Raw genomic sequence first — 115343 nt, 5'->3', positions numbered from 1 at the left:
GAACATGACCATCAGCCGCGACACCGTGGCGATGATCAACGACCACATCCGCAAGATCGACGAACTGATCAGCGAGCAGCTCAACGAGGTCCTGCACCACCCCGACATGCAGGCGCTGGAGTCGTCGTGGCGCGGCCTGCACTTTCTCGTGAAAGGCTCGGAAACGGGCACGCGCCTGAAGCTGCGCCTCCTGAACGCTTCGAAGAAAGACCTGCAGAACGATCTCGAGAAGGCCATCGACGTCGACACCAGTGCGCTATTCAAGAAGATCTACGAAGAGGAATACGGCACCTTCGGCGGCTTTCCGTTCAGCGTGCTCGTGGGCGACTACTACTTCACGCGCCAGACGCCCGACGTGAGCCTGCTCGAAAAGCTCGCCTCCGTGGCCGCCGCCGCGCATGCGCCGTTCATTTCGGCGGCCCACCCGCAACTCTTCGACATGTCGAGCTTTACGGAGCTGGGCGTGCCGCGCGATCTCTCCAAGGTCTTCGAGACGATCGACATGGCCCGCTGGCGCGAATTCCGCAAGAGCGAAGACTCGCGTTATGTCGCGCTCACGCTCCCGCACATCTTGATGCGGCGTCCTTATCATCCGGACAGCAACCCGGTTGAGGGCATGAACTTCTTCGAGGACGTCGACGGCACGGACCACTCGAAATATCTATGGGGCAACTCCGCGTACGCGCTTGCGCAGCGCATTACCAACGCATTCGCCCAATACAGCTGGTGCGCGGCGATCCGCGGCGTGGAAGGCGGCGGCGCCGTCGAGCGCTTGCCGGACCATATCTTCCAGACGGCCTCGGGCGACAAAGCCATGAAGTGCCCCACGGAAGTGGCGATCACCGACCGCCGCGAAAAGGAGCTCGACTCGCTCGGCTTCATTGCGCTCGTGCACAAGAAGAACGAGGGCATGGCCGTGTTCTTCGGCGGCCAGACCGCCTGCAAGCCGGCGCTCTACAACACGCCCGAGGCCACGGCGAACGCGCGCATTTCGGCCATGCTGCCGTATATCCTCGCGGCTTCGCGCTTTGCGCACTACATCAAGGCGATCATGCGCGACAAGGTCGGCAGCTTCATGACGCGCGATAACGTGCGCAGCTACCTCAACACGTGGATTGCCGACTACGTGCTCGTGAACGACAACGCGCCGCAGGAAATCAAGGCGCAGTATCCGCTACGCGAGGCGCGTGTGGACGTGACCGAGGTGCCCGGCAAGCCTGGCGCTTACCGCGCGACGGTGTTCCTGCGGCCGCATTTCCAGCTCGAGGAACTCACCGCGTCGATCCGGCTCGTGGCGACGTTGCCGCCGCCGGCTGCCGCCTGATCCAGCAGCGACGACAAACGATTCGATGAAGACACGACGGCCAGGCGGCGCATGAGCGCCCCTGGTCCCTGAACGCGCCTGGCGCCGCGCACGCGGCCCGCGTGTTCCTTTACTGCTTCGGGAGCAGCAAACCATGGATTCGATCATTCTCGACCTGGGCGCCGATATCAAAGGCGAGTGCACGCTGGAAGGCTATGCCGACAAGATCGAGCTGATGTCGTACAGCCACAATGTGGCGATGCAGGTGACGAACGACGTCAGCAATTCGGAGCGCACGTCGGGCAAGCCCCATATCGGCGAATTCACCGTGACGAAGTTTGTCGACGTCGCCACGCCCACGCTCAACGAATATTGCTGCTCGGGCAAACCCATTGCCAGCGCGTCCGTCGTAGTGGGCCGCAACGCCGCCGAAAGCGACGGCAAGGTCATGCCGTTCATCACCTATACGCTGAACAATGTCGTGCTGAGCAACGTGAGCGTCTCGGGCGGCGCGGGCGGCAAGCCCGTGGAAACGCTCTCGCTGAACTTCACGAAGATCAAGTGGGAGTTCACCGCGCAGAAAGACGACGCCACCAAGGAAGGCACCGCGGCTTCCACGTGGGACCTGGCCGCGAACAAGGTCGTGAAGGCGGCGGGCTAGCGCGCGCCTGTGGCGAACGTCCGCCCCTTCATCGCCGTCGCGCCCATGCCGCTCTTCGAGCGGCTGGCCGACGATGCGCCTTTCGACGCGCACGAGTCCGTCGACGAACTCGCCGCGCGCACGCTCGATGCGGCGGGTTTGCGTGCGTCGGTCCGCGCGGAGCTGCTGCGCCTGCTCAATACGCGCCGCGGCACGCCACGCGTGCCACGCGCGCCGGACGTGCTGCTGTATGGCCTGCCCGACTGGAGCGGACAAAGCGCGGCGCGCGCGGAAGACCGGGCCGTGATCGAGCGCGAAGTGGCCGAGGCTATCCGCGCGTTCGAGCCGCGCCTTCACGGCCCGCGCGTGACAATCGAAGCGGATGCCGCCGCGCCGTGGCGCCTGTGCCTGCGCATTCGCGGAACGCTGCGCGGCAGCGACGGCGTGGAGCACGTGGTCACCTACGTCGCCGGGCAGCATGGCGACACGCAGTCCATCGGGATCGTCGATGAACGACTCGCTTGATGCGCAACTGCTCGATTACTACCAGCGCGAACTGACCTATCTGCGCCGCGCGAGCGAAGGCTTTGCGCAGCGCTATCCGAAGATCGCCCGGCGGCTCGAACTCGGCCCCGGCGAAAGCGCCGATCCGAACGTCGAACGCCTGATCGAAAGCTTCGCGGTCCTCACCGCGCGCATCCAGCGCACGCTCGACGACGAATACACCACGCTCACGGATGGCCTGCTCGAACAGTTTTATCCGTACGCGTCGCGGCCCGTGCCTTCCATGACGATCGTGCAGTTCGAGCCCGACCCCACGCAAGGCAGCATCGCCGCGGGGTTTCGCGTGCCGCGCGACACGCCCCTCATGCACGTGGACGCGAGCGGCACGTCGATCCACTGGCGCACGAGCAGCGACGTCATGCTCTGGCCGCTTACCCTCGCCGCGGCCCAGTTGCTCGACGCCGAGGAAGCGCAGGCGCTCACGAGCAATGCGTCGCTGCAATCGGCGCTGCGTCTCACGCTGCGCAGCACCGGGCCGCACAAGCTGGGCACGCTGCCGATCGAGCGACTGCGGGTGCGCCTCACGGGCTCGCCCGTTACGTCCGCTGCACTCTACGATCTGCTCGGCGCGCACAGCGCCGCTACCTGGCTGCAAGCACCCGACGCAACGTTGCGCGCGCAACGAGGTCTGCCGAGCCCGGTTGGCTTCGACGAGAACGACGCGCTCCTGCCGCTCGAAGACGGCGCGCATCCAGCCTGCCGTCTGCTGGTCGAGTACTTCGCGTTTCCCGAGAAGTTCGCGTTTTTCGACCTGCCGTTCAAGCCGCCTGCCGATGCCGGTGAAAGCCTCGACCTCGTGATCGGCTTCACGGCGGCCCCGCGCGGACGCTTTACGTTGCACACCGACGATATCCAGCTCGGCTGCGCTCCCGCGCTCAATTTGTTCGCGCGCACCTCCGAACCGTTGCGGCCCGACGGCACCGCGCGCGAAATGCGCGTGAGTCCCGACGCGCACCGTGAATCGAGCACCGAGATCTACGCCATACGCAATGTGCGCGCCGTGGCCGGCCGCACGGTCACCGACGTGCCGCCCTGGTACGGCTCGATGCACGGTGCGGATTCTGCCGTCTACTGGTACGCGCGGCGCGTGAGCGGCCTGCATGCGTCGCGCCCCGGCAGCGATGTCATGCTCACTTTCGTCGACACGCGCTTCAATCCCGCCGCCCCTGCGGCGCGCACGCTCACCGCGGACCTGTTGTGCACCAATCGTCATCTGGCGCATCGGCTCGCGCCGGGCGCCGCGCTGTCGTTCGAAGTGCCCGGCCCCGTGGCGAAGGTGCGCATTGCGCATCGGCCCACGTCGCAAATCGTGGCCGCGCTCGACGGCACGTCGCGCTGGCGTCTCGTGTCGCAACTCGTGCTGAACCATGCGTCGATCGTGGAGGGCCCGCAGGCGCTGCAGTCACTGCGCGAAATGCTCATGCTCCACAATCTCGGTGCACATGCCCCCTCACAGCGCCAGATCGCGGGACTCGTGGCGGTGTCGAGCGAACCCATCGTCGCGCATGTCGGCTCGGACCGCTGGCGCGGCTGGCGCAATGGCCTTGGCGTGCGTATCGAACTCGACGACGCGAGCTTCGTGGGCGCGAGCACCGTGCTCTTTTCTGGCGTGCTCGCGCAATTCTTCTCGCTCTATGCGAGCGTCAACCGTTTCGTACAGACCTCGCTCGTACGCGACGGTCGGGAGATCCGCACATGGCGGCCGACGATGGGCAGCCCGCTCGTTCTCTGACGCAGCGGCTGTTCGACGAGCCGCATGCGTTCGAATTCACGCAGGCCGTGCGCCTGCTCGAATTGCTGCAGCCGCATGCCCAGCCGCTCGGCACCGGCCTCGACCCCGGCCAGGAAGCGCTGGCGCTGAGCGGCAATCTCTCTCCCGCGTTTCCCGCGAGCGCGCTCGGGCCATTGCGGCGCGGCCTGCCGCGTTCGCTCGCTTTTGAGCCGCATGCGGGCGAAGAAGCCGCCGCGCAATCCGAACATGCCGGGCCGCCTCAACTCCAGGTCAATGCGTTCGCGCTGGGCGGCCCGAACGGTCCTCTGCCCGGCGCGTGGCAGGAATGGCTGCAGGACCGGCTGCGCCGCAAAGACCGCTCGGCGGCGGCGTTTCTCGACATCTTCCAGCACCGGCTGCTGGCGCTGCTCTATCGCGCGCAGCGCAAGTACCGCAGCGCCGAACCGCTGCCGGCCACGGCGCAGCGTTCGGCTGACGTCGTGCTGCGCGCGCTCACGGGCAACGCCTCGCTGAGTTTGCTCCCGTACGGCAACCATCCAGTGCAAGAGGCGCAAGCAGCGCCGCCGCCACCCGAGCCGCTCGACATGCGCGCCGTACTGGCGCGCGCGGGCCTCTTTGCGAACCGCCGGCGATCGCTCGCGGGTTTCGATGTGATGGTGCTCCATCACTTCCGCGTGCACGTGCGCTCCACACCGTTCGCAGGCGGCTGGCGCACGCTGCCGAGCGCGAGCCGCACGGCCATCGGCTCCGGCGGCCGCAACCGGCGGCTCGGCCAGGACGCCGTTGCGGGCACGAGGATCTGGGACGAACACCAGGGCATCCGCGTGCGCCTCGGTCCGCTCAGGCGTGAGCAGTACGAAGCATTCCTGCCGGGCGCGCCAGCCCACGAAGCGCTGCACTCGCTGGCCGCCGAGTGGTTCGGCGCCGAACTCAAGGTACATCTCGAACTGCAGCTCGGCGCAGGCGAATTGCCGCGCGCACGCCTCGCACGGCACGCGCCTATGCGGCTAGGCTGGACCGCCTGGGCCGGCGCGGCGGAATCGGCGCCCGCGCGTCTCACGTGCCTTGCGCCCGACGACACTCAGGGGCGTACCGCGCCGTGACGCTCGATCTCAAGACGCTCGTTGCGCGCCTCGAGCGCGAGCCGCGCGAAGCACTCGAACGCGCCGCGCAACAATGCCTGCGCGAGACGCATTTCGTGGTCGAAATCGAGCACTGGCTGCTCGCGCTCGCCGAACCCGAGGGCGGCGACTTCGCGTGCGTGCTGCCGCACTTCGGCGTGGACCGCGCCGCGCTCGCCGCCGAAATCCGCATCGCCATCGCGCGCTTCAAGCGCGGCAACACCGGCATGCCGTCGTTCTCGCCCGACCTGCTCGTGTGGCTCCAGGACGCGCTCGTGCAATCCACCGTCGTGCTCCAGCAGCCACGCGTGCGTGCGGCGACGCTGCTCATCGCGCTGCTCGAAAACGACGCGCTGCGCGCTCGCACCGTGCATGCGGCGCCAACGCTGCTGCGCGTGGCGAGCGCGGCGCTGCGCGCCAACTTCGCTGTGTGGCTTGCGCCGAGCGATGCGGCCGCCCCGCTTGCTCCGCTTGCGCCCCTCGTGCCGGCGCCGCCTGACGCGCCGCTCGAAGCCGCTATGGACGGCAACGCGAACATCCCCGCGCTAACGGGTGCACTGGAGCCTGCCACGCCCGCGCGCCCCCTGCTCGACCAATACACGCTCGACCTGACCGCCGAAGCGCGGGCGGGACGCATCGACCCGATCATCGGGCGCAATGCGGAGATCCGCCAGACGCTCGACATCCTGTTGCGGCGGCGTCAGAACAACCCCTTGCTCGTGGGCGCGCCCGGCGTGGGCAAGACCGCCGTGGTCGAAGGCCTCGCGCTGCGCATTGCGGCGGGCGACGTGCCGCCGCCGCTTGCCGAGGTCTCGCTGCGCATGCTCGACCTCGCGCTCCTGCAGGCGGGCGCGGGCCTGAAAGGCGAATTCGAGCGGCGCCTGCGCGCGGTGATCGACGAGGCGCGGCACTCCCCGCGCCCCGTTGTGCTCTTCATCGACGAGGCCCACACGATGATCGGCGCGGGCGGCGCGGAAGGCGGCAGCGACGCCGCGAACCTGCTCAAGCCCGCCCTTGCGCGCGGCGAGCTGCGCACGATCGCGGCCACGACATGGCTCGAATACAAGAAGTACTTCGAGCGCGACCCGGCGCTCGCGCGGCGTTTCCAGCTCGTGCAGATCGAAGCGCCCGATGAGCCCACCGCCATCGCCATGCTGCGCGCGCTGGCGCAAAAGTTCGAGGCGCATCACAACGTGACGATTCTCGACGCCGCCATCGTCGATGCCGTGAAGCTCTCGCACCGGTACATCTCGGCGCGCCAGCTGCCCGACAAGGCGATCGCCGTGCTCGACACCGCTTGCGCGCGCGTGGCGCTCGCGCAGCACGACACGCCGCCGCAACTCGAAGCGGCCCGGCACCGGCAGCGCGCGCTCGACGACGAACTGCTGCGCCTGCGCACGGAAACGGTGCTGGGCGCGAACCACTCGCAGCGCCTCGCCGTGCTCGAAGCCGAACATGCGCACAACGCCGCGCTCGTCGAAACGCTGGAAGCGCGCTGGCACGATGAGGCGGCGACCGTGCGCGAGATTCTCGCGGTACGCGCGCGCCTTGCCGCTCTCGAAGCCGACCCGCGCGAGACTTCCAGCGCCGGCGCGCAGGAACCGCCAGACAGCGAGGATGCGAACGAAAGCAACGAGGCCGCCGACCCGCGCGAAGACCTCGCCGCCGAACTGGCGCGCCTTGAAAGCGGCCTCGAAGCGATTCGCGACGACGACCCCATGGTCCCGGTGTGCGTGGATTCGAAAACCATCGCTGCCGTGATCGCGAGCTGGACTGGGATTCCGGTGGGCAAGATGCTCGCCGACGAGGCCCACGCCGTGCGCACGCTCAAGGGCCGTCTCGCGCAGCGCATCGTCGGACAAGATGCGGCGCTCGACCGTATCGCAATGCGCATTCAGGCCTGGCGCGCGGGGCTCGCCGACCCGTTGCGCCCCGTCGGCGTGTTCCTGCTGGTGGGGCCAACGGGAGTCGGCAAGACCGAGACGGCCTACGCCCTCGCCGACGCGCTCTATGGCGGCGAGCGCAATCTCATCGTGATCGATCTCGCCGCGTATCAGGAAGCGCATGCCGTCTCGCAGCTGCGCGGCGCGCCGCCGGGCTATGTGGGTTACGCGAGCGGCGGGCAGCTCACCGAGGCCGTGCGTAGGCGTCCTTATAGTGTCGTGCTGCTCGACGAGATCGAGAAAGCGCACGTCGATGTGCTCGAAGCCTTCTACAACGTGTTCGACAAGGGCGTGATGGAAGACGGGACCGGGCTCGTGGTGGATTTTCGCAACACCGTGATTCTCGCGACCAGCAACGTTGGCGCCGAACTGCTGCTCAATACGCCAGCCGCGACGCTCGCCACCGACGCCTTTGCGCGGCGGCTGCACGAAGAATTACTGCACGCGTTTCGCCCCGCGTTCCTCGCGCGCATGACTGCCGTGCCGTATGCCGCGCTCGACGACACCGTGCTGCGCGCCATCATCGAAAAGAAGCTCGAGCAGCTGCGCATGCGCTACCGCGACGCCACGGGCAAGCAGTTCGCCTTCGACAGCCGGATCATCGACGCCGTGCTCGCGCGCTGCCGCGCCGCGGGCGGCGCGCGCGAAATCGACAACGTGCTCATGAACGAGCTGGTTGGCACGCTCGCGCAGTGGGCGCTCGAATGACGATGCATCCAAACCGCCACACCGCATACAGCCAAACCTGATCCACGCGATGAACCGCCCCATCTCCGCCGACACCGACGCGCGCATCAGCCTGAGCGGAAGTGCGTTCAGCACGCTCTTTCCCGCCAGTTTCGAAGCGCGCGAGGCGCTGGACGCCCCCACCGCGCTGACACTGCGCGCCCATGGCGGATTGCCGCCGCCCGCGCCCTCGGGCATGACCGGGAATCATGCCACGCTCTCGCTCGCGTGGGGCGCGTCGCCGCGCCTTATCGACGCCGTTTGCACGCGCGCCGCGCAGTTACCCTCGACAGTGGACGCGAGCCACTTCACGCTGGAGCTGCGTTCGTGGCTCTGGCTCCTCACGCTCTCGCGCAACAACCGCATATTTCAAGGCAAAAACGCACAGGAAATCATCGAGGCCGTTTTGGCGGGGCATGGCTTGACGGACTACTCGTTCTCGGTCACGGGCACGCCCGCCACGCGCGAATGGTGCGTGCAGTACGCGGAGTCGGATTTCGCGTTCGTGAGCCGTCTGTGCGAAGAGGAAGGCTGGTTTTACTTCTTCCGTCACGATACGGGCAGCCATACGCTCGTCATTGCCGACAGCAACGACGCCTTCACGCCGCTGCCCGGTGACGCGACGCTGCACTACACGGGCGGCACGAGCGGCGCACGCGAATCGACGCAGATCGTTCACTGCGAGATCGTTGAAGAGACCGCCTCCGGCCTCTTCTCGCATACCGATTACGCGTGGGAAACGCCGAGCGCTCAGCTCTACTCGCAGGCACAAGCGGCATCGAACGGACACAGCGTGTACGAGTACCCGGGGCGCTACACCACCAGCAGTGACGGCTCCACGCTCTCCAAGCATCGCGTGGATGCACTGCGCGCGCCCACGCGGCTGCTCATCGGCGAAAGCGATTGCCGCGCGCTCGCGCCCGGCTGCCGTTTCACGCTCGCAGACCACGATTCCAGCGACGCCAACATCGAATGGGTCGTGCGCAGCGTGATTCACGAGGCCGATCACAGCCGCTATCGCAACCGCTTCGAAGCGTTTCCCTTCGCGACGACCTGGCGCCCCGCGCGCACGACGCCGCGCCCCTTCATGCCCACGCAGACCGCGACGGTGGTCGGCAAGAGCGGCGAGGAGTTGTGGACCGATCAGTATGGCCGCGTGAAGGTGCAGTTTCACTGGGACCGCGACGGCCAGAACGACGAACAGAGTTCGTGCTGGATTCGCGTGGCGCAGCCCTGGGCGAGCAAGCGCTTTGGCATGCAGTTCATGCCGCGCGTGGGCGACGAGGTCGTGGTGAGCTTTATCGACGGCGATCCCGACCGGCCGCTTATCACGGGCAGCGTGTATAACGGCGCGAACCTCCCGCCCTATACGCTGCCCGACAACCAGACGCAATCCGGCATCAAGACGAACACCTCGAAAGGCGGCAACGGCTTCAACGAACTACGCTTCGAAGACAAGCAGGACAGCGAGGAAGTCTTCCTGCAGGCGCAGAAGGACCTGAACGCCAAGGTGATCAACGACGCCACGTGGACCATCGACCACAACGAAACCAGCACGATCAAGAACGATCGCACGCATACGATCAAGGAAGGCAACGATACCCTCTCGGTCGAACAAGGCAACCGCAGCACGACGGTGAAGACCGGCGACGAAACCGTCGACATCAAAGGCGCGCGCACCGTGAAAGCCGGCGGGAACGAAACGCGCACGGTGGGCGGCAATCTCGATCAGACCGTGACGGGCAACATGACGCTCACCGTGGACGGCAACCTCACCATCAAGGTAAGCGGCACGCTCACGCTGCAAAGCACGGGCAACCTCACGGCGAAGAGCGACGCGTCGCTCACGAATCAGGCTGCCGTGTCGCTCACGAATCAGGCCGGGACGTCGTTGACCAACAAGTCGGACGGCACGCTTTCGAACGAGGCGCAGAGCGTGACGAACAAGGGCGCCGTGCAGCAGACGGTGGACGGCGGCGGCATGCTGGTGGTCAAGGGCGGCATTGTGAAGATCAATTGAGGCGAACATGGAGACGATCCAGCCGGTCACGATAGAGCGCGACGACACGCGCATTGAAGGCGCGACGCTGGGCGGCGCGCTGCACGGCCCGGTGCGCATCGAATCCGAAGGACGTCCGGTGGCAATGATTCGTTATGCCAATGGTGTGCTCAGCGGTCCGGCGACCTACTTCTATCCTGAGGGCAATCCCTCGGCGCAAGTGCAGTACGCAGGCGGCAAGCTCGACGGCAAGGCACTTTTCTATTTCCCCGACGGCAAGATCCAGCGCGAAGCGCACTATGCGCACGGCGTGCTGCACGGCATCTCGCGCACGTGGCTGGCCGACGGCACGCTGCTCGAAGAAGCGCATTACCGCAACGGAAAATTGCACGGTATCCTGCAGCGCTTCCATCCGAATGGTTGCCTTGCGTTGCGCCAGCCGTTCAGCGCGGGCAAGCCGCTCGAAGCTGCGCAGCGCTATACCGACGACCGACGACCGATCGCGGCGGACGGCAAGCCGCTGCCGCGCTGGAAGCAATGGTGGCAATCGCTCGCCAATCCGTCTTCGGTCTGAGTTTGAAAAGGAGCCACACGATGACCAGTCCGCAAGTCTGCGCCGGCGCCACGCTGCAATGTTCCTTTGGCGGTGCGCCGGGCACGCTCAACGTGATGCCCATTAATCGTGTGCTCGTGAGCGGCGTGCCCGCCGCAACGATTGCCGACTCGATTCCCATCGCCAATGTCACGCCGTTCGCCCTGTGCCAAAGCCCGGCGAACCCCACGGTGATCGCTGCGACAGCCGCGGCGCTGGGCGTGTTCACGCCCATGCCCTGTGTTCCGGCCACGCCGTCGCCCTGGATTCCAGGTGGCGCGCCCACCGTCACGCTAGGCGCGATGCCGGCGCTGGATGCTCAGGCTACGCTCGTGTGCATGTGGGGCGGCGTGATCAAAGTGGTTCAGCCTGGGCAGGTCTCTACGCTGATTCCATAGGGCACGGCAGCGAGCGACACGCCCGCGATCGTTTCGATTCGGTCTGAATGTCAGCCCGGCGTTGCGTGCGCCGAGCTAAGGCCGAGCATGTATAGCGCGAAGTCGCGCATGATGTTCTGCACCGCGTTGGTCAGAACGCCCGTGAAACTGGCACTGAAGACTTTCAATTCGCCTCTTTGATTGATGTGCGATAGACGTTTAATGACATGGAATCGCAGCCGGCCATAAAGCGCCATCGACAATTCTTCATAAAGCGCTTCACTGGAAAATTGTTCCCGCAACAAGTAGCAATCCGCGATTCTGTTTACCTATACTCGTTTGACTCTGCAAGGCAGCCCCATTTTCCGAACACCAACAAAAACGGAGCGTGAAATGCGAGGAGCGATGCTAAAGACGGGTTGGGTACTGCTGACTCTCTTTTTGTCGAGTGCCAGCGTTGTCGTGCAGGCCGGTTCGACCTGTAGTGGGTTGAGCTGCTTTTTCCGCGGCCAGTTGGTCGAACAGAGAACGAGCCTGCGCCTGAGCGCGGCTGACTTCACGAAACTGCTGGGAACGAACGCAACGGGTCAGCAATTGCTGCAGGTTGCAGGCACGCCGCGCTGCGACATCGAAATCAAGTACTTCCGCTACCTCACGATAGGCGGCGCGGGCGAACCCACGATGTCGAGCGCTGCGCTGATGATTCCAGGCGGCGGCGCCTCGTGCACCGGTCCGCGCCCACTCATGCTCTATGCGCACGGAACCACGACCTACCGCAACTACAACATCGCCGACATAACGCAAACGGACCCGGCCAACGGCGACGGCGCAGGCGAAGGCATTGCCGTGGCGGCGATCTACGCCGCGCAAGGCTATGTCGTGGTGGCGAGCAACTATGCCGGCTACGCGGGCTCGCCATTGCCGTACCACCCGTATCTGAACGGCGACCAGCAATCGGCCGATGTAATCGATTCGTTGCGCGCGGCCCGCTTTGCAATGGCGCTTCCCGGCCCGGCAAACAAGACGCGTGAGAACGGCAAGCTGTTCGTGACCGGCTATTCGCAGGGCGGCTACGTGGCGCTCGCCACACATCGCGCGCTGCAGGCGGCCGGCATCAACGTGACGGCTTCCGCGCCCGGCTCCGGTCCGTATGCGCTGGGCGCCATGGCAGACGCGCTGGTTCAGGGCGAGGTCGACCTCGGCTCGACGATCTTCACGGTGCTGGTAACCACGAGCTACCAGCATGCCTACGGCAATATCTATCGCAAGCCAGGCGACTTTTTCGAAGCGGCCTACGCCTCCGGTATAGAGAATCTGCTGCCGAGCGTCACCTCATTGGACACGCTGTTCGCCGAAGGCAAATTGCCTGCGACGCAACTCTTCAGCAGCACGCCTCCTGCGGCACAGTTCGCTTCGTTGACGCCGCCGCTTGCACCGCCCCTCGCGCCTGTGCAATTGACGCCGCTATTCGCGTTGGGATTCGGCACCGCGAATCTCGTGCGCAATAGCTATCGTCTGAGCATGCTCGAAGATCAGATCGTCAATCCGGACGGCGCGTACCCCTCGCCGAGCGCTGCGATGGCTCCGGCTGCCAGTCCGGCGCAGCCGCTGCGGCAGGCGTTCAAGCGCAACGATCTGCGTAACTGGGTGCCGCGCTCGCCAGTGCTGCTATGCGGCGGCCACCTCGACCCGACCGTGTTCTTTTTCAACGCGGCAATCGAGCAGGCCTACTGGAAAAACGCCAACGTCGCGCCTGGCCTGACGAGCGTGCTGGATGTCGACTCCGCGCCCGGTGCGAACGACCCGTTTGCCGCAGTGAAGGCCGGCTTTGCGCAGGCCGAAGCGGCAGTCGCCGCACAGGCGGTCCAGGCCGGCGCAAAGGACGGCGGAATGTCCGCCGTCCTCCAGGCCTACCACGCCGACATCGTCGCGCCGTTCTGCATGGTCGCGGCGCGCGGCTTCTTCGGCAACTTCTGATTGGCGGGCCGGTATCGGGGTGCCGCGATAGATCACGAAACATGAACGCGTGCGTAGCGAACCTACGCATTAAGCGGAAAACCGGGAGGATTGCAAATCAGGCTTTTGCATTCCTCTCGGTGTTTCACTGCCCGAAAAAATCCGCTTGACCCGACTACCGTAGTCACCTTCACCATCGGCACTCTGTTCAACGAACATTGTGTCGAAACACATGGAAACGACCCGGCATCTCACCGACGACGCCTTCCTCGAAGCCTTTCTCTCTTGCCAGTTGCCGCCCGCGGCGTTCAATCATCGCAATCATTTGCGCGTAACGTGGATTTACTTGCAGCGTCACCCGCTCGAAGAAGCCATTGAGCGGACCTGCGCCGGCATTGCGCACTACGCCGCCCATCTCGGCGCACCCGATCGATACCACCGTACAATGACCGAAGCGCTGATCCGGCTCATGGCGCATGCGGGCGCTGCGAATCCATCGCGTTCGTTCGAGGCATTTCTCGCCCATGCACCGGTATTTGCCAGCGATTGCCGCGCGCTCGTCGCTGAACATTACTCGCCCGAATTGCTGGCGCGCTCCGAAGCGCGCTGTGGCTTTCTCGAACCCGACAGACTTCCCTTGCCGTCATGACACGCATTACTCTCGGAAGACTGGCGCGCGAGGCAGGACTCTCGCGCTCTTCGCTCCTGCACTACGAAGCGCTCGGCCTGCTGATGCCGAGCGCGCGCAGCACCGCAGGCTACCGGCTCTATGACGAGACGCAATACGAGCGCCTGCGCGCGATTTGCGCCTATCGGGCCGCGGGGCTGCCCTTGGCCGCGATACGCGACCTGCTCGCACGCGAGGGCAACGCCGCCGCACACATCCTCGAAGCGCATTTGATGGCATTGACCGCCGAGATCGCGCGCCTGAAGGAACGCCAGAAAGCCATTGCAACGTTGCTCGCGCAACCATCTTTTAGACGGCGCGGCAAGAAGCGTGGCAAGGACGCATGGGTTTCAATGCTGCGTTGCGCTGGTTTTGACGAGGACGAAATGGACAAATGGCATGCCGGGTTCGAGGCAGAAAACCCCGACTCGCACGCGGCATTTCTAGTTTCGCTCGGACTGACACGCGAAGAGGTGAAGGCAATCCGCCGGCGTGCGAAACTCGCGGGCAACCCAGCCACAGGCCATTCAGGCTCGTGAAAGTCGTTGACCGTCAAAGCCGGGAATGTGCGCCACCGCACGTTCTCGCGCGACTCCATCGTACGCCGTTGCGCGTGCGAGCCTACTCTGCAGCAACCGGCTTCCCCTTCCACTCTCCGCCAGCCAGGAGGCGTTCATTCCATGCACGAGACTAGCGGTTTGGTTCGCGCGTTTATCGAGGAAGTCCTCAATCTTGGGCAACTCGACGCCACGGACCGGTTCTTCTGGGAAGACATGGTCGAGCAGGTGCCGTTTCCCGGCCAGGGTCCCGGTATCGAGGGCCTCAAGGATGTCGTGCGTGGCATGCGAGCCGCGTTCCCGGACATGCATTGGCGCGTCGAGGAACAACTCACAGAAGGGGATCGCGTGCTAACGCGCTTCGAGTGGACGGGCACGCACCAGGGCGCGTTTCTCGGCGTGGACGCTACGGGGCGCGCCGTCAAGGTATGGGGCATGGTCATCGACCGCTTTCAGGACGGCAGGATCAAGGAAACCCGCCTCATCATGGACACGCTCGGGTTGATGATCCAGCTAGGCGCGGTTCGGCCACCGGGCCAATGAAACCGCGCATGCCGGGTTGGCCCCGCGTCCCACCGCAGGTACCAACCGGCAAGCGGCCTCAAGCGGCCTCAAGCGGCCTTTCATCGATCACTACATGGACCGCATGCACGCCTCGTGCAGCACGTTGAGCCTGCGCACCGGGTCCGCCACGTATGGATTGCTCTCGTCCCACGCATAACCGGCAAGCACTGAGCTAATCATCCGACGGATCAAGGGCGTCTGGCGCGGGTAGTAAATGATGTCCTGCAGCTCGCCCGTGTACCAGCGCTCGACGAACGCGCGGAACGTGTCGATACCCTTGCGCAGCGGCACGTCGTATTCGGTCTGCCAGTCCACCGCCGCGCCGCCGAGCGCGCGCTCGACCACCTTCACGGCCAGGTGCGCCGAACGCAACGCAATCGTCACGCCGGAAGAAAACACCGGGTCGAGAAACTCGCCAGCGTTGCCGAGCAGCGCGTAGCCTGGGCCATGCAGCCGTTCGACGTTAGCCGAATAACCGCCGATCTGGTTCACGGGCATGAGAAACGGTGCGTCGCCGATCAGGCGGTTCAGGGTCGGTTCCTCGCGAATGAGCGCGCGCAGCCGCGCCTCGCGTTCCGCCTGGGACACGTCGAGGAAGGCCGCGTGCGCGACACAGCCAACCGACGAGCGGCCGCCCGCGAGCGGGATCATCCAGAACCACACGTCGCGGTGTTCGGGGTGAGTCGCGATGCAGATCTTGTTGCGATCGAACGCGTCGAGCGGCAGGCCGTCGCGCACATGGCTGAAGATCGCGGCACGCGTGGGCAGGCCGGTCGGCGCTTCGAGGTTCAGCAGGCGCGGCAGTACACGGCCAAAGCCGCTCGCGTCGAGCACGAAGCGCGCGTGCACTTCATAGCGCACCTCGTTTTCATCTACGACTTCCAGCATCGGCGCCTCGCCCGTGCGCATCGCAACCACGGTGTGACCGAAACGCACTTCGGCGCCCTGCTGTGCGGCACAGTTGATCAGCAGCTCGTCGAATTTCGCGCGCTCCACCTGGTAGGTCGTGCCCCAGCCCGCCGAATGCTTGTCGCGAAAGTCGTACGCCGTCGCCTGATCGCGCCATACGAAATGGGCGCCGTTCTTGTACTGAAAGCCCGCTTCCACGACCGCCTGCAACATGCCGGCCTCTTCGAGGTACGCCATGCTTTGCGGCAGGAGGCTCTCGCCAATCGAAAAGCGCGGGAAATGCTGGCGCTCGAGCACGAGCACCGAACGCCCGGCCTTGCGCAACAAGGCTGCCGCCACCGCGCCCGAAGGGCCCGCGCCGATGATCGCCACGTCGACGGCTTCGCGTCGCACGGATGGGGTCATAACTGCTTCTCCAGTGCTCTTTTCCATAGTCCTGTCCCTTCACTGCGTCCTGACGCGACCTGTTACGTTCTGTCACGTCCTGTTACGTCTGTATGCCCAATGCAAGCGCACTGCGCTGCGCGAAACCGTGATTTTGACACCCCTCGCGCTGCCCTTGCATTTACAATCCCCATTCTCGTCCACGACCGCATTCGCAACGGATAAAAAAATATGTCGGTTTCCGAAACAAATGACGTGCCGTTCGTGCCGGAAACGGCCTTCGGCATCTGGTTTTTGCGCACGCATACGTGGGAGCACCACGTGCTGCGCGTGGCGATCAACGACCTCAAGCGTCTCGTGGACGTGCCCTTGCCCGCCGCGCCTGAAATCGTCGATGTCGGCTGCGGCCAGGGCAAATCGTTCCGCCTGCTGGCCGAGGCTTTCCGGGCTCGCCGCATCGTCGGGATCGACTATCACGAGGCGTCGCTCGAACTGGCTGCGCGCGCCGCGCGCACGTGCCAGGACGCATTGAAAACGCAAACCGCATTCGAGCTGCTGCACGGCGACTGCGCGAACCTGCCGCTACCCACGGCCAGCGCGGACATCGTCTTCTGCCACCAGACGTTCCATCATCTGGTCGAGCAGGAACGCGCGCTCGCGGAGTTCCACCGCGTGCTCAAGCCGGGCGGCGTGCTGCTGTTCGCCGAATCCACCGAGGCGTATATCCGCTCGTGGGTGATCCGTCTGCTGTTCCGCCACCCCATGCATGTGCAGAAAAGCGCCAACGGCTACCTCGAAATGATCCGCGCGGCGGGCTTCCGCTTTTCGGAGCGCAATGTTTCGCTGCCCTATCTGTGGTGGAGCCGTGCAGCGGATTTCGGTCTCTTCGAGCGTCTCGGCCTGCATCATCCCAAGCCTGGGAAGCGGCGCGAAACGCTCGTCAACGTAGCCGCCGTCAAGGCGGCGTGAGCCGCGTGGCCCGCCGCCGCCTGCCGCGGGTTACTTGCCGCCCTTGAGCGTGACCACGTCGCCAACGAGCGCCACGCCGGCGATCATCGCGCCCGCGCCACACGTAAATTCGGTGGCGCTCTCTCGAAGTTCGTTCTTGTAGTTGCTCTTGATGTTGATCACCGCGTTGCCGCCTTCCTTGCGCGCGCGTTCCTGCAACTCGGCCACGGCCGAAAGGAACACATGCTGGCAGGCCGCTTCGTCGCTCTTGCCGAACGCGTTCGTCTTCTTGTGCGTGGAGTACTGGCCCAGCGTCTTCTTCACCGCCGGATGAGACTGGCCCGCAAAGTACAGCGCGATATCGTCGCTCACCTTGCCGGGCTCGCTCTTGAGCGCTGCATCCACCTGGTAGGTGTCGACCGTATTGCGTGCGTTCGCTTGCGACGTCGCGAAGGCCGCGCACAGCGCGGCGAGCATCCACAGTTTCTTCATCGTTCTTCTCCGTTGGTTCAATTGGCCCGCAACACCACGAGGTCGCCCGTGACGGCGATCGCCGCCGCGCTCGGGCTCACGCCACAGGTGTACTCGGTGGCCGATCCGGTTTCCGTGCCGTGAAAGCGCGTGGTCACGTTGATGACGGCGTTGGCGCCCTTGTTCTGGGCGTCCGCGCGCAGCTTGTCGAGCGCGCTGGCGAGCGCCTTGTTGCAGGTGGCCTCGGCGCCGTCGGTCGCGCGGGCGACCCGCAGCGAATGCGAGGCGTCGCCCACGTGGCGGACCACTTCCGGGTGCGGCTGCGCGCCGAAGTACACGTCGATCTTCGTAGCGGGGTTCGCGCCCGACGCGGCTTTGCCCGTTGAGAGCGCAGCGGCGGGCTGGATCGGCAGCGTGAGGCGTTGCGATCCGCAACCAGCCAGCGTCAGGCTGACGATGGCGGCCGCGCTCAGCGTGAGGTAAGTCTTTTTCATTGGAATCCTCATTATTTTCAGGGTTGCCCGAAACTTCAGACTGCATTCCAGGCGCGAAATACCAGGCTCGCGCAACTGCCGCCGAACCCGAATGAAACCGACATTGCCGTATCGATGCGCGCGTCGCGCGTTTCCCGCACGAGCGGCATGCCGGCGGCGGCCGCATCGAGCGCTTCAATGCCCACGGCGCCCGCAATCCAGCGATCGCGCATCATCAGCAAGGTGTAGATCGCTTCGTGCGCACCGCATGCGCCGAGCGGATGGCCGCTGAGCGCCTTCGTCGAGGAGAACGCGGGCACCTCGCCGCCAAACACGGCGCGCAGCGCGAGCAGCTCCTCAATATCGCCCGTGGGCGTGGAAGGCGCGTGGGTGTTGATGTAGTCCGGGCGCGTGCCGGCTTCGGCCAGCGCCTCGCGCATGGCGCGCGCAATGCCCCCCGCCTGCGGCGCGACCATCTGCGCGCCGTCGGTGCCGTGGCCGTAGCCGGTCAGCTCCGCGTAGATGTGCGCGTTGCGAGCCCGCGCATGCGCGAGCGATTCGAGCACGAGGATGCCGGCACCCGAGCCGATCACGAAGCCGTCGCGCTGCGCGTCATAGGGCCGCGACGCGCGCTCCGGCGTGTCGTTGAAGCCGCGCGAGAGCGCACCCATTGCGTCGAACATCAACGTCATGTTGTCGTGCAAGCCCTCCGCGCCGCCGGCGAGCACGATGTCCTGTCGGCCCGTCTGGATCAGCTGCATGGCCTGGCCGATGGCGAGCGCGGAAGTCGTGCACGCCGATGAAGGCGAGTACGTCACGCCTTCCATGCCGAACACATGCGCCAGATTCGCCGATGTCGTGCTGCTCATCGCCTGCGGCACCGTATACGGTGGCACGCGGTCGACGCCGCGCGCGATTGCGCTCTCCATGGCCGCGTCGTAAGCGGACATCGTGCCGACGCCCGAGCCCACCACCGCGCCGGCCCGAGGCGTGCGCAACGCGTGCGCGTCGAGATGTGCGTCGGCGATGGCGCTGCGCGCGGCGTGGCAGGCAAAGCGCGCCGTGTCGCCCATGAAACGCTCGGCTTTGCGCTCGAACGGCGCTTCGCCTGCCACCGAAGCCACTGCCGCCAGCTGACTCGCGAAACCGCGTTCGCGCCACGCCTGAACGCGCGTGATGCCGCCGCGTCCGTCACGCAACCTCCCGGCGACGCTCTCGAGCGTGTTGCCAAGGCACGAGACGATGCCCATGCCCGTCACGACCACGCGCCGCAAGCCGCTCGCGGAAACTGTCTGCATGCTCAACGCGCGCGCCGGAAGATCAGCGACGTGTTCACGCCGCCAAACGCGAAGTTGTTGCTCATCACGTACTCGGCCTCTATGGTGCGCGGTTCGCCCATGATGTAGTCGAGCGGTGCGCAGGCCGGATCGACCTCGGTCAGGTTGAGCGTGGGCGCATACCAGTTGCGTTTCATCATCTCGATTGTCCACCAGGCCTCGATCGCGCCACACGCGCCGAGCGTATGGCCGATATAGCTCTTGAGCGAACTGATCGGCATGCGCGCGCCGAAGGTTTCCGCCGTGGCCTGGCTCTCGGCCACGTCGCCGCGATCCGTGGAGGTGCCGTGCGCATTCACATAGGCGATCGATTCGGGGGCCAACTGGGCGTCGGCCAGCGCCTGGCGCATGGCGACCGCCATCGTCGCCGCCGTGGGCTGCGTGATATGCGCACCGTCCGAATTGCAGCCGAAGCCCACCACTTCCGCATGAATGCGCGCGCCGCGCGCCACGGCATGCTCGTATTCCTCGAGCACGAGCGTAGCCGCGCCCTCGCCCACCACGAGGCCGTCACGCGCGGCGTCGAACGGACGCGGCGTGAGTTGCGGCTCGTCGTTGCGCGTGCTCGTGGCGTAGAGCATGTCGAACACCGCCACGCCCGGCCCCGAGAGTTCCTCGGCGCCGCCCGCGAGCATCAGCGTCTGCTTGCCGTTCGCGATCATCTCGTACGCGTAGCCAATAGCCTGGCTGCCCGATGCACACGCGCACGACGTCGGCACGATGCGCCCCTTGAGGTCCCAGAAGAGGCTTACGTTCACGGCCGTGGTGTGCGGCATCATCTGAACGTAGCTGTTCGACGTCACGTCGCTCATCGAGCCCGTTTCGAGCATCTTGCCGAACGCGCGCACCGGCTCCACCGAACCGGCCGACGACCCGTACGCCACGCCCATGCGGCCGTCCTTGATCGACGGATCGTCGAGCAGGCCCGCGTCCGCGAGCGCGTGCTCACTCGCGCGCACCGCGTAGAGCGAGACCGGCCCCATCGAACGCGTCTTCTTGCGCGGATAATAGTCAGGTGTATTGAACGCTGGCAGCGGGCACGCAAGGCGCGTATGCAGCGACTCGATATAGTCCCAGTCGTGCACGCGCTTGACAGCGTTGACGCCGCCTTTGAGTGCGGCTTCGATCTGATCCCACTGCTCGCCGAGCGCGGTCACGCCGCCCATGCCGGTAATGACGACACGTTTCATCAGACCATCCCGCCGTTCACGCCAATGACCTGGCGCGTGACATAAGACGCCGCGTCGGACATCAGGAAGCCGACCACGGCCGCGACTTCGGCCGGTTGACCCACGCGGTTCATCGGCACCGCCTTGAGTGCGTGATCGAGCGGTACGTCGTCGAGCATGCCGGTATCGACGAGGCCGGGCGCCACGCTATTGACCGTGATGTTGCGCGTGGCCAGTTCGACCGCGAGCGCCTTCGTCGCGCCGATCAGTCCGGCCTTGGCCGCGCTGTAGTTCACCTGGCCGCGATTGCCCGTTACCCCCGACACCGAGGCCACCGTCACAATGCGGCCGCCCTTGCGCGCCCGCACCATCGGCATGACGAGCGGATGCACGACGTTGTAGAACGCGTCGAGGCCGGTTTCGATCACGATGTCCCAGTCTTCGTCGGTCAACGCGGGGAACGCGGCGTCGCGCGTGACGCCCGCGCAGCAGACGATGCCGTAATACGCGCCGTGCGCCGCGACGTCCTCTTCGAGCGCCGCGCGGCACGCGGCCCGGTCGCGCACGTCGAATTGCAGCACGCTGGCGGTGCCGCCCTGTGCGACGATGCCGGCCGTGACGGCGTCGGCTTCGTTGCGGCCCGTACGGCAATGCACGGTAACGGCAAAGCCGTCCGCGGCGAGATGGTAGGCGATCGCGCGACCAATGCCGCGGCTCGCGCCGGTGACGAGAACACGCCGGCTCATGATCTGGAATTCTCCTCGATGAATGTCTGAAAATCGCGCGGCTGGTACACCTTCACGGTGGCCTCCGCCAATAGTTCGTTATCCTGCTTGATCGTGCAGCCGTACGCGCCGTGGCCTTCTTCGCTGCGCAGCAGTTCGCTGACCGTGACACTGAGCGGCGCATCGCTCGCGAATGCCGCCTGCGCCGCCTCATAGCGCCGCGTACCGAGCAGCACGCCCGGGCGCGCGGGCTTGCCTTCGCGCATCGACAGCAGGCCTACGTGGGCCGCAATGGCCTGCGCCATCAGTTCGATGCCGATCCACGCGGGCATCGCGCCCTGCGCGTCGGCGTACCACGCGTCGGCGCGCACGCTCGCAAGCGCCGTGAGCGACTCGTCGCTGCATGCCGCGACCGAGTCGAGCAGCAGCATCGTGCCGCGGTGCGGGATGATGGTTTCGATCGGCGGGAACACGTCCATCGTTGATGAAAGAGCAGGATTCATGGCCTCGATCACCGTCCAAGTATGAGTGAGGCGTTGCTGCCGCCAAACGCGAATGAATTGCTCATCGCGTATTGGCGTGCGCCGCTGCGTGGCAAATGGCGCACGTCCTGAATGAGGTCGAGCGCGGGCAGCGCCGGGTCGACTGCTCCGTCCCACACGTGGCGCGGCAGCGCAACGTCGTCGCGGGCGAGCGTGAGCCACGCGAGACCCAGTTCGGTTGCACCTGCCGCGCCGAGCGTATGGCCCGTGAGCGGCTTCGTGCCGCTCGCGGCCACGCCGTCGGGAAACACGCGCGACATGAGATGCGCTTCCATCTGATCGTTCTTGATCGTGGCCGTTGCGTGCAGGTTGACGTAGCCGATCTGGGCCGCGCTTATGCCCGCGTCGGCGAGCGCCGCGCGCAATGCGAGTTCGCCGCCCGCGCCTTGCGGATCGGGTGCCGAGATATGGTGGGCGTCGCTCGACTCGCCCGCGCCCGCGAGCACCACCGGCCCTTCCTCGCGGCTCATGAGGAACACCGCTGCGCCCTCGCCGATGTTGATGCCGCGGCGCTGCGCGCTCATCGGATTGGTCCGCACGGGGCTCGTCGATTCGAGCGAGGCGAAACCTTGCAGCGTGAGTTCACAAAGCGAATCGACGCCGCCTACGACGACCGCATCACACAGTTGCGCGCGCAACAGGCGGCGCGCGGCGACGAAGGCCTTGGCGCTCGACGTGCATGCCGTGGAGATCGTGTAGGCCGGACCGCGCAGTTCGAGCGCCGCAGCGGCGAACAGCGCGGCTGTACCGATTTCCATCTGGCGGTAATCGAAGGTCGAAGCCGCGTCTGACTGCGTGAACGTCATTTCCGCCGCGCTGATGCCCGACGTGCTCGTGCCGAGCACGACGCCGATACGCCCCGCGCCAAAACGTTCGCGCGCCGCTTCGATGGCCGGACGGATCTGCGCCAGCGCGGCGAGCAAAAGCCGGTTGTTGCGGCAGTCGTAGTGCGCGAGCGATGCGGGCGGCGCGACGTCGAGCGGCGCCTTCACGCTGCCCGCAAAGGCGGTGCCGGTGCGTGTCGTAATCGGCCCCATGCCGGGCGCCTCGCCGCGCGCGAGTGCGCCGACGATCGACGCCACATCGCCGCCGAGTGCGTTGACCATGCCGAGCGCGTGCAAATAGACTGGGAGCGCCATCAGGCCTTTCTCCGTGGTGTAGTGTGCGTGCCCGAGGGCATACAGATAGGCGCGAGCATGACGGACACCATGATGCCGAGCGACAGCGTGGCGCCAAAGCTCTTGAGCGCGGGCATGGAACTCATGGCGAGCATGCCGAACGAGAGCAACGTGGTCGCGGCCGAAAGCAGCACACCGGTCCACACCGCGCCGCGATCGGTGGAAGCGCGCATCGCGCCTTCGCGCAGAAAGACGGCGTAGTTCGCGCCCACGCCGAGCACGAGCATCAGCGCGAGCATGTTGAAGAGATTGATGCGAATGTGTGCGTAGCCGAACGCCGCGAGCGTCACGCCGATGGCGAGCCACACCGGCAGCGCGACCGCGATGGCGCCACGCCAGCCGTAGCGGAACATCAGCAGCGCGAGCACGAGCGTCAGCGCGCCCGCGAGCCAGATCGCACCGTCTTGCCGGTACACGCCAAAAAGGCGCGACACGCTCGCCGCCTTGTCGACGAAGCTCACGCCGGGCGACGCGTACGCAACGTCGAGAAGCGCGGGCTCGTTCGCAGCCGACACGCCCTGCGGAATCACGATCGCCGCGAATGCGCCGGGCGTGCTCACCGAGCGGCCGAGCCACAGATGGCGGAACGGCTGCGACCATGGTTCGGCGAGCCAGGCGTCCACGTGCAACACGGAAGCGCCCGAGTGCGTCCACGCATCGAGCCACGTTTGCGCCACCTCGTCACGAAAGCCCGCTGCGCTAAGCAGCGCGCGCAAGGCGGCCGGATCGGCGAACACGTGCGCGCCGAGCAGCGCGCGATCGGCCCGCTGCCGCGCTTCGGACGGCACGAACGACGTCACCGATTGCCAGCCGCTCAGCGCCGAAGTTCCGGTGAGCGCGCCGAGCCGCTTGCACAGCGCCTCGGTGCGCTGAAGCACGGCTTCTGGTGACGCGCCGCGCACGACGAAGAACTGAGCGCTGTTGTCGGCGCCTACTGCGCTCGACACCACACGCTCTTGCGCGACAAGCGCCGGGTCCCGCTGGATCAGCAAATGAATGTCGTCGTCGCTGCGCAGTTGCAGCCAGCCCGGCACGGCGGCAATCACGAGCACGAGCGCGACGCCCCACGCACGCCGGCCGCCGATCAGCGCCTGCCATTTCGCAAGCGACGCCGCGGCGACCGCGAAGAGCGTCTGGGGACTGCGGCGCGCGGGCTCGGTCATGAGACTCGGCAGCAGCCAGATGACGGAGGCGAAAGCGGTAAAGATGCCGACGATGGCAAAGCACGCAATCTGCCTGAGCGCAGGAAACGGCGCGAACGTGAGAATGGCGTAGCCAAGCAGGCTCGTGCTGAGCGCCACCGTGAGCGCGGGCAGCACTTCGCGCGCGCCGCGCCGCGAATCCCAGCCGTGCCGCGCGCCCAGGTAGACGACGAAGTACTGAATGGAGTAATCGACCGCTTCGCCGATCAGGCTCGCGCCGAACACGAGCGTGAGCAGATGCAGCTTGCCGAAGACGAGCATCGTGGCGGCCAGCGCGCACACGATGCCGAGCGCGGTGGAAACGAAACCGAGCAGGATGAGCCGCGGCGAGCGGAAGATCCACAGCATGAGCAGCGCGATGCCGACCGCCGAAACGACGCCGATTACGTGTACGTCGCGCTCCGAGGCGCGCCGCGCCGACTCGGCATAGAACACGGCGCCCGTGCGCGCGATAGAGACATCGGGCCACGCAGCCTTGAGCGCCGCTTCGCCGTGAGCGACGGCAAGCAGCACGCCGCGCTGAACCTCGGATTCGTAGGCGGAACCCGGCAGCGTGCCGATCACGAGCACGCTCGTGGTGTTAGCGCGGTGCGCCACGAGAAAGCCGTCCTCGATGGTGAGATTCGATGCCGCCAGCGGCAGCCCCGCGAGCCAATGCTGCAGCCAGCCGAAGGGATCGTCGGCGAGTGGCGTGGCGAGACCCGCGTTCGGCAGGCCATAGAGGCGTTCGGCGAGCGCGCCGCGCAGCGTCTCGGCGCTCCCGCCAGCCGTCGCGCGGTCTTCCGCCGTGAGCAGCCCGAAGCGGTACGGCAGGTAAAAACGCGTAATGCGACCCAGATCGAACGACGGGACTTGCGCCGTCACCGAAGCAAACGCATGACTCGCGCTCAGTACCGCGCCCAGTTGCCCCGCCGCCGCTTTCGCGTGTGCCGCGTCCTGGCTCGACACGAGCAGCACGGCGCGATTGCCGAGCGCGCCCGCAAGCTGGTCCACGGCCTCTTCGGCTACGGGGTCGGCCTCGGTCGCGGGCAAGAGCGCCAGCAGGTTCGTCTGCAAGGGCGTCGGACCCGTAAAGCGCCAGGCGCAATACAACGTCGCCGCGAGCGCGAGCAGCACCCACGCGGCACGCAGCGTCCACTGCCGCCACCAGGGCGTTCCGGTGCGAAGCTCGGAAGCACTCACTGCGGCGTTCCGAAAAGCTTTTCATCGGCGGGCGCGAGCCCGGACACCTGCGCGCTGCCGCTGAATTCGTACTGCGTGACGTCGCCGTTGGCGAAGGTGATGCGCAAGCTGCGCAGAAAGTCGCCACCTTCCATCTCGATGCCGCGCAGCGCCTGCGCGATCTGCGGCTGACGCGGCACGAGGCGAATCTGCCATTGGGCAGGCGTGCCGCGCGCCTCCACGTCGAATTGCGAGTACAGCCCGCTCAGGTCGCCGCCAAGCATGGCCCGCATCATCTTCGCGATCTCTGCCGCGCCGCGCGCGCCTTGCGCGCCGCCGTTCGCGGTGCGCTGACCGGCCGCATCGATCACGGTGACGCCGCCCTCGCGCATGATCCACGTTTTCTTGTATGGCGTTTCGACCTGCCAGATCACGCCGCGCTCACGATAGAACAGGAGCGAGCCCGTGCTCACGAGCGGTGCTTTCATCGCGGCAAGCGTCTGCGTTTGCATGAAGTGCGAACGCACGCCGTTTGCGCGCGCGAGACGGGACGTGATCTGCGAGACGAGTGCCGCGTCGCTCGTGCTCGCGTTCGAGGGGCCTGTGACGGCCTGCGCCGCAATGCTCATCGACTGAAGTGCAATCAGTGCGGCGACTGCCGCGCATCGTTTCAACGCGCCCATGCACGCTCCAGCTTGTCGAGCATGATGGGCGGCGAGACGAACTGCAGCTCCTGGGTGGCGGCATTCACGGCGACCTGGATCGTGTAGCCCTTCGTGAGCCGCGTGCGCGAGTCGCGATCGTAGATTTCGTAGCCGATTTTCAGGCGGTTTTCGTACTCGAGCAGATGCGCGCACACCTCGAGCTGCTGCCCATACACCGCGGGCCGCACATACTTCAAATGCGCCTCGACAACGGGCCACACGTAGCCCGACGCCTGCATCTCGCGATAGTCGTAGTCGAACTTGCGCAAGAGTGCGGCGCGGCCGAATTCGAAATACTTCAGGTAGTGGCCGTGCCAGCAGACGTTCATCGCGTCCACGTCATGGAACGGCACTTCCACGTTTGCGCTCGCGCTCAACGCCGGCGCAGTCTTGCGTGATTCGCTCATGGCCGGCCCTCCGTTGTTTGCGCGAGGAAGCCGCCCGCCGCGATCCGTTCGGTCATGGCGCGCAGTTCGTGTTCGAGCGCGCGGTCTTCATCGACGAACGGCGACGTCGCGGCGACTTCGTCCATGAACGCGGCAAGCGGTTCGGGAATCACCGTCGCGGCATTGGCGCGCAACCGCAGGCGCGCGGCCTGCACGGTGGCGAGCGCATGCGCGGCCGCGACCTGCTCGGTGAGTTGCAGCACACGCAAACAGTCGCGTGCGGCGATCGTGCCCATGCTCACCTTGTCCTGGTTGTGCGCCTCCGTCGAACGCGAGAACACGCTCGCGGGCATCGTGTGCTTGAGCGCCTCCGCCGTCCACGCCGACGACGAAATCTGCACGGCCTTGAAACCGTGATTGATCGGCGCGCGCGCGCTCGTCGCGCCCGTGAGGTTGCGCGGCAGGCCGTTGTTGAACTTGTCGTCGACGAGCAAGGCGAGCTGCCGGTCCATCAGGTCGGCAAGATTCGCCACCGCCGTCTTGAGGCCGTCCATCGCGAACGCGATATGGCCGCCGTAGAAGTTGCCGCCGTGCAGCACGCGCTCGCCGTCGGGGTCGATCAGCGGGTTGTCGTTGGCGCTGTTCAGTTCGTTTTCGATGTCGCGGCGCATCCACGTAAGCGCGTCGTTCGCCACGCCGATCACGTGCGGCGCGCAGCGGATCGAATAGCGGTCCTGCAGACGGTGGCCGGGCGTGTCCGGACGGCCGGCCAGATCAGCGCGGATCCAGGCAGCCGCCTCGCCCTGCCCGGCATGCGGCTTGGCTTCGAAGATGAACGCGTCGAAATGCGCCGCGCGCCCGTCCAGCGCCACCGTCGCGAGCGCGGTGAGGCGCGCGCTCAAGCGCGCGAGCTGCGCCGCGCGCGTGAACGCGAGACAGGCGAGGCCCGTCATGACCGCCGTGCCGTTCATCAGCGCGAGGCCTTCCTTCGGCGCGAGCGTGAGCGGTTCGCGGCCGAGCGCGAGCCACGCGTCGCGCGCCTCGCACGGCGTGCCGCGAAACTGAACGCCGCGCTCGCCGACCAGCGCCGCCGCGACATAAGAGAGCGGCGTGAGGTCGCCGCTTGCGCCCACCGAACCTTCGGCGGGAATGCGCGGCAGCACGCGATGATTGATGAGATCGGCGAGACGTTCGAGCAGCACCGGGCGCACGCCCGAGAGCCCGAAGGCCAGCGAATTCAGGCGCGCGGCGATCACGGCGAGCGCCGAGGCATCGTCCAGATACTCGCCCATGCCGCAGCCGTGATAGCGCGTGAGCTGCAACGGCAGCGCCTCGACGAGCGCCATCGGCACGTCGACCACGCAGGCGTCGCCGTAGCCTGTATTCACGCCGTAGACGGTCGCGCCGGCTTCGAGATGCCGGCGCAGAAACTCCGCCCCGCGCGCGATGCGCTCGCGCCAGGCGGGGTCGTCGTTCAGGCGCACGGCCGCGCCGCCGCGCGCGACCGCCACGACGTCCTCGATCGTCAGATGGCGGCCGCCGAATACCACGGCGTCCGGCTTCACTTCGGCATCCTTCAGGTCAATCTCGGCCATTCGCTCCCCCACTGGGGCGCGCCCAGAAATCGTAGAAGTTGAACCATTGGTAAGGCGCCTTGCGGCAATAGTGTTCGAGGCGCGAGGCAAAGCGCTGCGCCCATGCCGCAATATGCTCGGCGCGGCCACGCCGCGGCAGATCGATACGCTCGGCAAACGGCTCGAAGTAGAGCCGGTAGCCCGCGCGCTCTTTCAGGCAGAACAGCAGATAGACGGGGCACGCGAGCGCATGCGCCAGCACATAGGGCCCCTGGGCAAACGCGGCGGTCTCGCCGAGGAATTGCGCCTCGGTGGTACGGCCGGTTTCGCGCGCGGGCGTGCGGTCGCCGACGATGACGAGCAACTCGCCGCGCTCGATGCGCTCTTGCATCATCAGCGCGGTTTGCGGGCCGAAGTCGCTCACGGGCACGAGATGCTGCGCGAAGTCGTGATGCGCAGAAGCCAGCACGCTGTTGAAGCGTTTCGCGTGCTCCGTGTAGACGATGGCCGTCACCTTCGTTTGCGCGCCTCGCACGGCCAGCGCCCGCGCCATTTCGAGGTTGCCGTGGTGCGAGCCGATCACGAGCGCGCCGCGGCCGCTTGCCAGCAGCGCGTCGAGCGCGCGCGGGTCGTCGATCTCCACATCGGTCTGATCGACGCGGCCCGTCCACGCGGCCAGTTTGTCGAAGCCCGACTGCGCGAACGAGAGCATATGGCGGTAGGCCGTGAGCCAGCCGGGGCGCGGCGTCTCGCGTTCCGGCGAGCACTGCCGCAGCCGGTCGAAATAGCGCCGCGAGGCTTCACGCGCGGGCCGGCCCGTGAGCAGGAAGTAAGCGACGATAGGGTGCAGCCAGAGCGTAGTGAAACGCCGCCCGAACACGCCGCAGCTCCAGGCGAGCAAGGCCATGCCGAGCCGGCTGCCGCGTTCGGCCCTGCGCCACCACGCTTCGTTGCCCTCGCCCGCTTGCGCGCGCTTGGGCAGAACCTTGTGCGCGAGCAGGAGCGGCAGGCGCGCGAGCATGCCCGCGACGAGCCGCGTATGGCTGCGGCTGATGCGCACGTTGTCCCACAGCACGTCGAAGTGCGACACGCCATCGGCCGCGTAGGTGACGGCAGTCGGAATGGAGACGAACGCCACACGCCGCCAGTGCAGACGCACGAGAATCTCGATGTCGAAGTCCATGCGCTCGGGCAGCTTCACGCTGTCGATCAGCGCGCAAGCGAGGTCGAGCGGATAGAGGCGGAAGCCGCACATCGAATCGCGGATCGTGAACGAGAGCGTCTCGATCCAGACCCACACGTGGGTCAGATAGCGCCCGTAGAGGCGCGATTTCGGCACGCTCTCGTCGTACACCGGCTGGCCGATCACGACCGCGCGCGGGTTCGCCTGCGCGGCGGCGAGAAAGCGCGGCACGTCCGCGGCGTCGTGCTGGCCGTCGGCGTCGATCTGCAGCGCGTGCGTGTAACCCGCGTCGCGCGCGGCGCGCAGCCCCGCCATCACCGCCGCGCCCTTGCCGCCGTTCACGGGCAGGCGCCGCAGCGTGAGCTTGCCGGCGTAGCGGCGCGCGAGGTCCGCCAGCACCTGCTGGGTGGCTTCGTCGCTGCCGTCGTCCACGACGATGAGCGGCAGGCCGTGAACGATCAGGTTCGCCACGGTGCCGCCAATCGCGTCCTTGTGGTTGTAGATCGGAATGACGATACAGGCCGCGAGGCTCATGCGGGCTCCCGGTACACGAAGGCGCCGGACGCGCAGTCGCGCTCGCCAACGCGCCACGCGAACGCCACGCGGCGGCGCACCGCATCGTGCCTGAGCACGAGCTTGAGCAGCGCGCCCGGCGGCACCGGCATGGTGAATTTCAGTTGATCGACCGAGGCGAGCGCGCGCACGCCGGGCACCCACTCGCGCGCGAAGCGCATCGCCCAGTCGACCTGCACGACGCCCGGGAGAATCGGCAAGCCTGGAAAGTGGCCCGCGAAATGGACAAGCGTGTGCGGCACGCGCAACTCGAATACGCGCGCTTCTGCGTCGTCCCACTGAGCGAGCAATTCGAATCCTTCAACGCTTGCCGCGAACGCGTGAGCGACCGCTCGCGCCTGAATCTTGCCGCGGGAGTCGACGGGCAGCGCGCGCTGAATGCGCCAGTGGCGCGGCAGCACGACCGTGTCGAACCACGCTGCGAGATGGCGGCGCAACGCTTTGAGCAGCAGCACGCGGCCGTCGCGGCGCAGCGTTTCGCGGCCCTCTGTGGAGAGCACAACGAGCGCGCCGATGCGCTCGCGCGAGCCGCCTTCGAGCAGCACGGTTCTCACTTCGGCAACGCCGGGATGCAGCAGCAGTTTGCTCTCCATCTCGCTGAGCGACACACGCTTGCCGGCGAGCTTGACCACGCGGTCCAGACGCCCTTGCAGCACGAAGCGGCCGTGCTCGTCGAACGCGGCTTTGTCGTCGGTGCGATGCCAGTCGTCGTGACCCAGGTGCGGCGAGCGTACTTCGAGCGCGCCGCCCTCTTCCACAGCACCCGCGCGCACGGCGATGCCCGGCATGGGCGTCCACGCTTGTGCTTCGTTTTGCCTGCGCCAGGCGATGCCGCCCGTTTCCGTGCTGCCGTAGATCTCGAGCGGCGCGTCGCCGAACGTGGCGGCGTATTGCTTCGCGGTGTCGAGCGGCAGCGGGCCGCCCGAGGAAAAGAACGCGCGCGGCTGAGGGCTGAGCGTTTCGAAGCCTTGCAGATCGGGCCAGCGCGAGAGCTGCGCGGGCGTCGAGACGACGACTGCTGCGTCGCGCCGCGCCGAACACTCGGCGATGCGTGCCTGCAGTTGCGCCGGATCGGCGCAGGTCGCGCGGGCGAACGGCCTTCCCGCGGCCAGCGGCCAGAACACGCGGAACAGCAAGCCGTAAATGTGGTGGTGCGGCACGCTCGCGAGCACCGCCGCGTCGCCTAGTAGCCCGCCCCACGCCGCTTCCAGCGTATGCACCTCCGCGTCGAACTGCGCCAGTGTCTTGTGGACTGGCTTCGGCGTGCCGCTGCTGCCCGAGGTGAAAAGCGTAAGCAAGGCGTTCCCGTCGATCGCCACGCCGTGTTCCGCGGGTTGAACCGCAGGGATCTCGGCACACCAAGCGGCAAGCTCGTTTTCGTCGAGCAGCGCGTCGTACGCATCGCTCAGTTCGGCGAGATAGCCCGGCGTTGCGTTCGCCGGAATCACGGGTACCTTGCCAGCCGCAAGCAGTCCGAACAAAGCGCAGGCAAACACATACGGGTCGTCGCTCCACAGCACAACGCGCTGGCCCGGCCGGGCGCGCATGCGCGCGGCAATGCCAAGCGCATGCGCACGAAACGTATCGAAGTCCGTCACGTTCGCGCCATCGACGCAAACCACGGAACGCGGCTCGCGGCAACGCGCCACGAGAAGCTCGTGCAATGCGATCACGCCGCCTCCCGTCGCGCAGCACGCGGCAGCATGATCCACTTGCGCCAGGCGAACTCGCCAGCGAGCAGCGCGCCGATGATCCCGTAGGCAATCGCGCCGTTGTAGAGCGACCAGGCACGGGCTGGCCAGGCAAGCGCCGTCCAGGCGGAAAACACGCTGTTCACTGCGAAGAAACCACACCAGAGCTGCGTGACGCGGCGCGTATAACGCACGATGTGTGCGGGCGGATCGGCATAAGTCAGACGTGCGAATTTCTCGATCATCGACGGACCTTTGACGAGGGTCGCGCCGAATGCGACGAGCAGTCCGAGATTCACGAGCGAGGGATACAGGCGCATGAGCCGTTCGCTATTGGTGATGACGATGGCGACCGAGGCGACATTGAGCGTGACGGCCACGGCCCAGTCCACCGGCGTGAGCTTGCGCAGGGTCGCGGCGAGCGCGCCCGTGCCGGCCACGCGCTGCATCCACAGCAGCACGAGCAGCAACAAGCCCACGAAGCGCGGCGAGTCCCAGCGCCACGCGCAAAGAATCACGACCGGGTAGGCGAGACTGGCAATCAGCCGCCACTTGCTGCGTGCCCGGCCGCGTGCGCCGTCGTCTGCCGTGCCGCTTTCACCTGCATCGGCAGGCTCAGCCGAGCCGTGCCCGCGAAGCGCCGTCACGTATGGCCTCAAGCCTGGGTCACGAGCAGCGACTCGACCGCGGCGATCACGTCGCCCACTGTGCGCACCTGCTTGAACTCTTCCGGCTTGATGCGGCGGCCCGTCATTTCCTGCAGTTTGATCGCCAGATCGACCGCGTCGATGCTGTCCAGATCCAGTTCCTCGAACAGATGCGCCTCCGGCGTGACGCGTGCCGGATCGATATCGAAGTTCTCGTGAAAGATCTCGCGGATACGGTCGAGAATTTCAGCTTCGCTCATGATTCAATCCCCTTTCCCTGCAGTGGCTTCCAGCGCCTCGTTTTCGTTTGCGTGGCCCGCGACGAGCGCCGCGAGCGTGTTGATCGACCGAAAGTAGCCGCGCACGTTTTCGTCGTCGGCGTTGATGGTCAGTTGATAGTGCTGGCGCAGCACGATGCCGATCTCCAGCGCGTCGATCGAGTCGAGCCCCACGCCGTCTGTGTCGAACAGCGGCGCGTCGTCGTCGATATCGGCGGGCGTGAGATGCTCGAGATCGAGCGCTTCGATCAGGAGCCGCTTAATTTCCAGTTTTAAAGTATCCATAGTCAAACAGGTGCTGTGTGATTTGCGCCTCGATAGTGCGCGTGACGTTGCGCGCGGCGAGCGCGGAGGGCATGTCGCGCGGCGCGAGCGGCTGAACGCCGATGGGCGCCAGCACGTTCACGGTCATGCGGAAACGTCGCTGCGGAACGTGGTACCAGCGCATCTGCTTGGTAAAGGCGGGCGGATCGCAGTGCATGAGTACGGGCAGCACCGGCGCGCCGGCCTCCAGCGCCGTATGCGCGAAGCCGCGCGAGAACGCATGCAGCCGATTTGGCGCCGGGCTGCGCGAGCCTTCGGGAAAAATGATCATGCTGTAGCCGTTCGCGAGCTGGCGCGCGCAGTCCTGCACGAAGCCTGCGGGATCGGCGTTGCTCACGTATTCGGCCGCACGCACGATGCCCCAGAAGCACGGGTTGCGCCAGTGCGCGTTCTTCACGACGCAACAGGCGGAAGGCGTGAGCGCGAGCAGCACCACCACGTCGAGATAGGTGGGATGGTTCGCCACGACGATGGCGGGTGCGCCCTTGCGCAGTGCGTTTGCACCGTCCACGTCGAGCGTCATGACGCCCACGCGCTGCAAGGCGGCCACGAGCGCGCGGAAAAACCAGTGGATGAGGGTCGTGACCGCACGTTGCCGCGAAGCGCGATGCGGCCAGACCGATGCGAGCGGAAACACGATCACCGAGAAGAGCAGCCCGCACGCGCCGAACAGGGCGAGGCTGAAACCGGTGGCGAAAAGCCGCCAGCCGTAATCAAGCCGAGCCGACATGCCAGCTCCATTGCCATGTGCCGCCGCTGCCCTGCCACGCGGCGCACTCGCCTTCGCTCAGACAGTGACGCAACGCTTCACTTTGAGTCGCGAATTCGCGTGCGTGTTCGTGCGCCTGAGCGGCCGCGCCCGGCTTGTTTTCTGTGATGGAGCATGCGAGCCGGCCTTGCGGCGCTGCGCTCGCGTCGAGCAGCAATGCGAACGCGCCGCGCTGCACTTCCTGTTCGATTGCGCCGTAGCGCGCGTCGGCGGGTTCGTCGGCGTAGACGACCAGCACCGGGCTGCCGGGGTCTTCCGAATAAAGCGCATGACCTTCGAGCAGCGCGTAGCCCAGCGTTTGCGCGCCTGCGGAGAGCGCCGTAGCCGGCGAGCGGTCGCCCCGCACGATGCCGAACAGCCCCGTCATCGCGTTGAGCACGGAAAGACTGAACGCGTTAGGCGAAACGGGCTTCTTTGCCTCGATGTCGCGCAGAATGTCCGTCGTACGGCGCAACTCGCCGTGCCGCGATGCGAAGACCACGCGTGCCCGGGTTTGCGCATCGACGCAGTCGCCCGCCACCTTCAGCGCCATCCGCGAAAGCGCGCTCAGGCGGCGGCGCATCATCGGATCGACGAACGCAACCTCAGGCAAACTTTCCGCTGCGGAAGACCAGAAGGACCAACGCGCTACGGGCATGGTCCACGATAAATCGGGCATAACGGGTTGACGGTGTCCACGGCCGCGGCGTGCGGGCTCTCAACCCCGAACGGCGTATGTTTATTTTTCCTCGGCCCGCAAATGCTCTGGGCGGAGTTCTCGTGCGTACTTTAACGGCTTGGTTCCCGAATTATTTAGGGTGGTTCGTGAAATATTTTGAAATGACTTGTTGAGCTTCAAGAAATTCCTTGAAATCAAATGCTTAAGCATGGGGCCAATGCGCGCATCTGCCTAAGCAGAACCGATTTCACAGGGAGGAATCCAGGCCGATGGTTTCGCGCCCGCCACTCGGTCGAAATAGGCATCTCCCCTTGCAGGCCGTAGAATGCGGGCACCGAGGGCCAGTTTCGGTCATTGACTGCCATCCCTCAGCTTTCAGTCATCCGAGCGCTTATTCTTCCAGTCGCCCCACCATGCTTTCCCTTTCCACCATCGGACTGATGGTCTCGGGCTGCGCGATCGTGCTGCTCATGCCGGGGCCCACCAACACCCTGCTCGCCGCAGCCGGTTTGAGGCAGGGTCTGCGCCGCTCCGTGCATCTGACCGCCGCCGAACTGGCCGGGTACCTGGTGTCGATTACCCTCTGGGGGCTTTGCTTCACCCATGCTTCGCAGTCGCTGAGCTGGCTGCCCAAAGTGCTGCGCGTGGCCAGCAGCCTTTATCTCGCTTGGCTCGCCCTGCGTCTTTGGCTCACGGCAAGCTCGATCGAAACCTCGGCAAACGGCGTGGTCAGCACGCGCACGCTGTTCAGCGCCACCGTGCTCAATCCCAAGGCCATTTTGTTCGCCGGGTCGATTTTTCCGCCCATGGCATTCGAGAGCGTCTCGATGTGGTTCCAGGCCATGGCGATCTTCGCGGTCTTGCTGGTCCCCATTGGCATGACATGGATCGCCATCGGCGCCGCGCCGCGCAATGGGCGTGCGCCGTTCATTCGTCCGGCGTTCTTCCAGCGTTGCGCGTCCGTCGTGGTGGGCGCCTTCTCCGTGTCGCTCATGTGGGCGCTCGCCCACTAAAGCAATCGCGCCATTTGCAGGCTCAGGCCTGCTGTGGCGGGATGAGTTCGGCGACGCTGAGCCAGCGGCTGCCAGCCGCTCCAGCGAGGCGCTGCAGCGCTTCGGCTCTGTGCACACCGCCCTGCACTGGGAAAGCCTTCGTTGCGTAGGCGGCAAGCGATAGGAGCAAAGCGACAGCCATCAGGGCAAAAGCGATCTGCTTCGGGTCGGCGCGCGTCTGCCGCGTTTGGCGTTTTCATTCTCGCGATACAGCGCGTGGGTTCTATGTGCCACGCCCGGATTGATGGCTTACTTGCGCCATCACGCCAGCGCCCCGGCACGAACCGCAAGACGCAACGGGCGCATCACGACACGAGGAGAACGCGCATGCCCACCGAAGACCCGCAGCACCGCTACGTGCTCACGCTGTCCTGCCCCGCCGCCGCCGGGCAGGTTGCCGCGGTTGCCGGCTTTCTCGACGCGCACCGCGGCTATATCGACGAACTCACGGTGTTCGACGACGACATCAGCACGCGCTTTTTCCTGCGCTGCGTCTTTCACGAGGTCGTGCAGCCCGGCACGGGCGAGCGCTTCGATCTCGCGGGCCTGCGCGACGAATTCGCGAGCGTTGGCCGCAAGCATGAGATGACCTGGGCCATCCACGATCTGCGGGTGCGTCCCAAAGTGCTCATCATGGTCTCCAAGCTTGAACACTGCCTGGCCGACCTGCTGTTTCGCTGGCGCATGGGCGAGCTGCAGATGGACATTGCGGGCATTGCCTCGAATCACCGCGATTTCGAACCGCTCGCGCGGCAGCATGATCTGCCGTTTCACTATCTTCCCGTTACGCCGGAAACGCGCCGCGAACAGGAAGCCGCGATCCTCGACCTGTTCGATTCGACCGGTTCGGAACTGCTGATTCTTGCGCGCTACATGCAGATTCTTTCCGACGAAACGAGCCAGAAACTGGCCGGCCGCGCGATCAACATCCACCATTCGTTCCTGCCTGGCTTCAAGGGCGCGCGGCCCTATCACCAGGCGCATGTGCGCGGGGTCAAGCTGATCGGCGCGACGGCGCACTTCGTCACCGACGATCTCGACGAAGGCCCGATCATCGAGCAGGAAGTGCAGCGGGTCGACCACTCGCTGAACCCCGAGCGCCTGCTGGCCGTCGGGCGCGACGTCGAATGCGTGACGCTCGCGCGCGCCGTGCGGGTATTTCTCGAGCGCCGGGTGTTCATCAACGACGGGCGCACCGTCGTGCTGTAAGCACGAGCGTGGGTGTTCAAGCCGCCGCGTTGCCGTGGCGGCGCTGCGCTTGCGCCACCAGCGCCGCGAACGGGCCTTCGCTCATCTTGCTGGCCACCCGTTGCGCGTAGTCGTGATGCCGCTGCTCGAGCGCCGCGCCCACGCAACGCGCCTGCAAATAGCGCAGCAGCCCGATACGCCCATGCCCGCGCGCCATGCTCTGCTCCAGCAGCGCGAGCGCGGCTTCGGCGTCGCCGTGACGGGCGCGTTTGTTGAGTTCGACGGTTTCGGTGCGCGGCATGAGAGCAGGCCTCGTGGATGGGTTCGGCGTGGGGCGCGTGCCCACTAGCGAGTTGACCAAAGCGGCGGTGCGGCCGCTAGAACGAACGCGCCAGGGCGACAGAACCGCCCCGCCATGCGGCCTGTATTCCTTCGCCATTACGCGGATTTCGCTTTTGCGAAGATCGATGGCGGAAAACGACAAGCGCCAGGGGGCCATATCGGGGATGCTTGGCTGAAACCGTATCGCCGATTTCCAGCGCCCCCATGTCCGACACACTCGCCACCGCCGTTTCCTTCGACGCCGCTCCCAAGGAGCGCATTCGCTTCGGCATCGTGCTGCTGCCGAACTTCACGCTGACCGCGTTCTCCGGATTCGTCGACATGCTGCGTCTGTCCGCCGATGAAGGCGACTACAGCAAGCCGGTGCGCTGCTCGTGGCGCGTGATCGGCGAAACGCTCGCGCCCGTGCGTGCGAGTTGCGGCATTCAGGTCGCGCCGTGGGAAACCTTTGCCGATGCCGAGCCGGTCGACTATCTCGTGGTCGTGGGTGGACTCCTGCACTCCGGCCCGCACGCGAGCGAAGCCACGCTGCAGTACATCCGCCGCGCGGCCAGCGGCGAGACGACAGTGGTCGGGATCTGCACGGGCGTTTTCGCGCTCATGCGCGCCGGCGTGCTGGACGGCCATCGGATTTGCGTGAGCTGGTTCCACTACTGGGACTTCATCGAGCGCTTCCCCAACGTCAATGCCGACGCTATCGTCGCCGACCGCCTGTTCGCGATCGACCGCCGTCGCATTACGTGCTCGGGCGGGCGAGCATCGATCGACGTCGCCGCGGCGATCTTGCTGCGCCACTTCGATCACGCGACCGTGCAGAAGGCGTTGCGCATTTTGCTGGTGGGCGAAATGCAAAAGGGCAATGCGCCCCAGCCTCACCCGCCCGGCCTCGAACCCGCCACGCACCCGAAGGTCAAGCGCGCCGTGCTGCTGATGGAGCAGCAGGTTGGCCGCAACGTGCCGCTGGAAGAGCTGGCCTGCAAACTGAATCTTTCGGCGCGGCAGCTCGAACGGCTTTTCAAGGCAGAAACGGGCAAGAGCCCGCGTGCGTTCGCCAACGTGCTGCGCCTGCGCACTGCGGCCTGGCTGCTCACGAGTTCGGATCGGACTGTTGCCGATATTGCTTCGAGTTGTGGGTTTTCGGATGCTTCGCATCTTGGGCGCGAATTTCGTAAGCAGTTTGGCGTGCCGCCTGTTATGTTTCGCGCGCAACGCAGTGGGCAGGATGCTGCTCAGTTGGCCGAACTTGATGCGCTGTTGCGCAATGAATCGCCGCTTGCGCGGCCGGATGTTGAGGGGGGTGTTGTTCGGGCGTCGCTGCATTGATGTGTTTTTTTTGTGGTCCTTCTGGGGCTTTGGCCTTTCCTTGTTTTCGCGGCGGTATGCAGGCGTTGCCCCTGTGCGGGGCGGCACCTACTTTCTTTGCAGCGGCAAAGAAAGTAGGCAAAGAAAGCCGCTCAAACCGCTAATGCCTGCCACCGTTCACATCGCGCCACCAAGGGTTAATGGCTCCGGAGCGTCTGTCACCTCGCACCATTCTCGTTAGTGACAAGGGGCTCATCCGTTCCCGCTGCTCGCTACGCGCGCAGCGGCCGGGTCTGCAAGGGAAACCAGGGGCATTGTCATGCGGTAACGCAATGCAAGCGCACCACTGGTTTTAGGTTATGCCCTTCGGCGCGCGTAGCGCCGCCGGAAGGATGAGCGCCTTGTCACTCAGTTCGGTGGTGCGAGGTGACAGACGCTCCGGAGCCATTAACCCTTGGTGGCGCGATGTGAACTGTGGCAGGCGCTAGCGGTTTGAGCGGCTTTCTTTTGCCTACTTTTCTTTGCCGCTGCAAAGAAAAGTAGGTGCCGCCCCGCACAGGGGCAACGCTGGCATACCGACGCGAAAACAAGTTCCAACCGTCAGCATCCGCAAGCCCCCTACTCCCCACGCCGCTCATGACTCGGCGCATGCCCAAACTGCACCCGATACGCCTTACTAAAATGGCAAGGCGAATTGAACCCACAAATCGCGGTCACACGCGAGATCGACGTATCGGTGGTACGCAACAACTCACGCGCGCGTTTCAACCGCAACGTCAGGTAGTAATGCGTAGGCGAGACGTTCAGATACGCCTTGAACATCCGCTGCAAATGCCGCTGCGAGAGCCGCACGAGCCGCGCCAGCTCTTCCAGCGAAAGCGGCTCCTTGATATTCGCTTCCATCAGCCGCACGACCTCCACGAGTTCGGCCCGCGAAAAGCCCACGCGCGCGTCCACGGGTATGGGCTGCAGATCAGTGGAGCTGCGAATCCGTTCGAGGATGAACTGTTCGGACACCTTGGCAGCAAGGCTTTGCCCAAGGCGCGCGCCAACGAGTTCAAGCATCAGGTCGAGCGGCGCGGTGCCCCCGGTGCAGGTAAGGCGATCGCGATCGACAACAAACAGCTCGTCGGCAAAGCGTACGCGCGGAAACTCCTGGTGCAGTACCGTGAGATCTTCCCAATGCACGGCACAGCGATAACCGTCCAGCAGCCCGCTTGCCATCAGCGCGTAAGCACCGGTGCAGATGCCGCCAAGCGGCACGCCCTGCTGCGCCACCATGGCGAGCGTGGCACGCACGCTGTCGCTCATGATCTCGCGAATGCGTATGCCGCCGCACACGATCAGCACGTCCGGCAGGCACGCCGGGTCGAGCGCCTGCGCGGGGCGCACCGTGATGCCGTTGCTTGCGCGGGCCGGTGCGCCGTCGAGCGAGTAGATCGACCAGCGGTAATGGTCCGCGCGCCCCACGTAGTTCGCCATGCGCAGAACCTCGACCGCGCTCGAAAACGCGATCATCGAAAAGTTCTGCAACGTCAGGAAACCGAAATGCCTGATGGACGATGCCGTGCGCGTTTCGGGCTCGGGCACGGCGATGTCGGTCGTCACATTGCGCTCCTCGGGAACGGCGGTTGATCGTATTAGTTCAAGCCATTACGCCTCGACGACTGCGGGCCGCACGCGCATCAGATGTTTGAGCCCGGAGAACAGCGGTGCTTTCACGGCGCCCGGTGCGCGGCCAAAGCTTTCGGTAATGCGGTCGAGAATAATCGCGAGCAGCACGACCGAAAGCCCGCTTTCGAAACCGAGGCCAATATCCAGCCGCTGAATACTCGCGAGCACGTCGTTACCAAGACCGCCAGCGCCCACCATCGAAGCGATGATGACCATGGAAAGCGCCATCATGATGGTCTGGTTCACGCCCTGCATGATCGAAGGCAGCGCATTCGGAAACTGCACCTTGTACAGCAACTGCCACGGCGTGCAACCGAACGCCTGCCCGGCTTCCACGATCTCGCGGTTCACGTGCTTGATGCCGAGGCTCGTGAGGCGCACGGCGGGCGGCATGGCGAAGATCACGGTGGAGAGAATGCCGGGCACGCGGCCAAGGCCAAACAGCATCGCGGCAGGAATCAGATAGACGAAGGCCGGCATCGTCTGCATCAGGTCGAGGATGGGCCGCACGATGGTCTGCACGACCTTGCTCTTGGCCGTCCAGATGCCGAGCGGAATGCCGATCACGAGGCTGATCACCGTTGACGAAAGCGTGAGGCCGAGCGTCACGACGGTCTGATCCCAGAAGCCGGTCGCATAGATCAGCAATAGCGAACAGGTCGCGAAGATCGCGAAGCGCCAGCCCACGCGCCACAGGCCGATGGCGATGAAGAACGCCATGAGCGCCCACATGGGGATGGCCTGCAAGCCGTGCTCGACAAGTGCGGCGAAGCCCTCGATGGCCCTGCCGACGGCATCGAAGCTGTTGGCGTCGTGGTCGAGCAGATAGTGAACCGACTGATCGACCCACTGGCCGATGGGAATGATCTCAGACATGAGCACCTCGATTACGCGTAATGACCTTCAGAACGGCAGCCTGATCGATGGAGCCGCAGTAACGGCCCTCGTCGTCGACCACGGGCAGTGCCGTCGTGTTCGCGCACACGCGCGTCACGACCTGCTCCAGCGGCGTGCCCAGCGTGATGCATTCGACTTTCTTGAGCGACGGCTGCGCGGCGCCAATCGCATCGCGCGTGACGAAACCGCTGATGCGCCGCTGCCCGTCCAGCACGAACGCGTATTCGGCGCTGCCGTTGAGCGACGAAGCCACGCTTTTCGCGTCGAGCGAGCGAATGAGCGGCACCGCTTCGCGCTGCATGAGATCGCCTGCCGTGAGATAGCGGCTCGTGTCCACGCCGTCGAAGAACGCGCGCACGTAATCATCAGCAGGATTACTGATGATTTCCTGCGGCGTGCCGATCTGCACGATACGACCGCCTTCCATGATCGCGATGCGGCTGCCAATGCGCAGCGCCTCTTCAAGATCGTGCGAGACGAACATGATCGTGCGGCGCTGCTCCTTTTGCAGTTGCAGCAGCACGTTCTGCATTTCCTTGCGCTTGAGCGGATCGAGCGCTGAAAACGCCTCGTCCATGATCATGAGCGAGGGATTCACCGCGAGCGCGCGAGCGAGACCCACACGCTGCTGCATGCCGCCCGAAAGCTCGGCGGGCAGCTTCTGCGCAAATGCGGCGAGGCCGACCTGCTCCAGCACGCTCAGCGCGCGCCGCTCGCGCTCCTTGCGGCCCACGCCCGCCACTTCGAGGCCGAACGCGGCGTTCGCCAGCACGCTGCGCTGCGGCATGAGCGCGAACGACTGGAACACCATGCTCATGTCGGTGCGCCGCAGCGAGACGAGCTCCGAGCGCCGCACGGCGGCAATATCGCGCCCGTCGATGACGACCTTGCCGGCGGTGGGCTCCACGAGCCGGTTGATGAGCCGGATCAGCGTGGACTTGCCCGAGCCGGAAAGCCCCATCAGCACGAAAATCTCGCCTTCGTGCACCTCGAACGACGCATTGTTCACGCCGAGCACGTAGCCGGTTTTGGCGAACAGTTCGTCTTTCGTTGCGCCCTTGGCGAGCAGCTCACGTGCAAGCTTCGGGTTGGGCCCGAACACCTTGCATAATCCATCGACCACGATCTTGGGGGATTTCATCGACTCCATCTCCTCGAACGGCAGGCGCCGGCCCGCACGGTATGTCTACATGGTTGCCAGAAAAAGCCCGGCCGGGATGGCGAATTGCGACAGACGCTTACGCAAAAGCGACACGGCGCCGGATCAGGAAAATCACGTGCTGCACGTGCGCAATCGCACTGGGACACGGGTCTGGCGGGGCCACAGCGGGCCCCCTGCCGTTTTTCTGCTGATGATTACTGCGTGGCTGCCCAGGCATTCACGCGGTCGCCGTGCGCGGCGATCCACGTGTCGGCGGCGGCGTCGGGCTTCTCGCCGTTCTGGATCGCGAGCATCACGCTGTCGATCTCGCCCGGCTTCCACTGGAAGTTCTTCAGGAACGCCACCACCTGCGGAGCCTTCTTCTCGAGCTCCGGGTTGGCCACGTTGTCCACGTGTTCGGCTGCGCCGTACACGTTCTTCGGATCGTCGAGGAAGCGCAGCTTGTACTTGGCGAACATCCAGTGCGGGGTCCAGCCCGTGACGATCACGGGCTTTTTCGAGCCCACATCGCGCGCCAGCTCGGCCGTCATCGCGCTGCCCGAGCTCGGCATCACGCTGTAGCTGAGGTCGTATTGCTTGACGGCCTCGTCGGTTTTGCGCATGACGCCCGCGCCCGCGTCGATGCCGACGATGCGCCCGCCGAACGCCGACTTGTCCGCGTTCAGGTCGGCGATGCTCTTCGCGCTCACGTAGTCAGGCACCACGAGGCCGATCTTCGCGCCCGGGAAGTTCGTGCCGAGGTCGACCACCTTGTCCTTGAACTGCGCCCAGTACGCGCCCTGAGTAACCGGCAGCCAGGCGGAAAGCGTCGCATCGAGGTCGCCGCGCGCCACGCCCTGCCACATGATGCCGGCTGCCACGGGCACGAGTTGCACCGGGTAGCCATAGCGCTTTTCGATGATGCGCGCGGCCACGTTCGACGTTGCCACGCTGTCGTCCCAGCCTTCGACATAACCGATCTTCAAGGTCGGCTTGCCGTCGGCAAACGCCGGGGCGCTCAAGCTCACCATCGCCGATAACACACCGGTCCAAAAGAGTTTTCCAGCCAGCTTCATGGTCGATCTCCTGTGATATGGGCAAGCGCCCCGTCCTATGCAGATTCGCCCGCCACAATCTGCCGCTAACGTCGATTTACGACGTGTTCTTGTCGTTGCGCGACGCGCGCGCTATTTGTCGACGACGAGATCGGACAGCGGCTTCGAGCAGCACAGCAGTGCCATGCCCTGATCGATTTCGCGCTGGCGTATGCCGCCGCTATGCTTCATTTCCACCTGCCCGGAAACGAGCTTGACCTTGCAGGTTCCGCACATGCCCTGGCTGCACGAAGAGGCCAACCGCACGCCCGCTTGGCGCGCGGCATCGAGCACGGTCTGTTGTGCGCCGCATTCAATCTCGCGGCGGCTCTTCGCGAACGTGATCTTGAAGCTGGCCGTTTCGACGGACGATTCTGATTGCGCCGGAGGCTGCTCCACCGGCGCATCTTCTGGCGCCGTAAGCGTTTCGAATGAAAAACTCTCTTCGTGGTAGCGTTCGCGCGCGAAACCGGCTTCGTCGAGCAGATCGCGCACGGCTTTCATGTATGGTGCAGGCCCGCAGGTAAAGATCTCACGCTCCATGAAGTCCGGCGCGATGAGCTTCAACAGCGGCAGCGAAAGAAAGCCGGTCACGCCCGGCCAATCGGTGCGTGCGCCCACCCTCTCGCAGACGAACGACGTGCGGAAATTGGCGCGGCTCGCAGCGATCAGTTCCAGCTCGCGTGCGAAGATGATGTCGTCGGGCGTGCGGGCGCTGTGCACGAAAACGATGTCGCGGTCCTCGGCGAGATCGTGATGTGCGCGGCTCATCGACATGAGCGGCGTGACGCCCGACCCCGCGGAAAGAAACAGATACTTCGGCGCAGGGTGACGCGCGCACGTGAATTCGCCGGCCGGCCCGAGCACGCGCAGCGAAACGCCGGGGCGCAGATTGTCGTGCAGCCAGTTCGACACCTTGCCGCCGGGCACCCGCTTGACCGTGATGGAAATGGTATGAGGCCGCGCGGGCGACGACGAAATCGTATAGCACCGGTTGATGGCCTCGCCGTCGATCTCGAGTTCGAGTGTGAGGAATTGCCCCGGCTCGAACGAGAACGTGCGGCCCTGCGGCGAGCGCAGGAAAAAGCTCTTCACGTCGTGCGTTTCCTGCCATACGTGGCAGCACTCGAGGGTTTCCTCGACCTCGCTCGTCCACCGTTCGGGCAACGCGCCCCAGAACGCCGGGCGCGTCACCCGGCTGTCGCTGAGATCGAGTGGATTGAATTGGGCCGCGTCTCGCATCATGTCAAACTCCGCTCTCTTTACTTTTACGCGCGTGCGTTATGCGCCGATCTGCCTGGCGAGGCGGCCGATATACCAGGCCGAGAACTTTTCGACGAGCCCTTCCGTGTACGGCGAATACGGCCCCGGCTCATACGCGCTGCTCGCCGCGCCGCGCTGCGAATACTCCACGAGCGTGCGGTCCTGATTGTTGGTCGCGTTCCACACGGCGGTGAGATTGTCCACGTCGTAGTCGATGCCTTCGCGCGCGTCCTTGTGAACGAGCCAGCGCGTGCGCACGAGCGTCTCGCCCGCGGAAAGCGGAATGACCGAGAACGACACGATGTGATCGCTCATGAAGTGATGCCACGAATTCGGCTGCGTCCAGAACGAGAGACCGCCCAGATCCGCTGTGCGGAATTCGCCAAGCAGCTTCTTCGAGGCGACCTTCGCGTCGAGCGTTTGCGACTCGCCGCAGCGGTCGAGCGGCAGACGCTGCGTACGAAAACCGGTGACGTCCAGCAGTTTTTCGATTTCGACCGACGGCAGGTCCATCGCTTCCCACTGCTTCGCGCGCTCGTTGCAAGTGCGCTCGAACGCATCCATGCCTTCCGCGTTGGCCTCTGTGCGCGCGTAGCCAAAGCCGTATTCGTAGAGCGAAATGGTCAGCTCGGGATGGTTCGCCACGCAGTGATAGCACTCGCGGTTGTTTTCCATCACGAGCTTCCAGTTGCCCTTCTCGATGATGTCGACCTGCGCGGCGACCTTGCAGCCGGCCAGATCGTGCGGCAGCAAATACGGCTCCATTTCGGCGCGCATGTCCGCGAAGTCGGTGGGCGGCTCTTCGGCGAGGCACACGAAGATCAGGCCCGCGAGATTTTCCACGTGCACGGTCTTGAGGCTGTGCTTGCAGCGGTCGAACTGCTCGCCCATGTGCTCTGCGAACATCAGCGCGCCGGTGAGGTTGTAGGTCCAGCTGTGGTACGGGCAGACGATATTGCCCACCGAGCCCTTTTCTTCATTGCACAGGCGCGCACCGCGATGGCGGCAGACGTTGTGGAACGCGCGCACCTGCATGTCATCGTCGCGCACGATCAGGATCGAGTCGCCCGCCAGTTCGATGGTCACGTAGTCGCCCGGTTCAGGAATTTCCGCTTCGGTTGCGACCTCGATCCAGTGCTGCCGGAAAATCGTCTCCATATCGAGCGCGAAAATCTCCTCGCTCAGGTAGAAAGGCGCTTCCAGGCTGTAACCCGCCTGACGCCGCTCGATCAGTGCGCGAATCTCTGCCGTTACTTTCATGTGTGCTCCGGATTTTTCATCCCAGTTCGTTGCCGACACGCCAGCAAAATCAGTAGTCGATGAGTTGATGCTCGCGCAAATAAGCGAGGATCACTTGTGCTTTTTCGACCGAACTCCCCTCAATTACGACGTTGCCGCCCCGGCTCTCGGTCGTGGTCGCCGAAAGCATGCGCGCGTGGCCCGAGCGTTTCTCCGCCGCGGCGAGGCGCACCGGCTTGCGCTCGATGGGGCCAACCGTCCATGCGGCGGATTCGGTGGATTCGGCCACGCTCGCGCGCGTGACGGGCTCGGGCCGCACCGCGCCCGCACGCAAGCGCGCGTAGGCATAGCGAGGCTGGGCGTTGGCGAGCGGATGCACGGCGATCACGGCGGGCAGCGCCGTTTGCACGCGCCGGCGCAGCCCTTTGGGCAGGAACTGACGCACGACGGCGGTGCGCGCGGCCACATCGACGTCGATGTTCACGGCGCTCCCCACCATCGGCACGCCTAGCGCGGCCGCCACGCGGTACGGCAGCATGCCGCTGTCGTGCGCCCCTTCGGCACGCGTGCCGGTCAATACGAGGTCGTAACCGCGCACGCGTTCGGCGATAAGGCGTGCCGCGTCGCCGGACGGCGCGCAGGCCAGCACCTCGACTTCGTGCGCGCCGAGTGCGAGGTATTCGACGAGCGCCGGATCGGCGGCGTCGCCTGCATGCAGCACGGACAGCCGCGCGCGATGCCGCTCGGCGAGCGTACGCGCAAGTTCGAGCGCGAGCGCGTCGTTGCGGCTATAGCGCGGTGCACCGCTTACCGGGTGGCGCCCCACCGAAACGAGCACTGCAATGCGCTCAATTGCACGTTGAGGATCATGGCGTGCGTTCATGCGGCGACTCCTGCGCGATGCGTTTCGTCGTGTACGGCGCTCGAGCCGCCCCGCGTGGCGCGTGCGGCCTGCACCTGCTCGATCAGCGCGGCGATGGTGCCTTGCGCGTCGCCGACCACGGTCAGATTGGCGCGCTTCGCGATTGGCGCGCTGCCGTCGAGATTCACGGCGATCACATGGCGGCAGTCCTTGATGCCCTGCAAGTGCTGCACGGCCCCGGAAATGCCGAACGCGATATACACGCTCGCCTCGACCGTCTTGCCCGTTGCGCCCACCTGCTTGTCGCGCGTGAAGTGACCGTTGTCCACGGCCACGCGGCTCGCGCCAATCGCGGCGCCGAATGCGCCCGCGAGCCGGCCGAACGCCGCGATGTCGGTTACGCCGTTGCCCGCCGAGACGATGAAATCGGCTTCTTCGAGCGCGACCTGGGCGGCGTCGATGGATTCGAGGCCGAGATCCTTATACGGCGACGCGATGTCGTTGGCAGGCCGGATGAACTCGCCCGCAAGGCGCTCACCCGCACCGACGAACGGCAGCTTCGAATCGACGGCGTTCGGCGCGAGCAGGATCACATCGGGCAGCGAGCGCGCGGCCCACGCGCGCTTTGCCTGCTCGTACACGCCGACATGCTTCGCGTCGATCTCGACCACATGCGCCGCCACGCTCGCCCCGGCGCTGGCCGCGTAGCGCCGCCCGAGATCGCCGTCGCCATAGGCGTTGTCGGGCACGAACACATGCTTCGGGGCAAGCGCCGCCGCGCAGGCCTGCAGCGCGCGCAACTCGCTTTCCGGCGCGAACGTGCGGCGCTCGAATCCGGGCAGTTCGATCAGCTTGTCCACGCCGAGCGCCCCGGCGTCGTCTTTCAGTTCACCGAACACGAGCAGCGCCACTTCGGTTTGTGCGTCGGCGAGCAGCGCGGCGGCGGCAATGGCCTGGCACGCGTGGTCATCGAGCGCGCCGCGTTCGGCATGCGCGACTACGAGCAGATACTGATTCGGGTTGCTAATCACACGACGAGGCTTCGGCGCACCGGTGTGGCCGTGTTGCGTGAGCCATTGCGTCGCGCTTGCATCCGCGCTGCCGGTCTCGCCCAACGTGATGCGCTTGAGGCCCGCCGCCGTCACGACGAAGGGGCGGCGCGGATCGATTCGTTTGAGGGTATTCATCGATTCACTCCAACGAGGCGGCCACGAGTTCGGCCACGTCGAGCACGTCCGGGCGCGGGCCCACCACACCTTCGAGCATGGCCGTGCATTGCGGGCAGGCCACGGCGACGACGTCGGCGTTCACTGCGCGCGCATCGGCGATGCGGATATCGGGAATGCGCTGCTTGCCGGGGATATCGGTGAGCGGCGCGCCGCCACCGCCGCCGCAGCAACGTGCGCGCATGCCGCTGCGCTCCATCTCCACGACCTTGATGCCGATGGTCTTGAGCAGCTTGCGCGGCGCTTCGGTTTCGCCGTTGTAGCGGCCCAGATAGCAGGGATCGTGATACGTCGTGCGCTTTTCAGCGAGCGCCTGCACGGCCTTGGGCGCGATGCGTCCGGTCGCGGCGAGCTCCGCGAGATAGGTCGTGTGATGCAGCACCTCGTAACGCCCGCCCAGCGCGCGGTACTCGTTGCGCAGGCTGTGCATGACATGCGGATCGGCGGTCACGATGCGCGCGAAGTTCAGCGTGGCGAGCGTCGTCATCATCTGCCTGGCCATGCGCTGGAACGTCGCTTCGTCGCCCAGGCGGCGCGCCACGTCGCCTGTGTCGGTTTCGCACCCGCCGAGCACCGCGTAGTTCACGCCCGCCTTGTTGAGCACCTTCACGAGCGCGCGCAGCGTGCGCTGATAGCGCATGTCGAACGCGCCCTCGCCCGCCACCACGAGCACGTCCACACGCTTGCCCGGTTGCGCCACGGGTGCATTGAGGTCCACCGCCCAGTCGTAGCGCGCCGCCTTGTCGTAGCCGCCGGCCGTGCCCGTTTCGCGCAGATTGGCGAGCACTTCGGGGCCCTTGCCCGGCACTTCGCCATGCACGAGCGTCTGGTTGCGGCGCATGTCGACGATCGCATCGACGTGCTCGATCAGCATGGGGCACTCCTGCACGCAGGCGCGGCAGGTGGTGCACGACCAGAGCGTTTGCGCTTCGATCAGGCCCGAAACGATCGGACCGTTCGGCGCACCGCTATGCTGCCCAACCTGGATGCCGGGCGTGGGGCTGCCCGCGTAGGCCGCGTCGGTGCCGCCCGCCATGCCGACCACGAGGTCCTGAATCAGCTTCTTGGGATTGAGCGGCTGGCCCGAGGCGAATGCGGGGCACGCGGCCTCGCATTTGCCGCACTGCACGCAGGCGTCGAAGCTCAACAGCTGGTTCCAGCGAAACTCAACGGGCTTCGCCACGCCGTATTCCTGCTTCTCTTCGATGTCGGGGAGCTTCAGCGCCGTGGGCGGCGTGGCCGTGCCGTTGCCGGTCCAACCCTCGCGCGTTGCCGAAAAGCGCTCCTGGCGCGGATGGAACGCCAGATGCAACAGGCCGGCAATCGCGTGCTTCATCGGGCCGCCCTTCGCTGCGCCAAACGTCATCGCGAACGCGCCAACGCCGATCAGCACGGCGCAAAGCACCGCGAAGCCGCCCGACATGGCGCCCGCAGGCACCAGCGTGAAGAGCGCCACGCCCAGCGCGAACGAACCGAGCAGCCACGGCAGCGTATTCCACGGCCCACGCGATAGACGCGCTGGGACATCTTTCGCGTGACGGCGACGCCAGACGAACACCGCACCGATCAGCATGGCGAGCGCCGCGAGAAAGATGAGCTTGTCGAGCCACGGCGAATAGATCGCGAACCCGTAGTTGACGAACACGAGCGCAAGCGCCGCGATCGCACCACCGGCCGTCGCGACGTGCGTCTTCGCGATATACGGGTCGCGCGCCACCACGTGGTGCAAATCGACGAAATACCGTTTCGGTATGCTGAACAGCTTGCCGAAGCCCACGGAGCTGGGCGCAGCGGCGCGCCCCACCCGCCAGAAGGCGGCGCGCTTCGCGACCGCGAACGCGAGCCCCGCCATCGACATCCACAACAGCACGGTAATGAGCCAGGTCGGATTCATGGTTCAGAAGTCCTTGGCAAGCCGCAGCGCGTCGTAAATCGCGCCGTGGATGTTGTGCAAGGAAATGCAGTCGCCCACGCGGAAGAGCAGGAAACGGCCACTACCGAGGTCCTCGGAAAGACATGGCTGCGCCTCGGCCGCGAAGAGCTTGTGCACGTCCACCTGACCGCGATTGACCGATTCGGGCTTGAGCTTCCAGTACAACTCGTCGTTCGGCGTGCTGCCGTTTTCGATCACTACCTGATCGACGGCGCGCTCTTCCTGTTCCTCCGTGTACTCGTTGCGCAGCACGGCGATCTTCTTGCCGTCTTCTTCGTACACGCGGTCGAGCCAGTAATTCGGCGTGTGAATGACGCCCTGTGCGTAGAGGCGGCGATAGAAGATCGGGAACGTGGTGCCGCCCACGTCGTCGGCGACCTTGACATCGGGCGTGACGATTTCGACCTTCGAGCCACGGCTCGAAATGAAGTCGGCCACGCCCGCGCCCGCATGCGTGCTCACGCCGTCGTAGACGAGCACGTTCTGCTTCGGCTCGACCTTGCCGCTCAGGATGTCCCACGCGCTCACGGCAAGTCCTTCTTCCACGCCCCACGCGGGTACCTGCTGCGTGAAGCTCGACCCACCGGTTGCGAGCACGATGATGTCGGGCTTTTCCGCGAGAATTGTTTTCTCGTCGGCCGCGACGCCCAGACGGCGGTCCACGCCAATGCGCTTCGTCTCCATGTCGAACCAGCGCACGATGCCCGCCATCTGCTCGCGCTGCGGCGCTTTCGCTGCGAGCAGGATCTGGCCGCCCACGGCGTCGTTCTTTTCGAACAGCACCACGTCATGGCCGCGCAGCCGCGCCACGCGCGCCGCTTCCAGACCCGCCGGGCCCGCGCCGACCACCACGACCTTTCGCTTCGGGCCACGCGACTTTTCGATGACATGCGGCATGGTCGCTTCGCGCGACGTTGCGGCGTTCTGCACGCACAGCACGTCGAGCCCGTTGTACTGGCGGTCGATGCAATAGTTCGCGCCCACGCACTGCTTGATTTCGTCTTCGCGGCCGTCGCGAATCTTGATGACCATATGCGGGTCGGCGATCTGCGCGCGCGTCATGCCCACGAGATCGACCATGCCGCTCGCGAGCAAACGCTCGGCCTGGCCCGCGTCGCGAATGCTCTGCGCGTGCATCACGGGCAGCTTGACCACCGACTTGATGCCAGCCGCGAGATGCACGAACGGCTCGGGCGGCAGCGCCATGGGCGGCATGCAGTTCGCGAGCGTGTTGTGCGTGTCCGCGCCGGAGCCGATGACGCCGAGATAGTCGATGAGGCCCGTTTCCGACATCGCCTGCGCGATGTCCTTCAACTGCTCGTGATCGAGGCCGTCTTCATGGAATTCGTCGCCGCACATACGCAGGCCGACGCAAAAATCCTTGCCCACCGCTTCACGCACAGCCTTGAGCACTTCCACGCCAAAGCGCAGACGGTTTTCGAGCGAGCCGCCCCATTCGTCGGTGCGAAAGTTCGTGCGCGGGCTCCAGAATTGATCGATCAGATGCTGGTGCGCGGCAGAGATTTCGATGCCGTCCATGCCTGCGTCTTTCACGCGCTTCGCCGCCGCCGCGAAGTCGCCGATGATGCGGCGGATTTCCTCCACCTCGATGATCTTCGCGTTGCCGCGGTGCACCGGTTCGCGCACACCCGAAGGCGACATCAGATGCGGCCAGTGTTCGCCGTGAAAGGCGGAACGGCGGCCCATATGCGTGGCCTGGATCATGATCTTCGCGCCGTGGCGGTGCATGGCTTCGGCCAGACGCGCGAGCGGATCGATGATCTTGTCCGTGGCGAGGTTCACCGATTTCCACCAGCCCTGGGGACTGTCGATCGACACCGGGCTCGAGCCGCCGCACACGGCGAGGCCCACGCCACCCTTGGCCTTCTCCTCGTAGTAGCGGATATAGCGGTCGCCCGGCAAGCCGCCCGGCTCCGCGTAGACCTCCGCATGGGCCGTGCTGACGATGCGGTTACGCAGCGTGAGCTGATTGAGCGTCAAGGGTTTGAACAAGTTGGGGTAGCGCATCGCAGACGACCTCTGGTGTTCGTGTCTTTCGGTGAGTCCTGTATTACGGGGCGCCGGCCGTTCAGGCGGCGATCGGCGAGACTTCGAATACGCAGTGCGCGTGGCCTTCGGCGGCGCACTGCACTTCCTTCGACTGCGCGCGCGGCGCGTTCTTGCCGCCTTCCGTGGTGTCGTTCACCCAGTCCATCGCGCCTGCGAACCATCCCGCGAACATGTAGCAGAGCTTGCCTTCTTTGCCCGGCTGCGCGAGCACGAACGACGAATGGCTCAATTCGATCTTCGCGCGCGCCGTGGCCGGGTCGGCTTCACGGATCGTGAAAAGGCCCCAGCCGCGCTGCGAAAGACGCTTCAGGTAATGCTCGAACACGGCCATGCCCGCCATGCCGTGCTTTTCGGCTTCCTTCGCGCACCAGTGGTACGCCGACTTGTAGCCGGCCTTGTAGAGAATCTCGGCGTACGCGTCGCGGCCCAGCGCCTCTTCCACGGCGGTGTGATTGTTGGTGAAGAAGTGGCGCGGCACATACAGCATCGGCAGCGCGTCCGTGGTCCAGACGCCGGTGGCGGGATCGACATCGATCGGCAGTTGCGGTTGCATTTCGTGGGGCTCCAGTGACTTGGTGAGCGAATTTATTTAGGGTTTCTAATTGGTTTCAATTGGCCTTTCCGTAACGACCGGTCAGGCCTGGCGGTCAACCGCCCCAGACTTCGCCGAACACGCGCATCCAGTTCTCGCCCATCACCTTCTTGATGCGCGTTTCGCTCCAGCCTGCTTTTTGCATGGCGGCGGTGAGATTCGGAAATTCACCGATCGTGCGGATGCCTTCCGGATTCACCACCTTGCCGAAATTCGTGAGGCGGCGATAACGGCCCTTGTCGTGCGTGATCCAGTCGAAGAACTCGGTGCTGTAGCCCTGCGTGAAGTCGGTGCCAATGCCTACGCGGTCTTCGCCAATCAGGTCGACCACATATTCGATCGCTTCGATGTAATCCTCGACGGTCGAATCCGGGCCTTTCTTGAGGAACGGCGCGAACATGGTCACGCCGACGAAACCGTTCGCATCGGCGATTTCCTTCAATTGCTCATCGGTCTTGTTGCGCGGATGCTCCTTGAGACCCGACGGACAGCAGTGCGAATACGTGACCGGCTTCTTCGAGCAGGCAATCGCGTCCGACGAAGTCTTTCCGCCCACGTGCGAAAGATCGACCAGGATGCCCACGCGGTTCATTTCCTGGATCACTTCGCGCCCGTAACCGGAGAGGCCGCCGTCCGGCTCATAGCAGCCGGTGCCCACGAGGTTCTGCGTGTTGTAGCAAAGCTGCACGACATTCACGCCGAGTTCCTTGAACACCTCGATATAGCCGAGGTTGTCCTCGAAGGCATACGAGTTCTGGAAACCGAAGATGATGCCGGTCTTGTTCTCTTTCTTCGCACGCACAATGTCGTCGGTCGTGCGCACGAGCGTGAGGATCTCGCTGTACTCGCGAATTTGCTGCTTCATTTGCGCGATGTTGTCGACGGTCTTCTGGAAGTCTTCCCACACAGAAACCGTGCAGTTGACGGCGGTGACGCCGCCCTTGCGCATGTCTTCGAACACCGAGCGCTCGAACTTCGAAATGTTCAGACCGTCGATGATGATGCTGTTGTCGTGCAGAGTGCTCATTAGCCGCTCCGGAACTCGCGAATGAAATTGAAAGGCGGTGGTGTGATGAATCAGGCTTGCGCGTAGATCGGGAAGCGTTCGCACAGCGCGAAGATCTCGCGGCGCACGCGCTGCTCGGTGACCGCGTCGCCTTCGGGATGCGTGCGCAGTGAATCGAACACTTCGAGAATCAGGCGGCCGATCTCGCGGAACTCGTTCACGCCAAAGCCGCGCGTGGTGCCTGCGGGTGTGCCGAGGCGAATGCCCGAGGTGACCGTGGGCTTTTCGGCGTCGAACGGAATGCCGTTCTTGTTGCAGGTGATGCCGGCGCGCTCCAGCGCCTGCTCGACCTGATTGCCCTTGAGGCCCTTGGGCCGCAGATCGACGAGCAGCAGGTGGTTGTCCGTGCCGCCCGTCACGAGGTCCACACCGCCCGCTTTCAGCACCTCGCCCAGCTCCTTCGCATTGGCGAGCACACTGTCGATATAGGTCTTGAAGCTCGCATCGAGCGCTTCGCCGAACGCCACGGCCTTGCCAGCAATCACGTGCATGAGCGGACCGCCTTGCAGGCCGGGGAATACGGCCGAGTTGATCTTCTTCGCGATCTCCTCGTCGTTGGTCAGAACAAAGCCGCCGCGCGGGCCGCGCAGCGTCTTGTGAGTCGTAGACGTGACGACATGCGCGTGCTCAACCGGGTTCTGATGCCGCCCCGCCGCGATGATGCCCGCGATATGGGCCATGTCCACCATGAGCTTCGCTCCGACCGAGTCGGCGATCGCACGAAAACGTGCGAAGTCGAGCGCGCGCGGATAAGCGGAAAAGCCCGCGATGATGAGGTTCGGCTTGTGCTGCTGCGCGAGCGCTTCGACCTGGTCGTAGTCAATCAGCATGGTTTCGCGATTCACGCCGTACTGCACGGCGTTGAACCACTTGCCGGAAAGCGCCGGCTTGGCGCCGTGCGTGAGGTGGCCGCCCGCGTCGAGCGACATGCCGAGCACCGTGTCGCCCGGTTTGGCGAGCGCGAGCATGACCGAACCGTTGGCCTGCGCGCCCGAGTGCGGTTGCACGTTGGCGAAACCGGCATTGAAAAGCTGCTTGATGCGGCTGATGGCAAGCGCTTCCACCTCGTCGGCGAATTCGCAACCGCCGTAGTAACGCTTGCCCGGATAGCCTTCCGCGTACTTGTTGGTCAGCACCGAGCCTTGCGCCTCGAGCACGGCGCGCGACACGATGTTTTCCGACGCGATCATTTCGACCTGCGACTGCTGCCGCTCGAGTTCTTTCAGGATGCTGCCGCGAACCGCCGAATCGCGCTGCGCCAGCGTTTGCGAAAAGAAAGGTTGAGTATTCGACATGGGGCTTCCGTGACAATGAATGAAGGACGTCCTGCAATGCTGGAGGCCCCGTCACGGCTGGCTTTACGGCGGTTTGACCGGTTGGGGACCGACGGTTCTATTCTTGTCGTTCGAAATGTCGCTCAACGTCGAAATTCAGACGCGTTCTTTTCCTTTTCCGCCATCCGCGTCCATTTTTCACAAGTGAACCTGGCTGCGCCCGCCCGCTCAAGGTGCACGGTGCCCCATGTTTCCCAATCCGAATTATTTATCGTGCATCGCAGTGCACCAATCCCGCACTCTCGTTCTTTTCCACGTTTGGCATTTTTGTCCAGATGACTCAGGGTTTTGCCGCATGGCACACTGGACCCGCCAAATTCGAAAATTGCGGTAGCGTAGCCGGCCCCCCGGGCCTGACCGGGCCCCCACTGGGCACAAGGCTACCGATCACAAGGAATCGTCCCCCATGCTGCCGGATCGCACAGCGTCGTTCGCGCACTTCGCGTTCATGCCGCTGCCCGACTTCACGATGATCGCGTTTACGAACGCTATCGAAGTCCTTCGTATGGCTAATTACCTGAGCGGGCAGCCGCTTTACAGGTGGTCGATCATCAGCCCGGAGGGCGGCCCGGTCACGTCGAGCAATGGGCTTTCCATCGACACCGGCCCGGCCGAATGTGTGGGGCAGCCCGATATCGTGTTCGTTTGCGGCGGCATCGACGTGCAGCGCGCCACCACGGCGGCGCATCTCGCTGCGTTGCGCCGCTTTGCGCGCATGGGGGTTGCGCTGGGCAGCCTTTGCACGGGGACCTATGCACTCGCGAAGTCCGGGCTGCTGGCCGGGTATGCGTGTGCAATTCACTGGGAGAACATGTCGGCGCTGAAGGAAGAGTTTCCGTCCACGCGGTTTCTCAAGGAGCTCTTCGTTATTGATCGCGACCGCGTGACCTGCACGGGTGGCGTTGCGCCGCTCGATATGATGCTGCACCTCATCACGGCGCGTGTGGGGACTGCACGCGTGACGCAGATCGCCGAGCAGTTCGTTGTGGAGCATGTGCGCGATACTTCGGCTCAGCAGCGCATGCCGCTAGTTGCCCGGCTCGGTTCGGCGAACAAGTCGCTGTTCGAAGTCATCTCGCTCATGGAGAACAATATCGAGGAGCCGCTCTCGCGGGAGGAGCTTGCTCGTCTTGCGAATATGTCGCAGCGGCAATTGCAGCGGCTCTTTCATGAGCATCTTGGCATGACCCCGACTCATTACTATTTGACGCTGCGCTTGCGCCGTGCACGCGAGCTGCTGCTGCAGACCGATATGTCGATCATGCAGATTACGATGGCCTGCGGGTTTCAGTCGGCCTGTCACTTCAGCAAGAGCTATCGGGATGCGTTTGGGAATGCGCCTACCGGCGAAAGGCGGAAGCGGATCGCGCCGCTTTCTGGGGTGGATACGCCTGCTGCGGCTCTTGTTGCGCCTGCCACTGTGCATGTTTGAAACTTGTGTTCGCGGCGGTATGCCAGCGTTGCCCCTGTGCGGGGCGGCACCTACTTTCTTTGCAGCGGCAAAGAAAGTAGGCAAAGAAAGCCGCTCAAACCGCTAATGCCTGCCACAGTTCACATCGCGCCACAAAAGGTTAATGGCTCCGGAGCGTCTGTCACCTCGCACCATTCCCGTTAGTGACAAAGCGCTCATCCGCTCCCGCTGCTCGCTACGCGCGCAGCGGCCGGGTCTGCAAGGGGAACCAGGGGTACGAGTCAGCTTTGCGAGAACTCCCGCGCCCCAATGGTTTTGAGCTATGCCCTTCGGCGCGCGTAGCGCCGCCGGAAGGATGAGCGCCTTGTCACTGAGTTCGGTGGTGCGAGACGACAGACGCTCCGGAGCCATTAACCTTTCGTGCCGCGATGTGAACTGTGGCTGGCGCTGGCGGTTTGAGCGGCTTTCTTTTGCCTACTTTTCTTTGCCGCTGCAAAGAAAAGTAGGTGCCGCCCCGCACAGGGGCAACGCATGCATACCGCCGCGAAAACAAGGAAAGGCCAAAGCCCCAGGAACCGGCGACAAAAAAACCTACGCCGCCAACAACCCATGCGGATCAATCACAAACTTCCGCGGCGCACCACCATCAAACTTCTTATAGCCGTCAGGCGCCTCATCAAGCGAAATAACCGACACATTAACGATCTTGGCAATCGGCAACCGGTCAAACAAAATCGCCTGCATGAGATTGCGGTTGTATTTGAGCACGGGCGTCTGCCCGGTATGGAACGTATGCGACTTGGCCCAGCCAAGCCCAAAGCGGATGCTCAAACTCCCATGCTGTGCAGCCACGTCGCGCGCACCCGGATCATCGGTCACGTAAAGCCCCGGAATCCCGATCATCCCCGCCGGCCGCGTAATTTCCATCAGCGAATTGAGCACCGTAGCCGGTGCCTCTTCCGCATGACCGGAAGCGCCATGCCCGTGCGCTTCAAAGCCCACACAATCCACCGCGCAATCGATTTCCGGCTTGCCAAGAATCTGTTCGATCTGCTCGCCGAGCGTCGCGTCCTTCGAAAGATCGACCACTTCGAAGCCCATCGCCTTCGCATGGGCAAGACGCTCCGCATTGATGTCACCAACAATCGTGCAAGCCGCACCGAGCAGGCGCGCCGATGCCGCCGCCGCCATCCCCACCGGCCCCGCACCCGCGATATAAACAGTCGAACCCGGTTTCACGCCCGCCGTCACCGCGCCGTGATAGCCCGTGGGCAAAATATCCGAGAGGCACGTGAGATCGCGGATCTTCGACATGGCCTGATCGCGGTCCGGGAACTTCAGCAGGTTGAAATCGGCATACGGCACGAGCACGTATTCGGCCTGGCCGCCGATCCAGCCACCCATGTCGACGTAGCCATATGCACCGCCCGCGCGCGAGGGATTCACGTTCAGGCACACGCCTGTGTGCTGCTCGCGGCACATCGCGCAACGCCCGCAGGCCACATTGAACGGCACAGAAACGAGGTCGCCGATCTTCAGCGTTTCGACGTCGTTGCCCACTTCCACCACTTCGCCCGTGATTTCGTGGCCCAGCACGAGGCCGACGGGCGCCGTCGTACGTCCGCGCACCATATGCTGGTCCGAGCCACAAATGTTCGTGCTGACCACCTTCAGAATGACGCCATGGCCGATCGAGCGTCCGCTCGGATCGACCATCTTCGGATACGCGATGTTCTGCACCTCGACCTTGCCCGGACCTTGATACACGACGCCTCGATTACCGCTCATCTCGCTGTCTCCTGTTTGATGCAGCTCGCAACGCTGCTCACTAGATAGCGCTCCTCGCGCGAGCTTTCGCGTGAGGTAACGATGCTTCGAGGTTAGCCTGCCCGCCGCATACGACGATGTACAAAAAACGACGCGCCTTTGCTTTGCACCGACATCGGGCTACGCGTTTTGGCCGCCACCATCGGCCCGAATCCATAGTCGATAGTCGGTACGTGTCCAGTCGAGCGCCACGCCCACACGCCGCGTGCCCGGCCGGATCTTCGGCTTGTGCACCGCGAGCCTGAGCGTTTCCAGCGCGGGCCATTCGCGAAACGAAAACGCCGCCATGTCCGCCACCAGCGTTTCGAGCAGCCGCGTATGCGGCTTGCGCCCAAGAAAATCCGCAAGACGGGTGCAATAGCCGTCGTAGTCGATCCAGTCGCCCGCTTCACCTGCTGCGCTCTTTTCGCGCGGCATGCAGCGATAGCCGAGCTGCGCGTCGATCACGAGCGGCTGCGGCGCGCCGTGCTCGTGCGGATAAATGCCGATGCGCGCCGGCACGCTCAACGCTTCGACGAACACGCTCCAGCCGCGCCCGCGCGGCTCGTCGTGCGGGCTGAGCGCACCGATCGCACCCAGCGCCGGCTCGAACGCCGCATCGACGATCTTCATGGCGCGACCGACGCCGCGGCGTCGACCATCATGCGGCAGAAGTAATCGGCGAAACTGCGGCGCACGACGATTTCGAAGCGGTCGTCCCCGGTGGGTATCAGCACGATCGACGCCTTGAAATACACGCTCTGCGCGCATTGCCCCGGCTTGAACAGGCGCGGATGCAGATCGAGCGGACAGCCGCGTGAGAGCACGTCGCGCGCCCGCGTGCCTTCGATCTCGACCACGGTGCTGCCGCTGCCGACGTCCACCGCCGCCGCATAAGCTTCGCCAAGCACGGCGACGAGCTTCGCTTCGAGCATGCCTGTTTGCACGGGTGCGAGCGAGCGCACGAGCCATTCATCGGGCCCGAGCCAGAGCACGTCGTATTGGTCGCTACGTGCGACGGTGTTCGGCGCGGCGGGCGGCTCGCAGCCCACTACGCTGGCGAATGCCGCGACGAACGCCGGGTCGCTCAATTCGCCGCGCACGTTCACGAGGTCGCGGAACGGCAGTTCGCGCATGGCGAACGCCTTCGAGGCGCGCCCTTCCTGCGCCTTGATCAGATCCGCTGCGCCGACGAGCGGCGACTCGAGGCGCACGCCAACGATGCGCTCCGCGACCGGCAGGGGGTCCTTCGTTTCATTCAACATGCTGACGCACTCCTTCCGTGTCGTAGAAAATCGGGCTTGCGATCTGCGCGCTTACGCGCCGGCCATCGGCCATGGGAATCACCACGCGCTCGCCCATCTTGTTCAAGCCGCCCTTCACGACCGCGAGCGCAATGGAACGCTGGAGAATCGGGCTGTAATAGCTCGACGTGACGTGGCCGATCATCGGCGTCGTGCCATCGGGCCGCGCCTGCGCGTCGGGCGCGATGATCTGGCCGCCTTCGGGCAACACGTATTGCGCGTCGTCCGTTAGCAGTCCGACGAACTGCTTGCGGTTTTCCTTCGCGGTGTCCGAACGCTTGAGCGAGCGCCGGCCGAGGAAGTCCTTCGTCTGCGAAACCAGGCCGCCCATGCCGAGGTCGAATGGCGTAACCGACCCGTCCGTATCCTGGCCCACGATGATGTAGCCCTTCTCCGCACGCAACACGTGCATCGTTTCCGTGCCGTAAGGCGTGATGTCGAACTCGGCGCCCGCTTCCATCAGCGCCTCCCACACGGCGCGGCCCGCATTGGCCGGCACGTTCACCTCATAGGCCAGCTCGCCCGAGAAGCTGATGCGCATGACGCGCGACTTCACGCCCGCGACCGTGCCGTTGCGATACGACATGAACGGGAATGCGGCGTTGTCGAAGTCGATGTCCTTGCACACCTTCTGCAGCACCTTGCGGCTCTTCGGGCCGACCACGGCGAACGTCGCCCAGTGGTCGGTGACAGAAGCCAGACGCACCTTCATATCGGGCCATTCGGTCTGCAGCCAGCGTTCGAGCCACGTGAGCACGCGCGCGGCGCCGCCCGTCGTGGTGGTCATCATGTAGTGCTGCTCGCCGAGGCGCACCGTCACGCCGTCGTCGAACACCATGCCGTTTTCGTCGAGCATCAGGCCGTAGCGGCACTTGCCCACTTCGAGCTTGAGCCACGGGTTCGTGTACACCCAGTTGAGCAGCTTCGCGGCATCGGGGCCTTGAATGTCGATCTTGCCGAGCGTAGAGGCATCGAGAATGCCCACGCTGTTGCGCACCGCAAGGCACTCGCGCTTCACGGCTGCGTGCAGATTCTCGCCGCTCTTCGGGTAGTACCACGGGCGCTTCCAGTTGCCCACGTCCTCGAATTCCGCGCCATGCTGCACGTGCCATTCGTGAATGCAGGTCTTGCGGATCGGGTCGAGCATGTCGCCGAGTTCGCGCCCCGCAAACGTGCCGAACGTGACGGGCGTGTAATTTGGGCGGAACGTCGTCGTGCCCGTTTCGGGAATCGTCTTGCCGAGCGCACTGGCGAGAATCGCCATGCCGTTGATATTGCCGAGCTTGCCCTGGTCGGTGCCGAAACCCATGGCCGTATAGCGCTTCACGTGTTCGACCGACTCGAAGCCTTCGCGTGCGGCGAGCAGAATGTCCGCGGCCGAAACGTCGTTCTGGAAGTCGACGAACTGCTTCGGCCCGCGCGCCGCGTCCTTGCGGCTGCCGACGAGCCACAGCGCCTCAAGCGGCGTTTCCGCAACCTCGGCGGCCTTCGGCACGGTGGGCCGCTTGACCGGGAAGCCGAGCGACTTGACCGCGTCGATGCCGCCGTCCACACCCTGCGTGAGTGCGCGGGCCAGGCCGAATTCGCCCACCGCCGCGCCAACGCTCACTTCCTCCTGCACGCGCTTGCCCGGCATGAAGCACGCCTTCGCGTCGCTCCAGTGTGCCTTGCCGCCCGACTGCGCGAACAGGTGCAGCACGGGGCTAAAGCCGCCCGACACCGCAACGAGATCGCATGCGAGCGTGCCCTGCTGCGCGCCGGCCTGGCCGTTCGCGTAGCCGACCACATCGACCGAACTCACGCGCTGCTTGCCATGCGCGCAGTTGATGGCCGCGTTGTACATTACCTTTACGCCCTGGCGGCGCGCGGCGGCCTGCAATGCGCCGTTGCCCTGCGAGCGCGAATCGACCACGGTGACGGTCGCACCGCATGCCTTCAGGTCGAGCGCGCAGCGGTAGCCCGCGTCGTTGTTCGTGAACACGACGGCATTGCGGCCCGGCAGCACACCATAGCGATGGATATACGTCGACACCGCCGACGCCATCATGATGCCCGGCAGATCGTTGTTGCCGAACACGATAGGACGCTCATGCGCACCCGTTGCGAGAATCACGCGTTTCGCGCGGATCTTCCACAACAGTTCGCGCGTACCCTGGCGCGTGGAAACCGGCAGATGCTCCGTCAAACGCTGCGTGACGGTCACGAGATTGTGATCCTGGTAGCCGAAAGCCGTGCTGCGCGAAAGGATCTTCACGTCGGGCATTTGCCTGAGTTCGGCTTCGATCTTCTCGACCCAGTGAAATGCGGGACGTCCGTCGATATCGGCCTTGCACGACAGCAGACTGCCGCCCAGTTCGCGCTGGTCGTCCACGAGAATCACGCGTGCGCCGCTCGCGCCCGCCGTATGGGCGGCCGCAAGACCCGCGGGGCCGCCGCCGATCACGAGCACGTCACAATGCGCGAAGCATTTGTCGTAGCGGTCGGCGTCGCGCACTTCGGGCGCTTTGCCGAGACCCGCGGCGTCGCGAATCTTTTCTTCGTATTTCGGCCACCATTTACGCGGCCACATGAAGGTCTTGTAGTAGAAGCCCGCCGGCAAAAAGCGCGAGAACTTCTGGTTGATCGCCATGCGATCGTTTTCGAGGCTGGGCTCGGCGTTCACGCTCGTCGCAATGAGCCCCTGGTAAAGCTCGACTTCGGTCGCGCGAGCATTGGGCACCGTATGCGCGCCGCGCTCGAGTTGCACGATGGCGTTCGGCTCGGCCACGTCCGCCGTCATGATGCCGCGCGGGCGATGGTACTTGAAGCTGCGCGCGACGAAATGCACGTCGTTGGCGAGCAGCGCGGAGGCGAGCGTGTCGCCCTGGAAGCCTTGATACGTGCGGCCGTTGAACGTGAAGTTCAGCGGAATCGCGCGGTTGACGCGCCCACCGGCGCCCAGGCGGTTCTTCTGGCTCATCGCTGCGTGCTCCCTTGCTTGTTGCCTTGCGCTTCATTTGCCGCCGCATTTTTCACACTCGGCGCGCCGAAGGTCTCGTAACTCTGGATCTCGTAGGTGACGGTGTCGCGCGTCGCCTTGAACCAGCGGCGGCAGCCCTGCGCGTGCAACCACTGCTCCTTGTGTACGCCGCGCGGGTTGTGACGCATGAAAAGGTAGTCGCCCCATTCTTCGTCGGTCAGTTTGTCGGTGTCGAGCGGGCGCGCGATGTCGGCCTCGCCGCCGCAGGTGAACTCGACTTCGGCGCGGGGACCGCACCACGGACATTCGATCAGCAACATGGTGTGGTCTCCCTTAGTGCGCGACGGCGGCTGCGCCGTGCTCGTCGATCAGATGGCCGCTATAGAAGCGGTCCAGCGAGAACGGCGCGTTCAACGGATGCGGCTCGTCCTTTGCAATGGTGTGCGCGAACACCCAGCCGGAGCCCGGCGTCGCCTTGAAGCCGCCGGTGCCCCAGCCGCAGTTGAAATAGAGGCCCTTCACGTCGGTCTTGCTGATGATCGGGCAGGCGTCCGGCGAGACATCGACAATGCCGCCCCACTGCCGGTTCATGCGCACGCGCGAGAACACCGGGAACATTTCGACGATGGCCTGCAACGTGCCCTCGATGATGTGGAAGCTGCCGCGCTGGCCAAAACCCGTGTACTGGTCCACGCCCGCGCCGATCACGAGATCGCCCTTATCGGACTGGCTGATATAGGCGTGCACCGCGTTCGACATGATGACGGTGTTGACCACCGGCTTGATCGGCTCGGAAACCAGCGCCTGCAGCGGGTGGCTTTCCAGCGGCAAGCGCACGCCCGCCATGTCCGCAAGCGTCGTGGTATTGCCCGCCGCCACCACGGCAACCTTCTTCGCCTTGATGAAACCCTTCGACGTATCCACGCCCGTCACTCGCGCACCGTCGCGGCGAATGCCCGTCACCTGGCAGTTCTGAATGATGTCCACGCCGTGCTGGTCCGCGCCGCGCGCGAAGCCCCATGCCACGGCGTCGTGGCGCGCCACGCCCGCGCGGCGCTGGATCGAGGCGCCCAGCACGGGGTAGCGACTATTGAGGTTGATGGTCGGCTCGATTTCCTTGATCTGCTCGGGCGTAAGGAATTCGGCGTCCACGCCGTTCAGGCGGTTCGCGTTCACGCGCCGCTCAGTGTCGCGCACGTCCTGCAGCGTGTGCGCGAGATTCATCACGCCGCGCTGGCTGAACATCACGTTGTAGTTGAGGTCCTGCGAGAGCCCTTCCCAGAGCTTCATCGCCTTTTCATACAGCGCCGCCGACTCGTCCCACAGATAGTTCGAGCGCACGATGGTCGTGTTGCGCGCCGTATTGCCGCCGCCGATCCATCCCTTCTCCAGAATCGCGACGTTTTTCACGCCGTGCTCTTTCGCGAGGTAATAGGCCGTTGCGAGACCATGCCCGCCGCCGCCGACGATCACGACGTCGTACTCCTTTTTCGGCTCCGGGCTTCTCCACTGCCGCTCCCAGTTCTCGTGATACGACAACCCGTTGCGGAACAGACTGAATATCGAATAGCGGCTCATCTCGCAGACCCCTTGTTGCGCGTTACCATTAGCTTGCGTTAGCACTCGATGACGTTCACGGCGAGACCACCGCGCGACGTCTCCTTGTATTTCGTCTTCATGTCGGCGCCCGTCTCGCGCATCGTCTTGATGACGTTGTCGAGCGTGACGTAGTGCTCGCCGTTGCCCTTGAGCGCCATGCGCGCGGCGTTGATCGCCTTGATCGCACCCATCGCGTTGCGCTCGATGCACGGAATCTGCACGAGGCCGCCCACCGGGTCGCAGGTCATGCCGAGGTTGTGCTCCATGCCGATTTCGGCGGCGTTCTCCACCTGGGCAGGCGTGCCGCCCATCACGGACGCAAGCGCCGCCGCCGCCATCGAGCACGCCACGCCCACTTCGCCCTGGCAGCCCACTTCCGCGCCTGAAATCGACGCCGTTTCCTTGTAGATGATGCCGATGGCGGCAGCCGTGAGCAGGAAGTTGGCGATACCGTCTTCGTTTGCGCCCGCAACGAACTTCACGTAGTAGTGCAGCACCGCGGGAATCACGCCCGCCGCGCCGTTCGTGGGCGCGGTGACGACACGGCCGCCCGCGGCGTTCTCCTCGTTCACGGCCATCGCGTAGAGGTTGACCCAGTCGAGCATGGAAAGCGGATCGCGCAACGATTCTTCCGAGCGCGAACGCAGATGCACCGAGAGATCGGCGGCGCGGCGCTTCACCTGCATCGGGCCCGGCAGTTCGCCGTGCATCTTGCAGCCACGCTCCACGCAGGCGGCCATCGCGCGCCAGATCGCGAGAAGACCTTCGCGCACGTCTTCCGGCGAGCGTGCGGCGCACTCGTTTGCGAGAGTGACTTCGGCGATCGAACGCCCGCTCTCGCTGCATACGTGCAGCAGATCATCGCCCGTGCGGAACGGATAGGGCACTTCACGTCCGCTGCGCACGCCGTTGACGCGGTCGCCGTCGCGATTCACGACGAAGCCGCCGCCCACCGAGTAGTACTCCTTTTCAACGAGCAACTGCCCGTTTTCGTCGAAGGCCTGAAAGCGCATGCCGTTCGAGTGCAGCGTGTTCGCGCCGCCCATTGTCTTGCGAAAGAAGCCGATGCACTCCTTTTCGTCGAAGCGGACGGTCTGCTTGCCGAGCAGCACGAGCGTCTTCTCGCGGCGAATGGCGGCCAGACGCGGCTCGATCTGGTCGGGATCGACCGAGTCGGGCAAGTTGCCTTCGAGGCCGAGCAGCACGGCCTTGTCGGTGCCGTGGCCCTTGCCCGTCGCGCCAAGCGAGCCGTACAGCTCGACTTTGACGCGACGCACAAAGGCGAGCAGATTGGCGTCCTCGATATGGGACGCGAAGCGGCACGCAGCGACCATGGGGCCGACCGTATGCGAGCTGGACGGACCGATTCCGATCTTGAACAGGTCGAAAACGCTGACGTTCATCTGACTTCCCTTCGCGCTGAGCGCATGGATGAGCTTGAGTGCAAGTAGACCAAAGAGGCCGTGGCAGCCGATAGAACAAAAACGCCATCGCCGTTGGACGGCCCCGCCAGACGGGGCTTCGGGCAACTCGGGCGCGCGTTGCGCCAGGGTTGCACCGCGGGTTTTCCCGAGGTCTTGCGGTGGAAAAACATCCGTCTGCGCGGTCAGAACGAATGCCGCAAGCCCACGCGCACATCGGCCTGCGTGGTGGTCGAAGAAGGCGTGAAGCTGTAGCCGATCACCGCGTCCACACCTTGCGAGGCCTTGAGCCAGTCGCCCGAGAGATAAACGTCGGTGGTCTTCGAAAGCAGGTAGTGCAGGCCCGCCGAAATCTGGTTCCAGTGGTGGCCGTCGAAGTGCGTGTACTGGTAGCCGCCCGCCACGCTGAACGCGGGCGTGACCTGCCAGTTCGCGCCACCCTCGCCCACCTGCATGTGCTCGCTCTCGCCGAACGCCTTGATCTGCGTGTACGTGAAAGCGGCCATCAACGTGACGTCGCCGATCGCGTAGCTCGCGCCGGTGCCGAAGGTCGCCTGCTTGTCGACGGGGAACGGCGTCTCGCTATAGAGCGAACTGACCGCGCCCGTGGCCGGATCGACGCTGACGGTCGGCCTGCCGAAGAACGTGCGCACGCCGATCATGTTGTACGGGTCGAACGCGTAAATGCCCGACGGGTTGTTGAGTTGGGTGTAGGCCGCGCCCATCGCGAACGGGCCGTTCTGGTACTGTGCGCCCGCGCTCCAGGCGCTGCCGGTGTGAAAGTCGCCGGGCGTGTTGCTGAACGAGTACATGCCGCCGAACTGGAATCCGCCGAACGTGTTCGACATGAATTTCACGGCGTTCGGCAGATGGTCGCCGTTCATGCGGTCGAAGTCGCCCTGGTTGATCGCGTAGCCGCTCGCCCACGCCGTGACGTTGTAGAGATACACGAATTCCTGCGTCATGTCGGCCTGATTGCCGAACGTGAGCGTGCCCCAATCGTTCTGGAGTCCGACATAAGCGAGACGGCCGAAAAGCGAGCCGCCGTTGGCGATCTGCCCGTTGCCAAGGTGAAAGCCGCTCTCGAGCTGGAACACGGCCTTCAACCCGCCGCCGAGATCCTCGGTGCCCTTGAGGCCCCAGCGGTTCGCCTGCGCAATGCCGTCGTCGAATTTCACTTGATGCGAACCGCCCGCATTGCTCACGTACGTCACGCCTGCGTCGATGATCCCGTACAGGGTGACGCTGCTTTGGGCATGGCTTGCGGTCGAAACAGCGCTCAATGCCATCGCGATGCCGCTCAGTGCCACCGCATTCGGTTTTCTCATGATGTCGGGTCTCTCTTGTCTGGCGATACAGGTTGTCGGGCCGCACAGAAAGCGCGTGGCGTCTTGCGCGGTGGATCAAAACGTACAAGTCCAAATCTCACCCGACTTGCGCAGACACGACACGCGCTGGCGCTAACGCGACACGCCGGCAGCGAAAAAAGGCCTGAAAAACAGGCGCAAACCGTTGTGTGGCGGGCCTCGCGAGGCATTGCGCGGTCGCGATCATCGGTAATCCGACGCGGACTTTGTAAAATCCGCCGATCCCGCCATTTCTACGTTTTTATTGATTGAACATTCAATAAAAAATACCTAGAGTGGAAACCTTCCCGCATTGCCCGGAATCCCCATGCCCAAGATCGGAATGCGCGACGTGCGTCGCGCGCAACTCATCGACGCCACCTTGCAATCGATCGACCAGTCGGGTCTCTCGGGCACGACGCTCGCCACCGTCGCGCAGCACGCGAAAATTTCCACCGGCATCGTCAGTCACTATTTCGGCGGCAAGGACGGCCTGCTCGAAGCCACCATGCGCCACGTGCTGCACGACCTTTGGGAAGCCACGGTGCGCAGGCGCCTCGCCGCGAAAGACGAGCCGCGCGCGCGCCTGCGCGCCATCGTTGCGGCCAACTTCGACGTTTCGCAGGTGAACTCGCCCGTCATGAAGACGTGGCTCGCGTTCTGGGCCGAGAGCATGCATCAGCCCGCGCTGCGCCGGCTGCAGCGCGTCAACACGCGGCGGCTGCATTCGAACCTCTGCGCGGAGTTCGAGAAGGTGCTGCCAGGCGCCGCGGCCCGGCGCGCCGCGAGCGGGCTCGCCGCGCTGATCGACGGCCTGTGGCTGCGCGGCGCGCTCACGGGCGAACCGTTCGACACGAAGGCCGCGCTGCGCGTGGCCAACGACTACATCGACCTGCTGCTCGAAGCGCGCGCGAAGCCGCGCTCAGGCAAGTCGGCCAAATAACCCGGCCCGGAGCCTATCGATGTCTCTCTTTCCCCTGCAACGCCTCTTTATCGACGGCGCCTACACCGACGCCACCAGCGGCGAGACCTTCGACACCTACGATCCCGCCACCTGCACGAGGCTCGCCACGGTGCAACACGCGAGCGCCGCCGACATCGACCGTGCGGTGCAATCGGCGCGCGCCGGCCAACGCGTCTGGGCGGCCATGACCGCGATGCAGCGCTCGCGCGTGCTGCGGCGCGCGGTCGAGCTGCTGCGCGAGCGCAACGACGAACTCGCGGCGCTCGAAACGAGCGACACGGGCAAGCCGATCGCCGAAACGCGCAGTGTGGACATCGTCACCGGCGCGGATGTGATCGAGTACTACGCGGGTCTCGCACCCGCGCTGGAAGGCCAGCAGATTCCGCTGCGCGAGACCTCGTTCGTCTACACGCGGCGCGAGCCGCTGGGTGTCACGGCCGGCATCGGCGCGTGGAACTACCCGCTGCAGATCGCCTGCTGGAAGTCGGCGCCTGCGCTTGCGGCCGGCAATGCAATGATCTTCAAGCCGAGCGAGATCACCCCGCTTTCGGCTTCGAAACTCGCCGAGATTTATATCGAGGCGGGCGTGCCGCCGGGCGTGTTCAACGTGGTGCATGGCGACGGCCGCGTGGGCGCCATGCTGAGCATGCACCCCGGCATCGAAAAGATTTCTTTCACGGGCGGCGTCGAAACGGGCAAGAGGGTCATGGCGGCGGCGGGCGGCTCCACGCTCAAGGAAGTCACGATGGAACTCGGCGGCAAGTCGCCGCTCATCGTCTTCGAAGACGCCGACCTCGATCGCGCCGCCGATATCGCCGTGACCGCCAACTTTTTCAGTGCCGGCCAGGTGTGCACCAACGCCACGCGCGTGTTCGTTCACCAATCCGTGATTGCCGCGTTCGAAGCACGTGTGCTCGAACGCGTGCAGCGCATCCGTGTGGGCCATCCCGCCGATCCCGCCACCAACTTCGGGCCGCTCGCGAGCGCCGCGCAACTCGACAAGGTGCTCGGCTACATCGAGAGCGGCAAGCGCGAAGGCGCGCGGCTGATCGCGGGCGGTGCGCGCCTCACCCAGGGCGAGTTCGCGCGCGGTCAATACGTGCAGCCCACCGTGTTCTCCGGCTGCCGCGACGACATGCGCATCGTGCAGGAAGAAATTTTCGGCCCGGTGATGAGCATTCTCGCCTTCGCCAACGAAGCCGAAGTCATCGCGCGCGCCAACGAATCGCTGTACGGCCTGGCCGCCGGCGTCGTGACGGAAAGCCTTTCGCGCGCGCACCGCGTGATTCATCGGCTCGAAGCCGGCATCTGCTGGATCAACACGTGGGGCGAGTCGCCCGCCGAAATGCCCGTGGGTGGCTACAAGCAATCGGGCGTGGGCCGCGAAAACGGCATCACGACGCTCGAACACTACACGCGCATCAAATCCGTCCAGGTGGAACTGGGACCGTATCAGCCCGTTTTCTGAGGGAGTCCTGCATGGCAGCGCAAGAGTACGACTACATCATCATTGGCGCAGGGTCGGCGGGCAATGTGCTCGCCGCGCGCCTCACCGAAGACCGCGACGCGACGGTGCTGCTGCTTGAAGCGGGCGGCCCCGACTACCGCTTCGATTTCCGCACGCAAATGCCCGCGGCGCTCGCGTACCCGTTGCAAGGGCGCCGCTACAACTGGGCCTACGAAACCGACCCCGAGCCGCACATGAACAACCGGCGCATGGAATGCGGGCGCGGCAAGGGGCTGGGCGGCTCGTCGCTCATCAACGGCATGTGCTACATACGCGGCAATGCGCTCGACTACGATGGCTGGGCCGAGCGCAAAGGCCTGGAAAACTGGAGCTATCTGGACTGCCTGCCCTATTTCCGCAAGGCCGAAACGCGCGACGTCGGCGCGAACGATTATCACGGCGGCGAAGGTCCCGTTCACGTGACGACGAGCAAGCCGGGCGTGAATCCGCTCTTCGAAGCGATGATCGAAGCCGGCGTGCAGGCAGGCTACGCCCGCACCGACGACCTCAACGGCTACCGCCAGGAAGGCTTCGGGCCGATGGATCGCACCGTGACCGCCAAAGGCCGGCGCGCGAGCACCGCGCGCGGCTATCTGGATCAGGCAAAGCATCGGCCCAACATCGACATCGTCACGCATGCCGTGACGGACCGCATTCTGTTCAGCGGCAAGCGGGCGTGCGGCGTTGTCTTTCTCGATGGGCCCGCACGCGTGACGCGCTATGCGCGCCGCGAAGTGCTGCTGTGCGCGGGCGCGATCGCCTCGCCGCAAATTCTGCAGCGCTCGGGCGTCGGTCCTGGCGCATGGCTGCGCGAACTCGACATTCCCGTTGTGCTCGATCTGCCGGGCGTGGGTCAGAATCTTCAGGACCACCTGGAAATGTACATGCAGTACGCGTGCAAGGAACCGGTCTCGCTCTACCCTGCGCTGCTCATGCGCAATCAACCGGCCATCGGCATTGAATGGATGCTGCGCGGCACCGGTATTGGCGCGAGCAATCATTTCGAGGCGGGCGGCTTTATCCGCACGCGCGACGACGATCCGTGGCCGAACCTTCAGTATCATTTTCTGCCGGTTGCGATCAATTACAACGGCAGCAATGCGATCAAGATGCACGGCTTCCAGGCGCACGTAGGCTCGATGCGCTCGCCGAGCCGCGGGCGCGTGAAGCTGCGCTCGCGCGATCCGCGCCAGCATCCGTCGATTCTCTTCAACTACATGGCCGAAGCGCTCGACTGGCGCGAGTTCCGCGACGCCATCCGCATCACCCGCGAAATCATTGCGCAGCCTGCGCTCGACCGTTTTCGCGGGCGTGAGCTGAACCCTGGCGCGGCGCTCAAGACCGATGCAGAGATCGATGCTTTCGTGCGCAACCGCGCGGAAACCGCCTATCACCCGTCGTGTTCGTGTGCGATGGGTTACGACGATATGGCCGTGGTGGACGGCGAAGGCCGCGTGCATGGCGTTGACGGGCTGCGCGTCGTGGATGCTTCGATCATGCCGCGCATTACCACCGGCAACCTCAACGCACCGACGATCATGATCGCGGAGAAGATTGCGGACCGGATTCGCGGGCGTGACGCGCTGGCGCGTTCGCATGCGCCGTATTTCGTGGCGAACGGGGCGCCGGCTCGGGGTGCGGGATTGTCCGCGGCGAATGGCGCGGCGCGTGCGGAGAAAGTACGCGCCGTGACGCTTTAAGAACCGCTTATCGGCCAGAGGCGGCGCGCGGCGATCAGCGCGCCGCTTTTTTTGTTGCCTTCAGCCCGTGTGCGCGCAAGGCAACAAAAAAGCGGCACCACACGGGCAACTAGCCCGCATGATGCCGCCAACACTGAAGCCAATTACTGACGCCGACTACTGAAGCCAGCTCAGACCGAAGCGGCCAGCCAATGCGAAACCGCAATCGTCAGCGCCGCCGCAACGAGCGCGCCATAAGGCGCGAGATTCAACCACCGGCTGCGCGCCGGCACGCTTACTTCCATATCGAGCGCACTGCCCGCCGGAAAACGCCCGCGATCCTGCCAGTAATGCCGGAATGCAAACACCGGCACGATCAGCAGCATCGCAATGAGGCCATCGCGCAGCGTCCCCTCTCCTTGCAGATTGGCGCCAGCACCGACGAACACGAGGTTCGCATACCCGCACAGCGCACCGAGCGCGAGCAGCCACGTCGGGCAACGAAACGGACGCGCCCACGCGCCACGGTCCATGCGGTGAATCCATCCCGACTGCAAATTCAGGAAGACGAACAACATGTAGCAGACGTTCGAGATCGACAGCACCGTCATATAGTCGGACATCGCGAGCAGGACGAGATTGAAGCCGAGATCGGTCCACATCGCCGCCGTCGGCGCGCCGTGCTCGTTCACCCGCGAGAGGTAGCGCGGCAGCCAGCCATCCACTGAAGCCTGATAGAGCGTGCGCGATGAGCCCATCATCGACGTCATCACGATCAGCAAAATGGACAGCATGAGCATGACCACCACGGCGTTGCCCACCCAGGCGCCGCCGCCCACCATTGCGGCCATGGCGGTGCCCACGCCCGTGCCGTCGCCGATGCGCGGATCGAGCATCATCGCGGTGCCGAGCGACCCCTGAAACGCGAGCGGCACGAGCGTCATGACGACGAGGCAAAGCGCGCCCGACCAGAAAATCGCCCTCGCCGTATCGCGCCGTGGGTCACGAAACTCGCGCGTATAGCACACCGCCGTCTCGAAGCCGTACGATGCCCATCCCGCCATGAACATCGCGCCCAGCGCCATGACCACGCCCTGCCCGTTCCAGGCGCCGAAAACCGATGCCGTGAGATTGCCGTGCGCATCGTGCCCGAGCGGCAGCAGCGGAAACAGATGTTTTGCAGGCACGTCACCCGTGACGAACGGCACGAGTCCGACGATCAAAAGCGGCGTGAGCGAGGCGATGCCCAGAATCTTCTGCGTTTTCGCGGCCTTGGAAGCGCCGCTATGCTGAAGCCGGAAGGTGATGAGCAGGAACGCCGCTGCGATCAGGAAGGTGGCGTTGATGCGCAGGGTGAGACCCGGCTTGATGAAGTCGAGGTTCGCGAGCGTCCAGTGCCACTGCATGATGGCCGCCTCGGGCGCAAACAGCGTGGCGAGCGCGTAGTTCGCGGCGAGTCCGCAGCCCAGCGCGAGCATGGGCGACCACGCGAGCCAGTTACACCACACGGAAACCGGCGCGATCATCTTGCTGTAGCGCACCCAGCCGATTGCTCCGTACACCGAAGCACCGCCCGATTTATGCGGAAAGAGCCCTGAAATCTCGGCGTACGTGGCGCTTTGCACGAGGCCCATGGTGATCGACGCGATCCAGATGGCCCAGGCTGGCTGGCCGATCGTCGCGCATACGCCGCCAATCGTAAACAGCACGCCCGCGGGCACGCCGCTCGTCACCCAGAACGCATCTTTCCATGTAAGGCCGCGCTGCAGCGCATGGCCATGACCGCCTCGTGCGGCGCTCTCCTCAGCGCCGTGCGTCCCAATTCCCGCTTGCTCCATCTGCCTCCTCCTCTTTTGAACGCTAATCAACCAAAATTGCCGCGCAAATAGGGATGTACCGCAGGGTGGTCCGCGGCTTTCACCGCGGACCAGGGCACGTCAATGCACGCCCAGCGAGGCGCGCACGGCAGGCAGGCCCGGCTTGCCGTCCAGCGTGGTCACGCCGGCGAGCCAGTTGTCGAGCACCTGCGGATTGCCGCGCAGCCAGTCGGCGGCGGCCTTGTTGGGGTCTTCCTTGTTGGCGATCGGCACCATCAAATGGTTCTCGATGGCGGTCGTGAACTGCAGATTGGAGACGAACTTCGCCACATTCGGGCAGCGCGCCGCATAGTCGGGCGGTTCGGCGGTCAGCACGCGCGCCGCGCCGTAATTGGGCCCGAACACGTCGTCGCCGCCCGAGAGATAGTCGATCTTCATCTGCACGTTCATCGGATGCGGCTCCCAGCCGAGGAACACGATCCATTGCTTCTCGCGCACGGCGCGGTTCACCTGCACGAGCATGCCCGCCTCGCTCGACTCGACGAGCTTGAATTTGCCGAGGCCGTACTGGTTTGCGCCGATCATCTTCTGGATCAGCGCGTTGCCGTCGTTGCCGGGTTCGATGCCGTAAATGCGCCCTTGCAGCTTGTCCGCGAATTTCGCAATGTCCTGGAACGATTTCAGGCCGCCCTGGTAGACATAATCGGGCACGGCCAGCGTGTATTTCGCGCCCGTGAGATTCGGCGTCGAGAGGACCTTGATCGAGCCCGCTTTCGTAAAGGGCTCGATGATCGGGTCCATGGTCGGCGACCAGTAGCCGAGGAATACGTCGATCTGCTTGCTCTTGAGCCCGGCGAACGTGATCGGCACCGAGGCGATCGTTTTCGTCGGCGTATAGCCCAGCGCCCCGAGAATCGTCGATGCAACGCCCGTGGTCGCCGCGATATCGGTCCAGCCCACGTCGGCGAAACGCACGTCCTTGCACGCGGCGGGATCGGCCGCGAAGGCGCTGGCGCTGAGGACTGCGGCGCACGCGAGCGCGCCTATCTTAAGCAGGGGGAATCGGCACATCGTCATCTCCTCGAGGAATCGAACTGCGTCGCTGGGTCATGAAGTCTCATGACACATAGTTGTCCGGCAAAAAGCCGGCTAACGTAGCAATTGCGACGAGCAATTGCGCAGAAGCGACAAGCGATTCCCGCGAAGCCCCCAGAACAGCAGCTTTAAGTTAATTGAACGATCAATATACGAACTTAGGCTGCATTCCTTTCATTTTAAAAACGTAAGGCTTTACATGCGCCGCGCGGCATCAGCCTTGCACGCGGGGCGTTTGCCAGACAGGGTCGCGCGCGAATTCGACGAAGGATTTCAGGTAATCGACCACGGCGTCGCCCTCCCGCGTGCCGAGAAAGATCTGCTTCGCAATGCCCTGCTTGCCGAGCTTCACGATCGCAAGCGGCATGCGGTCCGCGTACTCTTCCGCAAGCCAGCGCGGCAACGCGGCCACGCCGCGATGGCTCGCGACCATCTGCAGCATGATGTCGGTCGTTTCGATCGTCTTGTGACGGCGCGGCGTGATGCTCGCGGGCCGCAGAAACTGGTTGTAGATATCCAGCCGGTCGGTATCCACGGGATACGTGATGAGCGTTTCGTCGATCAGCTGCTCCGGCTTCACATAGCGCACGTTCGCGAGCCGATGGTCTTCGGCGACCACCAGCACCTGTTCGTAGTCGAATACCGGATCGAAACGCAGTCCGGGCCGAATGAGCGGATCGGGCGTGACGAGCACGTCGATGTCATAGCCGATCAACGCGCCGATGCCGCCAAACTGAAAACGCTGCTTCACGTCCACGTCGACATCGGGCCAGCGTGCCAGATACGGCGACACCACCTTGAGCAGCCACTGATAGCACGGCGCGCATTCCATGCCGATGCGCAGCGTGCCGCGCTCGCCCGCCGCGTACTGCTTCATGCGCTCTTCCGCGAGTTCGAACTGGGGCAAAAGCCGTTCGGCCAATGACAGCAGGTACTGCCCGGCCTGCGTCAGCCGCAGGCTGCGGCCTTCACGGTCCCAGATCGGGGTGCCGAGCTGCTGCTCGATTTTCTTGACCGTGTGGCTTAGGGCCGACTGCGTGAGAAAAAGCGACTCCGCGGCTGCGGTAAGCGAGCCCTGGCGGTCGACTTCGCGGACGATGACAAGATGAACACGTTCGAGCATGGAAAGAACAGATGAAGAAAACTAATGGATGGATGAAATAATGCCATTTTTATTCATCTTCGAATACCTCTATGATCGCTGCCACTCTGGATCGTTTTCAGCACCTTCATTTCGGACGGCAACGTACATGGTCACCACGCACAATCTCGGCTTCCCGCGCATCGGCGCGAAACGCGAGCTCAAATTCGGTCTGGAACGCTACTGGAAGGGCGAATCTTCGCGCGACGAACTGAAAGCGCTTGGCGTGCAACTGCGCGCACGGCATTGGGAAAACCAGAAGGGTCTCGACTTCGTGCCTGCCGGCGACTTTGCGTTCTACGACCAGGTGCTCGACATGAGCTTCACGCTCGGCAACCTGCCCGGGCGCGTGCAGGGCTTCCACGGCGACAAGCTCGACAACTACTTCCGCGTGGCGCGCGGCCGCTCGGCCCATGGCGCCGAGGACCATGCCGCTTGCTGCGGCGGCGTTGCGGCCAGCGAAATGACGAAGTGGTTCGACACGAACTATCACTACATCGTCCCCGAATTCACGGCCGATACGCAATTCAACCTCGACACGTCGCGTCTTTCCGAACAGCTGCGCGAAGCGCGCGCGCTGGGCGTGAAGGCCAAGCCCGTGATCATCGGGCCGCTCACTTATCTGTGGCTCGGCAAAGCCAAGGACGATTCCGACAAGCTGGCGCTGCTGCCGCGCCTCATGCCCGTGTATCGCGCGCTGCTCGACTACTTCCGCGTGATGGACGTCGAGTGGGTGCAAATCGACGAGCCGATACTCGTGACCGAACTCGATCCGGCATGGCGCACTGCATTTGCGACGGCCTATGAGGGGTTCGAGCTGCGCAGCGTCAAGCTGCTGCTGGCCACGTACTTCGGCGAACTACAGGACAATCTAGACATCGCGTGCTCACTGCCCGTCGACGGCCTGCATATCGACGCGATCAACGCCCGCACGGAAGTCGCACTGGCTGCGCTAAAGTTGCCTGCGCAGAGCGTGCTTTCGGTGGGCGCGATCAACGGCCGCAACATCTGGAAGACCGACCTGAACGCGGCGCTCGAATGGCTCGAGCCGCTCGCGAAGCAATTGGGCGAGCGCCTCTGGATCGCGCCGTCGTGCTCGCTGCTGCACGTGCCGGTGGATCTCGCGAGCGAAGAAAAGCTCGATGCCGAAATCCGTTCGTGGCTCGCCTTCGCGCTGCAAAAGCTCGACGAAGTAAAGGTGCTCGCCACGGCGCTGAATGGTGGCCGCGACAAGGTCGCCGCCGAACTCGCCGCGAACGCCGCCGCCGTTCAAGCGCGCCGCCAGTCGCCGCGCGTGAACAACTCCGCGGTGAAGGCCGCGATCGCCCGCATCGACGCGCAGCTCGGCAATCGCCAGCACGCTTACGCCGAGCGCGCCGCGAAACAGGCCGCACGCCTGAAGCTGCCCGCCTTCCCGACCACGACGATCGGCTCGTTCCCGCAAACGGCGGAGATCCGCCAGGCGCGCAGCCAGTTCAAAAGCGGCGCGCTCGACAACGTGGGCTACGAGGCCGCCATGCGCGCCGAAATCGAGCGCAGCGTGCGCGAGCAGGAGCAACTGGGCCTCGACGTGCTCGTGCACGGCGAAGCCGAGCGCAACGACATGGTCGAATACTTCGGCGAGCAGCTAGACGGTTACGCGTTCAGCCAGTTCGGCTGGGTGCAGTCGTACGGCTCGCGCTGCGTGAAACCGCCCATTCTGTTCGGCGACATCAGCCGCCCGAAGGCAATGACCGTGGAATGGATCACCTACGCGCAATCGCTCACGAACAAGCCCATGAAGGGCATGCTCACGGGTCCGGTGACGATCCTCAACTGGTCCTTCGTGCGTGACGACCAGCCGCGTTCGGTCTCGTGCTACCAGCTCGCGCTCGCCATTCGCGAAGAAGTGCTCGACCTGGAGAAGGCCGGCGTGGGCGTGATCCAGATCGACGAAGCCGCGCTGCGCGAAGGTCTGCCGCTGCGCCGCGCACAGTGGGGCGAGTATTTGCGCTGGGCCGTGGAATCGTTCCGCATCACGGCGAACGGCGTGGAAGACGAAACGCAGATCCACACGCATATGTGCTATTCGGAGTTCAACGACATCATCGCGTCGATCGCCGATATGGATGCGGACGTCATTACGATCGAGACGTCGCGCTCGGATAGGGAACTGCTCGACGCGTTCGACAACTTCAAGTATCCGAACGAAATCGGACCGGGTGTGTACGACATTCACTCGCCGAATATCCCGACCGAAGCGCACATCGTGCAACTGATGCAGAAGGCCGCCGAGCGTATTCCGGCTGGGCGCCTATGGGTCAATCCGGACTGCGGATTGAAGACGCGGCAGTGGGCGGAGGTGCTTCCTGCGCTGACCAACATGGTTGCTGCTGCCAAGGCGCTGCGCAGCCAGCTGCAATAAGTTTGCCAAAATGCGCCCCGATCCTGTCTCGGGGCGCGTCGGTTTTCAACCTGATCAAGTTGCGCGCGCAACCGTTACCGCAATTCCCGCCGCAATATCTTCCCCGTGGCCGTCTTCGGCAACTCGTCGCGGAACTCGACGATGCGCGGATACTTGTACGCCGCCATGCGCGCCTTGCAGAATGCAATCAACTCCGCTGCATCGGCCACTGCGCCCGCACGCAGGCTCACCACTGCCTTCACCGTCTCGCCGCGATACGCATCGGGCACGCCCACCACGGCTGCTTCGCGCACCGCAGGATGGCCGTAAAGCACGTCTTCCACTTCGCGTGGCCAGACCTTGAAGCCGGCCGCGTTGATCATGTCCTTCTTGCGGTCGACGAGATAGAACCAGCCCGCTTCGTCCATGAAGCCGACGTCGCCGGTATGGAACCAGCCGCCGCGAAACGCACGGGCCGTCTCTGCCGCGTTGCTCCAGTACCCGGGCACGATCATCGGTCCGCGGCAGACGATCTCGCCCGTTTCGCCGGCCGCGAGCACCTGTCCGTCGTCGCCGACGATCGCCGCTTCGGCGCCCGGCACCGGCACGCCCATGGCGAGCGCGCCGCTGCGCGGATCGACGGGCGCCATCTTTCCGAGCGGCACCATATGCGTGGGCGAGTTCGTTTCGGTAAGCCCATACGCGCCGTGGATCACGTGGCCGAACTTCGCGCGGAACGCATCCACCACGCTCGGCGCGATGGGAGCGCCGCCCGAATAGATCTTCGTGAGCGTGGCCAGTTGCTCGCGGGTTGCATCGGCGTGATGCAGCAGCGCGATGAACACCGTGATCGCGCCGATGGTGAACTCCGCGCGGTGCTCCTCGACGGCGTCGAGCGTGGCTGCCGGGTCGAAGCGGTGCGTGAGAATAAGCGGTGCGCGCGCAATCCACGCCGCGCCGATATGGCCAACCAGGCCGGTAATGTGAAAGAGCGGCGCGACGCCCAGTATCGGGCCGCCTTCGCGCAGGCCGCAGAAGTCGCGGTAGGTCTGCGCGTTGAACGCGAAATTGCCGTGCGTGCAGATCGCGCCTTTCGGGCGGCCGCTCGTGCCCGAGGTATAGACGAGCATGGCGGGGTCGCTCGCCGCAAGCGTGACTGGCGGCGGCTTGCGCCCTTTCTGCACGGACTGGGCTGCCTGCAAAAGATCGCGTGTCCCCCCGCTCTCTTCGCCGTGTGCACCGAACACTCGCGGATCGTCGCGTGTTTGCAGCGCACGCGCGCGCGTGGTCAGTACCCGCGGCGCGGCATTGCCGTCGGCTTCGATGCTCGCGACCACTTCGCGAACGACATCGCCTTCGAGCGCGGCATCGCAGATCAGCGCGCGCGTTTGCGAATCGTCGAGCAGCAGTTTCAGTTCGCGCGCACGGTTCATCGGATTGACCGGCACCATCACGGCGCCCGCTTTCCAGATACCGAGCAAAGCCATCACGAACTGCGGCACGTTCTGCAAGTAAAGCGCCACACGATCGCCGCGCTGCACGCCTTCGTCAATCAGTACGCAGGCAATGCGGTCGCTCCACGCGTCGAGCGCCTGCCAGTCGAGCCTGCCGTCGAAGTACAGCAGCGCGCTTTCATGCGGCGCGCGAGCGAGCGCCGCCGCGAACATGTCCAGACCGTTCGTATAGTCCTGCTGAGGATTCGCCTGGATACCGGTGTCGTATAGCGCGCGCCAGGGAAAGCTTTCGTAGGCGTTCACGTTGGCCTCCTCAAGCCGCTTCGGCCGGCTGACCCACCGTTTTGCGCGCCATGAACCAGTAGAACAGCGCTGCGCACCCCGCAATCGCACCGCCCATGATGAACGCGAGCGAATACGATCCCGTGCGGTCGACGATAAACCCTGCCACGACCGGCGAGAACGCGCCGCCGAAGTAGCCGCCGAAGTTCTGGATCGAACTCACGGATGCAACCATCGAAGACGGTGCGATATCGGCGGCGAGCGCCCACGCGTTGCCGATGGTGGCGGCGATGAACGCGAGCCCCAGCGTCATCAGCGCAACGCTCGCGCCGATCGTGCCCGCGAGCGGCAACGCCGCCGCGCACACGCCCGCGCCAATCGCGCCCACCACGATCAGCAAGCGCTTGGCGACCATGGGCGTTGCCACATGGCGATCCACGAGCTTCTTCGCAATCCAGCCCGCGACGATCTCGCCGGCCGCGCCGCCGAACCACGGAATACTCGCGTAGAAGCCCAGTTGTGCGAACGAAATATGAAAGCGATCGAGCAGATAGAGCGGCAGGAACACGAGAAAGATATTCCACAGCCAGATCGCGCAGAAGTAACCGAAAATCATGCCCCACACGCTGCGCGAAGCGAACAGCGCGCGCCAGCGAATGGGCGCGGTCGTGAGCGAACGCTCGTGGCCGCCGCCGCCCGCTTCGATGTAGGCGAACTCCTCGCGCGTGAGCCGCTTGCTCTGCACGGGGTTGCGATAGAGAAACAGAAACAGCACCGCAAAGACAATGCCGATAGCGCCCGTCACGTGGAAAAGCGAGCGCCAGCCGAAGGCGATCATCAGCGCGACCAGCACGGCGGGTGCGAGCGCAGGCCCCCACTTCGACGACGAATCCCAAATGCCGGTGGCAAAGCCGCGCTCCTTGGCGGGAAACCATGCCGCTGTGATCTTCGCGGAGGTCGGCCAGCACGGCGCCTCGCCCACGGCAAGCAGCGCGCGCATGACGATGAGGCCAGAGATCGAGCCGACCACGCCGGTGAGCCACGTCGCCACGCTCCACCAGATCATGCCCACTGCATAGGCGCGCTTCGCGCCGAAGCGGTCGATGATCCAGCCCGCAGGCAATTGCATGACCGCGTAGGTCCAGGCGAACACGGTGCCCAGCAGGCCGATTTGCGTGCGCGTGAGGCCCAGGTCGTGAATCATGCCGGGTGCGGCGATCGCGAGATTCGCGCGATCGAGGTAGTTGATGATGCCGCCGAACAGCAGCCAGATCAGCACGCGCCAGCGAAAGTTCGCGGCGGCGGTGGTTGAGGCTGCCGGTGTGCTGGTGGATGCGGGTGCAACCAGTTTGTCGTCCATCCTGTCTCCTCCTCGTTGGCCTATTTTTTTTGCGCGCGCTTTTTGCGCGCGCTCGTGGGACTCAAACCGCGTTCGTGCCCACATCGTGGGACTTTTCGCTGTGGGGGCAACAATACGCGCGAGGGACATTGTGCGCCGGTTGGCGCGAATGGAGAACGCCGTTTTGCATAAACACATGACGTCGATGTGAATACGCGGATCGTTATGGCTCTCGCATGCTCTCTTACCAACCGTTACACAAGCGAAGCAATCGTTTCACCTGAATGGCAAGCGAGTTCATAGAATTCCTCAGACCGTTGAGCAGCAAGGCTGACACGCCAGAACGGTCGCGCGCAAAGCCGCACCACATGCCACATGGAATGGCGCGGCACTGCGCGCGTAATCGATACCAACTATGCAGAAAGGAGTTCACATGACTCGCCTCTCGCTTGCCTCGCTCATCGCGGCTTCGGCCGCCAGCCTTTGCGCCGTTTCGCTGAGCGCTCATGCGCAGACCCCCGCGCCTTCCGCGGCTTCTGCCTCCACCTCGGGCGCGGCCGTTCGGCTTCACGAAGCCGACAAGGCCTTCATCGCAGACGGCACGCAAACCGTCGCCACGCAGCGCGATGCCGCGCGCATTGCCGATTCGCGCTCGACCGACCGCGAAGTGAAGGCCTTCGCGGAAAAACTCGTGGCCGACTATTCGAAGCTCTCCGACTCGATGCGCGCGGCGAGCCCGCGCGGCGTGGACGTGCCGCGCAACGACCCGGATGCGGCGGTGATCAGCAGCATCAACAATTTGCGCGGCGCGGATTTCGACAAGACGTATATCGAGCAGGTCGCGCTGGCCGGCCAGCAGAAAACGCTCTCGGCGTTCCAGGCGGAGATCGCCTCGGGCCGCGACGCGGGCCTCAAGAAGGCAGCAACGGAAGGCCTGCCCGTGATCCAGGCCGACTATGCCAAGGCGCAGGAACTTGCCAAGCGCAAGCACCTGGCAGGCTGATGACGATGTGATACACAAAGGGGCCGGCCGCTCGCGCGCCGGCCCCAGTGCTGTTTACTCTTCCTTCTTTTCGCTCGCGGCGAGAGCCAGCCGCTCCATGCGTTGATCGGGCACGAGCCAGAGCAACGCCGCAATGAAATAGAAAATCGCGCCAACGCGGGGATAGTCGAGCGCTGCAAGCGCAAACCCGGCCAGATAAATCACTGGCGAAATCTTGCCCTTCACGTCACTGCCCAATGCAATGGCAAGCGGGCTTTGCGTGCCGTGATAGCGCACGAGCGTGAATTGCAGCACGACATAGGCAACCGCGCAGAGCAGCAGGTTCACGCCGTAAAGCGCGGTCGGCCAGCGTCCGAATTCGTTCTCGCCCATCCACCCCGTGGTGAACGGCAGCAGCGAGAGCCAGAACAGCAGATGCAGGTTGGCCCAGAGCACCGAGCCGTTCACACGGCGCGCCACCTGCAGCATGTGATGATGGTTGTTCCAGTAGATGCCCACGTAGATGAAGCTCAGCACATAGCTCAGATAAACCGGCCAGAGCGGCGCAAGCGCGGCGAGCGTGTCGCCGTGCGGCACCTTGAGTTCCAGCACCATGATCGTGATGATGATGGCGAGCACGCCATCGCTGAATGCTTCGAGTCGATTTTTTTCCATCTGCGGGATCGGTCTGCAAGGGATGTAAGGCAAGCGGCAAGTATGGCCGAAGTCGCGGCGCGACGCCACGTAGCCGCGGGGGCGGCACGATTGCGTATCTTGCGCTGCACATGGCGCGCAAGCGTTCCTGACCTATGATGCCCTTGAGCGCCACGCCCGCCAGAAAGCCTGCCAGCCACGGATCATGAACGCCCCGACCTCCGCATCCCGCAACCGCCCTGAGCACCCCAAGCACCCTGAGCACGCTGAACGCCCGGACCGCCGCGTGCGCGTCTGGGACCTGCCCACGCGGCTCTTCCACTGGCTGAGCGTCGTGCTCGTGGCCGCCGCTTACGTCACGCAGCGCATGAACTGGATGCAGATGCACGTGCGCCTTGGCGAAACGCTGCTCGCGCTCGTGCTGTTTCGCATTCTGTGGGGGTGCTTCGGCAGCGAGACGGCGCGCTTCTCGCGCTTCGTCGCCTCGCCGCGCAGGGCGATCGAACATCTGCGCCACGTGTTGCGGCGCGAGCCCGACGTGCAGGTGGGCCACAACGCGGCGGGCGGCTGGATGGTTCTGCTGCTGCTCGCACTGCTGCTAATCGAAACGCTCACCGGACTCTACGACAACAACGATATCGCCGACGAAGGCCCGCTCAGCGAAATCGTGCCCGCAAAAATCGCCAATGCCATCGCTGGCCTGCACGCGTGGGGCTGGGATCTGCTCGCGGCGGCCGTCGTGCTGCACGTGTGCGCGATTGCCGTCTATGCACTCGTGAAAGGCCACAATCTGATCGGCCCGATGGTAAGCGGTAAAAAGCGCCTGCCAGCTTCGGTACGTGCGCCCGCGCGCGGATCGCTCTGGCTCGCGGCCTTGCTGATGGGCTTATCGGGCGTCGTGACCGCCCTCCTCGCCGCCTATGTGTGATGCCGCAAATTGATGTGTCAAACCCACGCGAAGCCCGCACAGCGCGTAAAATCAGCGGCTCGTTTTCACTCGACAAGAATGATTGATGGCTACCTACCGCGAATTGCTCGCCCAGAAGCGCGAGCTTGACGAGCGCATCGAAGCGGCGCGCGCCGAAGCGGCCCACGAGGCGCTGGCTACCGTGCGCGCGGCAATCGCCGAATTCGGCTTCACGCCCGACGAGGTGTTCGGCAAGCCGCGCCGCGAAAAAGCCGCGCGCCGCACACGCAAGACCGAAGGCAATGAAGGCAAAAAGCGCGAGCGCGCCAATCTGGACCTGTTCGGCGACACCGCCGACAACGCCTGACCGGCCGCATTCGCGCTTCATAAGCAAACAGGGCCGCAAGGGCCCTGTCGCGTGTCGTGCAGCCAGCCATGCCACGCGCCGCCTGGCGCGAGCATGGCGTGAACACCGGGCGCGTTACTGCGCGCCGAGCTTCTTGATCAGCACGTCGAGCTGCGCCACTTCCTCTTGCGTGAGGTCGGTGAGCGGTGCGCGCACGGGGCCCGCGTCGTGGCCCACGAGCTTCGCGCCCGCCTTCACGATGCTCACCGCGTAGCCCGCACGGCGATTGCGGATGGCGAGGTACGGCAGGAAGAATTCGTCGATGAGCTTGCCGACCGTCGCGTGGTCGTCGGCGGCAATCGCGCGATAGAACTGCATGGCCGTCCTCGGAATGAAGTTGAACACCGCCGACGAATACACGGGCACGCCCAGCGCCTTGTACGCCGCTGCGTAGACTTCGGCCGTGGGCAGGCCGCCCAGGTACGAGAAGCGGTCGCCCAGACGCCGGCGGATCGTCACCATCGCCTCGATTTCGCCCACGCCGTCCTTGAAGCCGATCAGGTTCGGGCAGCGATCGGCGAGTTGCTCGAGCATGTCCGCGTTCAGCTTCGAATTGGCGCGGTTGTAAATGATGACGCCCATGTTCGGCACGGCCTTGCAGACCTGCTCGGCGTGCGCGGCGATACCTTCCTGCGAGGCTTCCGTGAGGTAGTGCGGCATCAGCAGAATGCCCTGCGCGCCATTGCGCTCGGCTTCCTGCGCATATTCGATGGCCACGCGCGTCGCGCCGCCCGCGCCCGCGAGAATCGGCACCTTGCCCTTGCAGGTTTCGGTGGCCGTCTTGATGACCTGCGAGTATTCGCTCTTCGTGAGCGAGAAGAATTCGCCGGTGCCGCCCGCCGCGAACAGCGCGCTCGCGCCATACGGGGCCAGCCATTCGAGGCGCTCGGCGTAGGTGTTCGCGCGGAAGTTGCCTTGCGCGTCGAAGTCGGTCACGGGGAACGAAAGCAGGCCTTCGGAGACGATTTGCTTGAGTTCTTGCGGCGTGGTCATGGTCTTGATCCTGTTGCGAAGTCAGTAAAGGTGTTCAGTCGAAGGTGGCGTTCAGCGCACGAGGCACGGACGCTTGTTGTCGAATTTCCAGTTGGGAACGAGGTATTGCATGGCGATCGCGTCGTCGCGCGCGCCGAGGCCGTGCTCCTGGTAGAGCGCGTGGGCCTTTTCCAGCTCGTCCATGTCGATCTCGATGCCAAGGCCCGGCTTTTGCGGCACCTGCACCTTGCCGCCCACGATCTGCAGCGGCTCGCGCGTTAGGCGCTGGCCGTCCTGCCAGATCCAGTGCGTGTCGATCGCGGTGATCTTGCCAGGCGCGGCAGCCGCCGCGTGCGTGAACATGGCGAGCGAGATGTCGAAGTGGTTGTTCGAGTGCGAGCCCCACGTGAGGCCCCAGTCGTTGCACATCTGCGCTACGCGCACCGAGCCCTGCATGGTCCAGAAGTGCGGGTCGGCAAGCGGAATGTCCACCGATTGCAGCTGAATGGCGTGGCCCATCTGGCGCCAGTCGGTCGCGATCATGTTGGTGGCCGTCGGCAGGCCCGTGGCGCGGCGGAATTCCGCCATCACTTCGCGGCCCGAATAGCCGTTCTCCGCGCCGCAGGGGTCTTCGGCGTAGGCGAGCACGTCGTGCTTGTCGCGGCACAGGCGGATCGCTTCCGCGAGCGACCAGGCGCCGTTCGGGTCGAGCGTCACGCGCGCCTCGGGAAAGCGCTCGGCCAGCGCCGTGACCGCTTCCATTTCCGCGTCGCCCGCCAGCACGCCGCCCTTGAGCTTGAAGTCGTTGAAGCCGTAGCGCGCCTTCGCGGCTTCGGCGAGGCGCACGACCGCTTCCGGCGTCATCGCTTCTTCGGTGCGCACGCGCTCCCAGTCGTCGCGGCCATCGGCGCCGCTCGCGTACGCGAGATCGGTCTTGTTGCGGTCGCCAATGAAGAACAGGTAGCCGAGCATCTCCACTTCGCTGCGCTGCTGCCCTTCGCCCAGAAGCGCGGCAACAGGCACGTTCAGATGCTGGCCGAGCAGGTCGAGCAGCGCGGCTTCGAGCGCCGTGACCGCGTGAATCGTCGTGCGCAGGTCGAAGGTCTGCAGGCCGCGGCCACCCGAGTCGCGGTCGGCGAACTGCTTGCGCACGGTGTTGAGCACCGACTGCATATTGCCGATGGACTGGCCGACCACGAACGCGCGCGCGTCTTCGAGCGTCTTGCGGATCGCCTCGCCGCCCGGCACTTCGCCGATGCCGGTGTGGCCCGCGCTGTCGCGCAGCAGCACGACGTTGCGCGTGAAGAACGGACCGTGCGCGCCGGAGAGGTTCAGCAGCATGCTGTCGCGGCCGGCCACGGGCACGACGCGCAGCTCGGTCACAACGGGCGTGGCGTTCGGTTGAACGGTTTGTGTAGACATGAACGGATTACCTGTAAAAGTGCGGCGCGCTGCGCCCTGACAATCGAAACTTTGGGTTGAACCGGTTAAGCGCTGGCGGCGACGATCTCCACCCAGTTCGCACCGTTACCACCCTCGCCGCGCGAGAGGGGTGCGAGTGCGCCAGTGGTCGCATCGACGGAATAGACCGAGACGTGCTGCGATTTTTCTCCGCACGCCACCAGAAAGCGGCCCGTGGGATCGATACGAAAACCGCGCGGCTGCGTTTCGGTCGCGCTCGCGCCCACGTATTCGAGCGCGCCATCATGAGCCACGCGCAGCGTGAGAATCTGGCTCGTCGTGCGCTCGGACACGTAGACGAAGCGCCCATCGGGCGAGACGTGGATATCGGCGGCCCAAACGTTCTTCGCGAGCACCGCCGGGTCGGGCTGCACGGGGTCCGTGGGGCTCGGGCGCGCAAAGCCGTCGTTCAGATGCGCGAGGGCGGCAGCGCGCGGCGAAACGTGCAGCGCCGTGAGCTTGCCGCTCGTGGCGTCGCGCGCGAATACCGCCACCGTCGCGCGGAATTCGCTCAGCACATACAGCACGTCGCCGTTCGGCGAAAAGCGCAGATGCCGCGGACCGAAGCCCGCGCCGAGATCGACCGCGCCGATTTCGACGAGACGCCCATCGTCTTCCAGCGCGAAGGCGAACACGCGGTCGCTGCCGAGCGACGACGCGTACGCGAAGCGGCCATCGGCGGAAACGATCACGGCGTGCGCATGCTCGATATCGGCGATCACCTGGAGCGGCGCGCCCTGCCCGTTCTCGAGCGCGTTCGCTCCATACAGGCTCACGCGATGCTCGCCGTACGAAGCGCCCAGCAGGAAACGCCCTTGCGGCTCGGCGCACAGATACGCGAGGCTCGATTCGATCGGCGTTTGCGCACGCGGCGTGAGGCTGCCGGTCTGCGCGTCGATGGCATAGTCGTTGATGCGCTTGTCCGCGCCGCGCGTGGCCGCATAGAGGCGGCGGCGATCGGGCGAGAGCGCCATCGGCATCACATTGTCCTGCGCGGCCACGCGCGCTTGCGGCGTGAGCGCGCCATTACGCGCGTCGAGATGAAACACGCCAATGTCGCCATCTTTCGAATTCGCGACGTAGACGAAGAAGCGTTCCGGGGTCGGCTGGTTCATGGTGTGTGTGTCCTTCTCGATTGACGGTTGCGCTCAGGTTCAGTGCGCGCCGCTGTGCACGGAATCATCTGCAAAGGTGCGGCGCGACGGCTTGTTGCGGGCAAGGAACGCGGCGGCGGCGGCAATGAGCGAAGTCACGCCCAGGCCGTAGAGGCCGCCCGTAATCGAGCCCGTATGCTGCTGAAGATAGCCGAAGGTGGCCGGCGCGAAGAAGCCGCCCAGGTTGCCGAGCGAATTGATCAGCGCGATCACGCCGGCGGCCACGCGGGTGTCGAGATAGCCTTGCGGCATGGGCCAGAACAGCGACGAAGCCGCCTTGAAGCCGATAGCCGAGAAGCAGATCGCCACGAACGAGAACACCGGGTCCGCCGAAGTCGAAGCGAACAGGCCGCAAGCCGCGATCACGAGCGCGATGGCGAGCCACGCCTGCTGGAAGCGGTACTTCGCCGAGAGCAGCGCGAAACCGTACATCGCGACGATAGCGATCATCCACGGAATGGCGTTGTAGAGGCCCACCTGGAAGTCGCTCAAGCCGCCCATCTTGCGGATGATCGTGGGCAGCCAGAACGTGGCCGCGTAAATCGTGAGCTGAATGGCGAAATAGAGGAAGCAGAACAGCACGATCTGCGGGTCCTTCAAGAGACGCAGCACCGGCACGTGCGCGCCCGTTGCGGCTTCGCGCTCGGCCTGCTCGCGCGCCAGATACGTTTCGAGCGCGCCCTGCTCGTCGCTCGTGAGCCAGTGCGCGTCGCGAATGCGCGACTTGAGGAACACCCAGCTCACGCCGCACAGCACGATGGAAAAGCCGCCTTCGATCAGGAACATCCACTGCCAGCCCGCGAGACCCAGGCCGCGCACCGAAAGCAACGCGCCCGTGATCGGGCCCGAGAGCACCGAGGCGAACGCCGAGCCCGCGAGAAACACGGCCGCCGCCTTGCCGCGCTCTTTCTGCGGCAGCCACTGCGCGAAGTAATAGATCACGCCGGGAAAGAAGCCTGCTTCGGCAACGCCCAGCAGGAAACGCAGCACATAGAACGAGGTGTCGTTGTGCACGAACGCCATGGCGGCCGCCACGATGCCCCACGTGCCCATGATGCGCGTGAGCCAGGCGCGTGCGCCATACTTTTGCATGAGGATGTTGGACGGCACCTCGAAGATCGCGTAACCCACGAAGAACAGCCCCGCGCCGAACCCGTACGCCGCCGCCGAAAGACCGATATCGGCCTTCATGTGCGCGCCGGCGAAGCCGACGTTCACACGGTCGATATAGTTCGCGATGAACATGATGAGGAACAGCGGGAGCACGTGCCGCAGGACCTTGGCGCTAGCCGACTCCAGCAGGTCCTCATAACGGTTGGCAGGGGCGGACATCGGGTTGTCTCCTTCAGGCGTGCCGGCGGCGCGCGGATTGAATGTTTCGTGGTACGTTGTCTGATGACATTCTAAGCGTGCCTGCACCGGGAACCAACGTCGTGTTTACCCTGCCATGGAACGGGAATCATAACCGATAAGGCTTATATTGACGTACTTTCTACGCCCATCACGTCCAAAAGTGCCTGCCGCAGATGTTCGGCGACCGTGATCTGGCGTATGATAGTTGTACGATGACTTAACTCACGGTAACCATCACTGGAACGAAGCTCGGAGACGACATGCAAATCACTGGCGACATGCTCATTGGAGGCCGCGCTGTGCGCGGCTCGGAAAAGCCGCTCGCGGCTTTCAATCCCGCCACGGGCGAAGCGATCCCCGCGCCGGCCTTCGGCAGCGGCACGGCAGCCGACGTCGACGCCGCCTGCCGGCTCGCCGCCGAAGCGTTCGACGGCTACCGCACGCTGCCCCTCGCCGTGCGCGCGGCGTTCCTCGAACGCATCGCCGACGGCATTGCCGCGCTCGGCGACGCGCTCACCGAACGCGCCCACGCTGAAACCGGCCTGCCCAAGGCGCGCCTCGAAGGCGAGCGCGGCCGCACCGTCGGTCAGCTGAAGCTGTTCGCACAGGAAGTGCGCCAGGGCCTGTGGCTGACGCCCACGCTCGACGCCGCCCTGCCCGATCGCAAGCCTCTGCCGCGCGCCGACCTGCGTCTGCAGAAAATCGCGCTCGGCCCGGTCGCGGTGTTCGGCGCGAGCAACTTCCCGCTCGCGTTCTCGGTGGCGGGCGGCGACACCGCCGCGGCGCTCGCGGCGGGCTGCCCCGTGGTCGTCAAGGCGCACGGCGCGCACCTCGGCACGTCGGAGATGGTCGGCCGCGTGATTCAGCAAGCCGTGCAGGAGATGGGGCTGCCCGAAGGTGTGTTCTCGCTCATCGTCGGCGCGGGCCGCACCGTGGGCGAAGCGCTCGTGGCGCACCCGGCCATCAAGGCCGTGGGCTTCACCGGCTCGCGCGCGGGCGGCACGGCGCTCATGCGCATCGCCGCGAACCGCCCCGAGCCGATTCCCGTCTATGCGGAAATGAGCAGCATCAATCCCGTGTTCCTGATGCCCGAGGCGCTCGCGGCGCGCGGCGCGGCCATCGCCCAGGGCTTCGTCGATTCGCTCGTGCTCGGCGCGGGGCAGTTCTGCACGAATCCGGGTCTGGCGATCGGCATCGAAGGTCCGGCGCTCGACCAGTTCGCGCAGGCCGCCGCGCAGGCGCTGGGCGTCAAGCCCGCGCAGACCATGCTCACGTCGGGTATCCATGCGGCGTATGAAGAAGGCGCGCGGCGTCTCGCCGAAACCCAGGGCGTGAGCGCGCTCGCGCAAGGCCAGCCCGCGAGCGGCCCGAACCAGGCGTTCGCCGCCCTTTTCGAAACCGACGCGCAAACCTTCCTCGCGCAGCCCGCGCTCGAAGACGAAGTGTTCGGCCCGGCCTCGACGCTCGTGCGCTGCAAGGACGAAGCCGAACTGCTCGCCGTGGCCGAGCACTTCGCGGGTCAGCTCACCGCGACGATCCAGATGGATCGCAGCGACGTGCCCGCCGCCATGCGCCTCGTGCCGATTCTCGAGCGCAAGGCCGGCCGCCTGCTCGTGAACGGCTTCCCGACCGGCGTGGAAGTCACGCACGCAATGGTGCACGGCGGCCCGTTCCCGGCCACGTCCGACAGCCGCGCGACGTCGGTGGGCACGAGCGCCATGGAGCGCTTCCTGCGTCCGGTCTGTTATCAGGACTTCCCCGCCGAGTTGCTGCCGCAGGCGCTCGCGGACGCCAATCCGCTCGACCTCTGGCGCCGCAAGAACGGCGAGCTCGTGCGCGGGTAATCGCCTTCTTTCGTTGATGTCAATGAAAACAGCGGCCTTGGCCGCTGTTTTTCCATGCGCGCTCGAAGTTCAAGCGCCCTACGCCTTTTCCCCCGACTCCGCCGCCGCACGGCGCAGCCGCTCGCGGCTGCTCGACAGGTGCATGCGCATGGCCGCACGCGCGCCTTCGGGATCGTGACGAGCAATCGCGTCGAAAATGCTTTCGTGCTCGCGGTTCACGAGTTCGGCGTAAGCCTGCGGATCGCGATGCGCAATGCCCGCCGAATCGACGCGACGACGCGGGATCAATGCCGCGCCCATCTGCGTGAGGATATCGACGAAATAACGGTTGCCCGTGGCGCGCGCCACCGAGACGTGAAATTCGAGGTCGGCGCCCGAGCTGTCGCCGCCCGAGCGGATCACGACGTCGAGTGCGTCGAGCGCGGCGCGCATGCCGGCCAGGTCGCGCTCGCTCGCACGCTGCGCGGCCAGACCCGCGGCCTCCGTTTCGAGGCTGATGCGCAGTTCGAGCACGGAAAGCACATCGTCCAGCGTGCTGGCCGGCACGACGTCGAGATCGAGCGGCTCGCGGCGCGGCTCCAGCACGAAGCTGCCGATGCCGTGACGCGTTTCGATCACGGACATGGCCTGCAAACGCGAAATGGCCTCGCGCACCACCGTGCGGCTCACGCCCAGTTGCGTCATGAGGTTGCTTTCGGTGGGCAGCTTGTCGCCAGGCTTCAGCGCGCGCGTGGCGATCTGTTCGTTGATGAAGTTGACGACCTGCTCGGCGAGATTGCGGCTACGCGCGGCGATGGGCGTGGCAAGCGACTCCGCCATGTGGCTCTCCTTGGCTCGATATGCGTATATATCGCTGCATTATACGTTGTCGGACAACCACAGGAAAAGCCTGCGCACAAGCGACCAAGGACATCCTATGACTGCGTGATGGCCTGCGCGCGAGACGGCCTGAACACCACACAGGTTCGCCCACGAAATGATCCTCATTTTATTTCGTATTCCGATGCAATTCGCGCCTCGTCTTTTCGCAATGAGACGCGCATGCCGTTGTGTTAGCAAACATATCGTGCCGCTGCGATCGGAGCGAATTTATTTGCGCATCCTGGCTGCACAAGTCGGCGTTCTCCGATAATCTCCACAACAAGGTGCGCGCCCGGCCGTCAAAGAAAACCAGAATCCCCACGGACGACGCCTCAACTGATATCGAATCGCAACGCGTTTGTGTAGTCACATTCCGTACCGAGGGAATCATTGAGAAACCGCATCGTCTTCCTCATCCTTGCGCTCGCGCTGCCTTGGGCGCCGCTCTTCGCGGCGCCGCCCGCCGAGCCCGCGCCTGACACGATGCAGGCCCGCGTGATGGGTTGCGCGGCCTGCCACGGCGCGCACGGCGAAGGCACCGACAACGACTACTTTCCGCGTCTCGCGGGCAAGCCGGCCGGCTATCTGTTCAACCAGCTCGTCGCCTTCCGCGACGGCGGCCGCAGCTATCCGCCCATGAACTATCTGCTGGCGTATCTGCCCGACGCGTACCTCAAGCAGATCGCGGAGTTCTTCGCGCAGGAGCACCCGCCCTATCCGCCGCCAGCCAAACCCACGGTCGATGCGGCCACGCTCGCGCTCGGCAAGTCGCTCGTCATGAACGGCGACAGCAAGCGCAACGTGCCTGCCTGCGCGCTCTGCCACGGCGCTTCGCTCACCGGCATGCAGCCGGCCATTCCGGGTCTCGTGGGCCTGCATCCGAACTACATCAGCGCGCAACTCGGTGCGTTCCGCTACGGCACGCGCCGAGCCGCCGCGCCGGACTGCATGCACGACATCGCCAGCCGTCTCGCCGACCGCGACATCACCGCGATCGCGGCGTGGCTCTCGTCGCAACCCGCGCCTGCCGATACGAAGCCAGCGGCGGCCTCGCCGCTGCCGCTCGCGTGCGGCAGCGTCCATAACTAGCCGGGGCCTCGACGTGCGCAGACTTCGATCCCTTCTCCCCACTTCGCTTCGCCTGTCATGCGCGGCGCTCACGCTCTGCATGGGCGCCGGGCTCGCGCACGCGCAAACGGCCGCGCCCAGCGCGAACGCAGCCAACGCGGCCAGCGCCGCAGCGGCAGCCGCCGCGGCCAATGCGAAGCCGATCGCGAGCAACGCCGAGCAGATCGCACGCGGCGAATATCTCGCGCGCGCGGGCGACTGCATTGCGTGTCACACGGTGCCTTCCCAGCAGATGTTCGGCGGCGGCCGTCCAATGGAAACGCCGTTCGGCACGCTTTATACGCCAAACATCTCGTCGGACAAGACGTTCGGCATCGGCGCCTGGACCGCCGATGAGTTCTACCGCATGCTGCACGAGGGCAAATCGCGCGACGGCACGCTGCTCTATCCGGCCATGCCGTTCGCGTCGTACACGAAGGTCACGCGCGCGGACTCGGACGCCATTTTCGCGTACCTGCTCTCCACGCCGCCCGTGCACGTCGAGAACCGCCCGCACGATCTGCGCTTCCCGTATAACAAGCGCGCGCTGCTGCTCGGCTGGCGCACGCTGTTCTTCCGCCAAGGCGAGTTCAAGCCCGACCCGACGCAGTCCGCCGAATGGAATCGCGGCGCGTATCTCGTGCAAGGCCTCGGCCACTGCACGATGTGTCACACGGCCATCAACGCGCTCGGCGGCAACTCGGCCTCGAAGGAGTTCCAGGGCGGCCTGATTCCCGTGCAGAACTGGTATGCGCCTTCGCTCACGTCGAACAAGGAAGCGGGCCTCGGCGACTGGAGCATCGAGGACATCGTCGATCTGCTGCACGCGGGCGTGTCGAAACGCGGCGCCGTGTACGGACCGATGGCCGAAGTGGTCTACGACAGCTTCCAGTACCTCACGGAAGAAGACGTGCGCGCCGTGGCCGTGTATCTGAAGTCGCTGCCGGGCCACAACAACGAGGTCGACAAGTCGCCCAAGAGCACCTTCGTGACGGAGGAAGCCGCGCGCCTCGTGCCGCTCGGCAAGAAGATTTACGAGTCGCAGTGCGCGGTGTGCCACGCGGCGCAAGGCCAGGGCAAGCCGCCGCATTTCCCGCCGCTCGCCGACAACCAGTCCATTCAGATGAACTCGGCCGTAAACCCCATCCGCATGGTGCTCAACGGCGGCTATGCGCCGGGCACGCAAAAGAACCCCATGCCCTATGGCATGCCGCCCTTCGCACAGTCGCTCTCCGACGAAGAAGTGGCGGCCGTGGTCACGTATATCCGCACGGCGTGGGGCAACCATGGCACGCCGGTTTCCGAACATGAAGTGAACGCGCTGCGTTCCGCGCCGCTTTTCTGAGGCTGCGATGATCGAAACTCCCGTACCCGAACAACCGGGCGAGCGCCCGCAACACGAACAGGTCGACGAGATCGTGGCCAGCGGCCCGGGCGGCGCGCTCGCGGTAGCGGGCATCGCCACGGCGATCGTGGCTGCAATCTGGTTCGTCTTCTACTTCGTCGTGTTCCTGCCGCGCGGCGTCATCCAATAGACCAGACAGACAAGAAAAGGCCGGCCTCATGTCGAATCCGCTCGATAACCATGCCAGTGCCGAAGTCGCCGCGCGCGTGGAGCGCCGCTGGGCGACGCTCATGGTGGCGTTCGTCTCCCTGCTCGTGGCCGTGGTGGTCTTCACGGGCCTGCACTGGGCCATGATGCCGCCCTCGCGCGTGGAACTCGTCAATCCGGAAACGCTGCACGTGTCCGGCGAATTCGTCGAATCGAATCTCGGCAGCGCAGTCGAAACCGACGGCTCCGTGACCGTGCGCATTCTTGCGCAGCAGTACTCGTTCACGCCGCAATGCATCGTCGTGCCGGCCAACACGCCCATTACGTTCCGCGCAACGAGCGCCGATGTCGTGCACGGCTTTCTCGTCACGGACACCAACCTGAACTCGATGGTCGAGCCTGGCTACATCTCCACGTTCCGCACGACCTTCGACAAACCCGCCGACCACCTCATGCCGTGCCACGAATATTGCGGCACGGGCCACCAGGGCATGTGGGCCCACGTGAAGGTCATCGACAAGGATGCCTTCATGCAGATGGCGAACCAGGCAGGCAATTCCGCGCGGAGACTCAGCTGTGTTAAATAACAAGCGACTCGTACTCGCCCACTTCTGGCTCGCGTTCATTGTGTTCGGCGTGGCGCTGCTGCTCGGCGCGTGGCAGATGTTCGTGCGCAGCCCCATGCACCCGTGGCTGAACGACCCCGAGCTTTACTACCGCTCGGTCACGGAGCACGGCACCGTGATGGGCTACGTGTTTCCCACGCTCATCGCCATGGGCTTCGGCTACGCGGTCAGCGAACTGGCGCTCAAGCGCCCGCTCGTGGGCGTGAAGTGGGCCTGGCTCGGCTTCATCCTGCTCGCGCTCGGCTCCGTCACCGCCTCGGTGCCCGTCGCGCTCGGACTCGCCTCAGTGCTCTACACGTTCTATCCGCCGATGATCGGCAACGTGTTCTATTACCTCGGTGTCGTGCTCGTCGTGGTGGGCTCGTGGGTCTGGGTCGCGCTGATGGGCGTGAACACCGCGAAATGGAAGCGTGAAAATCGCGGCAAACCCCTGCCGCTCGCGATGTTCGCGACCACGGCGGGCGCGTACCTCTGGGGCTGGACCGCGGTGGGCGCGGCGATCGAAGTGCTGTTCCAGATCCTGCCCGTGGCCTTTGGATGGCGCAATACCATCGACGCGGGCCTCGCGCGCGTGTTCTTCTCCTGGACGCTGCACGCCATCGTCTACTTCTGGCTGATGCCCGCCTATATCGCGTACTACACGATCATCCCGCGCGCGATTGGCGGCCGGCTCTACAGCGACGTGATGGCGCGCATCTCGTTCATCCTGTTCCTCGTGGTGGCCATGCCGATCGGCCTGCACCACCTCTTCACCGATCCGCAGGTGGGCTCGGGCTTCAAGTTCGTGCAGTCGGTGTTCACGGCGCTCGTTTCGGTGCCCACGCTCCTCACCGTGTTCACGATCTGCGCTTCCGTTGAAATCGCCGGGAGGCTGCGCGGCGGCACGGGGCCGTTCGGCTGGATCGCGAAGCTGCCGTGGGAGAACCCGCAAATGCTGGCCGTGGCGTTCTCGTTCGTCATGCTCGGCTTTGGCGGCGCGGGCGGCCTCATCAACATGAGCTACCAGCTCGATCAGGCGGTGCACAACACGCAGTGGATCACGGGCCACTTTCACCTGATCTATGGCGGCGCGATCGTCATCATGTACTTCGCCATCGCCTACGACCTGTGGCCGCAGATCACCGGCCGCGCGCTCAACAACTGGCGCCTCATGCGCTGGCAGCTGTGGCTGTGGTTCATCGGCATGATCGTGACGACCTTCCCATGGCACCTCGTCGGCCTCATGGGCATGCCGAGGCGCATGGCCTACTACGATTACAGCGACCCGGCGCTCGCAGGCCAGGGCGCGCTCGTGGTGCTTTCTGCAATTGGCGGTCTGATCCTCGTGATTTCGGCGGTGCTGTTCTTCGTCGTGCTGCTCCAGGGGCATCGCAGCGAGGCGGCCGCGCCCGAGGAATATCGCTTCGCCAAGCCGGTGCACGAGTCGGCCACGCTGCCGGTGGCGCTCAATAGCTTCGGGCTGTGGATCGTGCTGATGATCGCCCTCACGATCACCAACTACGGCTACCCGATCGCTCAGCTGCTGGCGACGCCCGAAACGGCCGTGCCCGCGATCCCGATTGGAGCGCAGCGATGAGCGACGAACGCCTGTTCTCGTTTCGCAATGTGTGGTTTCGCACGGGTGTGGGCGCGACGATCGTCGTGTTCGTCGTCTCCGTGCTGATCGGCTTCATCTGGCTGCCTTCCGCCAAGAGCGACCCGTATTTTCAGGGCATCTGGACAGCGATCTGCAGCGCCGCCGGCGTGCCGCGCGCGTGGCATCCGGTCGAGTCGGCGGTCGCGCCGGGCTACCAGCTGAGCCAGGTCGAACTCACGCCGCACATGCTAGACGGCGCGACTTCCCTCTCGATTGGCCGCGGCGCGACGCTCGCCTTGCGCTGCACGATGTGCCATGGCCCGCGCGGCATCAGCATGGCTAATTCGCCGAATCTGGCGGGCCAGTTCGCCATCGTGGTCTTCAAGGAACTGCACGACTTCCAGACGGGCGCGCGTCAGAACGCGGTGATGTCGCCCATGGCGCGCGATCTGTCCGACGAGGACATGCGCGACCTCGCGGCCTATTACGCCTCGCTGCAGCCGATCGCGCACCTGCATGGCGGCGCGCCCGGCATCGTGGCGCACGGCGCGCCGCTGCGCAATATTCCCGCCTGCGCGTCCTGCCATGGCGGCGTGGACAGCAAGGTCGGCAGCCCGTGGCTCGACGGCCTGCCCGCGGCGTACACAAAAGCGCAACTGCTCGCGTTCGCGAACGGCACGCGCCATAACGACATTTCCGAGCAGATGCGCAACATCGCGCGCAACATGACGCCCGAGGAAATCGACGCGGCCGCCGCTTGGTACGCGGGCGAAACGCCGCCGGCGAAACCCTGAACTGAACCACGCGGGGCGTGCGGCGGTATGCAAATTGCGCGCCCTGCACGTCCCTCACCTCAACATCCTTACCCAACCTCGCGGAGCAACATCATGCAAAAGACGGCATCGGCAAAATGGCACGGCGGCATCAAGGACGGTCAGGGCACGATCTCGACGCAAACCGGCGTGCTCAAGGAGGCGCCGTATGGCTTCGCCTCGCGCTTCGAAGGCGGTCCCGGCACCAACCCCGAGGAGCTGATCGGCGCGGCGCACGCGGGCTGCTTCACCATGGCCTTCTCGCTCTTTCTGACCCAGGCGGGCTTCACGGCCGAGAGCATCGAGACGAAATCGACCGTCACGCTCGACAAGGTCGGTGAAGGCTTTGCCATCACGAGCTGTCAGCTCGACATGACCGCGAAGATTCCGGGCATCGACCAGGCGAAGTTCGACGAGCTTTCGAAGGGCGCCAAGGAGAACTGCCCGGTGTCGAAGCTGTTCGCCAACAACGCGACGATCACGCTCAACGCGAAGCTCGTTTAAGAGACGCTCATGGCCATCCCCCATGCCGCGCCGGGTGAGGTCTTCGACGTACGGCCGCTAGGCGGCGCGCTCAAGAGTGCGAAGTCGATCACCCTGATCCGCGCGCAGCAACTCGAAGTCATGCGCATCGTGCTGCCGGCAGGCAAGCGCCTGCCCGAGCACAGCGTGCCCGGCGAGATCACGGTGCAGTGCGTGGAAGGCGTGATCCGCTTCTTCGTGAACGGCGACCCGCGCACCATGCACGCCGGTGACATGCTGCTGCTCGGCGGCGGCGAAAAGCACGCGCTGGTAGCGCTCGACGACGCTTCGGTGATCGTCACGATTCACCTTGCGCATGGGGGCAAGTAGCCGCGCCTTGGGGCCGCGCCGCTAACTCGTTCGAAACTTTCGAACGTCTGCATCACTCCCGTAGCACGGCAAACCGTGCCAGCGGAACGATCATGGGTTCCAACGCAAACGCGTTCAGACAACCCACGGAGTTCCGCGATGAAACCCTTACGCTTGCTCAAGCGGCTTGGCGCCGCCCTCTTCTGCGCTGCCGCCCTGGCGCCGGCCATGCCCTCGATGTCGGCAACCGTCCCGCAACCTGCCGCCGCTGCCGTTGCCGCTGCCATTACGCAGCACGACATCGAAGCGAACGGCCTGCGCCTGCATTATCTGCAGGCGGGCAACCCGCAGAACGACGACGCCCCGGTTCTACTGCTGCACGGCTACGCCGAGACCAGCCATATGTGGCAACCGCTCATGGCGCACTTGGGCGAGCAGCGCGTCGTGATCGCGCCGGACCTGCCCGGCGCGGGCAATTCGGCAATCCCGGCGAGCGGCTACGACAAAAAGACGCTCGCGCAGGACATCCACGCGATGGTGCAGGCCCTCGGTTATCGCAAGGTCAAGCTCGTGGGTCACGACATCGGGCTAATGGTCGCGTATGCATACGCCGCGCAATACCCGGACGAAGTCGAAAGCATCACGCTGATGGACGCTTTCCTGCCCGGCGTTGGCGACTGGCAAAAGGTCTGGCTGCTGCGCGACAAGTGGCATTTCAACTTCTACGGGACCACGCCGCTTGCGCTCGTGGACGGCCGCGAGCGCATCTACTTCGAGCACTTCTGGAATGACTTTGCCGCGGACCCGAAGCACTCGGTGCCCGAAGCGGACCGCGAGCGCTATGCCGCTGCCTACGCCCGCCCGGGCCGCATGAAGGCCGGCTTTGAATACTTCCACGCGTTCCCGCAGGACGCCGCCGATTTCGCGGCGTTCGCGCAAACACCGCTCACGATGCCCATGCTCGTGCTGGCCGGGGAGAAGGCCTCCGGCACGTTCCTCATCGATCAGGCCCGGCTCGTCGATACGAACGTGCAAGGCGTGGTCATCCCGGGCGCGGGGCACTGGCTCATGGAAGAAGCGCCGGGACCGACAATCGCTGCGATCGAGCGGTTCGTCGGCGGCACGGGTGCGCGTTGAAGCGCGAGGTGGCACGCCGTGACGGATGCGGGCGGCTACCCGGCCGGCTTGCCGAGGTAGCGGCCCGCACCCGCGCTCACTGCTTCGACGGCACGGGATCGTCGTTGAGCGTCTTGAGGAACGCGATGATGTCCTGAATGTCGCTTTGCGTCATCGCGGGCTTGTCGCCGAACTTGCGGTCGAACGGCGCATCGGTCACGTCCACGTTCTTCTGGAACTGCGGCGGAATATCGTCGTACTTGTCGATCTTGCCATCGGGGCCGCGCGGATAAAACTTGCCCGGGTCCGTGTTGCGATCGTTGTAGAACGCCATCACGTCGTCGAGGTTGTGATACACGCCGTTATGGAAGAACACCGTGCGCGTGGCCGAGTTGCGCAGCGTGGGCGTGAGGAACATGCCGCAGTACTGCGTCTGGTCCTTGAAGTCCGAGCGGAACGGGCCGCATACCCCCAGATCGAAGAAGTGCGGGTCCTGGTTCTGCGCGAGCTTGTTGTTGCGCGGCACGCCGAGCGCCTCGTACTGGTAGTCCGTGAACATGGGCGGCAGGCCGTCCTTGCCGGGCTTCGAAAGGTGGCAGCCCGCGCAGTTCGCCTTGTTCGGGTCGTTGAACAGGCGCAGGCCGCGCAGCTCCGCTTGCGAGAGGCGCGCGTGGCCTTCGAGCCAGCGGTCGTACTTGCTGTTATACGGATGGAACGACTGATCTTCCACCTGGTAGCGCGAGATCGCGAACATCGCCTCCGCCACGGCCATCTTCGGGTCGCTGAAGATTCGGTCTCCGAACAACGCCGTGAAGTGCTTTGCGTACGGCGCTTTGGCGAGCTTCGTCGCCACCTGTTCGATGCTCGTGTTCGCCATTTCCACGGGATTGAGCAGCGGGCCGTACGCCTGCTGCTGCAGCGTGTCGGCGCGGCCGTCCCAGAAGAGGCCGCCCTGCGGCACCATCTCCACGGAGGTCGATGCGCCGCCCGCCACCTTCTGCGACTTCACGACATCGGCTGCGGCCGTGGCCTGCTGAGCGACCGTCGGCGCGTCGTCGTTTTCGCCCTGGTCGGGACCGATGCTGAAGTTCGGCTGACGGTACAGGTACATCAGCGAAGGCGGCGGGCGATAACCCTGCTGGTTCATCGCGAGGCCGCCCATCTGCACGTCGTGTCCGTTGGGCGGACCGTAGGAACGCTCGGGGCTATGGCACGAAGCACAGGACTGCTGACCGGAGCCCGAGAGCGCCGGGTCGAAGAAAAGCTGCTTGCCGAGCTGCGCCATCGCCGAAAGCGGCGCGACTGGCGGGCGCTGCAGCACCACGGGGTGCGGATTCGCGCCGGTCAGGTTCTCGACGACCTCGCCCACGGCGTCCGGCACGTTGCCGGGAAACGCCACGGCGTAGGCGCAAAAGCCCAGTGCGCCGAGCGCGATCACGGCGGCTACGGCGCGCAGAACGAGCCGCACGGGGCTCGACGCGCTGCGCGGTTTGGGTGAAGAGGAGCCAGGCGAAGTGGAAAGCTCGGACATGATTCGATCTTTCTTTGCGTAATACCACGAGAAGGAAAAGCCGAACGCCGCGTTGCACCCAGCGAACATCGAAGCTGGCGTGCAACGCGGCGAGAGCCGCACGACGTGACAACGGCGCGAGGCCGGCCGCCCGGCACGCGCGAGACTTGCGCGTGCCGCCGGTCGAAACTCGCGCCGGGACGTCGATCAGATCGACGGCGCGGAGCTCAACTGCGTGCCCAGCGTGCCATCGAGATACAACACCGGCAGATTGCCCGTACCGCCAAAGTTGAACAGCGCGCGCATGTCGCCAGCGGCTGCGTCGAACGAGCCGCCGCCAAGGCGTGCGCCGCCGAGCCAGTTGTCTTCGATGAAGCGCACCACCGATGCTTGATCGATGAACGTGTGGTCGACGTAGTTGGCCTTCGCCCACGGCGAGATCACTAGGAACGGAATGCGCGTGCCCGGACCGCAACGGCCGTTGACCGGCGCGCCCGCGATACCCGTGGGCTGCGTGCCCGTGCCGCACACGGCGTTGCCGTTGAGCTGGTCGGCCGCGTTCAGCGACGAATGCACCGGCGCCATGTACTGGTGGTCGTACCAGCCGTCCGAGTCGTCATAGGTCACGACGACTGCCGTGTTCTTCCAGTCGGGCTGCTGCATCAGGAAGTTCACGACCTTGGTCACGAACTGCTGCTCGTCGAGCGGGTCCGAATAGCCCGCGTGCGCGTCCTGGGCAGCCGGCGCCTTCAGAAAGCTCACCGACGGGAAATTGCCCGCCTTCACGGCCGCGAAGAAGTCGTCCGAGTCGTACTGGTGGTTGGCCGGGTCGAGCGTCTTGCCGTCCGTTTCGAGCGTCGAGCCAATGGCCGCCGTCGAGCTCGGGCGCAAGTGCTGCGGGTTTGCCGTCGTCTTGAAGTACTGGAACCAGTTGTGGTGCGGGCTGTAGTCGGCGGTCGCCGCATTCACGGCCGTGGCGACCGTGCTGCGCAGGCAGCCCGTCGTGCCGTTCGCGTTGACCGTCTGCAGGTTGAAGCCGCCCATGAAGCCGCCCCACGAGATCTTCTGCGCGTTCAGCAGGTCGCCAATGTTCTGCGCGTTGATCATGCCCTGGTCGGTCTTGCTCGAGCACGTGTCGTAGCCCGGGTCCACGTCGCCCATCATCGTGAGGCCGCCTGCGCCGTCTTCGATGTAGTACGTGGGCGTGGCAACCGTCGAAGGCTGCTTCGACGTGTTCACGAGTTCGAGGCCGTTGGTCTGGCCCGACACGACTTCGAGCGCGCCCGGCGTCGACGGACCGTAGGTCGTGGTCCATGCGTTGTCGCTCATGGCGAACTTCTGCGCATAGTTCCACATTGCCGTGACGGTGTTGCCGTCGTAATAGCCCATCACCTGGCCCTTCGTGCCGAAGGCGCCCGCGCCGCCGCTCGTGCCCTTACCCGTGTACTTCGGGAACAGGTCGAGTGCGCCGTTGTCGCCGGCCTGCTGCTCGGCCGTGTAGGCGTGATTCTGGTCGGCCGTGGCGGCCTGGGTGCGGTCGAGGCGGAACGGATTGGCGGCGTCCGTGCCGTTGAGCGTCGTGTTCGAGTTCGGGTTCGCCGTGAGCAGCGCGCCCGTGAGGCCGTTGACCGTCGGCGTGCCCGAGGCAGCCGTGAAGGCCGGCTCACCGCCCGGGTTCGTGGCGTTCGGGTAGGTGGCGAAGTAGTGGTCGAACGAAACGTTCTCGCCGTAGATCACGACGAGATGCTTGATCGGCGTGGCCGTCGTCAACGTGTCTTGCGCCGACGCGGCGGCTGCAGAGGTCCCCGGATTCGAATTGCTGCTGCCGCATGCAAACAGCGCGGCAGCGAGGCCCGCACAAGGCAGGGCGAGTAATGCTCGGCGATACAACATGTAGTTAGGCTCCATCGATTGTTTGAGTTGCTTTTTAGAGTCCTGCCGACGCGGCGCGCACCAGTGCGCCCTGCCGCCACGCCTTCAGTGAGGCCCGATCGATTCTGCGCACGGGCCCCCATGCGCCTTACATCAGAGCGAGCGCATTACAACATCGCAAGATGACTACACGGCGAACGTTTAATTTCCGAATACTTTCATCGGATTTCACCGCCGAAAGAATCGCGCAAGCAGCCGTGCGCGCTGAGCTGTGGATTCGGCCCCGGATTGCGGCTGCGCGCGAGGTCCGGTTCGGTCCATTGCACTCCGTGCGGCGCGAGCTATAACTGGAAATACAGTGCGGATGTTCTCTGCGCGCCCGCTCGCCCCTTCTTCTTGCGTCGCGCCGCGCTGTGCCGCCCCCGAATGCGTGGGCGCGCTTCTTACGTGAGTAGTGAGCTAAGACGTTCGGCAGCCGTGCGCTGCGCGCAGGCATCCCGACTTTCCAGATGAGTGTGCGACTTCAGGCTTGGCCTCTTGCTCGCGCGCACCTTCGCCGCGGAGTTGCTCCGCAGTTATCCCGCAGTGACTTCGTCATTGCCGCGAAGGCGCACTCACGAACTCGAGAAAGGAGGTTGATATGACATTACGCCTGGCATTGATCGCCATATGCGTGGCGGCCGTGGCCGCCGTTGCGCCCGGCACGGCGCGCGCGAAGGAAGACCCTGCCTCGCAGGAGCGCGCCCATCAGACGATGACCGATGACGCCGACGCTTCGGCTCAGGCCAGCACCGACATGTCGTACGGCGGCACGCCCGAAACGCACAGCGCCTCGGGCCACCGCACGGGCAAGATGTGCTGGCCGCGTCCCGATTGCGACGTGTTTTTCGGGCACTGAAATCTGGCTGCCGAGGTTTGGCCACTGCTGTTGGGCCACTGCTGTTGGGCCACTGCTGTTGGGCCACTGGGCCGCGCCCGCTAATCGAGCGCCGGCACGCCCGAAGCGGCGGCGTGCACGATCCGCCGCCCTCGTCTTTCGATCGTTGAATGCCTGCGCGCGGCGTGGTCGCCGCCGCAGTCGCCGCCTGGGCCGCTTTACGCGCGCCGGGCGAAACCCACGGCGCGCCAGGTAAACAGCGCGCCCGCCAGCATCAGCAGGCTCGTGCCGAGGAACACGGCGCGCATGCCCAGATGTCCGCCGACGAAGCCGCCGATCAGCGGCCCGAGCACCTGCCCCGCAAATTGCGCCGACACCGAATAGCCGAGCACACTGCCCGCGGCATGGTCCGGCGCGTTGTGACGAATGACCGTCGCGATGCACGGCAGGAGCGCCGCGAGCGACACGCCCATGAGAAAGCGCAGCGCGACGAGCTGCCAGCCCGCCGTGACGAACGCCTGCGGCACGAGCAGCACGGCCGAGACCGCGAGCGCGCCGACGATCACCTTCGCGTGCCCCACGCGGTCCGCGACGCGCCCGAGGCGAGAAGCCGCGACGATGCTGCCGAGCGCCGCCGCCGACATCGCGAGGCCCGCGACGAAAGTCACGCGCGCGGGGTCGTGCACGAGCGTCGCCACGTACACGGTGATGATGGGTTCGATCGACATGTTGGCCAGCATGAGCAGCATGCCGGTCACGAGCATGGCGGCGATCGGGCGCTTGTCGGGCAGCGCCGACCAGCCGCCCTTGTGCGCGGCATGCTGTGCTGCGCGCGCGGGGCGCGGCGCTTCCTTCACGAACACGCAGGTCGCGATGAAGGCCGCGAAGATCGTTGCGCCCGCCACCCAGAACGTGGCGCGCAAGCCGATGAGCGGCGGCAGCGCGCCGCCCAGCAGCGGCCCGATGAGATTGCCGGCCATGATGCCCGACGACAGCACGCCGAGCGCCCACGCCGACCGGTGACGCGGCGTTTGTGTCGCAACGAGGATGGTCGAACCCGACGAATAACCGCCCGCGAAACCCGCGAGCAGACGCAGCGCGACAAGCTGCCAGATGTTGCGCGACATGCCGATGAGCGACATCGTGATCGCCATGCCGAGGCTCGCGCGCACGAGCATGGGCTTGCGGCCGTAGCGGTCGCCGAGGCGCCCCCACACCGGCGCGACGAGCGCGGCCGTGAAGAACGTCGCGCTGTACGCGATGCCCGACCACTGCACGATCGCCGCGTGGCCGCGCACGCCCAGTTCCTCCACGTAGAGCGGCAGGAACGGCAGCATCAGCGTCATGGCGACGAGCGTCGTGAACGAACCCACCACGCAGACCGCGAGATTGCGCCGCCAGTGTTGCGCAACTGCGGCATCGTGCGGATTTTCAGGTGGCGCTGGCTTCGCGCCGGATACGGCGGGCGAAGGCGTGGGTGAAGAAACGGAAGTCGAATCGGACGCCCCGGCGCGATCGCGTGGCGGATCGTCGGGGTCTTCTGCGCGGGAGGTCATCGGCGGATCGAGGCAGCGGCGGGCAACGCGCTTCACCCGCTTGCCGGGTGAAGCTGCAAGGCGCCTACGTTAAGCGAAGCGCGCCGCGTCTGTCAATTTTTTAAGCATCCGCCGAAGATGGGCGTCCAGTTCGTCCAGTTCGCTCACTTGCCGGCGTCGCGTTGGCCGTTTATTGCACGGCAACCTGCAGCAGCCCCACCACGCGCTGCAGCGGCACGAGCACTTCGGTGTCGATGCCATAGAGCGGGCCGAGCGTCTGCGAGACGTCGCGATAGTCGAGCCGCGTGTGCCCTTCGTTGTCTTCCCAGATCACCATGCGCAGGGGCAGTTCCACGGCCGCGTGCGGGTTGGCCGCCATGACGGGCGTACCGGCCTTCGGATTGCCGAACAGGATGAGCCGCGTGCGGCGCAGGCTCAGCCCGGCGGTCACGGCGGCTTCGCGCTGGTCGACGTCGGCGAAGATATCCGCGCCCGCCTTGGCGAGCGCCGCCTTCAGGCGCGCGATCGTCGTGTCGAAGTCGTGCGCGCTCTTGAGCGACAGCACCGACGAGGGATGTTGCCCGTACTCGGCCATGACAAACTCCTCCTATGGCGCACGGCCCGCGCGAATGCGCGATGCATGCAACGGCACTTTATCCCAGAATTCACAGCGAATGATTCGGGGCGCGCGCAGGGGCGATTCATGCTCCCTGTCTGGCGGCACGCGTCTTTGTTTCGTCGCCCGGCTGGGCGGCATGGGCGCGGTGGGACCACGCACGCCACCACACCCGCGCAGCGCCCGCCGAGAGCACGGCGGCGATCAGCAGATTCACACGCATGCCCGCACCGATCGACGCGCGCCCTGCGATCATCGCGCCCGCAACGGCCACACCGAGCGCCGCGCCCGTCTGCCGGGCGGCATTGAGCACGCCAGCCGCGATGCCCGCGCGGCCCTGATCGACTGTCGCCATGAGTGCCGCGGTGCACGCGGGCATCATCAGGCTCGCGGCGAAACCAATGGCCGGCAGCGGCACGGCCAGCAAGTCGTATCGCGCCGTCGAGCCGCCGATGGCCGCACTGAGGTAGCCCGCTGCCGCGAGCAGGCACGCGAGCGCAACTAGCGCGCGCGGCCCAAGCCACGCGACTGCGCGCCGCGAAAGCAGACTGCCGAGCGGCACCATCACCGTGAGCGGCAGGAAAGCGAGGCCCGCGCGCAACGGCGCATAGCCGCGCTCCTGCTGCAGATAGAGGCTGAGTCCGAATAGCAGACCGTAGAACGTGAACGCCGAAATCATCGACACCAGCACGGCGGCGCTGAACACGGGCTCGCGGAAGAAGCCGAGCGGCAGCATCGGCTGCGCGTGACGCTTTTCGAGCGCGACGAAGGCGATCGCCGCCACAAGCGCCAGCACGAGACCGCCCGCGACGATCGGTGCATGCCAGCCGTACGCAGGCGCCTCGATGATGGCCGCATTGAGCAGCGCCAGCGCCGCGATGGCCGCCGTCTGGCCCGCGAGATCGAGCCTGCGCGGCACGCCTCCTCGCGGTTGCGGCGCCACGCGAGCGGCCATGACGATGCCTGCAAGGCACACCGGCACGTTGAGCAGGAAAATGCTGCGCCAGCCGACGAGCCCGATCAGCACGCCGCCCAGCACCGGACCCGCCGCCATCGCGATGCCACCCATCCCGGCCCACACGCCGAAGGCGGCGGCGCGCTCGCGCGCGTTGGCGCACGCGCCGTTGATGAGCGACATCGAAGCGGGCACGAGCAGCGCCGCGCCCATGCCTTGCAGCACGCGTCCGAGCGTGAGGAGCGCGAGGCTCGGCGCGGCGCCACACAACACCGAGGCCGCGGTGAAGACCGCGAGGCCGGCCATATAGACAGGGCGCGCGCCGAGCCGGTCGCCGAGTGTGCCGCCTGAAAGCAGCAGACTCGCGAACGTGAGCGTATAGGCGTTCACGACCCACTGCAGCCCGGACACGCCGCCCGCAAGACTCGCGCCGATACGCTCCAGCGCGACGTTGACGATCGAGGTGTCGAGGATCACCACGACATAGCTGATGCTCGTGGCCCAAAGCACGCGGCGTGGCTGTTCGATGCTGTGTGATTCGTGCGTCTGCATGGGCTCTCCTGCAACGCCGGCGCGCGTTGGGCACCGGCCATGAGCCCAGTATCAGTTGCACGGCAGCGGCGATGCTTCGATGCGTATCGAAACATGCGACCCTGCTCGCGCGTTACGCTATGGGTATGTCCTGGAGAAACGCATGAACCTGCACCCGAGGGTGTCCGCCACGGCATTCCTGATCGCCGACCCCGCGCGGGCCGCGATGCTGATGGCGCTCGCCGACGGCCGCGCCCTGCCCGCCGGCGAACTGGCTTACGCGGCCGGCGTGACCGCGCAAACCGCGAGCAGCCACCTGGCGAAACTGCTGGACGGCGGGCTGCTTGCCGTGGAAAAGGAAGGCCGCCACCGCTACTACCGGCTCGCGGATGGGCAGGTCGCCGCCTTGCTCGAAAACCTCGCGACAGTCGGCGCGCGCGTGCCGGTGCGCCGCAAGCCGCTCGGCCGCGAAGCGCAGAACCTGCGTTTCGCGCGCTGCTGCTATGACCATCTCGCGGGCCAGGTCGGCGTGGCGCTAACGGCGCGCCTCGCGCATGCCGGCCTCATCACCGCCGAAGCCGACAAGCGCTTCGCGGTGACGCCCGCAGGCGCGGCATGGTTCGGCGAACTCGGGCTCGACGTCGCCGCGCTCAAGCCGGGGCGTCACGGCATCGCCCGCCAATGTCTCGACTGGACCGAGCGCCAGCATCATCTGGCCGGGCCGCTCGGCGTGGCCTTTCTCACGCTGCTCTGCGAACGCGGCTGGATGCGGCGCACGAATACGTCGCGCGCGGTGCAGGTCACGCCGCGCGGCTGGATCGATCTGCGCGAGCGGCTGGGCCTGACGCCCGAGTTGCTGAGCACCCACGCAGATGATTCGAATGACTAACTAATTGTGCAGCGTCACGCCACGAGGAACCGCTGCGCGAGCCGCACCCAGCACGCCGCGCCGAGTGGCAGCACCTGGTCGTTGAAGTCGTAGCCGGGGTTGTGCACCATGCAGCCGCCGAACTCCCCTTCGCCGTTGCCGAGCAGCAGGTAGCAACCGGGCACCGCGTTCAGCATCCACGCGAAGTCCTCGCTGCCGTTCAGGCCCTTCGGCGCCTGCATGACCACGTTGTCCTCGCCCACCAGCTCTGCGCAGACCTGCTGCGCGAGTGCGGTTTCTTCCGGCGTATTGACCATCGGCGGCGTGAGCTGCCGGTAGTCGATCTGCGCCTCGACGCCGTGCGCCTGCGCCGTGAGCGACACGATCTCGCGCACGCGTGACTCCACGAGCGCACGGGTTTCGGGGCGCGCCGCGCGGATGTTCAGGCCGAGCGTGACCGACTCCGGTATTACGTTGTGGGTCGCGCCGCCGCGAATGTAGCCCACGGACACCACCGCGGACTCGTCGGGCGCCACGTTGCGCGCCACGATGGTTTGCAGCGCCGTCACGAGCGCCGCCGCGGCCACGATGGGGTCCTTCACGCGGTGCGGCATCGCGCCGTGGCCGCCCACGCCCTTGAGCGTCACGTCGGCCACATCCGATGAAAGGCTCACCGAGCCCGGCAGCACGCGGAACGTCCCGGCCGGCACGCCCGGCATGTTGTGCAACGCGTAGACGGCGTCGCAGGGAAAGCGCTCGAAGAGACCGTCTTCGATCATCGCCTTCGCGCCGCACAGATTTTCTTCATCGGGCTGGAAGATCAGGTTGAGCGTGCCGTCGAAGTCGCGGCGCTCCGCCAGCGTTTTCGCAGCGGCAAGCAGAATCGCCGTGTGGCCGTCGTGCCCGCACGCGTGCATCTTGCCAGGCGCCTGGCTCGCGTATGGCAGGCCCGTGTTCTCGACGATCGGCAGCGCATCCATGTCGGCGCGAATACCCAGGCGCCGCTTGCCCTCGCCCACTTTGAGCTGCCCCACCACACCGCTCCTGCCGATGCCCGTATGCACTTCGTAGCCCCACTTCTCCAGCAGCATCGCGACGAGCTTCGCCGTGGCGCCCACTTCGAAACCTAATTCGGGCTGCGAATGAATCTGACGGCGAATGCCGATGAAAGTCTCGGCGTCGATCTCGATCTCGGGCAGCAAGGTGGGCAGCAACTGGAACGGGGTGAGCGACGGTTCACGTTTCATGAGGATTCCGTTATTCGTGTGAAGGATCGAAAGGCGAGAGACCACGCGCAACGCATCGTTAGCCGACGCGCTGCTCGCGAATCGCGCCGATGGCGCACAGCGAGATGAGCCCGCATACAACGAGATAGAACGCAGGCGAAAGCGGATTGCCGGTCTTCGCAAGCAGCCACGTGACGATGAACTGCGAGCTGCCGCCGAACACCGTCACGCCCACGCTATAGATGACCGAAAGACCGCTTGCTCGCACGCTGGCGGGGAGCATTTCCATGAGCATCAGCAGCATGGGCGTGGAGCCGAGATTCGCGGCGGCGGTGATCATGACCGAGAGCGCGAGCACGAGCGGCACGCTCGGCATGCGCGTCATCAGCCAGAACGCGGGCACGATGGCCACGATATTGAAGAGCAGCGCGCCCAGCACGAGCCGCTTGCGGCGCGCGAGCCGGTCGGCCAGCCGCCCGGAAACGAGCGAGGCGACGAGCATGGTGAAACCCGTGGCACAGCCCGACAGCAGCGAGAGCGACGGCGGCATCTTGAGCACGCGGATCATGTAGGTCGGCATGAAGAACACCACGAGATACATGCCCACCGTGCCCGCCGTGATCGAGAGAATGCCGAGTCCCACCTTTGCGCCGTGCTCGCGCATGAGTGTGCCGAGCGGGCTGGGTGCGTCGGGTTCGGCTTCGTGCGTTTCGTCGAGTTTCGCGCGGATGTAGAGGCCCACCGGCGCGATCAGCAGACCGCCGAGAAACGGCAGGCGCCAGCCCCAGCCCTCCAGCGCCTGGGGCGACAGCGTGGCGTAGAGCACGGCCCCCGTGAGCGCGCCGATGAGCGCCGAGATGCCCTGGCTGCCCAGTTGCCAGCTCACGCGAAAGCCGCGCTGCCCCACTTCGCCGGACTCCATCAGCATGGCCGTGGACGCGCCGATTTCGCCGCCGAGCGAGAAGCCTTGCAGGAGCCGCCCCGCGAGGATCACGAGCGAGCCCATCACGCCGGCCTGCGCGTAGGTGGGCGCGAACGCAATGCACAGCGTGCCCGCCACCATCAGCGCGATGGTCAGCGTCATGGCGGCCTTGCGCCCGCGCCGGTCGGCGTAGCTGCCGATCACGAGACCACCGAGCGGGCGCATCACGAAGCCGATGCCGAACGTCGCCACAGCGAGCAGCAGCGAGCCGTAAGGGCTGTCCGAGGGGAAAAAGAGCCGGCCGATCAAGAGCGCGAAAAAGCTGTACACCGTGAAGTCGTACATTTCGAGCGCATTGCCGATCGAACACGCGGCGATCAGGCGGAACTGGCTCTGACGAGTGGCCGCGGGCGGTGCAATCGGGGCGGTGGCGCTGAGCGTTGCGTCATTCATGGCAGATCTCCGCGAGCGGTGGAGCGGTGGGACAGCGGGAATGGGAACTGGCCGAACGATATTCAGGCCGCTCTCATTTTTGAAAGAAGTCACAAATTTTCATCTTGATAACCGGATGGAATCGCAGCGAAATGCAACGGCCATCGCGCCGAGGCCCAATTTCCCGGCTATCGACATGACTAGACAAATTTGTAAGGAACGTGTCTGAGCACCAGCGTCGCCCGCCCGGCAACGCAACGTCGCGCGCAAGCGCATGGATTTAGCGCCATTACACGCGGATTTACAGGGTTTTCCATGAGCCCGTATTTCTGAAATTCTCTTGCACTCAAATTCTTTTCTCGCCATTCTTGTCTATGCAAGTCACGCGAGCGAAATAACGTACCCACGGGTCCACAGTACCCACCGACAAAGGAGCATGGTCATGCAGGCGAAGTACACCCGGCTGGCAAAAGCGCTGATCGGCGCAGCACTCGGCGTCACGCTGCTTGGAAGCGGCAGTGCCGGCGCGAAGGAATGGAAAAGCGTGACGATCGCGCTCGACGGCAGCTATGCCCCCTGGAACCTGACGCTGCCCGGCGGCAAACTCGGTGGCTTCGAACCGGAACTGGTCGAAAACCTGTGCGCGCGTGCACAGATCCAGTGCAAGCTCGTCGCGCAGGACTGGGATGGCATGATTCCAGGTCTCCAGGCCGGAAAATTCGATGTCCTGATGGATGCGATCTCGATCACGCCCGAGCGTGAGAAGATCATCGCCTTCTCGAAGCCCTATGCATCCACACCGGCCACGTTCGCCGTGTCCGATACGAAGGTTCTGCCCAAGGGCGGCCCGAACACGCCGCCTCTGAAGCTCGACGCCGACTCGCGCAGCAACGCGCCCGCCATCGAGTCGATGCGCCATGCGCTGAAGGGCAAGACCATCGGCATCCAGTCGGGCACTGTCTATACGGGATTCATCAACGCGAACTTCAAGGACGTCGCCTCGGTGCGCGTGTACAAGACCGCGCCCGAGCGTGACCTCGACCTCGCAAACGGCCGCATCGACGCCACCTTCGACGACGTGACCTACTACACCGCCAACTCCGACAAGTCGCCAGTGGTGATTGCCGGCACGATGATCTCCGGCCCGATCTGGGGTCCCGGCGAAGGCCTCGCGTTCCGCAAGCAGGACGCCGACCTGAAGGCGAAGTTCGACACCGCGATCACCGCGGCGCTTGCCGACGGCACCGTGAAGAAACTCGCCCTGAAGTGGTTCAAGACCGACGTGACGCCATAAGCGCCGCATCCAGGCCACGCGCGCGCCGCCTCCGGCGCGCGCCTTTGTTTCCCGACCCGCGTGGATCCAAGCCATGTCTCTGTTATCGATCTTCAACACACTCGGCCTCGGGCCGGACGGCTGGGGTAGCGTACTGCTGCTCGGCGCGTTGATGACTGTTGTCCTGACGCTTGCCGCACTCGCGATCGGCGCGGTGTTCGGTGCGCTCATCGCCGCCGCGAAACTCTCGCGCTGGCGCGTGCTGCGCGTATTCGGCGACTTCTACACGACCGTGTTTCGCGGCGTGCCCGAACTGCTCGTCATCTATTTGTTCTACTTCGGCGGCTCCTCGCTCGTCACCACCGTTGGCCAGTGGTTCGGCGCAGACGGTTTCGTCGGCGTGCCGCCCTTCGCCGTTGGCGCGTTCGCGGTCGGCATGATTTCGGGCGCCTATCAGGCCGAGGTCTATCGCGCCGCCGTGCTCGCGGTTGCGCGCGGCGAAATCGAAGCCGCTCGCGCGATCGGCATGCCGACGCTCACGATGTTCCGCCGCATCCTGATCCCGCAGGTGCTGCGCTACGCGCTGCCCGGCATCGGCAACGTCTGGCAACTGAGCCTCAAGGATTCCGCGCTGATCTCGGTCACCGGGCTCGCCGAGCTGCTGCGTTCGAGTCAGATCGCGGCGGGCTCGACCCACCAGTACTTCCTCTTCTTCGTCGCCGGCGGCGTGCTGTATCTCGCCATGACGGGCGTGTCGAACCGTGTCTTCGGGCGTGCCGAAGCGATCGTCGGCCGCTCATTCAAGCGCAACTTCGCGCGCAACTGATCACGGAGCGCTCAATCATGACCATCGATTTCGCGTTCCTGCTCGACACCTTGCGCCAGCTCATCGGCGCCGTGCCGACAACGCTGGGCCTTTTCTTCGCCTCGCTCGTGCTGGGCGGCCTGCTCTCGCTCGTGATCGTCACGATGCGGGTGTCGCCGCACTGGCTGCCGAACCGCTTTGCGCGCGCATACATCCTCGTATTTCGCGGCTCCCCGCTGCTGATCCAGATGTTCCTCGTGTATTACGGCCTCGGGCAGTTCGGCGTGATTCGCGAGAGCTTTCTGTGGCCGGTGCTGCGCGAACCCTATGTTTGCGCCGTCCTGTCGCTCGCGCTGTGCACGGCGGGATACACGGCCGAGATCATTCGCGGCGGCCTCATGGCCGTGCCCGTCGGGCAGATCGAAGCCGGGTACTCGATCGGCCTTTCCGGTTTCGCCCTGCTGCGCCGCGTGATCGGACCCATCGCGCTGCGCCAGTGCCTGCCCGCGTATTCGACGGAAGCCGTGCTGCTCGTCAAGTCGACGGCGCTGGCAAGCCTCGTCACCGTGTGGGAAGTGACGGGAGTCGCGCAGCAGATCATCCAGCAGACCTATCGCACGACCGAGGTGTTCACGTGCGCTGCGCTCATTTACCTGTTCCTGAACTTCGTCGTCGTACGCGTGATCGGCTTCCTCGAGCAACGGCTCTCGCGCCATCTGCGCGCAGCACCGCCCGCCGCACGCAAGCCCGCCGCGCCGCTCGAAGCCAGCCGCGCCGTATCGTGACCCGCCGCCCTATCCGGAGAGATTGATGAACCCATCCGCACCCGTTGCACTGTCGGTACGCAACATCCACAAATCGTTCGGCGACCATCACGTCCTGAAGGGCATTTCGCTCGACGCACACGAAGGCGACGTCATTTCGATTCTCGGCGCGAGCGGCTCGGGCAAGAGCACGTTGCTGCGCTGCCTGAACCTGCTCGAGACGCCCGACGACGGTTCGGTCGCGCTCGCGGGCGAAGAGCTCAAGATGAAGCGCCGTCGCGACGGCAAGCTGCATCCGGGCGACCGCCGCCAGGTCGACCGCGTGCGCTCGCAGCTCGGCATGGTGTTTCAGAACTTCAACCTGTGGTCGCACATGACCGTGCTCGAGAACCTGATCGAAGGGCCCATGCGCGTGCTCAAGCGCAGCCGCGCCGAGTCGGTCGAAGAAGCCGAAGCACTGCTCGCCAAGGTCGGTCTCGCGGACAAGCGCGGCCACTATCCGGCACATCTGTCGGGCGGTCAGCAGCAGCGCGTCGCCATTGCGCGCGCGCTCGCCATGCATCCGAAGGTGATGCTGTTCGACGAGCCGACTTCGGCGCTCGATCCCGAACTGGTCGGCGAAGTGCTGCGCGTGATGCGCACGCTCGCCGCCGAAGGCCGCACGATGCTCGTCGTCACGCACGAGATGGGCTTCGCGCGCCACGTTTCGAACCGCGTGATGTTCCTGCACCAGGGCCAGGTGGATTCGGACGGCACGCCAGACGAGGTCTTCGGCGAGCTGAAGTCCGAACGCTTCCGCCAGTTCGTCTCGAGTCACCAGGATCGCAACGCTCACTGAACCCGCGCAACGCACAAGCTCTCTCATGGCAATCACACGTACCCAGAATCCGCTCGACTGGCGCGAAATCGCCGCCATTGCCGCGGGTGAACCGCTGATGCTCGGCGCGCACGCACAGGCGAGCATTCGCAGCGCCCGTGCGCTCGTCGAACAGATCGTCGCACGCAGCATCCGCGCCTATGGCGTGAACACGGGCGTTGGCGCGCTGTGCGACGTAGTCGTCTCGCAAGACGAACAGCACGACCTGTCGCACAACATCCTGATGAGCCACGCCGTGGGTGTAGGCGAGCCGCTCGGCGCCGAGGAAACGCGCGCGATCATGGCTGCGGCCATCAACAACTTTGCGCATGGCCATTCGGGCGTGCGGCTCGATGTCGTCGAGCGGCTCGCCGCGTTGCTCGATGCGAATTGCCTGCCCGAAGTGCCCGCGTTCGGTTCCGTCGGCTATCTGAGCCACATGGCGCACATCGCGCTCGTGTGCGTGGGCGCGGGACATGTGCGCTGGAACGGCGAACGCCTGAGCGGCGCGCAAGCCCTGCAGCGGCTCGGTCTGCAGCCCCTCTCGCTCGAGGCGAAAGAGGGTTTGAGCCTCGTGAACGGCACACCGTGCGTGACCGGGCTCGCCGCGCTCGCGCTTCAGCGCGCGGAGCGGCTGCTCGACTGGGCGGACGTCGTCGCCGCAATGAGCTTCGAGAATCTGGGCGGCCAGATCGCGGCGTTCGACACGCAGTCGCTCGCGTTTCGCGTGTCGCCGGGCCTCGCCCGCGTGGGCGAGCGCCTGCGCGCAGCGCTCACCGGCAGCTCGCTGCTCGAAAAGTCGCTCGGGCGGCGCACGCAGGACCCGCTCAGCGTGCGCACGATTCCGCACGTGCACGGCGCCGCGCGCGACACGCTCGCCGCGACGGTCGAAGTCGTGAACCGCGAGCTTGCCTCGGTGACCGACAACCCGATCGTTGCGGGCACACCGGAATCGCCGCAGGTGTACTCGCAGGCGCACGCGGTCGGCGCCTCGATCGCCCTGGCGATGGACAGTCTCGCAACCGCGATTGCACAGGTCGCCGCCATGGCCGAACGGCGTCTCGACCGGTTGGTGAACCCGCTCGTGAGCGGCCTGCCGGCCTTCCTCGCTCACGCGAGCGGCACGCGTTCGGGTTTCATGATCGCGCAGTACACGGCCGCCTCGCTCGTCGCGCAAAACCGCCGTGAGGCAGCGCCCGCGAGTCTCGACGGCGGCGTGACCTCGGGGTTGCAGGAAGACCACTTGTGCCATGCGACGCCCGCGGCGCTCAAGGCGCTCACGATCATCGAGAACAGCAACCGGATTCTCGGCATCGAACTGCTCGCCGCGGCGCAAGCCTACGATCTGCAGCCGCTCGATGCGGCGCGTGCGCCATACACCGACGCGCTCTACGCCAGCGTGCGCGCCGCGCTGCCGACCTATCGCGACGACCGCCCGCTCTCCGACGACATGACGTTTGCGTTTCGCCTCGTGGCCGACGGCGCCCCGCCGCCGCTTCCCGGCCCCGCGCACGAGCGCTCGCCTGGCGTCTCGCGCGAGGCGGAACCCGACATGCGCCCCGTTGCGCGCAGTACGGCAGCCCCGGCAAGCAACGACGCGCTGCCCGGCGCGGTCGGCGTCTGAAGCGAGGACAGGCATGCACGCGCCCTCTTCGCTCATCGACACCTCAACGCGTTCCGCTACCGCGCACAAGGTCGCTCCAGCGTATGAGCAGATCAAGCGCTACGTGGTCGATCGCATCACGGACGGGACATGGAAGCCAGGTGAGGCCATTCCGTCGGAAACGGAGCTCGTCAAGGAATTCGGCGTCGCGCGAATGACCGTATCGCGCGCGCTGCGCGAACTGTCGGCCGAGCATGTCCTCAAGCGCGTTCAGGGCGCGGGAACGTTCGTCGCATCGCGCGATGTCGAATCGACCGTCCTCGAGGTGCGCAATATTGCCGACGAAATCGCCGCGCGGGGTCACCGCCACAGCGCACGGGTGCTGACGCTGGAAGCAAGCTCGAACGATCAGGCGATGGCCGCGCTCGAGCTCAGCGGCGGTTCCGTGTTCCATTCGCGCATCGTCCACTACGAGGAGGACGAAGCGATTCTGTACGAGGACCGCTATGTGAACCCGCATGTGTTTCCGGGGTATCTAGAGCAGGATTTCACGCTGGAAACGCCGAATCACTACATGATGCGGCTCGCGCCGGTTCAACGCGCGGAGTTCCGGATCTACGCGCAAAAGCCGGACGCGGACATACGGCGCCATCTTGCGATGAATATCGGCGAGCC

102 protein-coding genes and 1 pseudogene (2 of these 103 only partly in view) are annotated in these 115343 nt (G+C 65.2%); 42 read left to right on the top strand and 61 right to left on the bottom strand.

Annotated elements, in window-relative coordinates; all coding sequences use genetic code 11:
* The 9 genes from tssC to U5A58_RS23130 all read left to right on the top strand — a co-directional run.
* Positions 1–1324, top strand: partial view of a type VI secretion system contractile sheath large subunit gene (gene tssC / locus U5A58_RS23170; protein WP_321915762.1) — the 3' portion only. Its footprint begins 152 nt before the window's first position; only the last 1324 of its 1476 coding nucleotides appear in the window; the start codon falls outside the window, past its left edge; it ends in the stop codon at positions 1322–1324.
* 133 nt (positions 1325–1457) lie between these two features.
* On the top strand, positions 1458–1964 hold the full coding sequence (locus tag U5A58_RS23165; RefSeq protein ID WP_321915761.1) for an Hcp family type VI secretion system effector: 507 nt from the start codon (positions 1458–1460) through the stop codon (positions 1962–1964).
* Positions 1965–1973: 9 nt separating this feature from the next.
* Positions 1974–2468, top strand: coding sequence for a type VI secretion system baseplate subunit TssE (gene tssE, locus U5A58_RS23160; RefSeq protein WP_321963163.1), 495 nt, complete (start codon positions 1974–1976; stop codon positions 2466–2468).
* Complete coding sequence (gene tssF, locus U5A58_RS23155) at positions 2452–4239, top strand: type VI secretion system baseplate subunit TssF (protein WP_321963162.1); 1788 nt, start codon at positions 2452–2454, stop codon at positions 4237–4239. Before tssE ends, tssF begins: the two co-directional genes overlap by 17 nt.
* Positions 4203–5342 (top strand): type VI secretion system baseplate subunit TssG, encoded by a 1140-nt coding sequence (gene tssG / locus U5A58_RS23150; RefSeq protein WP_321963161.1) that lies wholly within the window; start codon positions 4203–4205, stop codon positions 5340–5342. The genes tssF and tssG overlap by 37 nt, the downstream gene beginning before the upstream one ends.
* A complete protein-coding gene (gene tssH / locus U5A58_RS23145) occupies positions 5339–8011 on the top strand; it encodes a type VI secretion system ATPase TssH (RefSeq protein ID WP_321963160.1) in 2673 nt (890 codons plus the stop codon). Before tssG ends, tssH begins: the two co-directional genes overlap by 4 nt.
* A 49-nt stretch (positions 8012–8060) precedes the next feature.
* Positions 8061–10049: a type VI secretion system Vgr family protein gene (locus U5A58_RS23140; protein ID WP_321963159.1), complete on the top strand. Its 1989-nt coding sequence runs from the start codon at positions 8061–8063 to the stop codon at positions 10047–10049.
* 7 nt (positions 10050–10056) lie between these two features.
* Entirely contained in the window at positions 10057–10602 is a 546-nt protein-coding gene (locus tag U5A58_RS23135; RefSeq protein ID WP_321963158.1) for a toxin-antitoxin system YwqK family antitoxin, read from the top strand.
* A gap of 20 nt (positions 10603–10622) precedes the next feature.
* Positions 10623–11018, top strand: coding sequence for a DUF4280 domain-containing protein (locus U5A58_RS23130; RefSeq protein WP_321963157.1), 396 nt, complete (start codon positions 10623–10625; stop codon positions 11016–11018).
* Positions 11019–11068: 50 nt separating this feature from the next.
* Here the strand turns inward: U5A58_RS23130 and U5A58_RS23125 are convergent, their stop codons facing one another.
* Entirely contained in the window at positions 11069–11302 is a 234-nt protein-coding gene (locus U5A58_RS23125) for a hypothetical protein (RefSeq protein ID WP_321963156.1), read from the bottom strand.
* A 100-nt stretch (positions 11303–11402) separates the two neighbouring features.
* On the opposite strand from U5A58_RS23125, the gene U5A58_RS23120 reads away from it, so the two are divergent.
* Positions 11403–12974: an alpha/beta hydrolase gene (locus tag U5A58_RS23120; RefSeq protein WP_321963155.1), complete on the top strand. Its 1572-nt coding sequence runs from the start codon at positions 11403–11405 to the stop codon at positions 12972–12974.
* 187 nt (positions 12975–13161) lie between these two features.
* Here the strand turns inward: U5A58_RS23120 and U5A58_RS23115 are convergent, their stop codons facing one another.
* Positions 13162–13524, bottom strand: a complete 363-nt coding sequence (locus U5A58_RS23115) for a hypothetical protein (protein ID WP_321963154.1) — start codon at positions 13522–13524, stop codon at positions 13162–13164.
* 74 nt (positions 13525–13598) lie between these two features.
* Here U5A58_RS23115 and U5A58_RS23110 point away from each other — a divergent pair, with 74 nt between their 5' ends.
* Together U5A58_RS23110 and U5A58_RS23105 are read left to right on the top strand one after the other, a co-directional pair.
* Entirely contained in the window at positions 13599–14159 is a 561-nt protein-coding gene (locus U5A58_RS23110) for a MerR family transcriptional regulator (protein WP_321963153.1), read from the top strand.
* Positions 14160–14300: 141 nt separating this feature from the next.
* Positions 14301–14720, top strand: a complete 420-nt coding sequence (locus U5A58_RS23105) for an ester cyclase (RefSeq protein ID WP_321963152.1) — start codon at positions 14301–14303, stop codon at positions 14718–14720.
* 90 nt (positions 14721–14810) lie between these two features.
* On the opposite strand, the gene U5A58_RS23100 is transcribed toward U5A58_RS23105, so the two are convergent.
* Positions 14811–16055 carry an NAD(P)/FAD-dependent oxidoreductase gene (locus U5A58_RS23100; protein ID WP_321963151.1) on the bottom strand — a complete coding sequence of 415 codons (1245 nt, stop codon included), beginning with the start codon at positions 16053–16055 and terminating at the stop codon, positions 14811–14813.
* A gap of 210 nt (positions 16056–16265) precedes the next feature.
* Between U5A58_RS23100 and U5A58_RS23095 the strand changes: the two genes are divergently transcribed.
* Positions 16266–17003, top strand: coding sequence for a class I SAM-dependent methyltransferase (locus U5A58_RS23095; protein ID WP_321963150.1), 738 nt, complete (start codon positions 16266–16268; stop codon positions 17001–17003).
* Between the two features lie 30 nt (positions 17004–17033).
* Here the strand turns inward: U5A58_RS23095 and U5A58_RS23090 are convergent, their stop codons facing one another.
* The 18 genes from U5A58_RS23090 to U5A58_RS23005 are packed head-to-tail and all read right to left on the bottom strand — an operon-like array spanning position 17034 to position 34027.
* Positions 17034–17474 (bottom strand): excinuclease ABC subunit A, encoded by a 441-nt coding sequence (locus U5A58_RS23090; protein ID WP_321963149.1) that lies wholly within the window; start codon positions 17472–17474, stop codon positions 17034–17036.
* Between the two features lie 17 nt (positions 17475–17491).
* Positions 17492–17947 carry a signal peptidase gene (locus tag U5A58_RS23085; protein WP_321915745.1) on the bottom strand — a complete coding sequence of 152 codons (456 nt, stop codon included), beginning with the start codon at positions 17945–17947 and terminating at the stop codon, positions 17492–17494.
* 35 nt (positions 17948–17982) lie between these two features.
* Positions 17983–19224, bottom strand: coding sequence for a beta-ketoacyl synthase N-terminal-like domain-containing protein (locus U5A58_RS23080; RefSeq protein ID WP_321963148.1), 1242 nt, complete (start codon positions 19222–19224; stop codon positions 17983–17985).
* A gap of 2 nt (positions 19225–19226) precedes the next feature.
* Entirely contained in the window at positions 19227–20453 is a 1227-nt protein-coding gene (locus tag U5A58_RS23075) for a beta-ketoacyl-ACP synthase (protein WP_321963147.1), read from the bottom strand.
* A complete protein-coding gene (locus U5A58_RS23070) occupies positions 20453–21178 on the bottom strand; it encodes a 3-ketoacyl-ACP reductase FabG2 (RefSeq protein ID WP_321939594.1) in 726 nt (241 codons plus the stop codon). Before U5A58_RS23070 ends, U5A58_RS23075 begins: the two co-directional genes overlap by 1 nt.
* Entirely contained in the window at positions 21175–21660 is a 486-nt protein-coding gene (locus U5A58_RS23065; protein ID WP_321963146.1) for a hotdog family protein, read from the bottom strand. The genes U5A58_RS23070 and U5A58_RS23065 overlap by 4 nt, the downstream gene beginning before the upstream one ends.
* Before the next feature lie 8 nt (positions 21661–21668).
* Positions 21669–22841: a beta-ketoacyl-[acyl-carrier-protein] synthase family protein gene (locus U5A58_RS23060; protein WP_321963234.1), complete on the bottom strand. Its 1173-nt coding sequence runs from the start codon at positions 22839–22841 to the stop codon at positions 21669–21671.
* Entirely contained in the window at positions 22838–25261 is a 2424-nt protein-coding gene (locus U5A58_RS23055) for an MMPL family transporter (protein ID WP_321963145.1), read from the bottom strand. Before U5A58_RS23055 ends, U5A58_RS23060 begins: the two co-directional genes overlap by 4 nt.
* Positions 25258–25923: a LolA family protein gene (locus U5A58_RS23050; RefSeq protein ID WP_415774278.1), complete on the bottom strand. Its 666-nt coding sequence runs from the start codon at positions 25921–25923 to the stop codon at positions 25258–25260. The genes U5A58_RS23055 and U5A58_RS23050 overlap by 4 nt, the downstream gene beginning before the upstream one ends.
* Positions 25911–26351 carry a thioesterase family protein gene (locus tag U5A58_RS23045; RefSeq protein ID WP_321963144.1) on the bottom strand — a complete coding sequence of 147 codons (441 nt, stop codon included), beginning with the start codon at positions 26349–26351 and terminating at the stop codon, positions 25911–25913. Before U5A58_RS23045 ends, U5A58_RS23050 begins: the two co-directional genes overlap by 13 nt.
* Positions 26348–27925 (bottom strand): aromatic amino acid ammonia-lyase, encoded by a 1578-nt coding sequence (locus U5A58_RS23040; RefSeq protein WP_321963143.1) that lies wholly within the window; start codon positions 27923–27925, stop codon positions 26348–26350. The genes U5A58_RS23045 and U5A58_RS23040 overlap by 4 nt, the downstream gene beginning before the upstream one ends.
* Positions 27912–29621 carry a glycosyltransferase family 2 protein gene (locus tag U5A58_RS23035; protein WP_321963142.1) on the bottom strand — a complete coding sequence of 570 codons (1710 nt, stop codon included), beginning with the start codon at positions 29619–29621 and terminating at the stop codon, positions 27912–27914. The genes U5A58_RS23040 and U5A58_RS23035 overlap by 14 nt, the downstream gene beginning before the upstream one ends.
* Entirely contained in the window at positions 29618–31333 is a 1716-nt protein-coding gene (locus U5A58_RS23030; protein WP_321963141.1) for an AMP-binding protein, read from the bottom strand. The genes U5A58_RS23035 and U5A58_RS23030 overlap by 4 nt, the downstream gene beginning before the upstream one ends.
* Positions 31330–31998, bottom strand: a complete 669-nt coding sequence (locus U5A58_RS23025; RefSeq protein ID WP_321963140.1) for a hypothetical protein — start codon at positions 31996–31998, stop codon at positions 31330–31332. Before U5A58_RS23025 ends, U5A58_RS23030 begins: the two co-directional genes overlap by 4 nt.
* Before the next feature lie 8 nt (positions 31999–32006).
* Positions 32007–32258, bottom strand: coding sequence for an acyl carrier protein (locus U5A58_RS23020; protein ID WP_158759959.1), 252 nt, complete (start codon positions 32256–32258; stop codon positions 32007–32009).
* A gap of 3 nt (positions 32259–32261) precedes the next feature.
* Positions 32262–32561 (bottom strand): phosphopantetheine-binding protein, encoded by a 300-nt coding sequence (locus tag U5A58_RS23015; protein WP_321939605.1) that lies wholly within the window; start codon positions 32559–32561, stop codon positions 32262–32264.
* Positions 32536–33330, bottom strand: a complete 795-nt coding sequence (locus U5A58_RS23010; RefSeq protein ID WP_321963139.1) for a lysophospholipid acyltransferase family protein — start codon at positions 33328–33330, stop codon at positions 32536–32538. Before U5A58_RS23010 ends, U5A58_RS23015 begins: the two co-directional genes overlap by 26 nt.
* Complete coding sequence (locus U5A58_RS23005) at positions 33314–34027, bottom strand: beta-ketoacyl synthase chain length factor (protein ID WP_321963138.1); 714 nt, start codon at positions 34025–34027, stop codon at positions 33314–33316. The genes U5A58_RS23010 and U5A58_RS23005 overlap by 17 nt, the downstream gene beginning before the upstream one ends.
* A 413-nt stretch (positions 34028–34440) precedes the next feature.
* Here U5A58_RS23005 and U5A58_RS23000 point away from each other — a divergent pair, with 413 nt between their 5' ends.
* On the top strand, positions 34441–35040 hold the full coding sequence (locus U5A58_RS23000) for a LysE family translocator (protein WP_321963137.1): 600 nt from the start codon (positions 34441–34443) through the stop codon (positions 35038–35040).
* A gap of 366 nt (positions 35041–35406) precedes the next feature.
* The gene (purU, locus tag U5A58_RS22995; protein ID WP_321963136.1) at positions 35407–36288 is read left to right on the top strand and encodes a formyltetrahydrofolate deformylase; all 882 of its coding nucleotides are present in this window, start codon (positions 35407–35409) and stop codon (positions 36286–36288) included.
* A 16-nt stretch (positions 36289–36304) separates the two neighbouring features.
* Here purU and U5A58_RS22990 read toward each other — a convergent pair whose 3' ends face one another.
* Positions 36305–36568 (bottom strand): hypothetical protein, encoded by a 264-nt coding sequence (locus tag U5A58_RS22990; RefSeq protein WP_321963135.1) that lies wholly within the window; start codon positions 36566–36568, stop codon positions 36305–36307.
* A 245-nt stretch (positions 36569–36813) separates the two neighbouring features.
* On the opposite strand from U5A58_RS22990, the gene U5A58_RS22985 reads away from it, so the two are divergent.
* Positions 36814–37932, top strand: a complete 1119-nt coding sequence (locus tag U5A58_RS22985) for a GlxA family transcriptional regulator (protein ID WP_321963134.1) — start codon at positions 36814–36816, stop codon at positions 37930–37932.
* 597 nt (positions 37933–38529) lie between these two features.
* Here the strand turns inward: U5A58_RS22985 and U5A58_RS22980 are convergent.
* From U5A58_RS22980 to U5A58_RS22920, 13 genes and pseudogenes are all read right to left on the bottom strand, one after another.
* Positions 38530–39519: a GlxA family transcriptional regulator gene (locus U5A58_RS22980; RefSeq protein WP_321963133.1), complete on the bottom strand. Its 990-nt coding sequence runs from the start codon at positions 39517–39519 to the stop codon at positions 38530–38532.
* A gap of 45 nt (positions 39520–39564) precedes the next feature.
* Positions 39565–40461, bottom strand: coding sequence for a choline ABC transporter permease subunit (gene choW, locus U5A58_RS22975; RefSeq protein ID WP_321963132.1), 897 nt, complete (start codon positions 40459–40461; stop codon positions 39565–39567).
* A pseudogene (locus tag U5A58_RS22970) lies at positions 40454–41820 on the bottom strand (quaternary amine ABC transporter ATP-binding protein); the annotation flags it as partial. The pseudogene U5A58_RS22970 and the gene choW, both read right to left, overlap by 8 nt.
* Before the next feature lie 18 nt (positions 41821–41838).
* A complete protein-coding gene (locus tag U5A58_RS22965) occupies positions 41839–42699 on the bottom strand; it encodes a glycine betaine ABC transporter substrate-binding protein (protein WP_321915391.1) in 861 nt (286 codons plus the stop codon).
* A 111-nt stretch (positions 42700–42810) separates the two neighbouring features.
* Positions 42811–43962: a hybrid-cluster NAD(P)-dependent oxidoreductase gene (locus U5A58_RS22960; protein ID WP_321963131.1), complete on the bottom strand. Its 1152-nt coding sequence runs from the start codon at positions 43960–43962 to the stop codon at positions 42811–42813.
* Between the two features lie 36 nt (positions 43963–43998).
* Positions 43999–45240 (bottom strand): aromatic ring-hydroxylating dioxygenase subunit alpha, encoded by a 1242-nt coding sequence (locus tag U5A58_RS22955; protein WP_321915393.1) that lies wholly within the window; start codon positions 45238–45240, stop codon positions 43999–44001.
* 49 nt (positions 45241–45289) lie between these two features.
* Entirely contained in the window at positions 45290–46102 is an 813-nt protein-coding gene (locus U5A58_RS22950) for an electron transfer flavoprotein subunit beta/FixA family protein (RefSeq protein WP_321963130.1), read from the bottom strand.
* Complete coding sequence (locus U5A58_RS22945) at positions 46099–47268, bottom strand: electron transfer flavoprotein subunit alpha/FixB family protein (RefSeq protein WP_321963129.1); 1170 nt, start codon at positions 47266–47268, stop codon at positions 46099–46101. Before U5A58_RS22945 ends, U5A58_RS22950 begins: the two co-directional genes overlap by 4 nt.
* Before the next feature lie 4 nt (positions 47269–47272).
* Entirely contained in the window at positions 47273–49201 is a 1929-nt protein-coding gene (locus tag U5A58_RS22940) for a (Fe-S)-binding protein (protein WP_321963128.1), read from the bottom strand.
* Positions 49202–49204: 3 nt separating this feature from the next.
* Positions 49205–51268: an NADH:flavin oxidoreductase gene (locus U5A58_RS22935; protein ID WP_321963127.1), complete on the bottom strand. Its 2064-nt coding sequence runs from the start codon at positions 51266–51268 to the stop codon at positions 49205–49207.
* A gap of 61 nt (positions 51269–51329) precedes the next feature.
* Positions 51330–51863, bottom strand: a complete 534-nt coding sequence (locus U5A58_RS22930) for a DUF5943 domain-containing protein (RefSeq protein ID WP_321963126.1) — start codon at positions 51861–51863, stop codon at positions 51330–51332.
* A gap of 94 nt (positions 51864–51957) precedes the next feature.
* Positions 51958–52980, bottom strand: a complete 1023-nt coding sequence (locus tag U5A58_RS22925; protein ID WP_321915490.1) for a dipeptidase — start codon at positions 52978–52980, stop codon at positions 51958–51960.
* Positions 52980–54263 carry a serine hydroxymethyltransferase gene (locus tag U5A58_RS22920; RefSeq protein ID WP_321963125.1) on the bottom strand — a complete coding sequence of 428 codons (1284 nt, stop codon included), beginning with the start codon at positions 54261–54263 and terminating at the stop codon, positions 52980–52982. The genes U5A58_RS22925 and U5A58_RS22920 overlap by 1 nt, the downstream gene beginning before the upstream one ends.
* Before the next feature lie 445 nt (positions 54264–54708).
* Between U5A58_RS22920 and U5A58_RS22915 the strand changes: the two genes are divergently transcribed.
* Complete coding sequence (locus U5A58_RS22915) at positions 54709–55734, top strand: GlxA family transcriptional regulator (protein WP_415764745.1); 1026 nt, start codon at positions 54709–54711, stop codon at positions 55732–55734.
* Positions 55735–56304: 570 nt separating this feature from the next.
* Here U5A58_RS22915 and fdhA read toward each other — a convergent pair.
* From fdhA to U5A58_RS22875, 8 genes are all read right to left on the bottom strand, one after another.
* The gene (gene fdhA, locus U5A58_RS22910) at positions 56305–57501 is read right to left on the bottom strand and encodes a formaldehyde dehydrogenase, glutathione-independent (RefSeq protein WP_321963124.1); all 1197 of its coding nucleotides are present in this window, start codon (positions 57499–57501) and stop codon (positions 56305–56307) included.
* Between the two features lie 159 nt (positions 57502–57660).
* On the bottom strand, positions 57661–58152 hold the full coding sequence (locus tag U5A58_RS22905; protein WP_321963123.1) for a dihydroneopterin aldolase: 492 nt from the start codon (positions 58150–58152) through the stop codon (positions 57661–57663).
* Positions 58149–58784, bottom strand: coding sequence for a sarcosine oxidase subunit gamma (locus U5A58_RS22900; protein WP_321963122.1), 636 nt, complete (start codon positions 58782–58784; stop codon positions 58149–58151). The genes U5A58_RS22905 and U5A58_RS22900 overlap by 4 nt, the downstream gene beginning before the upstream one ends.
* The gene (locus U5A58_RS22895; RefSeq protein ID WP_321963121.1) at positions 58774–61782 is read right to left on the bottom strand and encodes a sarcosine oxidase subunit alpha family protein; all 3009 of its coding nucleotides are present in this window, start codon (positions 61780–61782) and stop codon (positions 58774–58776) included. The genes U5A58_RS22900 and U5A58_RS22895 overlap by 11 nt, the downstream gene beginning before the upstream one ends.
* The gene (locus tag U5A58_RS22890; protein WP_321963120.1) at positions 61779–62102 is read right to left on the bottom strand and encodes a sarcosine oxidase subunit delta; all 324 of its coding nucleotides are present in this window, start codon (positions 62100–62102) and stop codon (positions 61779–61781) included. The genes U5A58_RS22895 and U5A58_RS22890 overlap by 4 nt, the downstream gene beginning before the upstream one ends.
* 13 nt (positions 62103–62115) lie before the next feature.
* Complete coding sequence (locus U5A58_RS22885; RefSeq protein WP_321915404.1) at positions 62116–63360, bottom strand: sarcosine oxidase subunit beta family protein; 1245 nt, start codon at positions 63358–63360, stop codon at positions 62116–62118.
* Between the two features lie 38 nt (positions 63361–63398).
* Positions 63399–64784 (bottom strand): L-serine ammonia-lyase, encoded by a 1386-nt coding sequence (locus U5A58_RS22880; RefSeq protein ID WP_321963119.1) that lies wholly within the window; start codon positions 64782–64784, stop codon positions 63399–63401.
* Positions 64785–64987: 203 nt separating this feature from the next.
* A complete protein-coding gene (locus U5A58_RS22875; protein ID WP_321915406.1) occupies positions 64988–66130 on the bottom strand; it encodes a porin in 1143 nt (380 codons plus the stop codon).
* A 346-nt stretch (positions 66131–66476) separates the two neighbouring features.
* Here U5A58_RS22875 and betI point away from each other — a divergent pair, with 346 nt between their 5' ends.
* Genes betI through betA form a run of 3 tightly spaced genes read left to right on the top strand, consistent with a single transcriptional unit; the run spans position 66477 to position 70319 of the window.
* Positions 66477–67091, top strand: a complete 615-nt coding sequence (gene betI, locus U5A58_RS22870) for a transcriptional regulator BetI (RefSeq protein WP_321915407.1) — start codon at positions 66477–66479, stop codon at positions 67089–67091.
* A 19-nt stretch (positions 67092–67110) separates the two neighbouring features.
* Positions 67111–68580 (top strand): betaine-aldehyde dehydrogenase, encoded by a 1470-nt coding sequence (gene betB / locus U5A58_RS22865; protein WP_321963118.1) that lies wholly within the window; start codon positions 67111–67113, stop codon positions 68578–68580.
* Positions 68581–68591: 11 nt separating this feature from the next.
* Positions 68592–70319 (top strand): choline dehydrogenase, encoded by a 1728-nt coding sequence (gene betA / locus U5A58_RS22860; protein ID WP_321963117.1) that lies wholly within the window; start codon positions 68592–68594, stop codon positions 70317–70319.
* Positions 70320–70489: 170 nt separating this feature from the next.
* On the opposite strand, the gene U5A58_RS22855 is transcribed toward betA, so the two are convergent.
* From U5A58_RS22855 to U5A58_RS22845, 3 genes are all read right to left on the bottom strand, one after another.
* Positions 70490–72136: an APC family permease gene (locus tag U5A58_RS22855; RefSeq protein ID WP_415774071.1), complete on the bottom strand. Its 1647-nt coding sequence runs from the start codon at positions 72134–72136 to the stop codon at positions 70490–70492.
* A gap of 99 nt (positions 72137–72235) precedes the next feature.
* Complete coding sequence (locus U5A58_RS22850; RefSeq protein ID WP_321963116.1) at positions 72236–73186, bottom strand: choline ABC transporter substrate-binding protein; 951 nt, start codon at positions 73184–73186, stop codon at positions 72236–72238.
* A 238-nt stretch (positions 73187–73424) separates the two neighbouring features.
* Positions 73425–74333, bottom strand: coding sequence for a LysR family transcriptional regulator (locus tag U5A58_RS22845; RefSeq protein WP_321963115.1), 909 nt, complete (start codon positions 74331–74333; stop codon positions 73425–73427).
* A 127-nt stretch (positions 74334–74460) separates the two neighbouring features.
* On the opposite strand from U5A58_RS22845, the gene metE reads away from it, so the two are divergent.
* Complete coding sequence (gene metE / locus U5A58_RS22840) at positions 74461–76755, top strand: 5-methyltetrahydropteroyltriglutamate--homocysteine S-methyltransferase (RefSeq protein WP_321963114.1); 2295 nt, start codon at positions 74461–74463, stop codon at positions 76753–76755.
* A gap of 74 nt (positions 76756–76829) precedes the next feature.
* Here metE and U5A58_RS22835 read toward each other — a convergent pair whose 3' ends face one another.
* Positions 76830–78491: a class I adenylate-forming enzyme family protein gene (locus U5A58_RS22835; protein WP_321963113.1), complete on the bottom strand. Its 1662-nt coding sequence runs from the start codon at positions 78489–78491 to the stop codon at positions 76830–76832.
* Positions 78492–78501: 10 nt separating this feature from the next.
* Positions 78502–79830 (bottom strand): MFS transporter, encoded by a 1329-nt coding sequence (locus U5A58_RS22830; RefSeq protein ID WP_321915414.1) that lies wholly within the window; start codon positions 79828–79830, stop codon positions 78502–78504.
* Between the two features lie 412 nt (positions 79831–80242).
* Between U5A58_RS22830 and U5A58_RS22825 the strand changes: the two genes are divergently transcribed.
* The gene (locus U5A58_RS22825) at positions 80243–80812 is read left to right on the top strand and encodes a DUF4142 domain-containing protein (protein ID WP_321915415.1); all 570 of its coding nucleotides are present in this window, start codon (positions 80243–80245) and stop codon (positions 80810–80812) included.
* A gap of 54 nt (positions 80813–80866) precedes the next feature.
* On the opposite strand, the gene U5A58_RS22820 is transcribed toward U5A58_RS22825, so the two are convergent.
* Positions 80867–81466 (bottom strand): TMEM175 family protein, encoded by a 600-nt coding sequence (locus U5A58_RS22820; RefSeq protein ID WP_321915416.1) that lies wholly within the window; start codon positions 81464–81466, stop codon positions 80867–80869.
* A gap of 184 nt (positions 81467–81650) precedes the next feature.
* Between U5A58_RS22820 and U5A58_RS22815 the strand changes: the two genes are divergently transcribed.
* Together U5A58_RS22815 and U5A58_RS22810 are read left to right on the top strand one after the other, a co-directional pair.
* Positions 81651–82373 (top strand): cytochrome b/b6 domain-containing protein, encoded by a 723-nt coding sequence (locus U5A58_RS22815; RefSeq protein WP_321963112.1) that lies wholly within the window; start codon positions 81651–81653, stop codon positions 82371–82373.
* An 85-nt stretch (positions 82374–82458) separates the two neighbouring features.
* Complete coding sequence (locus U5A58_RS22810; protein WP_321963111.1) at positions 82459–82719, top strand: H-NS family nucleoid-associated regulatory protein; 261 nt, start codon at positions 82459–82461, stop codon at positions 82717–82719.
* A 114-nt stretch (positions 82720–82833) separates the two neighbouring features.
* Here U5A58_RS22810 and kdgD read toward each other — a convergent pair whose 3' ends face one another.
* The 4 genes from kdgD to U5A58_RS22790 all read right to left on the bottom strand — a co-directional run bounded on the left by kdgD (position 82834) and on the right by U5A58_RS22790 (position 87677).
* Positions 82834–83751 carry a 5-dehydro-4-deoxyglucarate dehydratase gene (gene kdgD, locus U5A58_RS22805; RefSeq protein ID WP_321963110.1) on the bottom strand — a complete coding sequence of 306 codons (918 nt, stop codon included), beginning with the start codon at positions 83749–83751 and terminating at the stop codon, positions 82834–82836.
* A gap of 51 nt (positions 83752–83802) precedes the next feature.
* Positions 83803–85152: a glucarate dehydratase gene (gene gudD, locus U5A58_RS22800; protein WP_321963109.1), complete on the bottom strand. Its 1350-nt coding sequence runs from the start codon at positions 85150–85152 to the stop codon at positions 83803–83805.
* A gap of 65 nt (positions 85153–85217) precedes the next feature.
* Positions 85218–86306 (bottom strand): lactonase family protein, encoded by a 1089-nt coding sequence (locus U5A58_RS22795; protein WP_321963108.1) that lies wholly within the window; start codon positions 86304–86306, stop codon positions 85218–85220.
* A gap of 39 nt (positions 86307–86345) precedes the next feature.
* Positions 86346–87677, bottom strand: a complete 1332-nt coding sequence (locus U5A58_RS22790) for an MFS transporter (RefSeq protein WP_321963107.1) — start codon at positions 87675–87677, stop codon at positions 86346–86348.
* A gap of 281 nt (positions 87678–87958) precedes the next feature.
* On the opposite strand from U5A58_RS22790, the gene U5A58_RS22785 reads away from it, so the two are divergent.
* Positions 87959–89542 carry an aldehyde dehydrogenase (NADP(+)) gene (locus U5A58_RS22785; RefSeq protein ID WP_321963106.1) on the top strand — a complete coding sequence of 528 codons (1584 nt, stop codon included), beginning with the start codon at positions 87959–87961 and terminating at the stop codon, positions 89540–89542.
* A 78-nt stretch (positions 89543–89620) separates the two neighbouring features.
* Here U5A58_RS22785 and U5A58_RS22780 read toward each other — a convergent pair whose 3' ends face one another.
* Positions 89621–90361, bottom strand: coding sequence for a FadR/GntR family transcriptional regulator (locus U5A58_RS22780; protein ID WP_321963105.1), 741 nt, complete (start codon positions 90359–90361; stop codon positions 89621–89623).
* A 525-nt stretch (positions 90362–90886) separates the two neighbouring features.
* Here U5A58_RS22780 and U5A58_RS22775 point away from each other — a divergent pair.
* From U5A58_RS22775 to U5A58_RS22735, 9 genes are all read left to right on the top strand, one after another.
* Positions 90887–91492, top strand: coding sequence for a c-type cytochrome (locus U5A58_RS22775; protein ID WP_321963232.1), 606 nt, complete (start codon positions 90887–90889; stop codon positions 91490–91492).
* A 79-nt stretch (positions 91493–91571) separates the two neighbouring features.
* A complete protein-coding gene (locus tag U5A58_RS22770) occupies positions 91572–92855 on the top strand; it encodes a c-type cytochrome (RefSeq protein WP_321946731.1) in 1284 nt (427 codons plus the stop codon).
* Positions 92856–92862: 7 nt separating this feature from the next.
* Entirely contained in the window at positions 92863–93045 is a 183-nt protein-coding gene (locus U5A58_RS22765) for a hypothetical protein (RefSeq protein WP_158759912.1), read from the top strand.
* A 28-nt stretch (positions 93046–93073) separates the two neighbouring features.
* On the top strand, positions 93074–93649 hold the full coding sequence (locus tag U5A58_RS22760) for a cytochrome C oxidase subunit II (protein ID WP_233885424.1): 576 nt from the start codon (positions 93074–93076) through the stop codon (positions 93647–93649).
* Complete coding sequence (locus U5A58_RS22755; protein WP_321915426.1) at positions 93639–95264, top strand: cbb3-type cytochrome c oxidase subunit I; 1626 nt, start codon at positions 93639–93641, stop codon at positions 95262–95264. Before U5A58_RS22760 ends, U5A58_RS22755 begins: the two co-directional genes overlap by 11 nt.
* Positions 95261–96058, top strand: a complete 798-nt coding sequence (locus U5A58_RS22750; protein ID WP_321915427.1) for a c-type cytochrome — start codon at positions 95261–95263, stop codon at positions 96056–96058. The genes U5A58_RS22755 and U5A58_RS22750 overlap by 4 nt, the downstream gene beginning before the upstream one ends.
* Positions 96059–96151: 93 nt before the next feature.
* Positions 96152–96580: an OsmC family protein gene (locus U5A58_RS22745; RefSeq protein WP_321915428.1), complete on the top strand. Its 429-nt coding sequence runs from the start codon at positions 96152–96154 to the stop codon at positions 96578–96580.
* Between the two features lie 9 nt (positions 96581–96589).
* Positions 96590–96928: a cupin domain-containing protein gene (locus tag U5A58_RS22740; RefSeq protein WP_321963104.1), complete on the top strand. Its 339-nt coding sequence runs from the start codon at positions 96590–96592 to the stop codon at positions 96926–96928.
* Between the two features lie 138 nt (positions 96929–97066).
* Positions 97067–98044, top strand: coding sequence for an alpha/beta hydrolase (locus U5A58_RS22735; RefSeq protein ID WP_321963103.1), 978 nt, complete (start codon positions 97067–97069; stop codon positions 98042–98044).
* Positions 98045–98120: 76 nt separating this feature from the next.
* On the opposite strand, the gene U5A58_RS22730 is transcribed toward U5A58_RS22735, so the two are convergent.
* Positions 98121–99554: a cytochrome-c peroxidase gene (locus tag U5A58_RS22730; protein ID WP_321963102.1), complete on the bottom strand. Its 1434-nt coding sequence runs from the start codon at positions 99552–99554 to the stop codon at positions 98121–98123.
* Positions 99555–99740: 186 nt separating this feature from the next.
* The gene (locus tag U5A58_RS22725) at positions 99741–101423 is read right to left on the bottom strand and encodes an alkaline phosphatase family protein (RefSeq protein ID WP_321963231.1); all 1683 of its coding nucleotides are present in this window, start codon (positions 101421–101423) and stop codon (positions 99741–99743) included.
* 622 nt (positions 101424–102045) lie between these two features.
* Here U5A58_RS22725 and U5A58_RS22720 point away from each other — a divergent pair.
* Positions 102046–102303, top strand: coding sequence for a hypothetical protein (locus U5A58_RS22720; RefSeq protein WP_321915432.1), 258 nt, complete (start codon positions 102046–102048; stop codon positions 102301–102303).
* Positions 102304–102500: 197 nt separating this feature from the next.
* On the opposite strand, the gene U5A58_RS22715 is transcribed toward U5A58_RS22720, so the two are convergent.
* The 3 genes from U5A58_RS22715 to U5A58_RS22705 all read right to left on the bottom strand — a co-directional run bounded on the left by U5A58_RS22715 (position 102501) and on the right by U5A58_RS22705 (position 105940).
* Positions 102501–103838, bottom strand: a complete 1338-nt coding sequence (locus tag U5A58_RS22715) for a multidrug efflux MFS transporter (protein ID WP_321963101.1) — start codon at positions 103836–103838, stop codon at positions 102501–102503.
* Between the two features lie 169 nt (positions 103839–104007).
* Positions 104008–104412 carry a DUF302 domain-containing protein gene (locus U5A58_RS22710; RefSeq protein WP_321963100.1) on the bottom strand — a complete coding sequence of 135 codons (405 nt, stop codon included), beginning with the start codon at positions 104410–104412 and terminating at the stop codon, positions 104008–104010.
* A gap of 106 nt (positions 104413–104518) precedes the next feature.
* Positions 104519–105940 carry an MFS transporter gene (locus U5A58_RS22705; RefSeq protein WP_321963099.1) on the bottom strand — a complete coding sequence of 474 codons (1422 nt, stop codon included), beginning with the start codon at positions 105938–105940 and terminating at the stop codon, positions 104519–104521.
* A 142-nt stretch (positions 105941–106082) separates the two neighbouring features.
* Here U5A58_RS22705 and U5A58_RS22700 point away from each other — a divergent pair, with 142 nt between their 5' ends.
* Complete coding sequence (locus U5A58_RS22700; protein WP_321963098.1) at positions 106083–106808, top strand: helix-turn-helix domain-containing protein; 726 nt, start codon at positions 106083–106085, stop codon at positions 106806–106808.
* A 14-nt stretch (positions 106809–106822) separates the two neighbouring features.
* On the opposite strand, the gene U5A58_RS22695 is transcribed toward U5A58_RS22700, so the two are convergent.
* Together U5A58_RS22695 and U5A58_RS22690 are read right to left on the bottom strand one after the other, a co-directional pair.
* On the bottom strand, positions 106823–108034 hold the full coding sequence (locus U5A58_RS22695) for a M20 aminoacylase family protein (protein WP_321963097.1): 1212 nt from the start codon (positions 108032–108034) through the stop codon (positions 106823–106825).
* Between the two features lie 58 nt (positions 108035–108092).
* Positions 108093–109388 (bottom strand): MFS transporter, encoded by a 1296-nt coding sequence (locus U5A58_RS22690; protein WP_321963096.1) that lies wholly within the window; start codon positions 109386–109388, stop codon positions 108093–108095.
* 421 nt (positions 109389–109809) lie between these two features.
* Here U5A58_RS22690 and U5A58_RS22685 point away from each other — a divergent pair, with 421 nt between their 5' ends.
* The 6 genes from U5A58_RS22685 to hutC form a co-directional block, all read left to right on the top strand.
* Complete coding sequence (locus U5A58_RS22685) at positions 109810–110661, top strand: transporter substrate-binding domain-containing protein (protein WP_321963095.1); 852 nt, start codon at positions 109810–109812, stop codon at positions 110659–110661.
* Between the two features lie 73 nt (positions 110662–110734).
* Complete coding sequence (locus tag U5A58_RS22680; RefSeq protein WP_321915439.1) at positions 110735–111466, top strand: ABC transporter permease; 732 nt, start codon at positions 110735–110737, stop codon at positions 111464–111466.
* Between the two features lie 17 nt (positions 111467–111483).
* Positions 111484–112230 (top strand): ABC transporter permease subunit, encoded by a 747-nt coding sequence (locus U5A58_RS22675; RefSeq protein ID WP_321963094.1) that lies wholly within the window; start codon positions 111484–111486, stop codon positions 112228–112230.
* Positions 112231–112255: 25 nt separating this feature from the next.
* Entirely contained in the window at positions 112256–113047 is a 792-nt protein-coding gene (locus U5A58_RS22670) for an ABC transporter ATP-binding protein (RefSeq protein ID WP_321963093.1), read from the top strand.
* A 25-nt stretch (positions 113048–113072) separates the two neighbouring features.
* Positions 113073–114689 carry a histidine ammonia-lyase gene (locus tag U5A58_RS22665; protein ID WP_321963092.1) on the top strand — a complete coding sequence of 539 codons (1617 nt, stop codon included), beginning with the start codon at positions 113073–113075 and terminating at the stop codon, positions 114687–114689.
* 13 nt (positions 114690–114702) lie between these two features.
* Positions 114703–115343: the 5' portion of a histidine utilization repressor gene (hutC, locus tag U5A58_RS22660; RefSeq protein WP_321963091.1), read on the top strand. It continues 109 nt past the right edge of the window; 641 of the gene's 750 nt are visible here — the first part of the coding sequence; its start codon is at positions 114703–114705; its stop codon lies off the right edge, out of view.

The sequence above is a fragment of the Paraburkholderia sp. J7 genome (assembly GCF_905220155.1).
Classification (GTDB): Bacteria; Pseudomonadota; Gammaproteobacteria; order Burkholderiales; family Burkholderiaceae; genus Paraburkholderia.
The sequence above is the reverse complement of the archived record's forward strand: the minus strand, read 5'-3'. Positions and strand labels throughout refer to the sequence as shown.

Bases quoted from the DNA above. Each gene is read 5' to 3' on its own strand.
- U5A58_RS23165 (WP_321915761.1), top strand. From the start codon at position 1,458: ATGGATTCGATCATTCTCGACCTGGGCGCCGATATCAAAGGCGAGTGC.
- tssF (WP_321963162.1), top strand. From the start codon at position 2,452: ATGAACGACTCGCTTGATGCGCAACTGCTCGATTACTACCAGCGCGAA.
- tssG (WP_321963161.1), top strand. From the start codon at position 4,203: ATGGCGGCCGACGATGGGCAGCCCGCTCGTTCTCTGACGCAGCGGCTG.
- U5A58_RS23140 (WP_321963159.1), top strand. From the start codon at position 8,061: ATGAACCGCCCCATCTCCGCCGACACCGACGCGCGCATCAGCCTGAGC.
- U5A58_RS23135 (WP_321963158.1), top strand. From the start codon at position 10,057: ATGGAGACGATCCAGCCGGTCACGATAGAGCGCGACGACACGCGCATT.
- U5A58_RS23130 (WP_321963157.1), top strand. From the start codon at position 10,623: ATGACCAGTCCGCAAGTCTGCGCCGGCGCCACGCTGCAATGTTCCTTT.
- U5A58_RS23120 (WP_321963155.1), top strand. From the start codon at position 11,403: ATGCTAAAGACGGGTTGGGTACTGCTGACTCTCTTTTTGTCGAGTGCC.
- U5A58_RS23115 (WP_321963154.1), bottom strand. From the start codon at position 13,524: ATGTTCAGCGACGAGCGCGCGGCAATCGCTGGCAAATACCGGTGCATG.
- U5A58_RS23110 (WP_321963153.1), top strand. From the start codon at position 13,599: ATGACACGCATTACTCTCGGAAGACTGGCGCGCGAGGCAGGACTCTCG.
- U5A58_RS23105 (WP_321963152.1), top strand. From the start codon at position 14,301: ATGCACGAGACTAGCGGTTTGGTTCGCGCGTTTATCGAGGAAGTCCTC.
- U5A58_RS23100 (WP_321963151.1), bottom strand. From the start codon at position 16,055: ATGACCCCATCCGTGCGACGCGAAGCCGTCGACGTGGCGATCATCGGC.
- U5A58_RS23095 (WP_321963150.1), top strand. From the start codon at position 16,266: ATGTCGGTTTCCGAAACAAATGACGTGCCGTTCGTGCCGGAAACGGCC.
- U5A58_RS23090 (WP_321963149.1), bottom strand. From the start codon at position 17,474: ATGAAGAAACTGTGGATGCTCGCCGCGCTGTGCGCGGCCTTCGCGACG.
- U5A58_RS23085 (WP_321915745.1), bottom strand. From the start codon at position 17,947: ATGAAAAAGACTTACCTCACGCTGAGCGCGGCCGCCATCGTCAGCCTG.
- U5A58_RS23080 (WP_321963148.1), bottom strand. From the start codon at position 19,224: ATGCAGACAGTTTCCGCGAGCGGCTTGCGGCGCGTGGTCGTGACGGGC.
- U5A58_RS23075 (WP_321963147.1), bottom strand. From the start codon at position 20,453: ATGAAACGTGTCGTCATTACCGGCATGGGCGGCGTGACCGCGCTCGGC.
- U5A58_RS23070 (WP_321939594.1), bottom strand. From the start codon at position 21,178: ATGAGCCGGCGTGTTCTCGTCACCGGCGCGAGCCGCGGCATTGGTCGC.
- U5A58_RS23065 (WP_321963146.1), bottom strand. From the start codon at position 21,660: ATGAATCCTGCTCTTTCATCAACGATGGACGTGTTCCCGCCGATCGAA.
- U5A58_RS23050 (WP_415774278.1), bottom strand. From the start codon at position 25,923: ATGGGCGCGTTGAAACGATGCGCGGCAGTCGCCGCACTGATTGCACTT.
- U5A58_RS23045 (WP_321963144.1), bottom strand. From the start codon at position 26,351: ATGAGCGAATCACGCAAGACTGCGCCGGCGTTGAGCGCGAGCGCAAAC.
- U5A58_RS23040 (WP_321963143.1), bottom strand. From the start codon at position 27,925: ATGGCCGAGATTGACCTGAAGGATGCCGAAGTGAAGCCGGACGCCGTG.
- U5A58_RS23035 (WP_321963142.1), bottom strand. From the start codon at position 29,621: ATGAGCCTCGCGGCCTGTATCGTCATTCCGATCTACAACCACAAGGAC.
- U5A58_RS23020 (WP_158759959.1), bottom strand. From the start codon at position 32,258: ATGAGCGAAGCTGAAATTCTCGACCGTATCCGCGAGATCTTTCACGAG.
- U5A58_RS23015 (WP_321939605.1), bottom strand. From the start codon at position 32,561: ATGGATACTTTAAAACTGGAAATTAAGCGGCTCCTGATCGAAGCGCTC.
- U5A58_RS23010 (WP_321963139.1), bottom strand. From the start codon at position 33,330: ATGTCGGCTCGGCTTGATTACGGCTGGCGGCTTTTCGCCACCGGTTTC.
- U5A58_RS23005 (WP_321963138.1), bottom strand. From the start codon at position 34,027: ATGCCCGATTTATCGTGGACCATGCCCGTAGCGCGTTGGTCCTTCTGG.
- U5A58_RS23000 (WP_321963137.1), top strand. From the start codon at position 34,441: ATGCTTTCCCTTTCCACCATCGGACTGATGGTCTCGGGCTGCGCGATC.
- purU (WP_321963136.1), top strand. From the start codon at position 35,407: ATGCCCACCGAAGACCCGCAGCACCGCTACGTGCTCACGCTGTCCTGC.
- U5A58_RS22990 (WP_321963135.1), bottom strand. From the start codon at position 36,568: ATGCCGCGCACCGAAACCGTCGAACTCAACAAACGCGCCCGTCACGGC.
- U5A58_RS22985 (WP_321963134.1), top strand. From the start codon at position 36,814: ATGTCCGACACACTCGCCACCGCCGTTTCCTTCGACGCCGCTCCCAAG.
- choW (WP_321963132.1), bottom strand. From the start codon at position 40,461: ATGTCTGAGATCATTCCCATCGGCCAGTGGGTCGATCAGTCGGTTCAC.
- U5A58_RS22965 (WP_321915391.1), bottom strand. From the start codon at position 42,699: ATGAAGCTGGCTGGAAAACTCTTTTGGACCGGTGTGTTATCGGCGATG.
- U5A58_RS22960 (WP_321963131.1), bottom strand. From the start codon at position 43,962: ATGATGCGAGACGCGGCCCAATTCAATCCACTCGATCTCAGCGACAGC.
- U5A58_RS22955 (WP_321915393.1), bottom strand. From the start codon at position 45,240: ATGAAAGTAACGGCAGAGATTCGCGCACTGATCGAGCGGCGTCAGGCG.
- U5A58_RS22950 (WP_321963130.1), bottom strand. From the start codon at position 46,102: ATGAACGCACGCCATGATCCTCAACGTGCAATTGAGCGCATTGCAGTG.
- U5A58_RS22945 (WP_321963129.1), bottom strand. From the start codon at position 47,268: ATGAATACCCTCAAACGAATCGATCCGCGCCGCCCCTTCGTCGTGACG.
- U5A58_RS22940 (WP_321963128.1), bottom strand. From the start codon at position 49,201: ATGAATCCGACCTGGCTCATTACCGTGCTGTTGTGGATGTCGATGGCG.
- U5A58_RS22935 (WP_321963127.1), bottom strand. From the start codon at position 51,268: ATGCGCTACCCCAACTTGTTCAAACCCTTGACGCTCAATCAGCTCACG.
- U5A58_RS22930 (WP_321963126.1), bottom strand. From the start codon at position 51,863: ATGCAACCGCAACTGCCGATCGATGTCGATCCCGCCACCGGCGTCTGG.
- U5A58_RS22920 (WP_321963125.1), bottom strand. From the start codon at position 54,263: ATGTCGAATACTCAACCTTTCTTTTCGCAAACGCTGGCGCAGCGCGAT.
- U5A58_RS22915 (WP_415764745.1), top strand. From the start codon at position 54,709: ATGCTGCCGGATCGCACAGCGTCGTTCGCGCACTTCGCGTTCATGCCG.
- fdhA (WP_321963124.1), bottom strand. From the start codon at position 57,501: ATGAGCGGTAATCGAGGCGTCGTGTATCAAGGTCCGGGCAAGGTCGAG.
- U5A58_RS22905 (WP_321963123.1), bottom strand. From the start codon at position 58,152: ATGAAGATCGTCGATGCGGCGTTCGAGCCGGCGCTGGGTGCGATCGGT.
- U5A58_RS22900 (WP_321963122.1), bottom strand. From the start codon at position 58,784: ATGTTGAATGAAACGAAGGACCCCCTGCCGGTCGCGGAGCGCATCGTT.
- U5A58_RS22895 (WP_321963121.1), bottom strand. From the start codon at position 61,782: ATGAGCCAGAAGAACCGCCTGGGCGCCGGTGGGCGCGTCAACCGCGCG.
- U5A58_RS22890 (WP_321963120.1), bottom strand. From the start codon at position 62,102: ATGTTGCTGATCGAATGTCCGTGGTGCGGTCCCCGCGCCGAAGTCGAG.
- U5A58_RS22885 (WP_321915404.1), bottom strand. From the start codon at position 63,360: ATGAGCCGCTATTCGATATTCAGTCTGTTCCGCAACGGGTTGTCGTAT.
- U5A58_RS22880 (WP_321963119.1), bottom strand. From the start codon at position 64,784: ATGAACGTCAGCGTTTTCGACCTGTTCAAGATCGGAATCGGTCCGTCC.
- U5A58_RS22875 (WP_321915406.1), bottom strand. From the start codon at position 66,130: ATGAGAAAACCGAATGCGGTGGCACTGAGCGGCATCGCGATGGCATTG.
- betI (WP_321915407.1), top strand. From the start codon at position 66,477: ATGCCCAAGATCGGAATGCGCGACGTGCGTCGCGCGCAACTCATCGAC.
- betB (WP_321963118.1), top strand. From the start codon at position 67,111: ATGTCTCTCTTTCCCCTGCAACGCCTCTTTATCGACGGCGCCTACACC.
- betA (WP_321963117.1), top strand. From the start codon at position 68,592: ATGGCAGCGCAAGAGTACGACTACATCATCATTGGCGCAGGGTCGGCG.
- U5A58_RS22855 (WP_415774071.1), bottom strand. From the start codon at position 72,136: ATGGAGCAAGCGGGAATTGGGACGCACGGCGCTGAGGAGAGCGCCGCA.
- U5A58_RS22850 (WP_321963116.1), bottom strand. From the start codon at position 73,186: ATGTGCCGATTCCCCCTGCTTAAGATAGGCGCGCTCGCGTGCGCCGCA.
- U5A58_RS22845 (WP_321963115.1), bottom strand. From the start codon at position 74,333: ATGCTCGAACGTGTTCATCTTGTCATCGTCCGCGAAGTCGACCGCCAG.
- metE (WP_321963114.1), top strand. From the start codon at position 74,461: ATGGTCACCACGCACAATCTCGGCTTCCCGCGCATCGGCGCGAAACGC.
- U5A58_RS22830 (WP_321915414.1), bottom strand. From the start codon at position 79,830: ATGGACGACAAACTGGTTGCACCCGCATCCACCAGCACACCGGCAGCC.
- U5A58_RS22825 (WP_321915415.1), top strand. From the start codon at position 80,243: ATGACTCGCCTCTCGCTTGCCTCGCTCATCGCGGCTTCGGCCGCCAGC.
- U5A58_RS22820 (WP_321915416.1), bottom strand. From the start codon at position 81,466: ATGGAAAAAAATCGACTCGAAGCATTCAGCGATGGCGTGCTCGCCATC.
- U5A58_RS22815 (WP_321963112.1), top strand. From the start codon at position 81,651: ATGAACGCCCCGACCTCCGCATCCCGCAACCGCCCTGAGCACCCCAAG.
- U5A58_RS22810 (WP_321963111.1), top strand. From the start codon at position 82,459: ATGGCTACCTACCGCGAATTGCTCGCCCAGAAGCGCGAGCTTGACGAG.
- kdgD (WP_321963110.1), bottom strand. From the start codon at position 83,751: ATGACCACGCCGCAAGAACTCAAGCAAATCGTCTCCGAAGGCCTGCTT.
- gudD (WP_321963109.1), bottom strand. From the start codon at position 85,152: ATGTCTACACAAACCGTTCAACCGAACGCCACGCCCGTTGTGACCGAG.
- U5A58_RS22795 (WP_321963108.1), bottom strand. From the start codon at position 86,306: ATGAACCAGCCGACCCCGGAACGCTTCTTCGTCTACGTCGCGAATTCG.
- U5A58_RS22790 (WP_321963107.1), bottom strand. From the start codon at position 87,677: ATGTCCGCCCCTGCCAACCGTTATGAGGACCTGCTGGAGTCGGCTAGC.
- U5A58_RS22785 (WP_321963106.1), top strand. From the start codon at position 87,959: ATGCAAATCACTGGCGACATGCTCATTGGAGGCCGCGCTGTGCGCGGC.
- U5A58_RS22780 (WP_321963105.1), bottom strand. From the start codon at position 90,361: ATGGCGGAGTCGCTTGCCACGCCCATCGCCGCGCGTAGCCGCAATCTC.
- U5A58_RS22775 (WP_321963232.1), top strand. From the start codon at position 90,887: ATGCAGGCCCGCGTGATGGGTTGCGCGGCCTGCCACGGCGCGCACGGC.
- U5A58_RS22770 (WP_321946731.1), top strand. From the start codon at position 91,572: ATGGGCGCCGGGCTCGCGCACGCGCAAACGGCCGCGCCCAGCGCGAAC.
- U5A58_RS22765 (WP_158759912.1), top strand. From the start codon at position 92,863: ATGATCGAAACTCCCGTACCCGAACAACCGGGCGAGCGCCCGCAACAC.
- U5A58_RS22760 (WP_233885424.1), top strand. From the start codon at position 93,074: ATGTCGAATCCGCTCGATAACCATGCCAGTGCCGAAGTCGCCGCGCGC.
- U5A58_RS22750 (WP_321915427.1), top strand. From the start codon at position 95,261: ATGAGCGACGAACGCCTGTTCTCGTTTCGCAATGTGTGGTTTCGCACG.
- U5A58_RS22745 (WP_321915428.1), top strand. From the start codon at position 96,152: ATGCAAAAGACGGCATCGGCAAAATGGCACGGCGGCATCAAGGACGGT.
- U5A58_RS22740 (WP_321963104.1), top strand. From the start codon at position 96,590: ATGGCCATCCCCCATGCCGCGCCGGGTGAGGTCTTCGACGTACGGCCG.
- U5A58_RS22735 (WP_321963103.1), top strand. From the start codon at position 97,067: ATGAAACCCTTACGCTTGCTCAAGCGGCTTGGCGCCGCCCTCTTCTGC.
- U5A58_RS22730 (WP_321963102.1), bottom strand. From the start codon at position 99,554: ATGTCCGAGCTTTCCACTTCGCCTGGCTCCTCTTCACCCAAACCGCGC.
- U5A58_RS22720 (WP_321915432.1), top strand. From the start codon at position 102,046: ATGACATTACGCCTGGCATTGATCGCCATATGCGTGGCGGCCGTGGCC.
- U5A58_RS22715 (WP_321963101.1), bottom strand. From the start codon at position 103,838: ATGACCTCCCGCGCAGAAGACCCCGACGATCCGCCACGCGATCGCGCC.
- U5A58_RS22710 (WP_321963100.1), bottom strand. From the start codon at position 104,412: ATGGCCGAGTACGGGCAACATCCCTCGTCGGTGCTGTCGCTCAAGAGC.
- U5A58_RS22705 (WP_321963099.1), bottom strand. From the start codon at position 105,940: ATGCAGACGCACGAATCACACAGCATCGAACAGCCACGCCGCGTGCTT.
- U5A58_RS22700 (WP_321963098.1), top strand. From the start codon at position 106,083: ATGAACCTGCACCCGAGGGTGTCCGCCACGGCATTCCTGATCGCCGAC.
- U5A58_RS22695 (WP_321963097.1), bottom strand. From the start codon at position 108,034: ATGAAACGTGAACCGTCGCTCACCCCGTTCCAGTTGCTGCCCACCTTG.
- U5A58_RS22690 (WP_321963096.1), bottom strand. From the start codon at position 109,388: ATGAATGACGCAACGCTCAGCGCCACCGCCCCGATTGCACCGCCCGCG.
- U5A58_RS22685 (WP_321963095.1), top strand. From the start codon at position 109,810: ATGCAGGCGAAGTACACCCGGCTGGCAAAAGCGCTGATCGGCGCAGCA.
- U5A58_RS22680 (WP_321915439.1), top strand. From the start codon at position 110,735: ATGTCTCTGTTATCGATCTTCAACACACTCGGCCTCGGGCCGGACGGC.
- U5A58_RS22675 (WP_321963094.1), top strand. From the start codon at position 111,484: ATGACCATCGATTTCGCGTTCCTGCTCGACACCTTGCGCCAGCTCATC.
- U5A58_RS22670 (WP_321963093.1), top strand. From the start codon at position 112,256: ATGAACCCATCCGCACCCGTTGCACTGTCGGTACGCAACATCCACAAA.
- U5A58_RS22665 (WP_321963092.1), top strand. From the start codon at position 113,073: ATGGCAATCACACGTACCCAGAATCCGCTCGACTGGCGCGAAATCGCC.